This window comes from Lysobacter sp. Hz25 (assembly GCF_046097045.1).
Lineage (GTDB): Bacteria > Pseudomonadota > Gammaproteobacteria > Xanthomonadales > Xanthomonadaceae > Lysobacter > Lysobacter antibioticus_B.
Genome location: NZ_CP175666.1, coordinates 404,691 through 514,864 on the forward strand (window position 1 = coordinate 404,691; position 110,174 = coordinate 514,864).

A 110,174-nucleotide genomic window follows, 5' to 3' on the forward strand; every position below is an offset into this window, starting at 1 on the left:
TTGCGGGAGTCGCTCATGGCGATGGAGCCTCGATCAGCTGAGATGGCGGGTGAGCAGGTCTTCGAGCTTGCGCTGGTCGGCGGCGAACCGGCGGATGCCGTCGGCGAGCTTGTCGGTCGCCATCGCGTCCTCGTTGTGCTGCCAGCGGAACCCGGCCTCGTCGAGCTTCGCGCCCGGCGCGGCGCGCTGGCCGTCGTCGTTGAGCGCGCGCGCGACCGTGTCGTGGCCGGCTTCGAGTTCGCCGAGCAACTCCGGCGAGATCGTCAGGCGGTCGCAACCGGCGAGCGCGAGCACTTGCCCGGTGTTGCGGAAGCTCGCGCCCATGACCACGGTGGCGTAGTCGTGGCGCTTGTAGTACTGCCAGATGCGCGCGACCGACTGCACGCCGGGGTCGTCGGCGGGCGTGGCTGGCTTGGGCGTGCCGTTGGCGAGGTGCCAGTCGAGGATGCGGCCCACGAACGGCGAGATCAGGTACACGCCGGCCTCGGCGCAGGCCACGGCCTGGGCGAACGAGAACAGCAGGGTCAGGTTGCAGTGGATACCTTCGCGTTCGAGCTGCTCGGCGGCGCGGATGCCTTCCCAGGTCGAGGCGATCTTGATCAGCAGGCGCTCGCGGCCGATGCCGGCCTGGTCGTACAACTCGACGATGCGACGGGCCTGGGCCAGGGTCGCTTCGGTGTCGAAGCTCAGGCGCGCATCGACTTCGGTGGAGACGCGGCCCGGGATCAGCTTGAGGATTTCGCCGCCGATCGCGACGGCCAGGCGCAGCCCGGCGTCGCCGACGCGCGCGGCGGTGTCGGCGCCTTGCGCCGCGGCGACCGCGGCCTCGATCAGCGGTGCATAGGCCGGCAAGGCCGAGGCCTTGAGCAGCAAGGAGGGGTTGGTGGTCGCATCGAGCGGACGGAAGCGGGCGATGGCTTCGATGTCGCCGGTGTCGGCGACGACGGCGGAGAGTGCGCGCAGTTGTTCGAGCTGGTTGGTCATGGGGGTGGGGTCATGTCGTGTCGTTAGGGTCCCCGCCATTCTCACTGATCGAGGTTAGCGCGTCATGACCGTGGCGCTCGTTTCGGCGCCGGCACGGCGTCGAGGCACTGACGGCGGGGTTGCGCTAGGCTGGGCCGCGACAGGGCCGGGACCGGCCCGCAGGGGAATCGCATGGCCGCAGAGGAAAAACGCATCGCGCTGCTGATCGACGCCGACAACGCGCCGGCGGCGAAGATCGACGTGATCCTGACCGAGGTGGCGAGCTACGGCATCGCCAACGTGCGCCGCGCCTACGGCGACTGGAAGAGCCCGAACCTCAAGAGCTGGGAAGCGGTGCTGCACGACTACGCGATCCGGCCGATGCAGCAGTTCGCCTACAGCAAGGGCAAGAATGCCTCCGACATGGCGATGGTCATCGATGCGATGGACTTGCTGTATGCGCGCAACCTCGACGGTTTCGCGATCGTCTCCAGCGATGCCGATTTCACCCCGCTGGTGATGCGCCTGCTGACCGAGGGCGCCAAGGTCTACGGCTTCGGCGAGCAGAAGACGCCGGAGCCCTTCGTCAACGCCTGCTCGAAGTTCACCTATGTCGAGGCCCTGGCCCAGCCGGCCAGCGTCGACGGCGTGCCCGACGACAGCGCGGCGACGCCGGTGCGCAGCGCCAAGGACCTGCGCAGCGATACGCGCCTGGTGCAGATGCTGCGGCGCGCGGTCGACGCCGCCGGCGGCGACGACGGCTGGTCGCGGCTGGCCACGATCGGACAGCAGATCGGCAACCAGGCCTCGTTCGATCCGCGCAATTACGGCTACCGCAAACTCAGCGACCTGATCGAGGCGATGGGCCTGTTCGAGATACGGCGCGACAACCTGACGGTGTGGGTACGTGACAAACCCAAGGGCGGCGCGAAGAAAGCCGCCGAGAGCAAATCGCCGGCGAACAAACCGGCGGTCAATCCTGCGCCGGCCAACCAGCCTGCCGCGAACAAAGCGCCTGTGAACAAGCCAGCGGCGAGCAAGCCGAAGGTCAAGCCCAAGACCTGATGCCGGCGCGAGCCGCGACCGCGAATCGTGGGCGGCGACGTTCTTCCATTGACGGCGTCGAACCCCACCCCTGGCCAGGGCCTTGGCTATGACTTCTGCTGCTGTTGCTGTTGCTGTTGCTGTGCGCAGCTTCGCACTAGCGAAGGCAATCGAAGACCCGGAGGGCGGCCCGCATGGATGCGGGCCGTATTTCATCGGGACAGGGATGTCCCGTATGAAAAATCCCTGCGGAAGCATCGCTCGTGCGGGCCTGTGATTCAAAACAAAAGCACTTTTCTTTGGTGACTTTCTTTTGTTGCTTTAGACAAAAGAAAGTTACCCGCCGCTTTAGTGGCGGAAGCTTTTGGCGTTTGATCTTGCTGATCGAGAAGCCACAAGCAACAGCAGAGCTTCCGTCCGCTAACGCGGCCGGGTTACTTTCTTTTGCTAAGCCCAAAAGAAAGGTAACCAAAGAAAAGGGCTCTCCTTGCAAGGGCACAGGCCACGAGTGCGATGCTGTCGCCGGGATTTTCCGATAAGACATCCTTGTCTTATCGGAAAACGGCGCACGTCCTGTGCGCCGCCCTCCGGGTCTCCACTTGACCGGTAAAGCCGCAAAGCAGATCAAAATCACGGCAACGGCAACGGCAACGGCAACGGCAACTCCACAGCCCCTTTTCAAAGGGGGCACAAGCGCGGCTCAGTACAAATCGATCGGATCGACGTCCAGCGACCAGCGCACCTTGCGCGCTTCCGGGCAGGCGTAGATCGCCGGCAGGGCGGCGTCGAGCGCGGCGTGCAGATGGCGCCGCTCCAGCGCGGTCAGGATCAGTTGCGCGCGCTGGTAACCGGCGCGGCGCGGCATCGGCGCCGGCAAGGGGCCGTTGATCTCCAGGGCGGGGCGCTGTCCCGGTGCGGGGCGCCGGCGCGGGTCGGCGAAGGCATCGATCTCGCGCCGTGCCTTGGCCAGGAAGGCATTGGCGACGTCGACCTCCTGCGCTTCGGCGCGCAGCAGGGCCATGTGCGCGAACGGCGGAAAATCGGCGGCTTCGCGTTGCGCGAGCTCGGTCTCGGCGAAGGCGGCATAGCCGCCGGTCAACAGGGTGTGCAGCAGCGGGTGCTCAGGGTGATGGGTCTGCAGCAGCACCTGCCCGAGTTTGTCGGCGCGGCCGGCGCGGCCGGCCACCTGGATCAATAGTTGGGCGAGTTTTTCCGGCGCGCGGAAGTCGGCGCTGAATAAGCCTTCGTCGATGCCGACCACCGCGACCAGGGTCAGGTTCGGCAAGTCGTGGCCCTTGGCGAGCATCTGCGTGCCGACCAGGATGCCGGGCGCGGTGCCGAATTCGGCCAAATGCTGTTCGAGCGCGTCGCGGCGCTGAGTGGTGCCGCGGTCGATGCGGCGCACCGGGTAATCGGGGAAGCGCGCGCTCAAGGACTCTTCGATGCGTTCGGTGCCGGCGCCCTGCGATTGCAGGGCCAGGCCGCCGCAGTCGGGGCAGGCGTTCGGTGCGGGCCGGCGGGTACCGCAGTGGTGGCATTGCAGGCGCCGGCCGCCGCCGTGCACGGTCATCGGCGTGCCCTTGAGCGGGGTGCTGCAACGCGGGCAGTGCGCGGTCCAGCCGCAGTCGTGGCATAGCAGCACCGGCGCATAGCCGCGCCGGTTCTTGAACACCAACACTTGGCCGCCGGCGTGGAGGGCCTGGGCGATGGCGTCGACCAATTCCGGCGACAGGCCGGCCTCGATGGGGCGCTTGCGCACGTCGACCACCCGCACCTGCGGCGCCTGCGCCTGGCCGGCGCGGCGTTGCAGGCGCAGATGGCCGTAGCGCCCGGCCTGGACGTTGCGCAGCGACTCCAGCGACGGGGTGGCGCTGCCGAGCAGGATCGGTATGTTCAAGGCCTTGGCCCGGACCAGGGCGAAGTCGCGGGCGTGGTAACGGATGCCGTCCTGCTGCTTGAAGCTGCCGTCGTGTTCCTCGTCGATCACGATCAGGCCCGGCTGCAGCAGCGGCAGGAACACCGCCGAACGGGTGCCGACCGCGACCCGCGCCTCGCCGCGCGCGAACCCGGCCCAGGTGCGGGCGCGTTCGCCGTCGGACAGGCCCGAGTGCAGGGCGTGGATCGGCACGCCGAGGCGGGCGCGGAAACGCGCCAGGGTCTGCGGGGTCAGGCCGATCTCAGGCACCAGCACCAGGGCCTGCTTGCCGCGCGCCAGACAGTCGGCGATCGCGTGCAGGTAGACCTCGGTCTTGCCGCTGCCGGTGACCCCGTCGAGCAGGAAGGGCACGAAGCCATCGGCGGCCAACACCGTGTCGACGGCGTCCTGCTGTTCCTCGTTGAGCGCCGGCCCCGGGCGCGGTGCCGGTGCGCGTGCGCTGGCCGGGACGGCGATGCGTTCGGCCAGCCCGCGCTTGGCCAAGGCCCGCGCGGCGCTGCGCCAGTCGTCCAGGGCCTCGTCGAGACGGTCTTCGTCCTGTGGGCCGTCCTGCAGCAGGTCGGCGAGGCGGCGCGGGCGGCCGGCGCGCAGGCCTTCGCGGGCGGTGAGGCCGGCCTCGGTCAGGCACCAGGCCCAGGCATGGGTGTCGGGCAGTGGTTCGCCATGGCGCAGCGGCCCGGGCAGGGCGGTCGCCAGGACCTCGCCGAGCGGGGCATGGGTGTAGCGGGCCAGCCAGCGCAGCGAGTCGAACAGCTCGCCGTGCAGCAGCGGGTCGGCATCGATCCGGCCCAGGGCGGTCTTGAGCGCGGCCGGGTCGGTCTCGTATTCGGGCGCGCCGACTTCGGCGACCACCCCGACCAACTCGCGGCGGCCGAACGGCACCCGCACCCGGTGGCCGACCGCGGCGTCGCCGTCGGTCTGGCTCGCAGGCGGCAGATAGTCGAACAGCCGCGGCAACGGCAGCGGCAGGGCGACGCGCCAGACGGTCGACGGCGGTGGAAACAGGGCCTCGGGCATGACACCAGTCTAGCGACCGGGAACGATCGACGGCAGCCGAAGGAGTTGCAGGCCATAGCTCGCTATTACGTGACAATAATCACGTAACTTGCGGTATACCAAGGGAAATCCCCCTTATCCACACGGGCTGTGGATAAATCTGTGCATGGCGGGTCGGCAGCGATGCGCGAGAGCGTTGAAATAAGCCCTCGGGTTAGGTTGGTGAAAAAAGTGCCAACGCGGTTATTTGTATATTTATCAGGGCCTTAGCCGTGAAACATGGCTGTCATGCGGTTCTCGCCGCCGGCAAACCGGGGCTTGATGACGTTTCCATTACTGCTGTGCACAACCACTTTTGATCGCAGGCCGCGTCCTGCTTCGCGCTGGCGCGCGTCGGCGCTTTGTCAAGCGGTTTTGCACGCCGCCAGCCTCGCTATGATGGAGCGTATGGTGAAGTCGTTCCGATGAGTTCCAGACCCCCGTCCCCCAGCTCTTCCGCCCCCCGGCAAAACGCTCCGGCAGCCCTCTCGGCCTTCCTTCGGGGCGTCGAACGGCGCGGCGCCGTGCTGGCCGAATTGCAGGCCGGCGATGCCGCCGCCGGCGACGCCGCGCTGGCTTCGGCGATGGCCGGTTTCCGCCAGGTCGCCGCCGATGCCTCGCTGAGCGACTGGCCGACCCGATTCTGGGCGCTGTTGCTGACCCAGCCCGGCCTGCGCCACCGCACCCCGGTCGCGATCGCGGTCGAGGCCACCGACCGCCTCGCCGATCTCGGCAGCGGCCCGCGTGCCGCGCTGTTGCTGCGCCTGGCCGCCGGGCTCGGCGAGGGCGAGGCCGCCGCGGTGCTCGGGGTCGCTCCGGCGACCTATCGCCTGGCGCTGCAACGCGCCCTGCCGCGCCACGCCGACGGCCGCGCCGACCCGCAGGCCTGGCAGCAACTGCGCGAGCAGGTGCACCGCCGCATCAAGACCTTGCCGGCCGAGCGCCTGGCCCATCTCGGCCAGGTCCGCGAGGCGGCCCTGCAGGGCGTGGCGGTGACCGCCAGCGCCGGCGCCCGTGCCGAGGCCGCGCCGCGCTCGCGTCCGCGCTGGCTGATGCCGCTGTTGTGGAGCCTGCTGGCGCTGTGCGTGTTGGCGTTCGCGGCGACCTTCTGGCCGTTCGGCGGGTTTGCCGGCGGCTGGCTCGGCGGCCCCGACGGGGTGCGGGTGAGTCCCTTGCCGGAGGCCGCCGCCCCGGCCGAGCGCTACAGCCACGAGGCCGGGCTGATCGCCCACCGCGATTTCGTCTTGCTCGCCGACCCCGACGGCCAGGCCGCCGCGGCCGAGGTCGACTTCCACAGCTGGCTCGCCGCGCGCGACGCCGGCACGATCCCGCTGCTGGCGCCGGCGCCGGCCGACGCGCCGGTGGCCGCCGACGCCCCGGCCGGCGCGCCCGCGCCGGGTTCGGAAACCAACGCCCCCGAAAGCGAAGGCCTGGAGAGCAGCGATGCGCCGCAGTGATTCCCCGCGCCGCTGGATATGCGGCCTGGCCCTGGCTGCCGTGGCGGCGCTGACCCCGGCCGTGGCCCTTCCGCCCGATCTCGGCGAGATCCTGCAGCGCCTGCCGCCGTCGGTACAGGCGCGCCTGCAGGAAAACGCCAAGCGCTGGGCCGGCTGGAGCCCGGATCAGCGCCGCGACTTCAACCATCGTGCGGCGCAATGGGATGCCCTGAGCGCGCAGCAACGCGGCGAGCGCCGCGAACGCTATTTGGCCTGGCAGGCCTTGAGCGCCGAGGAACGCGCCCAGGCCCAGGCCGCGGCGGCGCGCTACGCGGCCCTGCCGCCGGACCAGCAGCAGGCCTTGCGCGCGCAGTTCGACGCCATCGACCGCAGCGATCGCCGCGGTTGGTTGCTCGGGCCCGCGCTCGGCGTCGACTACCCGGCCTTGCAGCCCTTGCTGGCGCAGATGCCCGAAGCCCAGCACGGCGCCATGCGCGAAGCCTTGCGCGCGATGACGCCGATGCAGCGCAAGGACCTGGCGGTGCTGGTCCAGCGCACGCCGCCGCACGACCGCCAGCGCCTGCGCAGCGGGCTGCTGGCGACTCCGGCGCCGAACCGCGGCGCCTGGCTCAGCGAAGAATTGCAACGCTGAGCGTTGTGACGGCGGTGGCGGCGGCAAGCCTTGTTACATCCGTCGCCGCCGCGGCCTGCTAGCGTCGGCACGACCCTCCGCCAGGCTTGTGCGCATGATCGTCGAGTACATCCGCTACACCCTCGAACCCGACGCCTGCGCGGCCTTCGAGCGTGATTACGCGCGCGCCGCTCTCGTGCTGGACGCCTCCAGGCATTGCCTGGCCTACGAGCTTTCGCGTTGCGTCGACGAACCGCATCGCTACCTGTTGCGGATCGAGTGGGACAGCGCCGAGGGCCATCTGCAGGGCTTCCGCGGCAGTCCGGAGTTCCGCGAGTTCCTCGCCGCGATCCGCGGCTACATCGGCGCGATCGAGGAGATGCGGCATTACGCGCCGACCGCGGTGGTCGGGGCGAAGACGGCAACGGCTTGAGCGTCGCGCCGTCGTCGCCGCAACATCACGGTAACCGCGCAAGCTGCCCGCAAGTCAGCGCGGCAGCGTCCGCAGCACCCGGCGCGAGGCGTTGAAGCGGCCGCCGAAGCGCGCCATGCCGTCGGCGCGCAGCCGCGGCGCATGTTCGCGCAGGTAGTCCTCGAGCGCCGCCTGGTCGCGCAGGCGGTACTGCACGCACACACCGACGCGGCCGTCCGGCGCCGAGGGTTCCAGGGTTTCGTGCAAGTCGGCGCCGAGAAAGCCCGGCAGGGCGCAGATCTCGGCGATGTGCGCGCGCAGCCACTGTAGATACTCGTCGGCGATGTCGCCGTCGAGGTCGAGCGTGACCTCGTAGACCACCTCGCCGGCGGAATGCGCGCTCACATCCGCACCACGGCGGCCACCGCCAGGATCATCGCGGCGAAGGTCAGCAGGAAGAAATACAACGTACCGATCACGCTGTAGCGCAGCAGGGTCACCAGCCAACCGTTGCCGTACACGCGCTTTTGCATGATCAGCAGATAGATCGGCATCCACGCCCACAGCAGGCCGATGCCCCAGCCGCCGATCCAGACGAAGCCCGGCCAGTGCGGGGTGATCGCGCCGCCGAGCAGCATCAACACGAACATCGCCAGGATCGACAGGCACAGGTAGACGTGGCTGTAGAGCGCGACCGCCAGGTGTTCGAGATAGCCGCGTCCCGAGCCGAGGTAGGCGATCTTCAGCAACAGCGCGAACAGCGGCACCATCAGGAACAGGGCGGTCGGCACCGCGCTGATCAGCGTGTGCACATAGCGCCAGGGCTCCTTGCGCAGGCGCTTGATGTTGGCTTCGCCGCGGCCGACCTGTTTGTTGAGCCAGTCGTTGGCGGCCTTCGGCCACCAGCTCACGATCAGCGGATTGGTCTGCGCGTTCCAGGCCTTGCCGTTGAACGACAGCGGGTCGCCGATGTCTTCGCAATCGGTCTCGCCGTAGCGCTCCGGGTCGGACTTGCGCGCGACCGGCCCTTCGCTGGCCAGCGCATGCAGTTGTTGCAACTGCGCGGCGCGGCAGCCGGCTTCGGCGTTGACCTGGCGGATCTTGTTGGCCTGCTCGATCGCAGCGGTGGATTTCGGCGCCAGCTTGGCCAGTCCGGCCTGCAGCGGCGCGATGCGCTCGTCGCGCACGCGTTCGACCTCGGCCAGGGTCTTGGCCGCTTCGAGGGTGCCGGTCTTGGGCACGAACGCGTCGCGCACGCCGGCCGCTTTCTGCTCGGCGACCTGCTGCGCGTCGAGGCCCTGGTCGATGCGTAGTTTCTCGATGCGCTTGTCGGCCTGGCGGTTGATCGTGTTGATCGAGGTGTCGATGGCGTTGCGCGCCTCGGCCGGCACCGCCTGGCTGGCCGCCTGCAGTTCCTTGACCGTGCGCGCGCGCAGCGCTTCGACCTCGACGATGCTGTCGGCGTTCTTGATCTGCTTCTTGCTGTTGCCCAGGCGCACCGTGGTGTTCTGCATGGTGTGCACGTCGAAGCCCTGGGCGCCTTCGTCGATGTGGATCGCGAACTGGGCGACGAAAAAGGTCAGCACCGAGACGATCACGAACAACCGCAGCGGCGCGACATAGCGCACGCGGTGGCCGCCGATGTAGTTGCGGGCCACCCGGCCGGGAGACAGCAGATCGCGCAAAGTGCGGAAAATGCGCCCGTCCAGGTGCCAGAACGACTCGAACACCTCTTCCAGAGCGTGGCCGGCGTGGCGGATCGGATTGACCACCGATTGGCTGCAGACATGGCAGTAATGCCCCTGCAACAAGGTCTGGCAGTTCTCGCAATGAGTCAGGTCGCCATGGCCGCCGGCGGCCGAAGATGAAGAGTCGGTCATCTGGAATCGATCAGGCTCCCCGGCCTTCACTTTCGAGCGGGTAAGATAGCCGTCCGCCGCGACCCGGCGCCAGCGCCCTAGACCGGATGCGCGGCCGCAGTCGTGCTGTTGGTCCTCTCCCATGTCTGCGTCATCCCCTTCCATCTCCCGCGCCGGTCTGGCCGGGGAGATCCGCACTACCGTCGTCCTGGCCGCGCCGCTCGTCGCCGGCCATGTGTCCACCGGCCTGATCGGCTTCGTCGACAACACCCTCGCCGGCCACCACAGCACCACCACCCTGGCCTCGGTCACCATCGGCACCGCCTTGTGGTGGCTGCCGATGATGGTGCCGATCGGCACCCTGCTGTCGGTGCCGCCCTCGGTATCGCAGCTCGAAGGCGCCGGCCGCCGCGGCGAAATCGGCGGCTTGTTCCGCCAGGCATTGTGGATGGCGGTGCTGCTGAGCGTGTTTTTGTTTGCGTTCCTGACCTTGATCCCGCACGCGCTGGCGGCGATGGGGATCGCGGCGGAGATCATTCCCGGCGCGCGCGACTTCCTGCACGGCATCCGCTGGGGCGTGCCGGCGCTGACCCTGTTCTTCTGCATGCGTTATCTCAGCGAGGGCCTGCACTGGACTCTGCCGACGATGCTGCTCAGCGCCGGCGGCCTGTTGATCCTGCTGCCGCTGGGCTACGTGCTGACCTTCGGCAAGTTCGGTCTGCCGGAAATGGGCGCGGGCGGGCTCGGCATCGCCTCGGCGGCGATGCTGTGGGTGCAGGCGATCGGCTTCTTCCTGGTGCTGCGCAAGGCCAGGCGCTTCGCCGACCTGCGCCTGTTCGAGCGCTTCGACCCGCCGCATTGGCCGACCATCCGCGGCCTGCTCGCGACCGGCCTGCCGATCGGCGTGACGGTGCTGATGGAAGGCAGTCTGTTCATCGTTACCGCCCTGTTGATCGGCCGCCTCGGCGAAGTGCCGGCGTCGGCGCACCAGATCGCGATCAACCTGTCGGCGCTGTGCTTCATGGTGCCGATGGGCCTGGCCGAGGCGACCACGGTGCGGGTCGGTCATTCCCTGGGCCGGCGCGACTACCACGGCGTGCGCAATGCCGCCTTCGCCGGTTATGCGATCGTGGTCGGCACCCAGTTGCTCTCGGGCGTCCTGCTTTTGACCGCCAACGATCTGCTGGTGAGCTTCTACACCGCCGACGCCGCGGTCGCGACTCTGGCCGCCTCGCTGCTGCTGTACGCCGCCGCGTTCCAGTTCCCCGACGGCATCCAGGTGTTGTCGGCCGGCGCGTTGCGCGGGCTCAAGGACACCCGCAGGCCGATGATCCTGGCCGCGCTGGCCTATTGGGGCGTCGGCATGCCGGTCGGCGCCGGCCTCGGCCTGGGCCTGGGTTGGGGCCCGAAGGGCATGTGGATCGGCCTGATCGCCGGCCTGACCGTGGCCTCGGTGCTGCTGTGCACGCGCTTCATGCGCTCCAGCGAGCCCGAGCGCCTGGCCCGGCGCATGGCCGAGGAGTCGCCGCACGAGGTCGATCCGCGCGAGACCGGTTGCACCCGCGAAGCCTGAACGACGGCTGCGCTGAAAGCCTAATACCGCTTGAAAATCTGCGTTACGAATGGCGGATGAAACCCGGCGCCGCGCCGGGTTAGTCTGCACCTGTACACATGGAGCCTGTGCAATGAACGATACCGCCCCGCGTCGCGGCCCCTTGGCCCGTTTCTTCGTCGGCGCCTGGGACACGATGAACTTCACCCGCCGGTTGATCTTCAACCTGGTGTTCTTCGGTTTCCTGTTCTTCTTTCTGCTGGCCGTGGTCTTCGGCGGTCGCGCACAGCCTCTGCTGGATCGCACCACCCTGGTGATCGCGCCGGAAGGCGCGCTGGTCGAGCAATACAGCAGCGACCCGGCCTCGCGCGCGCTCGGCCGCATCTTCGGCGACAAGAACGAGGAAGTGCAGCTGCGCGACCTGTTGCGCGCGCTGGACGCGGCCAAGGACGACAAGCGCATCGAGCGCGTCGTGCTGCGCCTGGACAAGCTGCAGACCTCGGGCATGGCCTCGATGCGCGAGCTGTCCGAAGCGGTCGCGCGCCTGAAGGCGAGCAAGAAGGAAGTCATCGCCTTCTCCGAGAGCATGGACCAGAAGCAGTACCTGATCGCGGCGCAGGCCAACGAGGTCTTCCTCGACCCGATGGGCGGGCTGCTGATCGAAGGCCTCGGCCGCTATCGCCAGTACTACCGCGAAGGCCTGCAGGACAAGCTCGGCGTCGACGTGCATCTGTTCCGCGTCGGCGAGTTCAAGTCGGCCGCCGAACCCTACATCCTCGACGCCGCCTCGGAAGAGTCCAAGACCGCCGACCTGTTCTGGATGAACGACCTGTGGTCGCGCTACCTCGGCGACGTCGCCAAGGCGCGCAAGCTCGATCCGGCCCAGCTCGCCGCCGGCATCGACGAATTGCCGCAGCGCCTGGCCGCGGTCAAGGGCGACCTGGGCAAGTACGCGGTGCAGCAGAAGCTGGTCGACGGCCTGAAGACGCGCGAGGAAGTCGACACCCTGCTGACCAAGCGCGGCGTCGCCGACGAAGACGCCGACGGCGGCTTCCGTCAGATTTCGTTCGAGGCCTATGTCGCCGGCCTCGACCGCGTGGTCAATCCGGCCGATACCCGTCCGCAGGTCGCCATCGTCGTCGCCGAAGGCGAGATCTCCGGCGGCGAGCAGCCGCCGGGCACGATCGGCGGCGTCTCCACCGCGGCCCTGCTGCGCGAGGCGCGCGACGACGATCACGTCAAGGCGTTGGTGCTGCGGGTGGATTCGCCCGGCGGCGAAGTGTTCGCTTCCGAGCAGATCCGCCGCGAGATCGTCGCCCTCAAGGCCGCCGGCAAGCCGGTGGTGGTGTCGATGGGCGACCTGGCCGCTTCCGGCGGTTACTGGATCTCGATGAACGCCGACAAGATCTACGCCGATCCCTCGACCATCACCGGTTCGATCGGCATCTTCGGCATGATCCCGACCGTGCCGCGCGCGCTGGAGAAGATCGGCGTGCACACCGACGGCGTCGGCACCACCCGCCTGGCCGGCGCTTTCGACATCACCCGTCCGCTGTCGCCGGAAGTCGGCGCGGTGATCCAGAACGTCATCGACAAGGGCTATGCCGATTTCACCGGTCGCGTCGCCACGGCGCGCAAGCGCCCGGTCGCCGACATCGATGCGGTCGCGCGCGGCCGCGTCTGGAGCGGCGCACAAGCCAAGGAGCGCGGTCTGGTCGACGCCCTCGGCGGTCTGCCCGAAGCGATCGCCGACGTCGCCGCCCGCGCCAAGCTCGGCAAGGTCGAGGACTACCGCGTGCGTTACGTCGAGAAGATGCCGACCCCGTTCGAGCGTTTCTTCGCCGGCTTCGCCCAGAGCCGCGCCGGTGCTGCGTTGCTCGGCCAGTCCGATTTCGCCCGTGGTCTGCTGAGCGAGGCGATGCCGCAGGCGGCCGCCGACCTGCGCTTCCTGCAAAGCTCGGTCAAGCCGACCAGCGGCGTGCCGATCAAGGCGCTGGCCTACTGCTTCTGCGAGCTCTGAGCCGGGTTCGCCCCGCTCGCCGAGTCAACCAAACGGGCCGCATCGCGGCCCGTTTTTTTTTGCGCCCCGCGCCGGCTCAGCCGCCGGCGGCTTCGATCGCCGCGCGCTGCTGCTGCGCGGCTTCGTCGACCGCGGCCTCGGTCGACTTCGCCCGTTCGATCGGTTGCTGGATCGCATCGCGCAGCTGCGTCGCCTGCGGTTCGACCGGACGCTCCTTGTCCGGCGGTTGCGGCTTGGAGCAGGCCGCCAACGCACACAGCAGCGCGGCGGTCGCCAGGGATGAGGCTATCGGTACGATCCGGTGAGGCGTCATGGTGGCGTCCTGGGTCGGCGAACGCCGTTATGCTACGCCCGTCGCGCAGCTCGCGCGTCGATCCGAGACTTGGCTGGAGGACGGCATGGACCCGAAACGTTGGCGATTGGACGGACAGCTCGCGCTGGTGACCGGCGGCAGCGCCGGGATCGGCCGCGCGATCGCCCGCGAACTGCTCGGTTTCGGCGCCGACGTACTGCTGGCGGCGCGCGATGCCGCGGCGCTGGAATCGGCGCGGGCCGAGCTGCTGGAGGACTTTCCCGAGCGCGAGGTGCAAGGCTTCGTCGCCGACGTCGCCGACGACGAACAGCGCCGCGAGCTGCTCGACTGGGTCGAGGATTTCGGCGAAGGCCTGCACATCCTGGTCAACAACGCCGGCGGCAACCGCAGCAAGCCGACCAACGACTACACCGAGGACGAGTGGCGGCAGATCTTCGAGATCAATCTGTTCTCGGCCTTCGAGCTGTCGCGCTATGCGCACGCCCTGCTGACCCGCCACGCCTCGTCGAGCATCGTCAACATCGGCAGCGTGTCGGGCAACATGCATGTGCGCACCGGCGCGCCCTACGGCATGAGCAAGGCGGCGATGCACCAGATGACCCGCAACCTCGCGGTCGAATGGGCAGAGGACGGTATCCGCGTCAACGCGGTCGCGCCGTGGTACATCCGCACCCGCCGCACCTCCGACAAGCTCGCCGACCCGGATTATCTCGACGAGGTGCTGCTGCGCACGCCGCTGGGCCGGATCGGCGAAGCCGAGGAAGTGGCCGCCGCGGTCGCCTTCCTGTGCCTGCCGGCGGCGGGCTACATCACCGGCGAATGCATCGCGGTGGACGGCGGCTTCCAGCGTTACGGTTTCTGAATCCGGCGGCGCCGGTCGCGCCGAAAGATGCGGCCGGTCGAGCCTGCCCGCGCCCCGTTGCTGGGCGCGGTTTGGCAGTTGCGCACGAGCGGCGGGCGTATACTCCGGCCATGCGCGTTTCGCTGACCATCGTCGCCGCCGACGGGGCCGAACTCCCGGCCGGCAGCCCCGTGCGGGTGCAATTGCGCGACACCACGTTCGAAGACGCGCCGGCGCGCACCCTGCAGGAATGGCAGGCGGTCGTGCCCGAGCACGCCAAGGCCGTGCCGCTGAGCATCGAGATCGACGCCGGCGCCGACGAAGCCACCTTCTGGGTCCACGTCGATCGCGACGGCGACCGCCGCGTCACCGTCGGCGACTACATCACCACCCGCGCCTATCCGCTGCGCACCGCCTCCGCCGAGATGACCCTGGTCGTCAGCCGCATCGACTGAGCCCCGGCCAGCCATTCGGCCACCGCGCGCCCGATCGGCTGCCCGGTGCGTTGTTCGATGAAGAGGAATTCGCCGGCGGTGTTGATCTCGAAGAAGTAGTACTCGCCCTGAGGGGTGAGGCGCAGGTCGATCGCGCCGTACTCCAGGCCCAGCCGTTGCATCAGCGCCAGCAGCCGTTGCCGCAGCGGCAACGGCAGCGCGTGCTCGCGCACCGTCGCCGCGCCGAGGTTGGGACGGAAATCGATCGAACCGGGCACCGGGTCGAGCTTGATCTCGGCCGGGAACAAACGCCCGCCGACCGCGGTGACGCGGATGTCGGCCGCGGCCGGCACGAACTCCTGGAAGATCACCGGCGCCAGCCTGACCGTGTCCAGGTGGGCGAGGTCGTCCTCGCCGAGCAGGCGCGTCTCGCGCCATACCGCATGGGTGCACGAGAAAGTCTTGTGCACGGTCGCGCCGGGCCCCAGCGCGTGCACGAACTCACGCACGCGCTGCGGATCGGAACTGATCAGGGTGCGCGGCACCTTGAAGCCGAGTTCGGCGGCGATGCGCAACTGCGCGGCCTTGCGCGAGGCGGCATCGTCGCGGCCGGGGTCGTTCATCCAGCGCGCGTCGCCGAGCAGACGCCACAGGCCGTTGAGCGCCTCGTTCCATTCGTTGGCGGTGAACAGGTGCGCCTGCGCATCGGTGACCGAAGACAGGTCGGGCGCCTGCGGCCGGCGCCACCACACCGAGCCCACCTCGTCGAGCGCATGGCGTTCGCCGCCGGCGCGCGCATAGTCGATGCGCGGACGCGCGCCGTCGGCGTAATCGATCGAGAGCGTGGCGCGATCCGGAAACTCGGCCAGATCGAACAGCAGTGCCGGTCGTTCCATCGCCTGCAGATGGTCGAGCACGCAACGGGCATGGGCATCGGCTTGGTGCGAAATCAGCAGGATCACGGCACGCTCTCCCGGTCAGCCGTTGCCGCCGCCGGCGCCGGACTGGGCCAGTTGGGCGAGTACCGCGGCGGTTTCGTCGTATTGCGACTGCAGCGCGGCCCGGGCCATGTCGGCGCGGGCGAGTTCCTCGGCGAGCTGCTGCAACTGGGCATCGAGCGCGGCCACGGTGTCGGCATTCTCGTCGCCGACGTCGCCGGCCGAGGTCGCCATCGCGAACGGCAAGGCACCGCGCGCGGCCGGATTGACCAACAGCGGCGGACGTCCCGGCAGGGTCAGGTTCTCGGCGATGGTCGGTCCCGGATCGTAGATGCCTTCCTTGCGCGTGTCGGTGACCTGTTCCTTGATCGTGTCGGTGATGATGTCCTTGCGGATTTCCTTGAGGGTGTCGCTGAGCTTGTCGCGCACCGCTTCCTTGATGCGTTCCTTGAGCGTGTCGGTGGGCGATTCCTTGATCGTGGTCAGCGGGCAGAACGAATTGACCGCGGCGATGTCGCCGGCCGACAGGCTGCTGCGCTGGCCGATCACCGTGCCCGGCGGCACCGCGCCGATCGGCACGATGGTGTCCTTGCCGTTGGACGAGAACGCGTTGCGCGGGTAATGCATGATCGAACCGTAGTCGTAGCTGCCGATGTCGTCGCCGTCGCTGATGTGCTGGTTGAAGTTGTGCTCGTAGCCGGCGGTGATGTTGGCCCACTGGATGCTCACGAACGAATCGCGATCCTCGCGGCTCTGCTCGTGCCACAGGCCGACGACGTGGCCGATCTCGTGGATGGTGTTGCCGAGGCTGCAACTGCTGGCGAGGTTGACGAACTGCTGGCCGCCGCGCCGGCCCACCTGGGCCGAACAGCCGCTGCCGGGACGGAAGGTCACGTAGTCGGCTTCGGTGGTGCGCAGGATGAAGCGGAAGCGCGTCTTGGCTTCCCAATGCGCGATCGCATCGGTGACGCGGGCCGTATTGGGCAACGCCGGGTCGATGGTGTAGGGGATCCTGCAGCCGGGCCAGCGGAACTGCGAGCCGCTGATCGCCACGGCCATCGCCACGCCCGAGGTGGATTCGGAGCGCAGCATGTCCGAGATGCGTTCGACCTCCTCGACCGTGCCGAGCACGATGTCGCCTTCGAACATCGCCATGCCGTCGATTTCGACGTACTGCACGGCCTTCGCGCGGAAGGTCTCGCCGCGGATCAATGCGGTGCGCACGGTGCCGCCGCCGCGGAATTCGCCTTGTTTGGCCGGCTTGGCTTTATCGCCGGCGGTGCCTTTCCTGGTTGCCATCTGCCGTCTCCTGTCGCCGTCGCGGTGACGCGGGCGCGGGCCCGTGCCGGCGAAGGCGCAGGACGCCGCGTGTCCGTCGCCGCGGCGGCGGGCTTCGGGCCGTGGGTGGCGCGCGATGGCGCGCCGATGCCTCGGCGATTGCTGATGTGGACTAGCGGCATGCGTGCGGCGGCCAGGGCCTGGCCGCGGCGGGCGATCGCGTACGGCGTTTGCGCCGAAGGGCTGCGTCGACGCGTGGCTGCGCTCGGCGCGCTCGGCGTGTCGATGGCCGAGCGCGCGAACGAGTTCGCATGTCCGTTCGAGTGGGATGCCGGCCCGTGCTTGGCGTCGTCCACCGTGGTCCAGCGCGTCGTGTCCCTCGACGAGGCGGGGCCGTCCTCGCTGCGGCGGCTCCAGCTATAGGAACGCGCCTGCGGTGCGCGGCCGGACAGATCCGATCGCGTTTATGTGCGCTGTGTCGGCGATCGGGCGATGCGGGTGCAGCTCGGCCGGTGCGGCTCAGCGGCCGCAGGTGCTCTCGGTGACGATGCGCTGGATGCGCGCGACTTCGGCGGCGGAGGCGTCGCGGCTGTCGCTGCGACCGAAACGCAAAGCCGATTCGGCTTCGCGCAGGCGCTGCTTCCAGTTTTCGCACAGCGCTTCGTCGGGCAGGCGCTGGCATTGGTCGTCGACCATCTGGCAGGCCACGCCGGCGCCGGAGGCGGTGGTGCCCAGGCCGGTGGTCTGCAGCGCCGCGCAACGCTGCGGCGGACGGCCGTCGTCGCTGAGGTAGCGGCCGTTGTCGTAGGTGCGGCACTCGAACAGCACCGGCGGCGGCAGGCGGTCGCCGTCGGCGATGGTGGATTTGGGTGCGGCCGGCTTGGCCGCCGGCGGCCGGCTTACCGAAGGCAGTTGCGAGGACACCGGCGGGTGCGGCGGCGGGGCGTTGGCCGGTGCGATCGGCGGCACCGGCGAGGTGATGAACAACGGCGGCGCCGCGCTCGACGGCGCCGAATCGATCACGCGCTTGTCCTGCGTGCTGCCTTTCGGGCACGGCGTGTTGTTCTGCACGGTCAACTGGCCGAGGGCGTCGGTGCAGCGGTAGATCACCACCTTGCCGGGCTGGGCGGAAACGCCGGCGCAGGCCAGCAGCAGGACGGGCAAGCACCACCACACACGCATCAGTAAGCTCCGCAATCGGCGTTCAGGCGCGCATCGATGCCGCGCTGTTCTTGGGTGATTTGGGCGCGCTCGCTCTGCAGCGCGCTGTTGTAGCGGCGGTCGCCTTCGTAGCGGCGGTCGCGCAGACGGCTGCAGACTTCCTGCTGCGGCAGTTGCTGGCATTCGTCGCGCACCAGCTGGCTGCCGTAGTAGACGCCGTAACCGTAATCGTAGCCGCCGGAATAATACCCGCCGGAACGGGCGGTGCCGGTGTAGGCGACGTTGCCGTGGCGGCCGGCGATGGCGATGCGCGCGCTCGGATCGCCCAGGCGCGGGGTCGGCGCACCGATGCGGCCGCCGAGCGAGGTGCGGTTGTTATAGATCGGCACGCCATAGCCCAGATCGACGATCGGCATCATGCGCGGATTGCCGTCGCCGTTGTTGCTGGTGTAGCTGCTGCCGTCCGGGCGGATGCATTCGTACATCGGCTGCGGCGTGTGCACGATCAAGCGCTGAGGCCGGCGTTCGGAGGCGACCGGCGCCGGCGCGGCGACCGCGGTGTCGAGCGGGCGCGGCGGCGGGTCGACGGGCCGCATCATGGTCATCGTCTGCTGACGCTGGCCGCCGGTGCACGGCGTATCGCGCAGGCTGATGTGGCCGCGCTCGTCGGTGCAGCGGTAGATCAATACCTCGGCGGCATGGGCGCTGCCAGCCAGCGCGCCGCCGCACAGCCAGGCGGCGAGCACGCTGGACAAGAGCGCGGCCGGTACGAGGCGGAGGCGGCGGGCACGGGACATGCGCGCATCTTGCGCTTCCGATGCGTTAGGGGAAAGTCGAATCCGCGGCCGGACCGGTGCGCGCTGAGTACCCGATGGCGGGGCGTTCGGTAGCGGAGCGGGACGTGGCCGGGGCACGGGCCGGTGCCAGTTCAGCCGTGCCCGGTCAGCTGCGCATGTTCAGCCCCGCACGACCTCGCCGCTGAGCGCCACCCGGATCGCGGTCGGCGCGGCCAGGCCGCCGGTCTCGCCCTCGCAGAGGCCGTCGCTGAGGGCGAGCAGGGCCGGGTCGAGTTCGCCGCGGCGGAACGCTGGCGGATGGCCGGCGAGGTTGGCGCTGGTCGAGACCAGGGCGTGGCCGAAGGCCTCGCACAGCGCGCGCGCCTGCGGGTGCGCGGTCACCCGCACCGCGACGCTGCGATGGGCGCCGCTGATCCACGACGGCAGCGTTGCGGTCGCCGGCACCGCCCAGGTATGCGGCCCCGGCCAGCTGGCGAGCACGGCCTCGCGGCGCGGCGCCGGCAGGGCGTCCCAGTCGACCCAGGCATCGAGCTGGGCGATCGACGCGGCGATCAGGATCACGCCTTTGTCGACCGGCCGCCGCTTGATCGTCAGCAGGCGAAGCACCGCGGCTTCGTCGCGCGGATCGCAGCCGATCCCCCAGACCGCTTCGGTCGGATACACGACGACGCCGCCACGAGCGAGCGCGGCGGCGGCATCGGCGATGGACAGGGCTGGGGCGGGCATGACGGCTCCGGGCGGTCGCAGCCGCGAGTGTCGCATGCACGTGCGAGGCCGCTCCAGAGAGCGGCCTCGCAGCCGGCCGGGCCGGTCAAGCCACTACAACCGCAAAGCTTCCGTCCGCTCGAGCGGACGGATCAGTGGCCGTGATGGGCGTGTTCGTCGGCGTAGGGCTGGGCCGACTCGGGCAGGCGCACGTCGAAGGCGTAGGAGCGATTGCCGGTCAGCCAGACGTGGTTGCCGGCGCTGCCGGACTTGGCCTGGATCAGCTCGGCGCCGCGCTTCTCGCCGATGCGGGCGAAACGCGAACGCGCGTTGACCTCGTCGCCGACCCGGCGCGGCCAGTCGATCACCGAGGTTTCGCCGGCGCGCAGCACGGTCTCGACCTTCTCGGCGTCGGAGCCGTCGGCGTTGAACACGCGCAAGGTGACCGTGGTGCCGACCGGATAGTCGTTGGCGACGTTGAGGTTGCCGGCATCGCGCCAGGCCGAGTTGCGCTCGGCCAGCGAGTTGCTGAAGTTGACGTCCATGCAGGTGTAGAAGGCTTCGGTCGAGTCCGAGCGCTGCCAGGTGTTGTAGATCACGTGGCGGCCGCTGCGGTTCGGCAGGGTGCAGGTGATGTGGTAGTTGTTGCCGCTCGACAGCGGCACCTTCGCGCTCTTGCAGAACTGCTGCATGCTGCTCCACTGCAGCGCGGTGCTCGGGTTCCAGCCCTGCGGCGTGACATAGAACGTCCATTCCTTGGTCGCGTGCGGCGCGGTCGCATAGAAGGTGAAGGTGTGGCTGGCGCCGGAACGCAGCGTGGTGGCCTGCCAGTCGCTGCGCAGCACGTCGAGGCCGCGGAAGGTCGGGTTGCCGCCGCTGCACAGCTTGCCGTTGGGTACCACCGCCTGGTGGTTGCTGTTGGCGTTGGCCTGGTTGATGCCGTTCCAGTCGTAGAACAGCTGCGGTCCGGCGACCGCCCAGGCGGCGCGGCAGGCCGGGTCGGCCGGGTTCTCTTTATTGCCGAGATAGCACTTGTAGATCCGGCTTTGCGGATTGACGAAGGTGCCGTGCGCCCAGACGGCGGACACGGGCAACAGCGCTGCGCACAAGGCGGCGCCGGATACGAGGAGAGAGGTGCGGGCAATGCGGTTCATGGCGACTCCTGTCGTCGGGATAGGTGAAAGACACCCCCCAACAACTTCGGTCGTCCATCGATCAGCGCGATTTCGATCGCGTCTTGAATGCGCACGATCCTAGACGGCGCTTCGGCGCGAATCTGTGCGTGCGGTCGCCATGCGAGGAGACGCCGGCGCATGGAACGGCGGCGGAAAGCCCGAAAGCGGGCTTTCCGTCACGCCGTGCGGCCGCCTCAGGCGACCGCTTTCTTCACGACTTTCTTGGCCGCCTTCTTGGTCGCGGTTTTCTTGGCGACCTTCTTGACGGCTTTCTTCGCCGCTTTCTTGGCCGGCGCTTTCTTGGTCGCGGCCTTCTTCACGGCTTTCTCGGCCGGCGCCTTGTCGGCGACCGCTTTCTTGGCCGCGGCGGTCTTCTTGGCCGCCTTCTTGGCCGGTTCCTTCTTCGCCGCGCCCTTCTTGCCGAAGCGGCCGCGCATCGGCTTGCCGGTTTCTTCCATCAGCTTGACCACTTCCTCCAGGGTCAGCGAGGCCGGCTCGCGATCCTTCGGGATGCGGCCGTTGAGCTTGCCGTCGCTGATGTAGGGGCCGAAGCGGCCGTTGAGGACCTGGATGTCGCTGCCCTCGAACTCCTTGATGATGCGGTTGCGGGCGATCTCTTCCTTCTCTTCGATCAGGAACACCGCGCGCGCCAGGTCGATCGTGTAGGGGTCGTCTTCCTTCTTCAGCGAGGCGTACACGCTGCCGCGCTTGGCGAAGGGGCCGAAGCGGCCGACGCCGACGCTGACTTCCTCGTCCTTGTCCAGGCCGAGCTTGCGCGGCAGCTTGAACAGTTCGAGCGATTCCTCCAGCGAGATCGTGTGCATGCTCTGGCCGGGACGCAGGGACGCGAAGGTCGGCTTGTCCTCGTCCTCGGCGGTGCCGATCTGGGCGTACGGCCCGTAGCGGCCCAGGCGCACGCTGACCGGTTTGCCGCTCTTGGGGTCGGTGCCGAGTTCGCGCGCGCCGGTGGCTTCGCTGCGGTCGACCGATTCCTTCTTCTCTTCGACCAGTTGCTTGAACGGCCCCCAGAAGCGTTCCATCAACGGCACCCACTCTTCCTCGCCGCGCGACACCGCGTCGAGCTCGTCCTCGAGCTTGGCGGTGAAGTCGTAGTCGACGTAGCGGGTGAAGTGGCCGGACAGGAACTTCGACACCGCGCGGCCCACGTCGGTCGGACGGAAGCGGCGGCTGTCGAGTTCGACGTACTTGCGGAACAGCAGAGTCTGGATGATCGAAGCGTAGGTCGAGGGACGGCCGATGCCGTATTCCTCGAGCGTCTTGACCAGCGAGGCTTCCGAGAAGCGCGGCGGCGGCTCGGTGAAGTGCTGGTCGGCGTGGATGCGGTCGAGCGGAATGCGGTCGCCGGTCTTCATCAACGGCAGCTTGCGGCCTTCGTCCTCGTCCTCGGCGGCCTTGGCGTCCTTGCCTTCCTCGTACACGGCGAGGAAGCCCGGGTCGATCACGGTCGTGCCCGAGGCGCGGAAGCTGTGCTCGGAGCCGGCGGCGAGATCGACGCTGACCGTGTTGAGCGTGGCCGGCACCATCTGCGAGGCGACGGCGCGCTTCCAGATCAGTTCGTACAGGCGGCGGCCGTCGTCGTCGAGGAAGCGCGAGACCTGCGACGGCGTGCGCAGCGCCGAGGTCGGGCGGATCGCTTCGTGCGCTTCCTGCGCGTTCTTGGACTTGGTCTGGTAGGTGTTCGGCTTGTCCGGCAGGGCCTTGGTGCCGAAGTCGCGGGCGATCACGTCGCGGATTTCGGCGACGGCTTCCTGCGACAGGCTGACCGAGTCGGTACGCATGTAGCTGATCAGGCCGACCGTGCCCTCGTCGCCGAGCGCCATGCCCTCGTACAGCTTCTGCGCCACGCGCATGGTGCGCGAGGTGGTGAAGCCGAGCTTGCGCGAGGCTTCCTGCTGCAGGGTCGAGGTGGTGAACGGCGCGGCCGGGCGGCGCTTGCGTTCCTTGCTGGTGACGTCGGTGACGTGCAGGGCGCCGTTGGCGGCCGCGACGATCCGCTTACGCGCGCTTTCGGCGGTTTCGCCATCGGTGATGGTGAACTGCTCGAACTTCTTGCCGTCGAATTTATTGAGCTTGGCGGTGAACGACTGCTGCGGATGCGCGCACTCGGCCTCGATGCTCCAGTACTCGCGGGCGACGAAGGCTTCGATCTCTTCCTCGCGCTCGACGATCATGCGCAGCGCCGGCGATTGCACGCGGCCGGCCGACAGGCCGCGCTGGACCTTGCGCCACAGCACCGGCGAGAGGTTGAAGCCGACCAGGTAGTCGAGCGCGCGACGCGCCTGCTGCGCATCGACCAGGTCGCTGGCGATGGCGCGCGGGTGGCTCATCGCCTCCTTGATCGCGCGCGGAGTGATTTCGGTGAACACCACGCGCTGCAGCGGCTTGCCTTCGAGCAGGCCGCGCTCGCGCAGGATCTCGCCGATGTGCCAGCTGATCGCCTCGCCCTCGCGATCCGGGTCGGTCGCCAGGAACAGGTTGTCGGCGCTCTTGGCGGCCTTGGCGATCGCGTCTACGTGTTTCTCGTTCTTCTCGATGACGGCGTAGTCCATCGCGAAGTGGTTGTCGGGATCGACCGCGCCCTCTTTGGGCACCAGGTCGCGGACATGGCCGTAGGAGGCCAGGACGGTGAAGTCCTTGCCGAGGTACTTGTTGATCGTCTTGGCCTTGGCGGGCGACTCGACGATGAGGAGGTTCTTGGCCATGGGTACTCCGCAGGCCCGGTGCGGGCGCTGCACGGCAGCGGTGCCTCGTGAGGCAGGGGTTAAGAAGGCGACGCCCGCAGCGTTCGGCTGCGGGCGTTCAGGTTTCCTTTTTCTAGTGGAATCATGAGCCGGCCGCAGCTGTCAAGCGCGGCCTGCCGGAAACGCCAATAAATTGGCACTGAAACACTTGAAGAGGGCGTGATGGCGTACAGCCTGTTCAGCTTACAGAGCGTTGCGGCTCAGTTCCCGAACATCGGTAGCAACGCCATCGCGAGCACGACGCCGACATAGAGTAGCCATAGCAGGCCGCCCAGTACGAGCACCACGATCGCGACCGGTCCCAGATCGCGGCGCTGCATCTCCGGACGCCCGGTGTAGGCCCAGCGGTCGACCACCTGGGTCTTGGCCAGGATGTCGTGCAGGCCGCGCTTGCGGTCGGTGAAGGCGATCATCAGGAAGCCGACGCACAGGCTCAGGTAGGACAGCAGGCTCGACGCCCAGCGGCCGAGCGCGCGCATCCGGGTCAGGCGGCGGCCGTCGGCGTCGACGACCTTGATCCCGACCGCGAGCTTGCCGAGCGTGGCCTGCATCGACGAGGACTCGAAGCCGACGTAATAGGCCGCGCTGATCAGGCCGATGCAGGTGTAGACCACGCCCATCAGCACCGCGATGGCGACGCCGGGGTTCTCCAACCAGGTCGCCGAGGACAGCCCCGAGGCCGACGACAGGCCGAACCCGATCAAACCGACGGTCAGGACCATGCTGACCGCGTAGTAGGCGATGCCGACCAGCAGCGAGTCGATCATGTAGGCGGCCAGGCGCTTCCAGAAGCCGACATGGACGACCTCGAAGCCGTGGACGACGGTGGTGTCGTCGGCCACGCCGGCGCGCGGCGCGGCATAGGGCGAATCGGATTCGGCCGCTGCGTCGCTGCCGTCGTAGGCCGCTGCGGCAGGCGCCGCAGGGGCGGTCGCGGCCGCCGCCGGTGCGGCAGTCACGCTGGCCGCGGCGTGGGCCTGGGGATCGGCGACCGGGCTCTCGGCCGCAACCGCCGCTGCGCTGGGTTGGGCTTGCTGCAGGCGCTCGGGCTCGGCCGCGAAGCCGGGATCGGCGACCAGCTCATGGGCGAGTTCGCGCCAGGGACGCCACTGCGCCAAACCGTCGCGCCAGACCAGGGTGTCGGGGCCCAGCTCGCCGTTGCGGTGGCGTGCGGCCATGTCGGCGCCGTCGAGCGGCCCGTGCCGGTTGCGCTCGTTGTCGCTGTAGTACCACTGGCTCATCGCGAATCTTGGTCCTGTCTTGGTGCATCGGTTCTACTGGGTCGGGCGGCGATGCCGGCATCGCCGCCCGGGTGTTTCAGCCGCGGCAGCTCTGCGGCAGCAGGCGGTCTTCGATCTCCGAGCTGCAGGTCCACTCGCCGCTGGAGGGGTCGAGTTCCAGCCAGATCTTCTGGCCGTCGGCCTTGCTGCCGATGCCGCGCAGCTCGATTTCGATGCCGCAGCCTTCGAGTTCGCCGAACTTGACCGAAGCCACGCGCGGGCCGGCGTAAGCGACCGCGGGCTGGAAACCCTTGCTGTCGTTGCCCGGGCATTCCTCGTTGGCGGCCACGTACTCGGCGACCTGGAGCTTGTACTGGCCCGAGCCGTTGATGGCTTCGGTGACCTTGGCCCGCACCGTGTAGTCCTGATACGCCGGCAAGGCGATCGCGGCGAGGATGCCGACCATTGGGATCGCGACCACGGCCAGCACGATCGCGACGATCGCGCAGCCCGACAGGCCGCGCCGCGGCGGCGGCGCCTGGCGCTGGTTGAAGTGCGCGGCGGCGGCGTCGGCCGGGTTGGCCGAGTGTGCCGAGCGCGTGGAGTAGGGCGGCGGACCCGACGCGGTCGGGGTCTGCGGCGGCAACGGCGGCGGCGCTACCGGACGCGGCGCCGACGACAGCAGGTCATCGTCCAGGCCGAGTTCGCCCGACAGGCGCTCGAGCGGCTGCCATTCGCGCAGGCCTTCGCGCCACAGCAAGGTGTCGCGATGGATGCGACCCTCGCGGTAGTGGCCGCGCACGGCGTCGGCGTCGATCGGACCGACACGGCCCTGGGCTGCGTCGTGGTAATACCAATTGGTCATGCTGTCCCCCTGATCTCGCGATCGTCCTTGTGAGTGAGCCGCCGGCGCAGTCGGGCTCCGCAAGGGTGCCGCCGGCCGGACATGGCTATGCCCCCGCGGCCGCCCCAGGCGCGCGGTGGACGCAAGAAACTAGCATGCCGGCCGGCTTATCGGCCTGGCGATCGGCGATAGCGATGGGGAGTCGCGAGCGGCGATGCCGGCTCGCGCCGCAGCAGGGCCGCGGCTTGGGGGCGTCGCCGGTGCGGCGACGCGATGCCGGCGTCAGTGCACCGGCTCGGGTTCGTCGGCGAACATCTGGGTTTCCATCCAGGCGTAGGCCGCCTCGGAGCCGGGCTGGTTGAACAGGACCATCAGCACGACCCATTTCAGGTCGTCCAGGTCGAGCTCGTCCTGGTCCAGCGCCATGGCACGGTCGAGCACGAGCTCGCGCTGGCCGGCGTCGAGGATGCCGTGCTGTTCCAGGAACAGCAGGAAGCCGCGGCATTCGACGTCGAGCTTGTCGAGTTCGGGACCGAAATAGACCCGGGTCGGACCGCCCGTGCGCGGCGGGCTGACGGCCGGCCGCTGCAAGGCCAGCGCATCGAGCCACTCGAAGGCTTTGTTGATCTCGGCGGGGCTGAACCCGGCCTGGCCCAATTCGTCGAACAAAGGGCCGCTGCGGAGCGAATCGCGGTCGCGGACAAGGTCCGCATCGTCGGTGAAGTAATGCTCGAAAAGGTACAGCAGGACGTCCAGGATGCTCTCTTTCATTTCCCTCGGCCTGCGCCGCATGCGGCGCGGTGAGTAGGAGTTGCTGATTGACCGTCGGGCGGCCGACTTGCCTCAGTCGGACCGCTCGGCGATGGCGTGGTTCAGCGGTTGCGGAAGTAACGGCCGTGCTGCGCCGCGACGCGACCCTCAAGCTCCATGACCAGCAGCATGGAGGACAGTTCCGCGGTCGTCAATCCAGTCCGTTCGACGAGCTGATCCATACCGGTTGGGTCGTGGCCCAGGGCGTCCCACAAGGACTGGTAGTCGGGATCTGTGAAATCCGGGCGGCCGTTAACTCCGTGAGCCGGGTCGTCGCCATCGTGATCGCCCTCCATGACGGCCGCGTGGCTGGCAGAGATGGGGATGCCCAGGCGACGGCGCAAGTCGTCGGCCAGCTCGGCCGCGAGCGGGGCCAGGGCGGCGGCGACTTCGCCCGCGCTCTCGACCAGGCCGGCGCCCTCGCGGATCAGGCGATGGCAGCCGCGGGCGAGCGGGTTGTGGATCGAGCCGGGTACGGCGAACACATCGCGCCCGCATTCGCTGGCCAGGCGCGCGGTGATCAGGGCGCCGGAGCGTTCGGCCGCCTCGATCACCAGGGTGCCGAGGCTGAGCCCGGCGAGGATGCGGTTGCGGCTCGGGAAGTGTTCGGGCTTGGCCTGGGTGCCCGGCAGGTGCTCGCTGATCAACGCGCCTTCGGCGGCGATGCGCGCATGCAGGTCGGCGTTGTTGCGCGGGTAGGCGATATCGGGGCCGGTGCCGAGCACGGCCAGGGTGACCCCGCCGGCGTCGAGCGCGGCGCGGTGGGCGGCGGTGTCGACCCCGGCCGCCAGTCCGCTGGCGACCGCAAGCCCCGAGCGCGCCAGAGCGCGGGCGAAGTCGGTGGCGTTGTCGCGCCCGGCCGGGGTCGGCGAGCGGCTGCCGACCACGGCCACGGCTGGATGCCAGAGCAGGGCGGGTTCGCCGGCGACGAACAGCGCCAGCGGCGGATTCGGCGCGCGCCGCAGCAGGCCGGGGTAGTCGGGGTCGTGCCAGCCGACCAGGTGATGGCGCGGGGCGTGCAGCCAGTCGAGCGCCCGGGTCAGGGCGTCCTCGTCCGGGGCGCGCAGGGCGTCGATCTGTTTGGGGGTGAGCCCGGCGGCCTGCCACTGGCCGGTCCCCGCCGCCAGGGCGGCGGCCGGACTGGGGTGGAGCTCGAGCAGTTGCCGTCGGGAGGCGCTGGCGCCGCCGGCGGCGATGAGGGTCAACAGGGCGTGGAGGTCGTCGTCGGACAACTGGGTCTGGGGCGAAGGCATGCACCAGCGTAGCCTGCAAACGACGACGGCGCCCGAAGGCGCCGTCGTGGATCGCTGTAGGAAAAGCCCGCAGGCCTTTCCTCAGTGACTAAACAAACCGGTCAATAGGCCGAGTCGGGATGCTTGAGCTCGTAGCCGACCTTGGTCTGGCGCACGCCGTCCATGATCAGGCCGTAGCTGACCTTGTCGAAGGTGCGGAAGACCATCACGTGACCGGAGAACTCGTCCGGCAGGCGCACGCGCGAGGCCTTGCCGACCAGGGTCGGATCGCGGTCCGGACCGACCTTGACCCGGTCGACGGCGCGGGTGCCGACCCGCCAGGTCGAGAACACCGTGCCGTTGTCGACGCCGTCGCGGGCACCGACCGACAGGGCGATCACGTCGCGCGGGCCGCCGTGCTTGACCAGATCGGCCACGGCCAGGACCTGGGCGCGACCGTAGTCGAACTGGGCCTTCGGCGGGTGCGGGAAGAACTGCAGGTCGTAAGGCTGGGCTTCGACCGGGATCAGACGGTCGCCGACGCGGATCTCGCGGCCGGTGTCGTCGATGACCAGGGTGCTGGCCTCCATCCCGTTCTCGGCGCCGCGGCTGACGGTGCCGGTCGAGACCTGCATCAGCTCATAGCCGAGCAGCTCGCGGCCCTTGTCCGGCACGACCACGTCGGTCCAGATGGCCTCGAAGTCGACCGTGCGGCGACCGCGGAAGTCCAGGTCGGCGGCGCGCATGATGTCGCAGCAGGCCACGCGATCCAGGCGGGTATAGCGCTGGGTCGGGCGGACCACGGCATAACGCGTGCCCGGGGTCTGGTTCGGCAGGTTCTTGATGTAGGCGACCTGGCCCTGGGTGACGCGCAGGCGGTCCTCTTCAAGACCGACCACGTAGGGCATCTGCTCGAACTCGTCGACGACCCGAAGGTTCTTCAGGAACGGCTCGATGTCCGACAGCGGGATGCCGCTGATCGGGGCCTCCTGGCGCGGACCCGGCTTGACCTGGGCCGCGACGCGGTCGAGGTAGGCCAGCGAGATCACGTCGCCCGGATAGATCAGGTGCGGATTCTTGATTTGCGGGTTGGCCTGCCAGATTTCCGGCCACAGCCACGGCCGCTTCAGGAAGCGAGCCGAGATGTCCCACAGGGTGTCGCCCCGTTTCACCACGTAGGTGTCGGGGTGGTCGCCACGCAGTTCCGCCGCAATGGCGTACGTGGCAACAGTCAGCAACGCGGCGGCGAGAACCGCGCGGATCGGTTTAAACATGGCGGCCATCTACCTGATTCCCCTTCCAGGTTTGCCCTCTGCGGGCACCCGGACTATAGCCCAGAAGGTGCGAACGTTAGCAGGCCTTTGCAGCCTATAACGGGGTTACAATGCAACCAAAGCTTGCGTATGTGACCCACGCCCCCATTTTCGACGCCATGGCCCTGCTCCCAATCCTCGAATTCCCCGATCCCCGTCTGCGGACGAAGGCCGTGCCGGTCGAAGCCGCGCACGTGACCTCGCCGCAGTTCCAGAAGCTGCTCGACGACATGTTCGAGACCATGTACGAATGCCCCGGCATCGGCCTGGCCGCGAGCCAGGTCGACGTGCATCAGCGCTTCATGGTCATCGACGTATCGGAAGAAAAAAACCAGCCGCTGGTGTTCGTCAACCCGGAGATCGTCGCCAAGTCCGGCGAGCAGGTCTATCAGGAAGGCTGCCTGTCGGTGCCCGGCATCTTCGCCGACGTGACCCGCGCCAACGAGATCACCGTCAAGGCGATCGGCCGCGACGGCGCAGTGTTCGAACTCAGCACCGACGGTCTGCTCGCGGTCTGCATCCAGCACGAGATGGATCACCTCGACGGCAAGCTGTTCGTCGACTACCTCTCGCCGCTCAAGCGCGAGATGGTGCGCAAGAAGCTCGCCAAGCAGCGCCGCCAGTCGGCCTGAGGCGGCCCTCGCGACGGGAGCGGGGAATCGGCGCGGCGCCGTGCGGCGCGCGCAGGTTTCCGGCTCCCGTTGTTCGTTTCTGTAGGCTTGTGCCTGTAGCGTTGGTCCAGGCGCGATGATGCGCGCCGACTCCCCCACTCGACCTCATCCCCGAACCTATGCGCATCGTATTCGCCGGTACCCCCGACTTCGCCGTACCGAGCCTGCGCGCCGCCGCGCAGCGCAACGAGGTCGTCGCCGTCTACACCCAGCCCGATCGTCCGGCCGGGCGCGGACGCGAGTTGGCGCTGTCGCCGGTCAAGCGCGAAGCCTTGTTGCGCGGCCTGCCGGTGATGCAGCCGGAGAATTTCAAGAGCGCGGCTGCGCGCGAGGCGCTGCGCGAACTGCAGCCCGACCTGATGGTGGTGGTGGCCTACGGCCTGATCCTGCCGCAGTCGGTGCTCGACATTCCGACCTACGGTTGCTGGAACGTGCATGCCTCGTTGTTGCCGCGCTGGCGCGGCGCCGCGCCGATCCAGCGCGCGATCGAGGCCGGCGACCGCGACAGCGGCGTGTGCCTGATGCAGATGGAAAAGGGCCTGGACACCGGCCCGGTGCTGCTGTCGCAATCGCTGTCGATCGGCGAGGCCGAGACCGGCGGGCAGTTGCACGATCGCCTGGCCGCGCTCGGCGCGCAGGTCCTCACCGACGGCATGGGCCTGTTGCGCGCCGGCATGCGCCCGATCGCGCAGCCGCAGCCGCAGCCGCAGGATGGCGTGACCTATGCGCACAAGCTCGACAAGGCCGAGGCGCGCCTGGATTGGGCGCAGCCGGCGCCGGCCTTGGCGAACAAGGTGCGCGCCTTCAATCCCTGGCCGATGGCCGATGCGACGATCGCCGGCGAACGCGTGCGCGTGCACGGCGCGATCGCGCTGCCGTTGGCGCATGGCGCCGAGCCCGGCACGGTCTTGCTGGCCGGGCGCGAGGGCATCGACATAGCCTGCGGCGAAGGCGCCTTGCGCATCCGCGTGCTGCAACGCGACGGCGGCAAGGCGATCACCGCCGCGGATTATTTGAACGGCCGGCGCGACCTCGCCGTCGCCCGCTGAGCATGTCCGACCGGCGCAGCGGTTCCGACGGCCTGCATGGCGGCGGCATGCACAACGCCAGCCTGCACAGCGGCAGCCGGCCGCGCGCGATCGCCGCGCGCGTGCTCGACGCGGTGATGCACCGCGGGCGTTCGCTCAAGGCCGAGCTCGCGACCGCGCTGCCGGGCTTGGCCGACCCGCGCGACCGCGCCCTGGTCGAGGCGATCTGCTTCGCCGTATTGCGCCAGCCGCTGCGCTACGAGGGCGCGCTCGCCGCCTGGATGGCGCGGCCGCTGACCCGTCGCGACGGCGAATTGCGCGCGCTGCTGTACGTCGGCCTGGCTCAGCTCGATCCGTTGCAGCTGCCGGCGCACGCCGCACTCGATTCCACCGTCGAGGCCGCGCGCGGCCTCGGCTATCCGCACCAGGCTGGCATGGTCAACGCGCTGCTGCGCCGCGCCCAGCGCGAAGGCCTGCCGGCGGTCGACCCCAGGCATTCGCATTGGCCGAGTTGGTTGCGCGGGCGCCTGCGCCGCGACTGGCCCGAACACTACGATGCGATCCTGGCCGAAAGCGCGGTGCCGGCGCCGATGTGGTTGCGCGTCAACGCGCGCCGCGGCACCCGCGACGCTTATCGCGAACGGCTCGCCGAGGCCGGCATCGAAGCCGACGTGGTCCAGGACTTGCCCGATGCGCTGCGTCTGCAAGGCTCGGCGGCGATCGCCTCGCTGCCCGGGTTCGCCGACGGCGCGGTGTCGATCCAGGACGCCTCCGCGCAATTGGTCGCCGATGCGATCGCGGCCGCGCCCGGTGCGCGCGTGCTCGATGCTTGCGCCGCGCCCGGCGGCAAGAGCGCGCATCTGCTCGAACGCGACGCAGCCCTGCGCCTGACCGCGCTCGACGTCGATGCGGTGCGCCTGCAGCGGGTGCGCAGCGGCCTGGTCCGTCTGGGCCTGGCCGAGCGTGCCGAACTGCGCGTGGCCGACGCCGCCGACCTGCAGGCCTGGTGGGACGGCACGCCCTTCGATGCGGTGCTGCTGGATGCGCCGTGCTCGGCGACCGGCATCGTCCGCCGCCAGCCCGACGTGGTCCTGCACCGGCGCGAATCCGACATCGCCGCCTTGATGCTGCTGCAGGCGCGCCTGCTCGATGCGCTTTGGCAGACCGTCGCTCCGGGTGGCGTGCTGCTGTATGCGACCTGCTCGATCCTGACCGAAGAGAACGAGCGCCAAGTGCGCGAATTCCTGGCGCGCACCGCCGATGCGCGCGCCGAGGCCTTGCCGGCGCAGTTCGGCCACGACCGCGAAGTCGGCCGCCAGCGGCTGCCGGGCGACGGCGGCGGCGACGGCTTCTTCTACGCCCGTCTGCGCCGCGGCGCTTGAGCCCAAGAGAGAGGGCACAAGAGTGAGGGCAAGGGTGAGCGCAGGCCCAGATTCAAGGGCCGGCCTCTCCACCCGATGCGGGCCGCCGCTTATGATCTGCGCACGTTCAAAGGCCCGCGCATGTTCAAAAGCGCCCGTTCCCACCCCGCCTGGTTGTTCTGGATAGTCGCCTGGCTGGTGCTCGGGGCCGGTCTGGGCCTGCGCGATCCCTGGCCCGCCGACGAACCGCGTTTCGCCCTGGTCGCCATGCAGATGGTCGAGAGCGGCCAGTGGCTGTTCCCGCACCGTGGCGGCGAGTTGTACTCGGACAAGCCGCCGTTCTTCATGTGGATGCAGGCGCTGTCCTATCTGGCCACCGGCCAATGGCGCGTCGCCTTCCTGCTGCCTTCGCTGCTCGCCGCGCTGGGCACCTTGTGGTGCGTGGTCGACCTCGGCCGGCGCCTGTGGACGCCGCGGGTCGGTTATTACGCCGGCTGGGCGCTGCTGCTGACCGTGCACTTCGTTTATCAGTCGAAGAAGGCGCAGATCGATCCGCTGGTGGTGTTCTGGATCACCCTGGCCAATTACGGTCTGTTGCGGCATCTGCTGACCGGCCCGGCTTGGCGCTGGTGGGTGTTGGGTTGGTTCGCCGCCGGCATGGGCACCATCACCAAGGGCGTCGGCGCGCTCGCCCTGTTGATGCTGGCGCCGCTGGCGCTCGCGGCGGTGCTGCGGCCGCTGCGTGCCGCGCTGGCGCCGGGCGGTGCGGCGCATCGCGCCCTGACCTGGGTCGAGATGCCGGTGCGCGCCGGCATCGGCCGAGGCTATTTCTGGCTCGGACCGCTCGCGTTCGCGTTCGCGGTCGCGTTGTGGGTCGCGCCGATGGCGGCGGTGGCCTTGACCCATTCCGATCCCGCCTACCGCGGTTATTTCAACGACTTGCTGCTGCGCCAGACCGCGGTGCGCTACTCCAAATCCTGGGACCATCACCAGCCGCCCTGGTACCACCTCGGAGTGATGCTTTCGATGTGGTTGCCGCTGATGTTCGCCCTGCCCTGGGCGTTGCCGGCGTGGCGCCGGCGCCTGGCCCGGCTCGATCCCCGCTATGTGCTGCCGCTGGCCTGGTGGCTGCTGGTGATCGTGTTCTTCTCGATTCCGCAGGGCAAACGCGACGTCTACATCCTGCCGGCGCTGCCGATGGCCTGCCTGATGTTCGCGCCGCTGTTGCCGGGCATCCTGCGCCGGGCCTGGCCGCGCCGGATCGGCTTCGCCTTCGCCGCGCTGATCGTCCTGGCCTTGTTCGGCGTGGGCTTGTCGATGTGGTTCGGCAACCCGGGCTTCGAGCGCAAGCTGATCGCCGAGCGCGATTTCACCGACGGCGCGCGCGGGCTCGCCGCGGGCGTATTGGCGATCGCTTGCTGGGGCCTGGCGGCTCTGCTGTGGGCCGGGCCGCGCCGGCCGATCCTCGGCATGGCCGCGACCCTGTGCGGGCTGTGGGTGTTGAACGGCGTGCTGGTCGCGCCGGTGCTCAACGATTCCTCGTCGGCGCGCGGGGTGATGAGCAAGGTCGCCGCGCGCATCGGCCCCGAAGCCGAGCTCGGCCTGGTCGCCTGGAAAGAGCAGAATCTGCTGAGGACCCAGTCGCGTACCACCACTTTCGGCTTCAAGATGCGTTGGCCGGAACAACTGAAACAGGGCCTGGCCTGGCAAGCCCAGGCGCCGCGGACGCGCTGGTTGTTGGTGCAGGATCCGGCGCTGCCGGCCTGCGTGGACCGCAACCGCGCCGAAATAGGCGGACGCTCCAATCGCCGCATCTGGTGGCTGGTGCCGTACGCTGCGCGCGAAACCTGTCCCGCCGCACCGCCGCTGCGGCCACATGAAGACGATACGGACTGATCCGTGCCCCAACCGCAAGTACCCGACGTTTCTTTCCGCCCCGAGACCCTCGCCGGCGAACCGCGCCGCCTGGCCCTGGCCCGCCGCACGTTCGAGATCGCCCTGTTCTGCCTGCCGGCGCTGTTGATCTCCACGCCGTGGGGGCTGCTGCCGTTCACCGCGCTGGCGCTGGTCGCGTTCCTGATGGCGCCGGGCCGGATCGCTCACGGTTACCGCGAGATCGGCGGCGCGCTGCGCCCGCTGCTGCTGATGGCGGTCGCGGTGGCGGTGATCGTGGCGGTTTCGACCTTTCTCCACGACGTGCGCTGGCGCGAGGCCGACAACCGCCTGCGCCTGCTGACCCTGCCGTTCTTCGCCCTGATGGCCTACGCCTACCGGCCGTCGCGGCGCTGGCTGTGGGCCGGCGCCCTGGTCGGCCTGGCCGGCGCCTTCGCGGTGGCGGTGTATCAGGTCGTCGGCGGCATGGACCGCGCCGCCGGCTGGACCGCGAACGCCATCGTCTACGCCGAAGCGGTGATCGTCCTGATCGTGCTGGCGGTGTTCTGCCGGCCCTCCGGCGAGTTGCTGTGGACCACCGCGGCCTGCGCGCTCGGCGTGGTGACCGTCGCCCTCAGCGGCAGCCGCGGCACCTGGCCGGGCGTGTTGATCGTGCTGTTGATCGGTTTGCTGGTCAGCGGCGGCCGCGCGCGCCGGGTCTCGTGGGCGGTGCTGGCGACCTTGGCGTTGGGCGCGGTCGCTGCGTTGTGGATCGGCCCGTTGGCCGAGCAGACCCGCATCGAGGAACTGCGCTCGGACGTCCACCGGCTGCGCGAGGGCGACAGCGCCTCCTCGCTCGGCGCGCGCCTGAGTCTGTTGTCCCTGGCCGGGCAGACCTTCGTCGAGCATCCGCTCGACGGCATCGGCGTCGGCAGTTTCGGTCGCGCGGTGAGCGCCTTGCCGGAATGCCGTCCGCCGGCGGCACGGGTCGGTTTCTGCCGGCTCAGCCATGCCCACAGCGACGTGCCCGAGTGGGCCGCGACCATGGGCCTGCCGGGCCTGCTCGCGATCCTGGCGGTGTATCTATTGCCCTTGGTGCTGTTCGCCCTGCGGCTGCGCGCGCTGCCGGCCGGGCGCTCGCGCAGCAGCGCGCTCGGCGGATTGGTGCTGGTGCTGGTCTACATCGCCAGCGGCCTGACCCAGTCGATGTTCGCGCACCAACTGGTCGCGTCGTTCTATGCGGTGGCGGTCGGCCTGCTGTACGGCTTCAGCCTGCGCGAGGCGCGCAGCGACGACAGCGGACCGTAAGCGAGCCGCGCTCAGTCGCGCGGCGTGCCGGTGTCGTCCTGGTGCGGCGGCGTGGTCAGCGCTTGGCCGCGTTCGAGCATCCACAGCATGATGGTCTTCTGGCGCACGTAGTTGGCGCGCACATAGGCGTAGACCAGGCCGTGCCAGCCGTCGAGGAAGCCGGCGCGCAGCACGTAGCCGCGCCAGAAGCGCCAGGCCGGCGCCAACACCAGTTTGCTCAGGCTCGCGCGCTTGCCGCGCGCATGCTCGTGCTCGGCCATCATCCGCGCATAGCGCTCGGTCTTGCTGAGTTGCTGTTCGAGCGAGCGGTAGGGGTAGTGGATCAGGTCGCCGGCGAGCGTCGCCACGGCGCCGTCGACGCTGGCCGCTTCGTGGATCTCGCGCTGGCCGCGCCAGCCGCCGCGGCGGCGGTCGAACAGGCGCAGGACCCGGTCCGGATACGCATTGCCGTGGCGCAGGAACTTGCCGAAATACTCCGACAGGCGCGCGAAGCGGTAGCCGGCGGCGTCGTCGAAACCGCGCGCGCGCGCCGCCTCGATCGAAGCGCGCAGCCGCGCGTCGACGCGCTCGTCGGCGTCCAGGCACAGCACCCAGTCGTGCGCGGCCTGCTCCACCGCGTAATGCTTCTGGCTGCGAAAACCGTCGAAGGCGCGTTGCAGCACGCGCGCGCCGGCGGCCTGTGCGATCGCCGCGGTGGCGTCGGTGGAATAGGAGTCGACCACCACGATTTCGTCGCAGAACGCCAGCGAGGCGATGCAGTCGCCGATGCGGTCGGCTTCGTTGAACGCGATGATGCAGGCCGACAGGCGCGGTCGTTCGGCGACGGGCGAGTGCATATCGATGGCGGCGGTCCGGGCGGCTGGATCGACAGCATAGAGCCAGTAGCGAGTTTGGAGGAGTGAGCAGTGAGTGAATGCGGGAGCCGCGGCGGCTGGGGCTCTCACTCACTGCCCACTCCTCTAAACTCACTTCTCGCCCCGCCCCTCGCCCCGACTCCACCGCCATGTCCGATTACCTGCTGTTCGCGACCGAGCGTTACGCCTTGCCGATCCTGCGGCCGCTGGCCGATGCGCTGCATGCGGCCGGGCACACTGCCCACGCCTGGTTCGCCGACGGCGCAGCGGCGTCGACCCTGCCGGCGCCGGTGCGCATGCTCGCGCCCGGGCGCGAGGGCCTGCGCGCCGCGGTCGCGCTGAGGCCGCGCGCGGTGTTCAGCGCCGCGAACTGGGTGCCGCCGTTCGTCGCCGGCGCCAAGGTGCAGTTGTTCCACGGCTTCAACGTCGAAAAACGCGAAGACGCGCGCGGCCATTTCCGCGTGCGCGGCCTGTTCGACCTGTATTGCACGCAAGGCCCGGCGACGACCGCGCCGTTCCGCGCCCTGGCCGCGCAGGCCGGGCATTTCGCCGTGGTCGAGACCGGCTGGCCCAAGCTCGATCCCTTGTTCGGAGACGACGACGGCGGCGCGGCGAAATGGCGCCGTCTCGCCGGTCGCCGCCAGACCGTGTTGTTCGCCTCGACTTTCACTGAGCGCCTCAGCGCCGCGCCGCATCTGCTGGAAGCGATCGCCGCGCAGATCGCCACGGGCGAGCGTTACTGGCTGCTGACCCTGCATCCCAAGTGCGCGCCGGAACTGTTCGAGCGCTATCGCGCGCTGGCCGGCGCGAACGCGACCTTCGTCGAAACCGAAGACCTGATCTCGGCGCAACGCGCGGCCGACGTGCTGGTCGCCGACACGACCTCGGTCGTGTCGGAGTTCGTCGTCCAGCGCAAACCGGTGGTGACCTTCCGCAACCGCGCGCCGAAGCCGCACATGATCGACTTCGACGATCCGGCGGCGCTGGCCGCGCAGCTCGAGCAGGCGTTCGCGCCGGGCCCGGAATTGCAGGCCGCGATCGACGCCTATGCCGACGCGATCCATCCTTATCGTGACGGGCGCTCCTCGCAGCGCGTGATCGCCGCGACCGAGGACTTGCTCGCCGGCCGTCTCGGCCGTCTGCGGCGCAAGCCGTGGTCGTCGCTGCTGCGCGGCCTGCAGATCCGCCGCGAACTCGGTTATTGGGGGCGCGGCGCCTGAGCGCAGCGCCTCACCAGCGCAGCGGGCGTTGCGAAAGGATCGCCGCGAGCCGGGCGTAAATTTGCCGGGCCTCGTTTTCGGGCAGAAAGCGGATCCGCAGCGGCGGAGCCAGGGCGCCGGCGCCGGCGGTGTCGAGCCACAGGGTGGCGGTGCCGCAGCGGCGGTCGAGCGGCGAGCGGGTGAGCTGCAAGGCTTGCAGTTTGTCGAGCTCGGCGAAGCGCCAGGAACGCCGCCACCAGCCTTCGCGCACCGCGATCAAGACCTCGCCGAACGCATAGCCGATGCGCCGGGTGCGCCGCTGCGCCTTGAACGCCGCCCACGGCAGCCACAGCAGGGCGAGTGCGCTCCAGGCACCGACCTGCCAATACAGCGAGAACACCGCGAGCAAGGCCCACGGCACGTCGGGCAGAAACAGCCGCCACCAGGTCGCATCCGGCAGGGCGCGCCATTCCAGGCGATCCCAGTCGGCGCGCGGCAGCAAGCGTTCGATCAAGGCGTCGCAAGCCTGCGGCGTCGCGATCGGCGCGAGTTCCTTGAGCGAACGGCCGTCTTCGTTGGCTTCGGCACCGACCGTGTCCACGCTCAGGCCGCGGCGCCCGAGCAAGCGGTGCATCAGGCCTTCCTCGAGCGTCCATGCCTGGATGCGCCGGCGCGGCACGGTGGTGCGCCAGCGCCCGAGCAGGCCGCGTTCGGCGGTCAGGCGGCGGCCGTGTTCGCTGAGTTCGAAGCCGTAGTAGCGCAGCAGCGCCAGCACGATCGACAGCAGCTTGAGCAGGCCGGCGATCAGCGCGATCAGGGCCATCGCGATCAGGGCCACGCCGATCGCGTCGAGGTGATAGGCCTGGACATGGCCGGACAGCCAGCGCGTCGCCTGGCTGCCGATGCGTCCGGGAACGCGCGCGTTGAAATCGGGGGTGTACTGCGACAGGCCGGCCAGGGCGGCGCCGATCAGGACCAGGCCGCCGTTGGAGACCAGGCCCAGGCGCAGCACTTCGGCCGGCGGCAGCCGCAGCAGCACGTCGGCGCTGTCCTCGGCCTGGCCTTCGGCGACGGCCGCGCCGCGCCGGCGCACCAGGGCTTCCAGCGCCAACGCGTCGTCGAGCTTGAGCACGCGCATCTGCGCTTCGGGCTCCTTGCTGCCGGCCGATTCCATGCGCACTTCGGCGACGCCGAACAATCGGTGCAGCACGGTCTGGTGCAGGGCCACGTTCTGGATCCGCACGAACGGGATCACCCGCAGGCTGCGGTTGAACAGGCCGCTGCGCACCACCACGGCATTGCTGCCGATGCCGTAGCGGTAGGTGAAATAACGCCACAGCGCCACCAGCACCAGCGCGCCGACGCCGATCAGCGGCCACAGCTCGTTGCGGTCGCCGCGACCGAAGAACACCAGCGCGGCCAGCGGCACGATGAACTGCTTGAGCTGCTGGATCAGCACGAACAGCCACGACATCGGATGCAGGCGGCGGTCGGCCCGCGTGCTTTCGTCGTCCGGCGATACGGTCGAACCCGGCGCGCTCATCAGGCGTCTTCGTCGTGGTCGAGCTGGCGGCCGAGGCGCTCGCGCAGGCGCTCGGCGTCCTGCGCGTCGAGATGGTCGATCGAGACCGCGTTGTGGCGGGTGCCGGCGGTGTGCACGACCAGGGTCGCCAGGCCGCGCAAGCGTTGCAGCGGGCCGTGCTTGAGGTCGAGGTGTTGCACCCGGGTCAGCGGCACCAGGGTTTCGCGTTGCCAGGCGACGCCGCGGCGCACCGCGAAGCCGTGCGCGTCGAGCCGCCACAAGGTGTTGCGGTAGCGGCGCAAGCCGATCCAGGTGCCGATGCCGGCGCCGAGCAGGGCGCCGCTGAGGCCGCTGGCGATGCCGACCCAGGAGCCGACGGTGAGCACGCCGAGGACCACCCCGGCGATCGCGAACACGATCGCCAGCGACAGGCTGACATCGATCGTGCACAACAGCACCGCGCGCGAGGGCAGTTTCTGCCAGCCGTTCGAGCCGGTGTCGGGCGTCGTCGCGGCGGGTGCGGCTGCGGGTGGCGCCGGGCTGGGCTCGCTGGAGGCAGGCTCGGTGGAGGCGGGCTCGGTGGAGGCGGTGGGGTCGGGCGTATCCGTCATCAGGGTTCTTTGGCGTACAGCAGTTCGGTTTCGGTGTAGTCGCGGCCCTGACGATACAGCGCGAGACGGCCCTGCATGCGCGCGCGCGACTTCGGGTCGAGTTCGCCGTCCTTGAGCCGGGCCAGGGCATCGGTCTGGAACGCGATCGCCTGGGCGAAGTCGCCGTTGGCGGCGAGCGCGGCGGCGACGGTATCGAGTTCGGTGGCGCGCAGTTGCTCGCGCCTGGCGATCATGTGCTGGCTCAGGGCCAACGATTGCTTGGCGTCGCGCTGGCCCGCGATCGGGCAGGTGGCCAGGATCCAGACGCGGTCGTTGCGTGCCTGCGCCATGCCGGCGTCTTCGGCCTTGCGCAGCCATTCGATGGCCTGGCTGCAGTCGCTGGCCAGGCCGGCGGCGCCGGCGCGGATGAAATCGGCGTAGCCCATCATCGCCTGCGGGTTGCCGCTTTCGGCGCTGCGGCGCAGATGCGGCAGGGCGCGGCGCAGGGTTTGCGGGCTCAACGACAGGCGGTCGTTGGTCGACAGCAGGATGTTCGCCACCGCCAACGCCGATTCGGCATGGCCGCTGTCGCTGGCGCGTTCGAGCACTGCCAGGGCGGCGTCGCGGTCGGCGGCGATGCGGCGCGATTCCAGCCCGGTGTAGAGCAGGCGTCCGTACAAGTACTGCGCCAGCGCTTCGCCGGCATCGGCCTTGCGCTTGATCGCAGCGATCTGGGTGTCGACGTGGGCCTGGTAATCCGGCCAACGCTCGTTGAGGCGATTGCGTTGCGCGGCGTCGTCGCGCGGCGCCAGTTCCAGCGCGCTTAGGTTCGACGGCGCCTGGCCCTCGCCGAGGAAATCGCCGAGCAGGTGCTGCAACAGCGCGGTCTCGCCGCCCGATTGCGCGGCCACCGCGGTCATGAACTTCGACAGCTCTTCGGTCTGGCGTTCCGGACGGGTCTTCCAGCCCCCGCCTTCGCGCACGAATTCGGGGCCGAACACGTAGCGCTCGCCGGTCGGCGGCTGCACTTCGCCGAGCGCGCTATCGGCATCGATCATGGCGACGTGACTCAGCGACGGAAAGTTGCCGTCGGCGTGGCGCATCACCACATGGCAAAGCTTGTCCTGTACGCAATGGCGATACGTCGCGCGGCCGTCCCATCCGGCCAGCACCGGCGCTTCGTACTTCGCGCGCAGGCCGTAGACGGTCAGGCGGTCGGCGAGGGGCAGGCGGCGGACTTGTTCGGTCGAGGCGTACAGGGCGACGTCGCGCAGGAAGGCGTAATGCTGCGCGGTCGATTCGGCGATCAGCCCGGCGCTCGCGCCGTCGTCCTTGGCGGCGAGCCGGGTGTAGCGGTTCCAGGCCGCATCGACGGCATTGACCTCGGCCTGGTCGTCGCCCTGCGCGGCGGCCGTGGCCGGGCCGCACAGCAGGGCAAGCAGCAATAGCGCATAACGCATGAGGCGTCCTTGTCGAGCCGACGGACCGGCGTCCTATCTCGAACGATAGGGGTTGTCGTCGCCATTGCCGGATGGGCGCAGCGTATAGCGTTTGTAGGTCCACTGGTATTGGGCCGGATCGCGGCGCGCAATACGTTCTACCGCCGCGTTGAGGGCGACGCAGGCGCGTTGCGGATCGGGATCGGCGATGCCGTCCGGCGCGGCTTCGATGCGCAAGGCGAACGCCGGATGATCCGGATGCGTGTCGATGCGTTCGCAGTACGCGAACAACACCGTCGCGCCGGTGCGTTCGGCCAGGCGTCCGAGCAGGGTCATGGTCAGCGCGGGCACGCCGAAGAACGGCGCGAACTCGCCGTCGCCGGCCTTGGGTTGCTGGTCGGGCAGGATGCCGACCACGCCGCCGGCGTTGAGGCGCTTCCACAGCTGGCGCACCGCCGAGCCTTCGGCGCGGACCTGGGTCACACGTTCGGCTTCGGTGTCGGCGCGCACCAGGTTGAGGAACGCCTCGCCGATCGGCGACTCCGGCGGGCGATACAAAATCGCCAGCGGGGTGCGGAAGGCCAGCCACTGGTTCAGCAGCTCCCAGTTGCCGTAATGCGGCGCCGCCACGATCAGGCCGCGCCCGGAAGCGAGCGCGGCGTCGAACAACTCGGTGCCGTGCTGCTCGCGCAGCAGGCCGAGATTCTCGGCATGGGGCCGGGTCCACAGGCGCAGGGTCTCGACCGCCTGGCGCGAAGTGGTGCGCACGATCGCGCGCTGCCACTGCTCGCGCTCGGCCGGCAGCAACTTCGGGTAGGCCAGCTCCAGGTTGACCCGGGCGACCCGGCTCTCGCGGGCGTTGCGGCGCTGCCACAGCGCGGCGATGGCGTCGCCCAGGCGCATCTGCCAGGACCAGGGCAGGCGGCCGAGCGCGCTGGCGAAGACATACAGCAGGCGGGCGACGAATCGGGTCATCGCGCGAGTGTAGCCGCTGGCCTGTGCGCCACCGTGGCGGCCGGACCAGACGATACCTGCCGGATGCGGCGCAGATCGGGTCCGGCACGGCGCCGATGCCGGCACGATGCAGGCTTTACACTCGCGTCCGACTTTCCAGATCGCACGAGCCCGCATGCTGAGTCTGATCCAGCGCGTCACCCAAGCCTCGGTCGTCGTCGACGGCGAAACCGTCGGTGCGATCGGCCCTGGCCTGCTGGCCCTGGTCGGGGTTGAACCCGGCGACGGCGAACCCCAGATCGCCCGCATGGCCGAACGCCTGCTCGGGTACCGGGTCTTCGCCGACGATGCCGGCCGCATGAACCGCGGCCTGGCCGATACCGGCGGCGGGCTGCTGTTGGTCAGTCAGTTCACCCTGGCCGCCGATACCAGCAGCGGCATGCGTCCGGGCTTCAGCACGGCCGCCGCCCCGGGCCTGGCTGAACCGTTATTCAACCGTCTGGTCGAAACCTGCCGGCAACGTCATGCCGGAGGGGTGGAAACCGGCCGCTTCGGCGCCCATATGGTCGTCAACCTGGTCAACGACGGCCCGGTCACCTTTCTCCTCCGGTCCTAAGACCCGGCCTCCCAGGCCGGACCTGATATACTGGAGCGTTCCCTACCCTCAATAGCGCGGTGGCGCAGCCCATGGCCAACGAACGTCAGCCCCCTCCGTCCGATATCAAGCTCCTGATCAGCAAGGGCTTGGAGCAGGGCTATCTGACCTATGCCGAGGTCAACGATCACCTGCCCGACGATCTCGTCGACGCGGAACAGATCGAAGACATCATCGGCATGATCAACGGCATGGGCATCGAGGTGCACGAAGTTGCCCCCGATGCCGAAACGCTGTTGCTCGCCGACGGCAACACCGGTAATCGCGAAGTCGACGACACCGCGGCTGAAGAAGCCGCGGCGGCGTTGACCGCACTCGACGGCGAAGGCGGCCGCACCACCGACCCCGTGCGCATGTACATGCGCGAGATGGGCACGGTCGAGCTGCTTACCCGCGAGGGCGAAATCGCCATCGCCAAGCGCATCGAAGAGGGCCTGAACCAGGTCCAGGCTTCGCTTGCCCTGTTCCCCTCCACGATCCAGCTGATCCTCGAAGACTACGAGCAGCACAAGGCCGGCAAGAAGCGCCTGGCCGAGATCGTGGTCGGCTTCAACGATCACCTCGACGAAGAGCCCGAGCCGCCGGCACCGCCGGTGGTGGTGGCCGACGCCGATGCCGACGCGGACGACGACGAAGAAGTCGAAGCCGCCGGCGACGATGCCGAGACCGAAGAGACCACCTCCGGTCCGGACCCGGTCGAAGTCGCCGCGCGCATGGAGGCCATCGCCGACCTGTACGGCAAGTTCCTCAAGGCCCAGGGCAAGGGCGGCGCCGGCGCCAAGGCGGCGACCAAGCTGCGCGAAGACATCGCCGCCGTGTTCGTCACCCTGAAGCTGCCGCTGGCCCTGACCGACAACCTGATGCGCAACCTGCGCGACGTGGTCGGCTCGATCAAGGACCACGAGCGCAAGATCCTCGACCTGGCCACGCGCATCGCCAAGATGCCGCGCAAGGACTTCATCCGCGCCTGGGAAGGCAACCAGACCAATCTGGAATGGGTCGACGAGCTGCTCAAGCGCAAGCAGAAGTGGTCGTCGGGTCTGCGCGACGTGAAGGACCAGATCATCGTCGAGCAGCAGACCACGATCGAGATCGAGCAGGCCTCGTTCCTGACCCTGGCCGACATCAAGGAAATCAGCCGTGCGATGGCCTATGGCGAAGCCAAGGCGCGCAAGGCCAAGAAGGAGATGGTCGAGGCCAACCTGCGCCTGGTGATCTCCATCGCCAAGAAGTACACCAACCGCGGTCTGCAATTCCTCGATCTGATCCAGGAAGGCAACATCGGTCTGATGAAGGCGGTCGACAAGTTCGAGTTCCGCCGCGGCTTCAAGTTCTCGACCTACGCCACGTGGTGGATCCGTCAGGCCATCACCCGTTCGATCGCCGATCAGGCGCGCACCATCCGTATCCCGGTGCACATGATCGAAACGATCAACAAGCTAAACCGCATCTCGCGTCAGATGCTCCAGCAGTACGGTCGCGAGGCCACGCCGGAAGAGTTGGCGAAAGAGATGGACATGCCCGAGGACAAGATCCGCAAGGTCATGAAGATCGCCAAGGAACCGATCTCGATGGAGACGCCGATCGGCGACGACGAGGATTCGCACCTCGGCGATTTCATCGAAGACACCAACGTCGAGTCCCCGGTCGAAGCCACCACCAACATCAACCTCTCCGAGACGGTCCGCGACGTGCTCGCCGGCCTGACCCCGAGGGAAGCCAAGGTGCTGCGCATGCGTTTCGGCATCGACATGAATACCGATCACACCCTCGAAGAGGTCGGTAAGCAGTTCGACGTCACTCGCGAGCGTATCCGCCAGATCGAGGCCAAGGCGCTGCGCAAGCTGCGTCACCCGAGCCGTTCGGAACAACTGCGCAGCTTCCTCGACATCGATTGATCGGCGTCGCTTCGGTTGCGTAAGGAAACAGGCCCCGCTCGCGGGGCCTGTTTCGTTTGCGCCGGTCCGAGTTCCATCCGGCGCCCGGCGGCGTGCGGCTTAGTCTGCGGATGACGGCATCAGGCTGTAGCTATCGATGCCGCGGGCATTGCGCTGAGGCCTGTGGCGCGGAATTCTCTTATCGCATCGCATCGCATCGCATCGCATCGCATCGCATCGCACAACAAAGCACCGCGCTGTATCGCGCCATGCCATGCCATGCAACGCCATGCCGAGCGAATGAGTCGCGTCGCTATGCTGGTTCCGCAGCCGCGCTCAGCCGTAGAAGAACTGCTCGTGCACGATCTTGCCGTCGCGCACCTTGTACACCGCGACCTCGGCCATCGGCATGCGGCCCATGCTCTTGTAGGTCGCATCGATGCTCATGGCCAGGCTGAACCAGTCGCCGCCGACGGCCGGGTCGCTGCACCAACTGTCGTGGATCTCGATCACATCGGCCATGAAGTCGCGGCCTTTCTGGCGGATCGCCGCCAGGCCTTCGACGTTGCCGAGCGGGCCGCCCTGATTGCCGGGCGCCTCGATGCTGACGGCGTCGTCGGCGTAGAGCTCTTCCTGGATCTGTTCGTGTTTGCCTGCGCGGCACAGCTCGACATAGCGATTGGCGATTTGCTGGGTATCCATGGCGGGCGATCCTTGGGGTGGGGGCTCAGGATAGGGCCGAGCTTGACCGCTAGTGGCGGGGAGCGACGCGATTGAAGGCCCTCTCCCGACGAGCGGGAGATGAATGCGTCGTGCCGGCCGGCGTCGGCCTGTTGCGATTCGCATCGGTCCTACAGAAAACGACGCAACCAAGGGTAGGAGCGGCGCAAGCCGCGACCGCGACGCATCGGTCTCGCGGCGATACCGACCGAAATCCCCTGTAGGAGCGGCGTAAGCCGCGACCGCGACCTCGCAGCTACGGCGTAACCGTCGATTCGCGGCCGCGGCTTGCGCCGCTCCTACCCGGAAGCAGCATGCCTAGGGGTTCGCAGCTGCAACCGCCGTTGCAATAAGAATTTTGTGAATGCTGTGCACCCCTCGCACTAGCGAAGGCTATCGAAGACCCAAAGGGCGGCGCGCAGGGATGCGCACCGTTTTTCATCGGGACAGGGATGTCCCGTATGTAGAGCCCTGCGTCGGCATCGAGCGTGCGGGCTAGTGATTCAAAACAAAAGCAACTTCTTTGGTGACTTTTGCCCGAAGGGAATCCAGACGGACTTTTGTTGCTTTAGACAAAAGAAAGTTACCCCGCCGCTTTAGTGGCGGAAGCCTTTAGCGTTTGATCCTGGCCTTGATCTTGCTTGATGTAAGCGGTGCGAACCCGTCGCAGCGTGGTCGCGACTTACCTCGCTCCTACAGAAGTCTCAACAGTGCAACGCGAGTTGAGGCATGGCGGTCGCGGCTCGCGCCGCTCCTACCCCGAAGCAAAGGCCCCGCAGCAACGCAAACGGGGCGCAATGCGCCCCGTTTCGACCCCACGATAACGCCACGCGGTCAACCCTGGCGCAGCAACCGCATCACTTCGTAGCACGCGCCCATGGTGTGGTAATCGGTCTTGCCGGCCGGGCTCTTCTCGTCGCTGTACTTGCGGTTCTCGCGATCGAGGATGCGGTACCAGGCGCCGTAGCGGTGATCGACCATGTGCTGCCAGGCGTAAGCCCACAGCTTGTCGTACCACTGCCAGTACAGGTCGTCGCCGGTGCGCGCCGCGAGCAGCGCCGCGGTCGCCAGCGATTCGGCCTGCACCCAGAAATACTTGTCGTCGTCGCAGACCGAACCGTCCGGGGCGAAGCCGTAGAACAGGCCGCCGTGCTCGCTGTCCCAGGAACGCGCCACCGCGAGGTCGAACAGATGCCGCGCGGCCGGCAGCAGCCACGCCGGCGCCTCGCCGCTCGGCGACAGATGGCGGTCGAGGATCAGCAGCAGCTTGGCCCACTCGGTCTGGTGGCCGGGCTGGAAACCCCAGGGGCGGAACAGGTGCTTGGGGTCGTCGCGGTGGTAATCCCAGTCGATGTTCCAGTCGCGGTCGTAATGCTCCCACACCAGGCCTTCGGACTTCGCCGCCTGGCGCTGGGTCATGTTCTGCGCCAAGGTCAGTGCGCGGTCGAGGTAACGGCGCTGGCCGCTCGCCTCGTAGGCCGCCAGCATCGCCTCGCACATGTGCATGTTGGCGTTCTGGCCGCGGTAGTCGCTGAAGTTCCAGTCGGCGTCGGCTTCGTCGCGGTACAGGCCGTGCTGCGCCTCCCAGAAGCGCTGCTCCAGCAGCTCCCAGGTTTCGTCCATCCACGCCGCCGCCTCGTCGATGCCGGCCTTGAGTGCGGTCGAATAAGCGAGCAGCATGAAGGCGCCGCCGTAGCAGTGGTTCATCCGGTCTTCGGGCTGGCCGTCGCGGATCGTCCAGGCGTAGCCGCCGGTCTCGGCGTTGCGATGCTTCTCGCGCAGATAACGCAGGCCGTGGCGCGCGAGCTCGCGATAGTCCTCGCGCTCGAACTCGATCGCGGCCATCGCGTAGTTGAAGACGAAGCGGGTGCTGCTGACCAGGTGCCGGTGCGAAGCGTCGTAGACCGAGCCGTCGTCGCGGAAATAATGGAAGAAGCCGCCGTCCGGGTCGCGCGCGACCGGATCGTAGAACGCCATCGTGTCGGCGATGTGCGCGCGCAAGGTCTCGGCCTTGCGGAAATCGGGAAGCGGGTGCAGCGGAAGATTCATGACTGTTCCTGCATCAGGCGTTCGACATCGGCCGCGCTCGGCATCGCCGCGAAGGCGCCGTGTCGGGTGGTGGCGAGGGCGCCGGCGGCCGCGGCATAGCGCAGCGCGCCGATGAAGTCGGCCTCGCGTTCGAGGAAATCGGTGAAGCCGGCGGCGTTCACGCCCAGGGTCGACAAGCGCTGCAGCAGGCCGCCGACGAAGGCGTCGCCGGCGCCGGTGGTGTCGGACGGGGCGACCCGGAAGGTCGGCACTTCGCCCTGGCGCGTGCGCGTGTGCCAGCGGATCGGGGTGGCGCCGTCGGTGATCAGCACGCAGGTGGCGTAGCCGTGCCACAAGCGTTGCAATGCGGCTTCCTCGCCGCCGAGGTGGCGGGCCAGGAATTCGAACTCGCTGCCGCACAGTTTGATCAGGTCGGCTTCGAGCAGCGCCGCCAGCAGGCGCGGCGCCGGGTCGAAGCCAGCTGGCCACAACGACGGCCGCAGGTTCATGTCCATGCTGACCAGGGCGCCGGCCATGCGCGCGCGGCGCATCCCGGCCAGTGTGGTCGCGGCGATCGATTCCTCGGTCAGGCTGTTGGAGCAGACGTGGAACACGCCGGCCTCGGCGAAGCTGTCGCCGCTGAAGTCCGAGTCGCGGAACAGCAGGTCGGCGGCCGGCGGGCGGTAGAAACTGAAGCTGCGTTCGCCGTCGCCGTCGAGCGAGACGAAAGCCAGCGCGGTCTTGGCCTCGGCGGTGCGCAGCAGGTGGCGCGTGTCGACGCCGTAGTCTTGCAATTGCGCGGCGATGAAGTCGCCGAACATGTCTTCGCCCAGCATGCCGACGAAGCGCGCATTGCCGCCCAGGCGGGCCGCGGCGACGGCGACGTTGGCCGGCGCGCCGCCGGCGTATTCGACGAAGTGACGCGGCTCGCCGGCGACCGACGAGGGACGCGCGAGAAAATCGATCAGGGCCTCACCAAAGCAGACGATTGCGCCGTTGCGCGGTTCTGCGGATAGCACAACGGACATCAATGCATCACTCCCGAAGCCTGGGCGGTGACGTGCTGGCCCTGGCCGGCGAGCACGCGCGAACCGCGCCAGCCGTACCAGACGATGAAGGCGTAGCACACCACCGGAATTACGAACGAAGGTTGGATACCGATCCGGTCGGACAACACGCCCTGCAACCACGGAATGACCGCGCCGCCGACGATGCCCATGATCAGCAGGCTCGAAGCCTTGCTGGTCATCGGCCCGAGGCGCTCGATGGCGATGGTGAAGATGGTCGGGAACATGATCGAGTTGAACAGGCCGATCGACAGCACCGCCCACATCGCGACCGAACCCTTCGTGCTCATGGTCAGCGCCAGCAGCGCGATCGCGGCGACCGCGAACAGCGCCAGCAGGCGGCGCGCATCGAAGCGGCGCAGCAAGGCCGCGCCGATGAAGCGGCCGACCATTGCGCCGCCCCAGTAATACGCCAGGTATTCGCTGGCCTGGGCGTGGTCGATGTTGCCGATTTCCGGCGCCGAGATGTAGTTGATCAGGAAGCTGCCGATCGAGACCTCGGCGCCGACGTAGACGAAAATCGCGATCACCCCAAAGAACAGATGCCGCTGGCCCAACACTTCGGCGAAGCTGTGGTGCACCGGGTCGGCGCTCTCGGTGGCTTCGGCCAGCGAGGGGATGCGCATCTGGTACACGAACACCGCGAGCAGGAGCAGGCAGCCGGCGATGATCATGTACGGCATCTGCACCGAGGCCGCTTCGTGCGCGCGGTAGGCCGCCTGCTCGGCGACCGACATCGCCGCCAGCTCGGCGGTGCCGAGCACCGCGGTCGATAGGATCAGCGGGCCGATCACGTACGGGAACAAGGTGGTGCCGAGCGAATTCAGCGCTTGCGCCAGGTTGAGCCGGCTCGGCGCGCCGGCCGGGTCGCCGAGCAGGCTGATGTAGGGGTTCGCCGAGACCTGCAGCAGGGTGATGCCGCTGGCGAGCACGAACAACGCACCCAGGAACAAGGGATACGACGGTATGCGCGCGGCCGGGAAGAACAGCGCCGCGCCGGCCGCGGCCACGATCAACCCGATCACGATGCTGTTCTTGTAGCCGACCTTCGCCACCACCTTGCTCGCCGGCAGCGACATCAGGAAGTAGGCGCCGAAGAAGGTCGACTGGATCAGCATCGACTGCGCGTAGTTCATCTGGAACACGGCTTTCAGATGCGGGATCAGCACATCGTTGAGGCTGGTCAGGCCGCCCCAGGTGAAGAAGATCGTGGTCACCACCGCGAGTGCGGCGGTGTAGGACATGTCGCGACGGGTCATGCGGACTCTCCGGGCGGCGGAACGAGCACCTCGCTGCTGCTGCGTGCCTGCAGCCGGACGGGGGCGACGGTATGGGCGGGCGGCATGTCGGGGTCGCGCAGGCGCTTGAGGATCAGCTCTGCGGCCTGGCGGCCGCGTGCGCGCGGGTCGACCGCGATCGTGGTCAGGGTGGGCGAGGCCACCGAGGCTTCGGGAATGTCGTCGAAGCCGATGACGGCGAAATCGCCGCCCGGACGGCGCCCGCGTGCGACCAGGCCGGCCATCAGGCCCAGCGCGACCGCGTCGTTGTAGCAGACCGCCGCGGTCGGGGCCGGGTCGCGCACGAACAGCGCACCGGTCTGCTGCGCCGCTTCCAGACGCGTCGGCGCGCATTCCACCAGCCACTGCGGCTCGGGATCGACGCCGGCCTCGGCCAAGGCTTCGCGATAGCCCTGGCGGCGTTGCCGGCACGAGCTCGAATCGCGATGGCCGCCGAAAAAGGCGATGCGGCGATGGCCGCGTTCGAGCAGATGGCGGGTCGCCAGGCGCGCGCCGTGGGTGTTGTCGAGGGCGAGGAAATCCCAGTCGGTGGAATCCAGCTCGCGGTTGAACACCAGCACCGGCGTGCGTTCGCCGACCTGGGCGCGCACGCGCGCGCCGTCGCTGCCTTCGGCCGGCGACAGGATGATGCCGGCCGGGTCGTGCTCCATCAGCGAGGTCAGCACCGCCTGCTGGCGTTCGACCGACTCGTTGGTGCTGCCGAGCAGGGTGACGAAACCGGCCGTGGCCAGCCATTCGTCGACGCCGGCGGCGAATTCGGCGAAGAAGGGGTTGGACAGGTCGTTGATGACCAGGGCCACGCCGGTCGACACCTTGCGCCGCAGATTGGCCGCGCCGCGGTGATAGACGTAGCCTTGGCGCTTGAGCTCGGCCTCGACCCGGGCGCGGGTGTCGGCATGGACCAGCGGGCTGCCGCGCAGGACCAGCGAGACCGTCGCACGCGACAGACCGCAGGCACGGGCGATGTCGGCCAGGGTGACCCGGCCGCGAGGAGCGGGCGCGTCGTTCATCGTTGACACCTCACAAGGGGTGGTCGGTCGGCAATCATGGCGTTCGGCGGCTTTTGGATCGTTCTAAATGCCGTCATCCTGCGGCCTCAGGCCCGTCCCTGCATTCTGCATTGCAGCATGAAGGGGCCTGGGTCGCGTGTTAGCTTGCCCGCATTTAGAACGATCTAAAAGTGGCCGCCGGGATTTTTGCCGGTCCGGCCGTGTCCGGGCCCTGTGCCCTATAGACGGAGTGCCCCGGATGACCCGGCCGACCCAGCCTCTCACCTCCCGCCGCGCCTGTCCCGCCCTGCGCTGGCTGGCCGCCGCCGCCCTGGCCGCCTGCGCCCTCGGCGCGAGTGCTGGTCCTGCTGATGAAGCCGGCCGCCGGGCCTACGACTCGGTCGACCCTTTCATCGGCACCGGCGGCGAGGGCCACACCTTTCCCGGCGCGGTGGTGCCGTTCGGCATGATCCAGCTCAGCCCCGACACCGAGATCCAGCCGCGCAAGCAGGCCTACGGCTGGGCCGCCGGCTATCGCTACAGCGACAGCAGCATCGTCGGCTTCTCCCATACCCACTTCTCCGGCACCGGCCATTCCGACCTCGGCGACGTGCTGCTGATGCCGATCGCCGGCGAGGTCAAGCTCGAACGCGGCGATTCCAAGGTCGCCCGCAGCGGCTACCGCTCGCGCTTCCGTCACGACGACGAAGTCGCGCAGCCCGGCTATTACGCGGTCACCCTCGACGACTACAAGATCCGCGCCGAACTCACCGCCACCGAGCGCGTCGGCGTGCATCGCTACCGCTTTCCGAAAGGGCAGCCCGCGCACGTGCTGGTCGACCTGCGCACCAGCCTGTACGACTACCCCGGCAAGATCCTGTGGTCGCGGCTGCGCCTGCGCGCCGACGGCACCGTCACCGGCTACCGCGAAACCCGCGGCTGGGCGCCGGGCCGTCAGCTCTATTTCGCGATGCGTTTCTCGCGCTCCGTCAGCGGCCACGGCTTCCACGACACCGAAGCCGATGTCGCCTACAAAGGCTTCCCGCCCCCGGGCGAAAAAGACCCGACGAAACGCGCTCAGATCGAAGGCCGCCAAGTGGTCGGCAGCCTCGATTTCGCCGACGCCGAAGGTAAAGACCTGATTGTCAAAGTATCGATCTCGCCGGTCAGCGAAGACAGTGCGATCGCCAATCTGGACGCCGAAGTGCCCGGCTGGGATTTCGACGGCGTGCGCGCGCAGGCGCGTGCGAGCTGGACCGAAGCGCTGTCGGCGATCGAGGCCGACGCGCCCGAGCCGATGCGCAAGAGCTTCTACACCGCGCTGTATCACACGCTGATGGGGCCGAGTCTGTTCATGGACAGCGATGGCCGTTATCGCGGCCCCGACAACGCCGTGCACCAGGCCAAGGGCTTCCGGTACCACTCGACGTTCTCGCTGTGGGACACCTACCGCGCGCTGCATCCGCTGCTGACCCTGGTGCAGCCCGAGCGGCGCAATAACGACTTCGTCAATTCGCTGCTCGCCTCGCGCCGCCACAGCCCCTACGGCATCCTGCCGATCTGGTCCTTCCACGGCCAGGAAACCTGGTGCATGGTCGGCTACCACGCCGTGCCGGTGATCGCCGACGCCTACATGAAAGGCATCCGCGGCTACGACACCAGCGAGGCCCTCGACGCGATGGTCGCCAGCGCCAGCTACGGCCCCTACGACGGCATCGCCCAATACATGGAGCTCGGCTACGTGCCGATCGACGAAGAAGGCGAGGCCGCTTCGAAGACGCTCGAATACGCCTTCGATGACTGGACCATCGCGCGCATGGCCGGCGACATGGGCCGCCAGGACATCGCAGCCAAGTTCGAGAAACGCGCCGGCAACTGGAAACACGCGTTCGACCCGAACAGCGGCTTCATGCGCGCGCGCAAGCGCGACGGCAGCTTCCGCGAACCCTTCGACCCCACCGCCAGCGGCTACGGCACCGACTACACCGAAGGCAACGCCTGGCAGTATTCCTGGTACGTGCCGCAGGACGTCGCCGGCCTGATCGACGCCCACGGCGGCGACGCCAAGCTCGTCGCCAAACTCGACCAGGTCTTCGACGCCAAGGTCGACCCGAAGGTGTTCGAGCACATGGAAGACATCACCGGCCTGATCGGCTGGTACGCCCACGGCAACGAACCCAGCCACCACGTCGCCTACCTCTACGGCTACGCCGGCCAACCCTGGCGCACCCAGGAGCGCCTCAAGCAGATCATGGCCAGCCAATACGCCCCGCGCCCCGACGGCCTGGCCGGCAACGACGACCTCGGCCAGATGTCGGCCTGGTACGTCTTCACCGCGCTGGGCTTCTACCCGGTGGCCCCGGCCAGCAACGAATACGCCATCGGCCGCCCCTTCCTGCCCAAGGCCACCCTCAACCTGCCCAACGGCAAACGCTTCACCGTCGTTGCCGACGGCCTGGACGACGCCCACACCTACATCGGCGCCGCCACCCTCAACGGCCAGCCGCTGGACCGCAGCTTCCTGCGCCACGAAGAGATCATGGCCGGCGGGGAGCTGCGGTTTACGATGCAGGGGGCGCCGAATAAGGCTTGGGCCAGCGATCCGAAGCAGCGGCCGTATTCGATGAGTGTGAGGCGCTGAGGGGGGGCGGTTGTCGCCTAGGCCTGTCTCTGCCTGGATGAGCGGCCTTTGGTGAGGCGCTTCGACTGGTGAGGCGCCTCGATTGCGCCTTGATACGGTCCATCGATTGGCAGGAATCGACGAGACAGGCCACACCGCTGCTGCGCGCCGTCTCTGCGTCGAGGGGCATGGGCTCCCCGTGCGACGGCGCTGGCACATAGCCGCGCCGCTTACGCCCGCCCCGCCCAACCATTAGAATCCCTGCTCGCGCGGGCCTATAGCTCAACGGTTAGAGCAGAGGACTCATAATCCTTTGGTTCCAGGTTCGAATCCTGGTGGGCCCACCACTCCTTTCGGAAGGGCGTTTATCTCCCCCTCCGCACGTTGAGAAAACCCCCTTATTTTCGAGGGTTTCCGCGAAGGCCGTGGTTTCAGAGAACCGGCGAAAAACGCCGTTTGGCGAAATTTTCGCCAGTCAGTCCTCTCTCTTCTCCCTACCTGTGGTCTCGGAACCAAAGGGCTGAATTTTGGCCTCTTACAAATCAACGGGTTAGCCGTGGACTTTTCTGCGAGTTTTTCGGCGATCAACAGGTCAGCCAGAACACTCAACTTGAAACCACAGCGCACGAAGACCGGCTTTTTTGACCTTTTGACCCAAGACGACATCAAACCGCTTGATCCGACTAATGCGATACCGAAATCACGCCCGTGCAGCGGATGCGTTGACCGGACGCCGACAAGTTCTGGGTTCACTTCAGTGGCGCACGAGAAGCGTTACCGGTACTGGCAAAGGCCTTTAGAGAAGCGAGTGCACAGCGGAGAAAACGTGTCCCAATGTAGATGCTCAGGCGTCGGGCCAACGATTCTCCAGCATCTTCGGCAGCACGTCGGTGAGCAGGCCATTGGACGGCGTGGCCGCTTGCAATTGGGAGAGCTTGCCATCGAGCGCGAGGTGGGCGAAGCCGTGCACCATAGACCACGCCGCCAGTAATTCAGCGCGCGCCTGCGTATCCAGCGATTGTTGCGAGGGCAGGGAATGCATCGCCCGGATGGTCTGCTCGAGCTGCATCAGGGTTTTGTCGCCCGCTGCCTGCAAGGCGGCGTCATCGTGACTCAATAGGTCGTGGCGGAACATCAGATGGAATCGACCGGGATAGGTCAACGCGAAACGGACGTAACCGACGCCCTGCATCCGCATCCGTTGTGTCGGCGTGCCGGCGGATGGATCGACGTCCAGGTGTTTGGCCAATTCCTCGAAGCCGAGGATGGCCACCTCCGAGAGCAGGCCGGCGGCGCTGCCGAAATGGTGGGCGGGCGCGGCCGGCGACACGCCCGCGCGCCTGGCCGCTTCGCGCAAGCTGAAACCCTCCAGACCGTGCTCGGCAAGGATTTGGTCGGCGGCCTGGATCAGGGCCATTTTCAAGTCGCCATGGTGGTAGCGCTCGACGGGGGCTTTCCGGCTGTTTCGCTTGGCTTGCGTCATCTTGACAGTGTTTAAATTAGGCGCTAGGCTTCAAATTAACACTGTCAAGATAAAGAGGCAACATGAACGCGATATCGAAGCGCAGCAATACGCCGACGACTGGGCCAGGCGGGCATGGGTGGACCGAGCGCGATATTCCCGACCAGAGCGGACGCACCGTCTTGGTGACCGGCGCCAACAGTGGACTGGGTTACCTGACCAGCCTGCAGTTGGCCAAGCACGGTGCGCACGTGATCATGACCGCGCGCGACTTGGAGAAAGGACGCCGCGCCCATGGCAAAGTCATGGCCTCGCGCCCCAAGGGCAGCGCCGAACTGCGCCAGCTCGATCTGGCGGACCTCGACGAGGTGAAGGCTTTTGCCGATCAATTGCTTCGCGAGAACGGGCGTCTAGATCTTCTCGTTAACAACGCCGGCATTATGATGCCGCCGCGCTCCTTGACTCGTCAGGGCCACGAACTGCAGTTCGGCGTCAATCACCTAGCGCACTTCGTTCTCACCTGCCAGCTGTTCCCGTTGCTGCTCAAGGGCCGCGACAGCCGCGTCGTTACCCTCAGTTCCGATCTGCACAAGCGCGGCAAGATCCATTTCGATGATCTCACGGGCAGCCGCAAGTACGGCCGCGTCGCCTATTACGCTCAATCCAAATTCGCCGGCACTCTATTCGCGCTGGAGCTGGACCGCAGGCTCAGAGCCGCCGGATCGTCGGTGAAAAGCGTGCTGGCGCATCCCGGTTACGCCTCGACCAATCTGCAGATGAACGGGCCGAGCGGCGTGCTGAAACTATTCATGCGCATCGGGAATCGTTTTTTTGCGCAACCCGCCGAGATGGGTGTGCTGCCGCAACTCTATGCCGCAACGGCGCCGGACGTCCGTAGTGGAGAGTTCTTCGGGCCCGATAGTCCGAACGAAAAGAAGGGCTATCCGACTCGGGTAAAGCCGGTGGCAGCATCGCGCGATGAAGCGCTGGCCGAACGCTTGTGGCGGGTCTCGGAAGAGCTCACCGGCGTGCGTCTGGATCTGCATCGCGTCGAAGGTGGCGTATGAGCGCGGCCGATACCCTCTCTTTTTTCCGTGCATGGTTGTCCAACCCATTGCAGATCGCGGCGATCGCCCCATCGAGCACGGCATTGGCCCGCCTGATGACCAGCGAAATTTCGGCCGGCAGCGGGCCGGTGCTCGAACTGGGTCCGGGCACCGGCGCTTTTACCCGTGCACTGTTGGTGCGCGGCGTGCCCGAGCGCGATCTCATCCTGATCGAACACAGCGCTGATTTCGCCAGCCTGCTGCAGCGCCGGTTTCCAGCCGCACGCGTACGGCATATGGATGCGGCGCGGCTGGCGACGCTGCAACTGTTTGAAACCGGCGGCATCGGCGGCGTAGTCAGCGGACTGCCGCTGCTTTCTATGAGTCCCAGGAAGGTGATGGCTATCCTATGCGGCGCCTTCGGCGGCCTGCACCCGGACGGCGCCTTCTACCAGTTCACCTACGGACCGAACTGTCCCGTCTCGCAACGCATTCTCGACAGACTCGGTCTCAAGGCCAAACGCATTGGCGGCACGCTGGTCAACATGCCGCCTGCATCCGTCTATCGCATCACCAAGCGCCCCTCCCCAAGACCGCTCGCAATATCCCGGCCAGTGTAGTTGAGTGCGTTGGGGCAGATGGCGTCACCATCTGGCTTGCAGACATCTTTTCATCAGAGCTTGAATGGGTTTCGTCCGGCGCAGGCGAACTCTAAGTATTCATTCAAGAGCCGAAGCCGCTTCGCGGCTCTGCAAATCACGCCGCACAATCGTCCTTAATCAGATGTGCGCCCGATGACTGGTCGAACTCGGTGTTAGATGGACGATGGTGGTCTACAACAGTCCCAGTTGTGTAGCCTTCAATGTCGCCGCCGCCCGTGTCGAGCACTCCAGCTTGCGGAAGACGCTTTCCACATGTGTCCGCACCGTGCTCGGGCTGATGGACAGCTTCTGAGCTGCCACCTTGTTGCTCGCACCGAGACTGATGATGCGCAGCACGTCTCGCTCGCGCTCGCTCAACAGGCCGGTCATCGGCATCACCGGCAGCTTTGCTCTTGCAGGTCGATTCTTGCTCAAGAGGGCACGAACGACGTCGACGTCGAAGCGCCCTGCAGTAGCTTCCGCCATCAGCTGCGACTCCGCGTCAGCTTGTGTGAACGCCTCGCGCCAGGGGCGTTCGCCACGGAGGGCGGCCAGCGCACCGGCCGCAGCGAGGATGCGCCCTTCGATCGGGCTGCCCCCCGCCTTGATCTCGCGAAAGTAGCCTGAGCCGTCCGTCCGTTCAAAGGCATACGACGCGATGTCAGCTTCCCGCGCGAGCGAGCCGATCTGCCGCCCTGCGCGCCCGGTCCAATATGGAACGAGCCTTACGCGCTCCCATGCCGACATCGACAGTTTGCCCGGGGTGTCCCAGATCATGTTGGGTACCGAGGCCCGGCCCATGCCGTGGATGAGGGCTGCACGGTAGACCCTGCGTTGGCTGATTGCATCGAGCCCGAGGTGGTCCGCGGCATTGCGCGTTAGCTCCGCCACCCGCCGCGAATGCCCCGTCATCCACGGCAGCTTCAAATCGATGACGTCGGCCAGGATCTCCAATGAAGTCGTTTGGCCCGCGCAGGTTTCATCAAGCGAACACGCGCCGGCCAACATCGGGTCTTCGTCGAGGGCCGTCAGCCATTGCTGAGCGTGTGCCACCGCCACGCTCGCGAGCTCTGGTGGATACAGAGAGCCCGCACGCTCGCTGATCAGGCGACACGCCTGCTTTTCGCCATAGAGGCGATTGAAGATTTCGAGGTCACCGGCCAGCGAGGCCGTATAAACAGCCAGTGGAACCTGCTCGCCATGCAGGCCATCCGGGGCGCCCGTACCGTCGTAGCTTTCAAACAGATGGCGTAACGCCAACTGCGTCGCATCGTCCAGCCCCAACTGGGCTGCAATATCCCCCGAAACCTCGCAATGGATCTGCGACAAGGTCCGGAACGCCGATACCTTGTTTTTGGTGCCTGAGCGAAAGCTGCTGCCGGAGGACTGGATGGCCAACAAGGCCTTGCGCCCGCCAACGTCATCGCCGAATAGATGGGCGAACTCCGGCGCGTTCGCGGTGCAGCCCGACCAGCGCAAAAGCGCGACCGTTGTGGCACAGGCGCATGCCGCCTGATCCGCACCGGCCTCCCGGGCCAACTGCCCCGCTATCCAGGCGGCATGCGGCGAGTGGTCGATGGGCTGGCCCATCGCCAGGTCGCCCACAAAGGCCAGGGACCGGATCACATCCAAGAGGGCAACGGAGGGGTTGTCCACAGAAATCGCTACCTGCGTATAGGGACGAGAAGTCTAGCGCTGCCCCTCCCACCCCAGCCTCGGTCATTCAACCGATGGTGCGCGGGGGATGCGCGGCGCAATCTGCGCTCCAAGGTTGGCCCACAAACAAACCGCCAACCGGTGAATGACCGACTCACTTCACTACCTACCAAGGAGAATCCCATGAAACTGAAGACTCTCGCGTTCGCCGCTGCCGCTGCGCTGTCCCTGACCTTCACGGCCTATGCGACCAAACCCGGCCAGGCCCCCAAAGGCCTCAAGAACGTCGTCCTCGTCCACGGCGGCTTCGTCGACGGCTCGGGCTGGCAGAAGGTCTACAACGTCCTCAAGAAGGACGGCTACAACGTGAGCATCGTCCAGAATCCGACCACTTCGCTTGCAGGCGATGTCGCCTTCACCAAGCGCGTCATCGCTCAACAGGACGGCCCCGTGGTGCTGGTGGGCCATTCGTACGGCGGTGTGGTGATCTCCGAAGCCGGCACCGATCCCAAGGTCGAGCGCCTGGTCTACATCGCCGCCTTTGCCCCGGACGCAGGCGAATCGGTGCAGTCGCTGATCGCCAATCCGCCCCCGGGCGCGTCGGCTCCTCCGATCCTGCCGCCGCAAGACGGTTTCCTGTTGCTCGATCGCTCCAAGTTCGCCGCCTCGTTCGCCGGCGACCTGCCGGCCGAAGAAGCCGAGTTCATCGCGGCGTCGCAGGTGCCGTGGGGTGTCGAGGCCGCCGCCGGAAAGGTCACGGTCCCGGCTTGGAAGTCGAAGCCCAGCTGGTACTTGGTCGCCACCGACGACCGCATGATTCCGCCGCCTGCCCAGCAGAGCATGGCTAAGCGTTCGGGTGCGACCGTGGTCGAGGCGCCGGGCAGCCATGCGATCTATGTATCGCAGCCGGAAGTGGTCGCCAAGATCATCGCGCAGGCAGCGCTGGGAAAGAAGTAACTCCTGGGGCGGCCAAGTCTGCCGACCCTAAGGCGCCCCGCATAGGCGGGGCGTCCTTCATGCGAGGTAAGGTTATACCTTTAGTAGCAGGTCGCAAATACAAGCCGAAGCCGCTTCGCGGTTCGGTAAATATGTGAAGGTGCGGGAATACAATAACGTACAAACAACGCGAATCGGAGCGGATCCGTTATGCACAGGTGTCTAATTGCTTTGATCGTTCTGCTGGCGTCAACCGGTGCGCTCGCGTCAAACAGGAACGATGTCAGCTTCGCCGAAGCCCTCATACGGCACGAGCTCTCTTCGACGACCACCTATATGGGTGCAAATCGTCGGCAGCCGTATTTTGTTACGGTAGAAAGTCGCGATATTTCGCCGTCCCTGGTTCGCAGGCTCTCGAACATAGATTTGCAGTTCTTACCTGGGGGAGCATGGATTTTGGGCAAAGGCATGAGGATGTCCATTGGCACACCCGTCCTTCGACATGATGGGGACTACGACGTAACGCATTTTTACTACTGCGGGCCGCGATGCGCTGCAGATGTAGTGTCGATTATGCGGCGCCATGGTGCCAACTGGTCAGTCGTATCCTCGTCCTTGAAAACTATCTCAATGCTTGGGCTGCCCGGTCAGTCGCTCAAGCCGAAGCCGCTTCGCGGCTCGGCATCAATCAGGCGGTAATTGCGCGTGTTCGAACGTGTCATAGGATTCTTCGGGGCGACAATCGGAGCGATCTGGCTACGATTTGTGTACACGAGCGTAGTCGGCGCTTCCTTTGTCATGCCCGAAACCCGTCGTACTCCGGGTTACTCGGTAAATGAAGGCACTGACCCCTTTGTTTTCTGGGTCGCCGTCGCCACTCAATCAGTGTTGGGTATCGTTTTTCTCGTAGCTGGTCTCATTCTATTGGTTCGCGGCCACAGGAAGCGCACCTGATGATTCATTCAAGCCGAAGCCGCTTCGCGGCTCGGCCCAGCAGTTATCTGCGTTTGACGCATCATCAGGTGTACGGATTAGGCCAAAGCTCAGGCTGGATGTTCGTTCTTGTGGCCGTAGTATCCCGAGTCCTCGCGCTTCTCCGTTCGCCAGTACTCGATCTCTTCATCCATCGCGGCGGCGTCGTGGACTTCGATGTCGTAGGTGTCCATGTCGACCCAGTCATCGAACGTCCGTTCCTGCATGATTCGCGTGACCTCATCGATGTGCAGCGAACGGTCGATGATGCTCCTGTAGCCGAGGCCGAACCAATCGCCCATGTCGGTTTGATCCGGTAAGTTCTCGACGATCCACTCCCCGGTATAGCGCTCCGGTGAGTACTCCAGGTGGTCGACCTCGTCCTGCAACGTCCAATGGCCCTCGGCTATCCGGCGATCCCGGTGGGACTCGTAGTCGCGGAAGAATTCTTCGTGACTAATGTCCGCGTTAGCGTCGCCCTTCCAGTCGTACCAGCACACGTCGATGCCGGTCTGGTCCCAGCGCGTGAACGCAGCCACCAGTGCCGCCTTCGTCGGCGCAAACACCCATTCGTACTCATTGAGAAAGCGCTGACCGGAAGTGCAGCCGATGCCTTTCGCCGCAAACGGCCGCACGTCGCGTTGCGTCGCCCAGAACTGCTCAAGCGCCGTCAGTGTGGGGAGTCGAACGAAGACTGCATTCCCAGCGAGGGGCAGATTCTCAGGCAGCGGAATTTGAACGGGTAGTAACGATTTCTTCGGCGTGCGCACTCGTGGTCCCCTGGTTAATGTCGGTCGATAGTACCGATATTGCCGCGAGGGCTGAACCACCCTTCGCTATCTTAGATTTATGTAGGAAAACGGCTTTGATCCCGCGGCGCGTGTCGGCTCGCTGGGCTTCCGATACCGAGCTGACGGCTCACTCCTCAGCGGAGTTGGCCCAACTGAGACCGCCGATTCTCGGGCCAAGTTCCAAGCGCCACGACGAATGCCGAGAACGGTGGTGATCTGCCCACGTCCCGCCGAACGGACCCTCGACATGGAGGAGCTTCCGGCGCACCAGGCGCCCTGGCTCGCCCCACTCATCGGGCTCGCGTTCTTCCTCGATCACCGCGACGGACGTCTCCGGATCGTACTGCGGAGGGTCGCTCCGGGTACGCAGCCAGCAGGGATAGCGGGACACACAAATCGACATGAGGCGATGTTCAATGGTTGGACGGGCGACGGGCTTGCTGCGTCCGTATGGTACGAGACCGGTTCGACGTCGGCTGCACGCGATGAGGCGCGTGCGCCATCAAGTCGCGGTGACGGGGCGCAACGGCCCGTAGCCGGCTAGTTCGGCGCGTACCGCGCCCCCCTGGCTGGTAAGCCAGCGTGCGACCCACCCCAAGGCGGCGGCGTCGGTGCGGAAGGGGCGGCTGACGTGATCCTTGAGCCCAAGGTGGCGGCGAATGGTCGCGACCGCCGCCAGTTCTCCGCGCGTGGGGGCGACCGTCGCGAGCCACGCGTCGGGGTCGTCATCCGGTACCACGACGAGGTGGGACGGGAAGATCGAGCCGGAAAAAGGCGCCTCCCAGTGAAAACCGGGAGGCAGATCTTGTAAAGGCCGGAGAGCGTCCATGGGCGGACATTAGTTAGGCGTTGTCTCGCGGGCCGAGACGCTCCGGCCGGAGGCGGCTATCACTCGGGTACGGCCTTCTTTGCCCTATTCTTGGCGGCCTTCTTCTTCGCCGCCGCCGGCTTCTGCGCTTTGGGCCCGTGCTGTTCCACTACCGCCAGAACCTGCCGTTTGGACATGCCACGCAGTACCGCGATCTTCTCGATGACCTCCGGGCGGGGACGGTTGCTGCCTCGCTCCCAGCTATAGACCGACTGGTGGCTCGCACCGAGCAAGGGGGCGAAGGCTTCTCGCGAAAGACCGAACCTCTCACGCAATTTGCGCAAGCCACTGGCCGAGAAGCGTGCCCGCGTGGTCGGCGCGGTGGGGTCGGCGTCCACGTTCGCGCTCTTGCGCGGCCCTTTGGAAAGCACCTTGATACCCCGTTGGAGCTGGTCGATATCGGCCTTGAGCGAAGTGATGGTCTTGCGCTGGGCGAGAACCTGTTTGCGAAGAGGTTCCATCTGTTGCCGGAACTCCTTTCTCGTCAATCGGACGATTTCGTCTTTCAGCACAGAAGCAATATTCGGCATGGGGCGTCCTCTATCTCTCGGGGTGGATGGAGCGGGTTCAGTGCGTCGGAACAAAGTCAACGCGCTTGCAGGCCGACACGCTGGAGTTGGTCCCGCCAGAGCAACGGGGGGCTCACTACCAGCCGTGTCAACCGTATATCGGGGAGCGTATCGTCCAGGATCGCTTCGACGATCTGCGGAGCCAGCAGGGTCATGTTGATCATGCGGGCGACATAGCTGTGGTCGGTGTTTTCTCTGGCCGCGATCTCCTTCATGGACGCCACCTCGCCGGTGTCTAGCATGTCGCGCCAACGAAAGCCGCGCGCCAAGGCCTGCTGCATGGCGGTCAGATCCGGCGCGACGCCGGCATGTCCGACGCTAGCTGCCAGCATCGTCCTGCGTCCCGATCGCCGCCTCAGACGAATCGGAATCGTCACGGTGGCCGCGCCGTCGTTGGTATAGAAGGTGCTGGCCTCCCCGTTGGGATGGATGACGTCGTCGGTCATGCGGCGTGCCTTTGCAGATCATCCGCCAGTAGCTGGATGCCCAACGGGTGGAACCGGATTTCCAGGCGTTCGGGCGCGACAATGATCTTCTCGATCAGTTGCCGGGCGATGAGTTGCTGCTCGGCCGGGAACAGCGAGTCCCATATCCGGTCCATCTGCCGCATCGCCACGGTGATCTGTGCTTCGTCCAATGCCGTGTCCTGGAACCGCGCCGCCGACAAGGTAGCCTGAATCATCTCAGGAGACTGAATAATCCGCCGGAACTGCTTCACCACGATCGACTCCAGCTCATTGGCAGGCAGGCGCGGCAAGGGCGATCGCGCGAGCTTGCCCCGGTCCATCAGCTCCTTACTCAGGTAATAACGATAGAGCTGTCCGTTGCGCTTGGTCGTATGCCACGGAGTCAGGGCTGCGCCCTCCGAATCGAACAGCAGACCTTTCAGGAGAAAGGCCACGTTGGCCCGCGAGTGGTTGGTGCGCGCATGGGCATTCACCGCGAGTATCTCGCGCGTTCGCTCCCATAGCGCAGCATCGATGATGGGTGGGTGGGTATTCTCGAACGCTGTGTCCTTGTGCTTCAAGTGGCCGAGGTAGGTTCGATTGTGGAGGATCTTGTGTATCGAGCCTTTGTCCAGCACCTTCCCCGGTGCGTGCCGCCCGGCAGCGCTGGTCCACGACTTGTTGCGGTACTCGGCGTGCAGTGCAAGCTCGGCGACCTTCTGTATCGAGCGCTCCTGTGCAAAGCGCAGAAACACCCATCGAACCAGGTCGGCTTCTGGCTCGTTGATCGCGAGTCGCCGTTCCTTGACGTCGTACCCGAGTGGTGGAACACCATGCATCCACAACCCCTTCTTCTTGCTGGCTAAAAATTTGTCGCGGATGCGTTCGGCGGTCAGCTCCCGCTCGAACTGGGCGAAGGTCAGCATGATGTTGAGCACCATGCGGCCCATGGCATCGGTGGTGTTGAAGTGCTGTGTTACCGCGACAAAGGTAACGTTGTGTTCTTCGAGGATCTTGAACAGCTCAGCGAAGTCGAACAGCGACCGGGTTAGGCGGTCGATCTTGTACGTGACGACGATGTCGATCCTGCCGGCGCGAATATCGTCCAGCAGGCGCTTGAGGGCGGGGCGCTCCAAGTTGCCACCGGAGTATCCTCCGTCGTCATAGTAGTCGCCGACCGGAATCCAGCCCTCCGAACGCCGGCTGGCGATGTAGGCTTCGCCGGAGTCGCGTTGGGCATCGATGGAGGTGTAGGCCTGTCCGAGCCCTTCCTCCGTGGAGACGCGGGTGTATACGGCACACCGCTGCCGCTTGGGCGGGAGGGTGTTCATGCCGCGAGCAGCACCAGCCGTGCCGGCGTCGTTTTGCACTCGATCACCAAGGTATCGTGCTGATAGAAGAATCGCAGCAACTGCCGCATATCGGCATCGGTCGTCGCCAGTCGTCCCCAGTCGCATACCGCGATGACGTCGATCTTTCGCGCTGCCACATCGAGCAGCAGTCGCTGGAAGTCCGGCCGGATCTGCGTGTTCGCGCAGTAGCCGTTGTCGATGTAGGTGCTGAGCAAGGGCGGCATGTCGGCGCAGCGTCGCAGGGTATCGGTGATCACGGTCTTCTGGTAGCCAATGAAATCGGTGTCGGCCCACAGCGTCTGGCAGTACATCGCGACGCGCAGCGGCTCACGCGGATCGGTCGGCGGGATGATGAACGGGTCCATTAGGGTTTGTCCTTGGTAGAGGGATTGCGAAGTCCGAAGAAGGCCGGGCCGGACCAGCGGGTGCCGGTGATCTCGCGGGCGATGACAGACAGGCTCCCGTACTGCCTTCCGCAGTACTCAAAGCAGCGTTCGTCCAGTACGCGAACGGAGTGCAAAGCGCCGTGGTAATTCCGCGTGAGCACTGTGCCCATGCGCAGCGCTCCATTTTTCTTGGGTTGGATGGCGCCGGTTTCGAGTAGATGCCGAATCCGTCGTTCGTTGGATCGAAGCAGGTCTGAGTGGCTCTCTTGGGCTGCCAGCTCTTGCAGTCGATGGGTTAGCCGGCGCTCGACGTACTTGCGATTGTTGATGCCGGGTTCGCGCCCAAACAGCTCTTTCCACATCGCTTTGAGTTCGCTCCAGCCCAGACTCTGCAGCGCGGCGATCCTAGGACTGACCTTGCTGGGTGGTGCGGTGGATCGTTTCACGTCTCTCTCCGTTGGGGTTTGAAGGTGCGGACATACACCCTCGGTTCGGAGACGTTTGCAAGTCCACGGGTTTCTCCAGCCGATGCATCGATATCGGCGCGCAATCGAACGACCGCGAGCGCCAACAAGTTCGCTACTGCATCGAGTCGAGCGTGGGCTTCAGCCTGCTTAGGGTCTTCATTCATGGTCATCAGGGGATGGGGCATTGGACGTGCTCGGCGGACCGGCACGCGAGGGCGGCAAGGCTTCCTTCCTAATCCAGACATCGCCCTTCGCCGTATCGATGAAGCGACGAAGTTCCGAGGGAAGGGCCTGCCACAGCGAGGTGTATTGACCGCCGTAGCGTGCTTGGCGCAGGAGCGGTTTCCATTTGACAGATTGATGCCCCGCTTCGTGCGCCGCCGCGAGCAGACCGACGACCTCCTTCTGACTGCGCCGGAGCACGATGGCTTCATCGCCAATCGCCAGCCGGCCGCTCGCGGGGTCGTGATCGAACCAGACCGGGTAGGGCGCGGTAATGGCATCCCCCAGGCGCCGGAAATCCAGCCAGAGCCCTTCGGTTTCCATGCGCACGACTTCGTCGAGGGCCAGGATCGTGCGATGGGTGTCGGCGAGTTGGGTATTGATCAGCGGCGAGGAGGTCAGCACGATTTGCCGGCCAACCGAGTCGAGCTGCAGGCACGAGAGGATCGGCGCAAAGTCGATGTACCAGCCGGCGCGCAGCAGATAGACCGGCACATCGCCCGCGGCGGTGTTGAGACTCGCCAGGCGCCACAGTCGGTTCTCGATCAGCATGTCCGGCACGGCCTTCGGTCCCGCGAGCCGGCGCGTCAGCAACGCCGGCAACCAGTCGAGCTGGACCTGCGTCGACATGTACTCGGACGTCATCTCAACGTCGGCCGCACACACCACGCATTTCACGTCGCGCTCTTGATACGAGTGCAACTGGAGGGCGAACTGATGGCCGCACCGTGCGCAATGGATTCGCCGGGTGCGCCGGGTCTTCGCCAACGCTCCCAGCGTGGCGAAATCGCTCATGGCGTCGCCGTCGTAGGGCAACAGGGCATCTGCCGGTTCGGATTCGAACCAGTTCAAGTATCGGTACAGCACGATGTGTCCTTCGAAATCGTAGGCAATAGCTGCCCGTCAGGCCCAAGCGGGCTAGGTACAGGTGCAGCCGATGAAGCGACTCAGCGGATCAGGGAATCAGCGAATCGTTAGATCCGGAATCAGATCGGGTATCTGTCCGCCGCCATGGGCGGCAAGGTCGAGTTTGCTCCGTAGTACAGGAGCAACGAGAGAGCGAGAGGGTCGAGCTGAGTCCGTGAACGTCGCCGCCGTGGCAGTTTGAAACAATCCGTTGTGCATAAGTTTGGCCTTTGGAGGAGCCACTTTTAGTTGGTTCTGTCTTGCTGAATAGCAGCCTATCCTGTCGCCGAAGCTGTGCGCAATATCACTTGCGCATCCGTTGACACGTGATCCGCGTTCCGGTCGATTGTGTTCATGCTTCGTTTGGATTGAGGGCGGTCACGAGCGAATTCAGTGAGCAATCGGCGTCGGTTCCTCACTCGAATGCGCAAACCTCTATCAGTCGGTGATCGAGATTTGGTCAGTGAGGAATCGACCCTCGATTCCTCATGCATTCCTCACTGATTCCTAGCTCGTTCCCCCCTTACATTCCTCACTGCGCTTGACCGACGCTTCTTGCACGGCAGAACACGCCGCATACAAGGAGCAGAACATGAGCAGTGGTTTCTACTCGCCCGAGGAGTTGTCGGCGCATTGGCGCGTGCCGGCGAAGACCTTGGAGCGCTGGCGCACCGAAGGCATCGGGCCGCGCTTTTGCAAGATCGCCGGTCACGTGCGCTATCGGCACGACGACGTTGAGCAGTTCGAGACCGCCTCGATGCGGTCGTCCACGACGACTCCGGCGCAGGTGTCTGCATGACGCTGCTGGAACAATGCATCGGGCGCCCCGCGTCGGAGCTGGCCGAGTTCGCGCCCGAGCAGTTGCTCGACCTGAAGCAGCAGGTGGTCGACGCGCTCGCGACCGCGAAGGCGAACGCCGACTGGATCGATCGCGCGCTCGAGTTGCGCTATAGCCGCATCGCGGCTCAGGCACGCCTGGCCGCCGGCAAGGACGCCGGCACGGTGAGCTTTGCCGATGGCGACGTCCGTGTCAGCGTCGAGCTGCCCAAGAAGATCGAGTGGGATCAGACCCGGCTCGCGCAGATCGTCCAGCGCATCCGCGCCGCGGGCGAAGACCCCGGCGAGTTCGTCGAGATCAGCTACCGCATCAGCGAGAGCAAATACAGCGGCTGGCCGGTGTCGATGCGCGCGAACTTCGACGCGGCACGCACGCTCAAGACCGGCAAGCCTACGTTCCGCCTCTCTACGACGGACGGTGAACTGTGACCACGTTTGCAATTTTGAGTGGGGGTTGCCGTTGATGGTCCTGCCTATCGTGACCGCCGAGCAGCGCTTGGCCGAAGTCCGTGGCGTCAAGGGTGTGCTGATCGGACGCTGGGGTCTGGGCAAGACCTTTCAGTTATGGAGCCTCGACCCGGCGACGACCTTGTTCGTGGACATCGAGGCCGGCGACCTGGCGGTGAAGGATTGGCCGGGCGACAGCTTGCGCCCGCGCACCTGGGAGGACTGCCGCGACTTGGCCGTTTTTCTGGGCGGCCCGAACCCGGCCTTGCGCGATGGCCAGCCGTTCAGCCCCTGGCACTACGAGCAGGCGTGTGCGCGCTACGGCGATCCCGCCGTGCTTGATCGCTACCGCACGCTCTTCATCGACTCGATCACCGTCGCCGGCAGGCTGTGCCTGCAGTGGTGCAAGGGGCAACCGCAGGCGTTCTCGGAAAAGACCGGCAAGCCGGACACGCGCGGTGCCTACGGACTGATGGGCCAGGAGATGGTCGGCTGGCTGACCCACATCCAGCACACCCGAGGAAAGCACATATGGTTCGTCGGCATCCTCGATGAGCGCATCGACGACTTCAATAAGAAGGTCTACGAGCTGCAGATCGACGGCTCCAAGACCGGACTGGAGTTGCCCGGCATCGTGGACGAGGTGATCACGCTCGCGCAGATCACGTCCGGTGACGGCCCGCCGTACCGCGCCTTCGTCTGCCACACCGCCAATCCGTGGGGGTTCCCCGCCAAGGACCGGTCCGGCCGCCTCGATCAGATTGAGCCCCCGAACCTGGGCCAACTCATGCGCAAGCTCGGCGCGCCCGAAGCGGCGGCGCCCAACGACACCCCTCTTCACTGATTCGCAGGAACCCCATGACGGCTTGGAACAATTTCAACGACGCGGAAAGCCCGTCGTTCGCACTCATCCCCAAAGGCACGCTGGTCAAAGTCCGCATGACCATCAAGCCCGGCGGCTACAACGATGTTAACCAAGGCTGGCTGCATGGCTGGGCCACGCGTGGTGACAGCGGCGCGGTCTATCTCAACGGCGAGTTCGTCGTGCTCGAAGGCAAGTACGCGCGGCGAAAGCTATGGTCGTTGATCGGGCTGCACAGCGACAAGGGTCCGACCTGGGGCCAGATGGGCCGCAGCTTCATCAAGGGCGCGCTGAACTCGGCGTTCGGCCTGCACCCCGACGACGTGAGCGCCGCCGCGCAAGCCGGTCGCTGCATCGAAGGCTTCGCCGATCTCGATGGCCTGGTCTTCGCCGGCAAGGTCGACTGGGAGCGAGACCAGCATAACGAAGACAAGGCGGTCATCAAGATCCCGATCATGCCGGACCACCCCGGCTACAAGGAGGTCATGGGCACGGTGCCCGTGCCGGGCAGCGGTCAGGCCGGGTCGTCGGCGTCCGTGCCGGCGCACGTCGCACACGCGGCTCAAGCCGCGGCGCCGCCGGTAACCGGTCGCCCCGCATGGGCGCAGTGAGGCGTGACGGGCCATGAAGCGTACCCGGCTGCAAGATCGATACCCCAACCGCGAAGGCATCTATACGGATCTGCGGAAACTCGGACGTAGCGAACTGGAAGTGCAGATCCAATACCTGCTGCGATCGGCTCAGCAACTTCACGAGCACGCGAAGGCGTTGATGGACTACCGCGACCAAATGGTTGAGCAGTCCAGACAGGGTCGATGACGTGCTGTTGGGCGTGCGGAAAACCTGCACGCGGCTTCGGCCACCTGGACCTGCGCCGGCGGATCGGTGATCCGCGGCGCGCGCCCTACCGATGGGCGTTCTGTTCGACAACCTGCCAGAACGCCTTCCACCAACTCTACGACACCCGACGCCGGAGCGATCCGGCGTCGATAGAGGAGCTTTTGCCTGTGACTCACCCACTTACCCATGACGCTCAACGCGCCTGCTTGCAAGCCATGGCCTCCGTTGCCGATCGCATCGGCTTCGACGTGCCGCTGGGGCACTACAACCAAACGCAGGCCACGGAGGTCATCGAGGCCATCACGCAGGCCTACGAGGCAACAGTCCGAGCCCAGTCGAACCCTGGCGCCTACAAGGTCAAGCCGCCGCTCGACGGCTTCGAGAACGACACGATTCCTTTTTGACCATCGACCGATGCTCGATTTCAACACCCACGATCTGTCCGAACTTGTCGGCACGCTGATCGACACGGCCTTGGAGCGCGAAGCGGCGTTGCTGCCGCCGCGCGCGTACCTGGGCGCGTCCAGCCTGGGCGAAGACTGCGCGCGCCGACTGCAGTTCCAGTTCTTTGACGCCCCCAAGGACATCGGCCGCCATGTTCCCGGTCGGGTACTCCGCGTATTTGCACGCGGGCATCGCGTCGAGGACTGGATGGCCGACTGGCTGCGCCAGGCCGGCTTCGACCTGCGCACCCGCAACGAGCGAGGAGAGCAGTTCGGCTTCTCGACCGCGCATGGTCGCGTTCGTGGTCACGTGGATGGTGTGATCGTCGCCGGCCCGGATACCTTCCGCTATCCGATGCTTTGGGAAACCAAGGCGGTCGGCGCGAAGACGTATCGTGAGTTGCAGAAGAAGAAACTCGCCGCCAGCCGCCCGGTTTACGCCACGCAGGTCGCGCTATATCAGGCCTACCTCGGCTTGCACGAACACCCCGCGCTGTTCACCGCGATCTGCGCCGACGACATGGAAATCTACGCCGAACGCGTGCCGTTCGACCGCGGCCTGGCGCAACGCGCGTCCGACCGTGCGGTCCAGATCCTGCGCGCCTGCGATGCCGCCGATCTGCTGCCCCGTATCTCCACCACCCCGACCCACCAGACCTGTCGGAACTGCCCCTGGCAGGACCGCTGCTGGGCGCTACCCAGCTGACGCCGCGGCTAATGCAAACCGCCCCGTCGAACCCCGGATCAACCATTCCTTCCCACCAAGAGCACTTCTGACATGACTCTTCCCACTACTTCTCGTAGCCGCACACAAGAAATCGACGCCGCAGTGCTCGTGCGAAACCAAGATCCTGCTGTCTACCAAACTTTGACCGTACAGATCGCACCAGAAACCGCTCAGTTGTGGCTGGAGCGGAACGACACTAATCGTCCAATGCGGAAGAGCGCCGTCGCGCAATACGCTAGCGAGTTGCGCTGTGGTCTCTGGAAGCGCAGCGGACAAACCATCAAGTTCAGCCGGACGGGCAGGCTGCTCGATGGCCAGCACCGGTTGGCTGCGATCGTGTCCTCGGGCGTGACCGCCGATTGGGATGTCACCTTCGGCATCGCCGACAGCGCGTTCGATGTTATTGACACCGGTCGAGTCCGAACCGGCACCGACGTACTGGTCATTGAAGGCGTCTCTCCGAGGGAAGCTCGCATCGCCGCCAGTGCGCTGCCGATGATCCTGAATCACGAAATGGGACGCGCTCCGCACAGCACTCACCGGTATACCAATCAGCTGATGCTCAACTATTGGCTTGATCAGCCGCAACTGGCGAAGAGCACGCGATTCGTCGCGACCTTGCCGCGCCAGTTGGTTCCCATTACGTACGCAAAGGCGCTGTTCTTGCATTGGGTGCTGTGGCGGAAGGACCCGGCAGTGGCAACTCAATTTCTTACGCAGTTGTTTACCGGCGAGTCGTTGTCGCGGACCAGCCCAGTCTTTCAATTGCGGTTGAAGTTTCTGGACGATCGCATGGAAGGCAGGGCCTTCGACGCGGGCACTCAACTGCATGCCTGCATCAAGGCGTGGAATGCGCTGCGGTCGGGGAAGAGCCTGAAGAGTCACCGCAGCTTGTTCCCGCAGCCGAACGAACCGTTCCCGGAGATTCTGTAATGGTTCTGGAGTGTCATCCGCTGTGCTTGACCCTGCCGGACATGGCCGCTGAAACATTCGACGTTCTGTTGGACGACATTCGGATCAACGGCCAGCAGCGGCCCATCGTGCTGTACGACGGCATGATCTTGGACGGCCGACATCGCTACCGTGCCTGCGTGGCCTGTGGCATCGAACCTCGCGTGGTCGACTACGACGGCACCGACCCGGTGGCGTTCGTGTTCAGCGAGAACGTGGCGCGTCGGCATTTGACCGAAACGCAACGAGCGCTGGTGGCGGCCAACTTGGCCAAGCTGCAAAAGGGTCAGACGATGAGATCGGCCAATTGGCCGATCTCCCCCTTGTCGCAGCCGCAAGCCGCTGAATTGCTTGGGGTTTCCGAGCGTAGCGTGCGTAGAGCCGTTGAAGTGCGAAACAAGGGGGTGCCGGAGCTGGTGGCCAGCGTGGAGCACGGCGATATCAGCTTGAACGAGGCCACCAAGATCGCCGGCTTGCCGCCCAAGGCGCAGCGGCAAGTCGTGCAGATGCCGAGCCAGCGTGAGCGGAAGGTCGCCATTACACAGGCCGCGGCCAAGAAGGCCGGAAAGTCGGCAGCTTCTGCACAGGATCCCCCTTCTCCGACCTCGGCTGAGGCCGGCTCCGATTTCGTGCGCCACACGCTCGGAAGAGTCGAGCATCTGCTCAACCACATGCTCGCGACGGACGAGGAAGTCGATGAGTTTGTAGCTCGGTTTCTAGACGGTTTCGATTGGAGCAACGCGCGTCTGCGGCAACGCCTGGACCGATGCCGTTTGGCAGTGGACGCATTGAATCGCCTCTGGGCCGCGGTGGATGCGCGCCGGGAGGTGGCGGCATGATGGATTTCAACGATGCGCCTCAGATGGGCGCGAGTCACCTATCCGAACGACCGGAGCGCGACGAGATTCGGGCGCTTCTTCTGCAGCGCTTGGACGGCGTCCTGAAATCGCTATATCCCGAAGGCCGCGTGCGCCGCGGTCGATTCACGATCGGCGATGTCCACGGCGCAGCAGGCGACAGCCTGGAAATCGCCCTGAGTGGCGATAAGTCCGGTCTGTGGAACGACCATGCCACCGGCGAGGGCGGCGACATCTTCGACCTGATCGCAGCGCAGGCGGGTCTGGATGCGCGTCAGGACTTTGCTGCGGTGCTTGATCGCGCGTCCGATCTGGCCGGTCACGTGCCGGCGCAGGTTGAAGGATCGGGCACCAAGCGGCGCAAGTCGGAGCCGGCGCTGGACGATCTCGGCCCGCACACGGCGCGCTGGGACTACCTGAGCGCGGACGGCGAGTTGATCGCATGCGTCTACCGCTACGATCCGCCCGAGGGCAAGCAGTATCGTCCCTGGGACGCGAAGCGGCGCAAGCACCAGGCGCCGACGCCCCGCCCGCTCTACAACCAACCGGGCATGGCGGCGTCGAACGAGGTCGTCCTGGTCGAAGGTGAGAAATCGGCCGATGCGGTGATCGAGCGAGGCGTCTGCGCCACGACCTCGATGAACGGCGCGAACGCACCGATCGACAAGACCGACTGGGCACCGCTGTGCGGTAAGCACGTGCTGATCTGGCCGGACAAAGACAAGCCTGGCTGGGAGTACGCGATGCAGGCGGCGCAGGCCGCGTTCAAGGCCGGCGCCGACTCGTGCGCGCTGTTGCACCTTCCCGACGACAAGCCGCAGGGCTGGGACGCCGCCGATGCCGCTGGGGACGGCTTCGACATCGACGGCTTTCTGCGCGCGGGCGAGCGCACTTTCCTGTCGCCCGGCAACGATGACGCGCCGCCGTCCATCGACTTCGACGGTCTGGACTGGAGCAGCGACGACGGCCTTGGCCTCGCGTTTACCCGCCGCTATGCCGACGACTGGCGCTACTGCGCGGCCTGGGGCCAGTGGCTGAGCTGGACGGGTACGCGCTGGAATCCGGATCGGACCCTGGTCCTACAGCACCTGGTGCGCGGTATTTGTCGTGCGGCGCAAGCGTTTGCCGACAAACCCACGCAGCGCTCCAAGCTGGCGTCGGCTTCTACCGTGGGCGGCGTTGAGCGCCTGGCCCGCAGCGATCCGCGTCACGCCTCTTGGGCCGAGGATTGGGATCGCGATCCGTGGGCGCTGAACACGCCACAAGGCATCGTGGACCTGCGTGACGGGGAACTGCGTCGCCATGCGCGTGGCGAGCACATGACCAAGCTGACCACGGCCAGCCCGCAAGGGAACTGTTCGACGTGGCGGCGCTTCCTGGGCGATGTGACCGGCGGCGATGGCGAACTGGCGGCGTACCTGCAGCGCGTCATCGGTTACTGCCTGACCGGCATTACCCGCGAGCACGCGCTGTTCTTCCTGTACGGCACGGGCGCCAACGGCAAATCCGTGTTCGTGAATGCCCTGGCCACGATCCTGGGCGATTACGCCACCAACGCACCGATGGATACGTTCATGGAGAGCCGCGGCGATCGCCATCCCACCGATCTGGCGGGGCTGCGCGGCGCACGCTTCGTGGCCGCCAGCGAGACCGAGCAGGGGCGGCGCTGGAATGAGGCCAAGCTCAAGGCGATCACCGGCGGCGACAAGATCAGCGCGCGTTTCATGCGGCAGGACTTCTTCGAGTACATCCCGCAGTTCAAGTTGGTCATCGCTGGCAACCACAAGCCGGCCATCCGCAACGTGGACGAAGCGATGAAGCGACGCCTGCACATGATCCCGTTCACCGTGACCATTCCGCCGGAGCGGCGCGACGGCCGCCTGACTGAGAAGCTGCTGGCCGAGCGCGACGGGATCATGGGCTGGGCCGTGCAGGGCTGCCTCGATTGGCAGCGAATGGGGCTGCAGCCGCCGCAGTGCGTGATCGATGCGACCGAGGAATATTTCGAGGAAGAAGATCGCGTCGGTGAGTTCGTCACCGAGGACTTCTACGTGCATCGCGACGCGCGTGTCTCGATTGAGGACGCGTTCCATCGCTGGCGCGAACGTGGCGAGCAACGGGGTGAGTACATCGGCACGTCGCGTTGGCTCGTGCAGCAACTGCTGGCCCGCGGCTTCACCCGTATGCGCCTGTCCGGAGGCACGAAGGGTCTGTCCGGACTGTCGCTCAAGCCGCGGCCCAGCGCCGCCCGTCTTCCCTACGCCGATAACTGAGCCAGTGACCGAACGAGGCTGAAGAATCGTAAGTTCCTATATGTGTGCGCGCGCACGCACGCGTATAGACATACGTTTCGACAGTCTCGTTTGGTCACTGCGATCATCACGACGAGATAAAACAATGACTTACGTAGCAAGGCCGCGGGGCGCTGAAGCCCGCATCGCGGAATCGAGTTCTCGCTGCCTCGATCCGCACTCCCTGTCCGGTGACGGGGCGATCCGCGACACCGCGGCGTCCGGCCGCCAGGCCAACGACGACAACGCGCCGACGATCCTGGCGCTGGATCTGGGAACGACCCTGGGCTGGGCACTGCGCCTCTCCGGCGAGGCCCTGAGCGGCACCGAGCACTTCAAGGTCGGCCGCTTCGAGGGCGGCGGCATGCGCTACCTGCGCTTCGTGCGTTGGCTCGATGACCTGTGTCGCTTTGCTGGTCCGCCCTCGGCGCTCTACTTCGAGGAAGTGCGCCGGCACCGCGGCGTCGATGCCGCGCATGTCTACGGCGGCTTCCTGGCCCAGCTCACTGCCTGGTGCGAGCGTCATGCCGTTCCGTACCAGGGCGTCCCAGTCGGCACGATCAAGAAGTTCGCCACCGGCAAGGGCAATGCCGACAAGGCGGCGATGATCGAGGCGGCGAAGCGTTGGGGCCACCGGCCCGAGGACGACAACGAAGCCGACGCCCTCGCTTTGCTGCATTGGGTGATCGCCCAGGAGACGAAGGCATGATCGCGCCCGAGTTTCGATACCGCTCGCCGCTGGGGCGCTTCGTGCCGCAGACGCTGGATCTGGACCGGCTCAAGCGCGAGGGCTGGCGCGAGCAAGGCCTGCTGGTCGTGTCCGCCGAGGATGCGCGTCTGGACTGGGTGGAGCGGCAACTGCTGAGCCAGATTGCCGAGCGTCTCTACGGCAAGCGGGAGAAGGCACATGGCTGAGTGGACCGTGCAGAAGGTCGCCGATCGATTCCAGGAGGCGGCGATCACCGCACGCCGACTTCCGCCAGTGCGTGTGCAGGGCTACGCCTCGTACTGGCCGGATATTCAACGGCAATCGTGGGAGGGCTACGCCGACGAGCGTATCGTCCTGCGCTTTGCTGCATCGCCGGCCGCTATCGACCGCTTCGGCGAGACTGTGCGCTGGCTGCGATGGCTGGACGAAGAGCAGCGTCGCTTGATCTGGCTGCGTGCTCAACAGGTGCCATGGCGCGAGATTTGCACGCGGACCGGCCTGATTCGTAAGACCGCTTGGCGCCACTGGCAGCACGCATTGGTGCTGGTCGTAGCGCACCTCAATGGACCGCTGCCGCGCTTTGCTCAGCCGTCACCGGTGCTATCGGAAGCGAAATCGATATAACTTTGTGCCGTTGGGGGCGAGTGGGGGTGATTGGGGGCTAATGCGAAAACCGGGGGTGTCCCAAAATCCCCGGTTTTACCCTAGCCTAGTCGGCATGCTGATCGTGTCGCGTCGAACGGAACTACGACGTTCAGTGGCATCAACTCAAAAGATCTGCGCTTTGATCACGGCACTGGCTATACCGACCATGAAGATGACCATCGACCAACCAGCTATTGAAGTAGCTCTAGTCGATTGCTTGATTCTCGATTGTGTATATCTGAGCAAGTGAGCCACCGCGCCGGTGAGCGTAGCCTAAGAGCACCATAGGCCTAATCGCCTAGCAGCCTGTGATTGCTCTGTGTACCGTTCAGCTCTACGCCTTAGCGACGTTCAGATCAGTCATCTGGTTTGTCCGCGGGCCATAGATTCGAGTAGCGCGGTCCTCAGCAAATTAGCTGAGTTGGCATGTTGATCGCGGTGGGTCACGAGAGCCAGTCGCTCACCTCTGCATGGATCAAGGTCATCCCGTAGTCCTTCAGCGTCCACTCTAGTTCCTCCGGCCATTCCCCCTTTTCGGTTTCAAAGCTGAGGGTCGCCTCAATCGAGGTCTCTTCTAGGATCCTGCAGTTCCATACGTCGGGGACACGATTCATCGCGGCTAGAGCCAAATTTCCGGCCGTGACCAGAGCGGATGCCACCCCCGAGGTCCTGGTAACGATGATCAGATGTCTCCTCATGAATCTACTGCATCAAGGTGGAAAGTCGAGTCGCTGGGCATAGCTCAACATCAAGCCGAAACCCTCGATCTGGGTCTGCATATTCCTAGGCGCATCAGCTTCATCAGTTTCAAGAGTAAAGCTGGCTTCCGATTTGCTCTCCCGCTCGGTTCTCACATTCCGGATACCGGGCAAACGCGCAAGTGCGGTGAGGGCTAGTTCGACGATGGGAACGGACACCACACTGTTCGTTCGCCTGGAAACGACAACGAGATACCTGCTCATAGATCGATGCCTGCAGTGTGGGAATCGATTGTCCGGTCAAGGAAATTGAATGAAACTGCGTGATGCTCGTGGTGGTAGCAATAAGGCGGCAGGGGAACAATGCAGACCCAAGCCGGTTTAGCCCTTGCCCAGTCGGCATGCTACTCGCGGTGCTTCACGACAGTCAGTCGCACAACTCGGCGTAGACCAAAGTAACACCGTCGTCCTTGAACGTCGCATCCAGTCCGAGCGGCCACTCCGGCTTCTCAGTTTCAAAGCTGAGAGTTGCCTCGCTCGGAGTTTCCTGCAGGATCTTGCAGTTCCAGATGCCGTGGAACCGGTCAATGACGCCTCGGGCTGACTCACCGAGGTTGCGGCGCCAGTCCTCTTGGCCAAGCATCCTTCTGACGATGACGAGATGCAGTCTCATGAGTCGCGCTCCCCAAAGCGTCGAACCATTCTCCTCCCGAACGGCCTCTACGCGACTACCGCTGATCGGCCGCCTGGGAGCACCCGTTTGGGCGACTAGATGTCCGCGCTCAGAACCTCCGGGACGAAACCACCCAGCTTCTGCGAGCGGATTCGACAATGGACATCAACCCAGGACCGCATCAGACCGAAGTCGGAAAGGTAGGCGTCACTGAGGTCTGGCTCGCCCGACCGGCGCCAGGTAAAGGAAACGCAAAGCGAAGTTGACGTTTCCCAGCTGATCTCAGGCTTTGCCGACCCAGGCATTTCGTTGATTGCTTGGATCGCTAGCTCGCGCAGCGGGGTAGCAAGGAAACGATTTTCCGCAGATCTACGAAAAGCGACGATCCAGTTAGAGGTCACAAGGCGATCAGCTGAGATGCGATGAACACCGGCGCCGTGCAGGTATCGATCCAGCCGGCTAGTGGAACTATCAAACCTATCGGCAATCGGGATGTAACGGGCCGACCGCGTCGACTCCAGGGAGGAGGCATTGGGTGCTGCGATCGAGACCTGCATCGTCGTTCCTTGAGGAAACCGACTACCTAGGAATCACCATAGGCTCAATCGTTCAGCCGCTTGTGACCGCAGTGTGTACCGTTCAGCTCTGCCGAGCCGCGCTATTCATATGTTTCCAGCGCGGCCTTACCCGGCAGCACGGCCCTAAGCTGCTGAGCCCCGTCGCCATACTGCTCTTCGTGTCAGCGGTCGCGAATAAGTCCGTATCCGTTGAGACGGTCTTCTGGAAGGACTGCGCTGCCCTCCCCGTACCAAGCGAACGTCAGCTCAATTTCGGTGGCAGTGCTCCGGTTAATACGGACGTCAGCGATGCCCTCGATCGATTGGAGGTAGGCCAACGCCATGTCGTCCAGCGGAAGCGTGTCGAGCAACGAGCCGGGGCTGCGCTTAAGGATTATCGAATCTCTCGTCATGGAATGCTCCGGCCGAGTGCCTTGTCTGCGGTCATTCCCCGCAGGGATACCCTCTCTAGTGGCACCGATTTTACTACTCCCACGCGGCTTCGTTAGTAGGGAAAATCACTCACTTGTCTCGCCCCGCGTGGACTGGGCAAGTGAGCTAATTTAAGGCTGCGGCCCACTCGACCGCTGTGCCTGGACTACCGTTTTTGTCACATGTCAATCTGGACAGGATGCTGATCGCGGTGCGTGGGGGCCAGTGCATTTCGTTAGTGCGGTCTAGCCGGTAGAGGTGAGGCCGTGCTGATTGAGATGACCCTCGATCATGTCGTAACACGGCTCCTTCCAGGAAAATTCGATTCTCATCGCGTCGTCGCTCTCTAGGAGCGGCAAGGCGGATATCACGCCTGGCAAGGTACGTACCGCGGTCAATACATCTTCCCGGAATGAACCTCTATTGCTGTGGCGGAACGAAACTCTGCGCACGATCAGCTTCGGCATTACTTTTCCTGTGCAGCACAAATCAACGCGCGCAGCCTAACAAAAGATTCTGACAACGAAGTTGTCGAGATCACACGAAAAACGTGTCACTTCGCGTGGAAATCATCGCGCGTGATGAGACACGAAGCAAGGTTGAAGTTCTCGCGCGGACGTCGTGGCGGCAGAGGTCCGACGTGCGGCGCGATATCACCGCCACCGACCTTGCCCAGGCCTAGACGGCCGCGGTGCGTTAGACGACCCAGTCGCCTCGCTCAGCGTGGATCAGCCTCACTCCTCGGTCTCTGAGCATCGCAACTAGTCCTTCGGGCCACTCTTCGTTCTCTGTCTCGAAATAGAGTGTGGCCTCGACGAGCGTTTCGTGCAGCAATCTGCAGTTCTTTATCCCCGGCGTGCTCACGATGAGCGAGCGAGTCAACAGACCGATGTCTGCGAGCTTTGACGGTCGATCCGCTCTTGTGACAATGATCAGATGCATGGCCATGATCGCTACTCCCCCCACCCCTAAGCCATGCTCGTCCTGCCGACGCACGAATCAACGACCGTTGGTCGGGAGCCGTTGCGACGACGCGCGACGGGAGCGGGTCTAAGGCGCAGGCCTTCGGCGGGCTAGTCACTTGCGGGCTCGTGCCGCGTGGCCCACCTCGGCCCGCACGTCGCGCCCTTCGGCCGAAAATCGCGGGTCCTTCCTCTAGCATAGATCGAGCGGGGGGCCAAGCCGCAAAACCCCGCTAGCGTCAATCTTTTCATTCGGGTTTGCAGTCCCTGCAACCCGGTTCGCATCCGGACATCCCTTGAGCCTTCAGATCGAACAGCGCCCGATCGAGGCGCTCATTCCGTTTGCGCGGAACGCAAGAACGCACTCCGACGCGCAGGTCGCGCAGATCGCCGCCAGCATCGTGGAGTTCGGCTGGACCAATCCGATCCTGGTCGATGGCACCAACGGCATCATCGCCGGCCACGGTCGACTGCTGGCGGCACGCCAACTGGGACTCGCGCAGGTGCCGGTGATCGAACTGGCGCACCTGAGCCCGGCTCAGAAGCGTGCATACGTCATCGCCGACAACCGTCTGGCCGAGAACGCAGGTTGGGATGAAGAACTGCTGAGGCTGGAGCTGGCCGAGCTTCGCGACGCGGAGTTCGATCTGGACCTGTTGGGCTTCACCGACGACGAACTGGACGAGCTGCTGATCGATGACCAGGCCGGACTGACGGACGATGACGAGGTGCCAGAGCCGGCCGAGCATCCGGCTTCCCGGCGCGGCGACGTCTGGATCTGCGGCAGCCACAAGGTGCTGTGCGGTGATGCCACCAGCACCGACGACTATGCCGCTTTGCTCGGCGACGAACTAGTGGACATGACGTTCACCGATCCGCCCTACAACGTCGACTACGCAAACAACCCGAAGGACAAGCTCCGCGGAAAGCATCGTCCAATCCTCAACGACAACCTCGGTTCCGACTTCGGCGCCTTCCTGCAGGCCGCCTGCCAGCAGATCCTGACGGCGACCAAGGGCGCGGTCTACATGGCCATGTCGTCGTCAGAATTGGACCGCCTGCAAGATGCCTTCCGCGCAGCGGGCGGTCGCTGGTCCACCTTCATCATCTGGGCCAAGAACAAATTCACGATGGGGCATGCCGACTACCAGCGGCAATACGAGCCCATCCTCTACGGCTGGCGCGACGGCAATGACCGGTTCTGGTGCGGCGCGCGCGACCAGGGCGACGTCTGGTTCATCGACCGCACCAGCAAGAACGACCTGCATCCGACCATGAAGCCGGTGGCGCTGGTTGAACGGGCGATCCGCAACAGCAGCAAGACCCGCGATCTGATCCTCGATCCGTTCGGTGGGTCGGGGACGACGATGATCGCCTGCGAGAAGACCGGCCGTCGCGCGCGCCTGATCGAACTGGACCCGAAGTACGCGGACGTGATCGTCCGGCGCTGGCAAGACCACACGGGCCAGGCAGCCATCAGGCAATCGGATGGCGTCGCGTTCGAGGACGCGGCCCGCGATGCTGAGGCCGGAGCGAAGGCCGAGCTCGCGTGAGCCGGCCGGCGTACTACAACGAAGTGGACCCCTACCTTTGCGCGTGGCTACGAAATCTGATCGCAGCCGACCTGATTCCCCCCGGCGACGTTGATGACCGAGACATCCGATCTGTTTGCGCAGACGACCTGCGCGGCTACGGCCAGTGCCATTTCTTCGCTGGCATTGGCGGGTTCGCCTACGCCTGTCGGCTCGCGGGCTGGCCGGACGACGAGTCGATCTGGACCGGCGGCTTCCCCTGCCAGCCGTTCAGCGTTGCAGGCCGCCAGCGCGCGCAGACGGACGACCGCCACCTCTGGCCGGAACTGCGCCGCCTTATTGCATCGGCGCGACCCGCTCTATTCCTGGGCGAAAACGTTGCTGGCCTCATCCCGCTGGGACTCGATGGAGTTCTTGCTGATCTGGAAGCCGAAGGCTACGCCAGCCGGGCGATTGTTGTTCCAGCTTGCGCCGTCAACGCCCCGCATCGACGCGAGCGCGTTTGGATCGTCGGTCGCCGTTTGGCCGACTGCAGTCGCGAACGACGACAACAAGTCGCCCGAGGCGCATCTGGCGATGAAGTCGCGGATGCCGGGCGGGCCGCGGCGGACCGTTACGAGTTTGCAAGTGGCGGCCAAGTTGGTTTGGCCGACCGCGACGGCGAACGATCCGGAGAAGCGCGGCGACTTTGCGGCCGAGCGACGCAATGGCCTGCCGGGAGTGGTGAAGGCGGTCTGGAGCACGCCGCGCGCGAGCGACGGCGAGAAGGGCGGGCCGAATCAGCAGTTCGGCAGTGGGTCGACCCGACCGCTGACGGCGCAGGCGGTCTGGGCGACGCCGACAACGCGGGATCACAAAGACGCATCGAGCATTGGCAGCGCACCGGAGAATGGGATGCTTGGCAGACAAGTCAAACCCTCGCCGGTCGCCGGGTACCTGAATCCGGAATTCGTCTTCTGGCTGATGGGATATCCGCAAGAATTCCTAAGCTGCGCGCCGCCGGCAATGCGATCGTCCCGCAGGTCGCTGCCGAAATCCTCCGCGCCCTGCGGGGCTGACGCTGCGCTCGGATACGAAGTTGACGCGGGGGCTCCGTCTTAGTCAGCGGCCAGCCCGATGTAGCGGGCGTACTTGTAGCCGTCCGTGCGCACGTAGAGCGTCGCGCGGCCGGGCGACCGAATCTCCATAGCGTCGGTGTAGATGCCGCAGAAGTCGGCTAACCAGTCGCGGTCGCGAAGCGGTTGCTTGGTAAATGCGTCGTACTCGTCGGCAGTCAGCTCCTTCACCTCGACGATGCGAGCGAATTCGGCCGGCACGTTGGTATCGCGCAGTTCCCGTCGAACCCAGGACAGGCTCTCGGCCTTGCGTGCGAATCGGACCTTCTGGATGCGGGGCTTGATGTGCGTGGTGATCATGGCGGTCTTCCGCAGTGGGCGTGCCGACATGAACGCTTCCTTCCCAGTGGAAGCCAAGCGGTATATCGCGGTATCGCGCGTCTATCTGAAGTCGTTAAGGCGTCGGATGGGAATGACGATTCACAGAACAAGGTGATGCCCGACTAGGCCGTCGACCGGAAGACCGCCGTGCTGAGCACGACGGGATTGGCATCAGGCGACTTCGTACAGACCCGTGGTTCCGTTGTATCGCACCTGGACGTTGCCGCGAATCGGCGTGTGGCGCCCGATCCACATATTCAAGCGGTACACGTCGCGGTAGCTCACAGCGTGCCGAGCCTGCTCGTCGGTCAGTCCGATGTCCGCGAGATACCGTGCCATCTCGGCGTCGGTGGAACATTCGTCGTTCGACAAGGCGTCCTCGACCGTAGCGAGAATTCGGTTGGGCAGGCTAGCGAGGATGGGGTCGGGGCGTTTCGTATCGTTGGGGTGCATCGGCTGATCTCTAAGCGCGGGGGGACATGAACGCTTCCTCCCGCTGGGAAGCCAAGCGGATTCCGATCCGACGCAGGCAGGTCCGCGATAGCGTTAAGCCCTCGGACAAGAACGCAGGCGCCCCTCCATGGAAAGCGGCCGGGCTTATCGCCCGGCCGAGTTTGGTACATCATTCCTCCTCGTCGGACTTGATCTCGGGCGTCGCCGCTTCCTCGGCCTGGATTCGGTACACGCGGTCTGCCTTGCCCTCCTTGTCGCTGATCAGTTCATAGCCCTTCTTCTTCAACGTGCCGGCAAAGAACCCACGCACCGAGTGCTGCTGCCAGTCGGTAGCTTCCATCACCTCCTTGATGGTCACGCCTTGCGGACGCATGAGCAGGGCGACGACTTGGTCGATGCGGGTTTCCTTGCGCTTGGACGGCGCTTCGGCGGCGACCGGACCAGCGTCCGCCGAGTCGCGAGCGCTGACCGCCTGATCGCCGGTGTCCGTGCCACCGTTGTCCGAGTCGCCTGCGTCGACCATGTCATCGTTGGCATCCTCGCTGGCATCGGCATCGGCATCGGCATCGGCATCGGCGGCATTGTCGATATTGGCCATGTCGCTGCCGGTGTCTTCGTTAATGTCGACCTCAACCGTGTCGGCGACTTCCGGCGGCTGGTGGCCGACTGCCTCGTAGCCGGCGGCGGTGAGCGCGTAGCCGGAGCCGTCAGCGGCAATCAGATCCTCGCGCAGCAGGCCGCGCACCACCGCCGTGCGCGCACCGCCGCCGAGGTTCTTCGGATAGTTCTCGATGCGGCCAGCGGTTTGCGTGGCGAGCAGGATCAGGGCGCGCTGGCTGTCGGTAAGCTTGGTCATTGCAGATTCCTTGGTAGGTAAAGGGTGTATTCGGGTAAGCGCGCCCCACAGCAGCGGGGCGCGCGGGTGTTCAGCTGATCAGGACTTCGCCGATGACGCTGCGCACATCGATGTCGCGGCTGGCGATGGCCTGGATCACGTCGTCGGGAAGCTTCTGCAGGAAGAAAGTGGCGCGGCGCTCGATTTCGCGTTGCGCGATATCGCTCCAGTCTTGGAGCGCCGTGAGTTGCGCCAGCGCCGAGCGGTTTCCTGTCTTCAGGCCGGCGAGATAGTCCTTCAGGATTTGCGTTTCGTCTTGCATGTCTGGCCTCCGTAGCCGTCGTTGGTGTGGGGACATGAACGCTTCCTTTCACAACGAAGCCAAGCGAATACAGCGGGAAAGAACGAGCGTTCTCCATCGCATACAGCTGTCAGACACCTTTGAAACGCGGGAACAGAAGAGCGCCCCGCAGGGCGCTCGGTGAGCTTCTGTAGATCATTCGCCGCTGATAGCTGTCTTCGCGTGCTGGAGCCCCCGACGAGCGAGCCGCAGGCCGATGCGGTACTCGGCATCGCGCGGACTAGTTTGCAGGTGCTCATCTATGCCGCTGAGCATTTCCTCCAGATTGGGCTCTGGCGTCGACGCGCTCGCGTTGAGAAGGTTGAGAATCTCCGGCACATCGCGGGCGACATCTGCCAGGTACACCGCGTGGCCGCCGGTTTCGGCGAGCATCTCGACGATCGCGACGCTGTTCGCCACCAGCTCGGCGGCGGCCTCAAGCTCAGCGGCGAGCAGCGCGGCGTCGCCTCCGGCGTTCAGGGCTTCCAGCGATGTGCGGCACTCTTTCAAGGCGACGAGGGCGTTGCGAAATCGGAAGGTGTTGTTCGTGTTCATGCTGGTCTCCGCGGGTGTCGTTGGTGTGGGGACATGAACGCTTCCTTCCGCGCCGAAGCCAAGCGAATAGAGCGACTAAGAACGAGCGTTCTCCAACGCGTACAGCTGTCAGACAACTTCATCGAACGCGCAGAAAAGAAGCGCCCCGAAGGGCGCTTTGCTAGCGACGTGGATCAGAGGATTCGGCGCTGCAAGATGGCCGTCGGGATCAGCTCCGTGCGTGCGCGGTCCGCTTCCCAGCGATTCCCAAGCAGGGCTTTCTCGGGGATGGGCGCGGTGAAGATGGTTCTGGCGCCGGGGGTGCTCGGAAATTCGCTCGTCCCGCCCTCACCGAGCCATGTGTTGCCCACCATCGTGTGCTGCTCAGTCGGCAGCTCATCGTCAGGGGTGCCGCTGCCGTTGGCGGCGCGCGCGCAGGCGGCGTAGCCGGCCAAGTAGGCGGCGGTCAGCGCTGCCTTAATTCCCCAAACTCCGACGCTGGGGAAATCCAGCGAATCGCTACCTTGTTCTTCCAAGGTGTCCACATCGAGGTGCTGCTGCGCGATGGTGGTAAAAAGTTCGATGTTCATGTCGGCCTCCGTGGCCTTGCGTTGGTGTGGGGACATGAACGCTTCCTTCTCCGACGAAGCCAAGCGGATTCCGCGATAAAGAACGATCATTCTCGGACGTAGACAGGCGTCGGACAGCTACAGCGGGCAGAAACAAAAAACGCCCCCGTTTGGGGGCGCATCAGTCGCGCTTCGTGCGATTAGGTCTCAGGCGATTCGACGTTGCCGGATGGCGGTCGGAATGAGCACGTCGCAGGCCTTTCGCTCGGTCCAGTGGTACGCCAGCAGCTCGACCTCCGGGATTGGTAAGGTGACCACGGTCTCCGCCCGCTGGTCGAGCGACCAGTCGGTGGCTTCGCCTTCGCCGAGCCAGATGCCGCACAGCATGGTGTGTCGCTCGGTGGTCAGCGCATCGGCGCTGCTGCCGTTGGCCGCGCGTACCGCCGCCGCGTAACCTGCGAAGTAGGCGGCGGTCAGTGCGGCATCGATACCCCAAGCCGGAACGCTATGGAAGTCCAGGCTATCGTTGCCGCGAGTCGCTAGCGTCGCTACATCCAAATGCTGTTGCGCGATGGTGGTGAGCGTCTTCTTGTGCATGACAGCCTCCGTGGCCGTGCGTGTTGGGTGCACGCATGAACCATTCGGTTCGGCCGGAAGCCAAGTGAACCCGTCGTCATATCCAGGTTTTCACCGTCGCCAGACAACCGCTGTACAGCTAAGGCCGGATGGTTGTCTGGAAGCTAAACAGAACGGAAGAGCGTTCGTTCTTCTCGCGATAACAGCTTGGCTTCCAAACAGAAGGAAGCGTTCATGTCGTTGCCGCAACAACGCGGCCTACCAGGAACAACGTGATGAATATCGAGCTCGCTGACTCCTACCTGTTTCGCAACGCCAGCGAGTTGCAGGAGGAGTGCGTACGCCGGCTGGAGGAGTTGGCCCTGCAGATGGCTCCGGCGCTGGAGCCGGCGGAACTAGAGGCCGCTAAGGCGCTGGCTGCCGGTGCGTGGCGGATCATGGAGGTGTTGTTCGATGCTCAGGGTATGGAGTTGTCGCTGAAGTTCAATACAGGCAGCCTGATCGACAGTATCAACGGCCTCACGTACAGCTAGTCGAGAGCGGAGAGTGCAGACCCCAGCGCCTGCCAGGCGCTGGGGTGTACCCTCTTCTGGCGATATGGAAGCGAAGAGAACGAGCCATCTTGTCGGTTCCCCCGCCGACCCGCGAACTGGGACGGAGGGCGCTTTGCTTCTCCTCGAAAGGAAGCGTTCATGCCGTTGCCGCGCTTGGCGGTGAACGGCAGGGCAAGGAAATGGAAGACTTAGAGCGAGCGGTCTTTACGCTGGGCACGTTGCCCGACCGCATACGATGGTTGGTCGAACAAGCGCCGACGGATCTGGAGCCGGTGTGGCCGTACGGTGGTTGCGGAGTTGAGGCATGCGCTGCACTCGCCGACTTCCTTAAACCCTGGACGCGCCTAGATCGAGCGCGGCGCACGGAACCCGTCGAGCTTTGCTCGCGCGTGGCCGCCGCCGACGATGAACTTCGTAATTGGGAGCGACGGGTGCGAAGCGGGTTCAACCCAATCAAACGTCGACCCAAACGACGCAACGCGGCCGTCGCCAGTGCCCTCTCGGGCGTGGCCCACCAGATCGATGACTACTTCCAGTGCCGACCGGCGCTGACGCCGCGCCAGTGGGTCGAACATGCGCTCGCGGTGGTTGAGCGGTTGCAGGTATGGCGGCCCCGCGACGCTGAGTACCAACACGGAATCAGCCTCGCGCTCAGCGGGCTGGAGCAAGCGCTAGGCCAGTTGCAAGAGTAGACGCAGATGGGCTTATGCGAAGCTGTCGGAGACCTGTCTGAAGTCGGAAAGGCGCCGACATACTATTGGCTTCTGCTGAAAAGGAAGCGTTTATGTGGACGCCGCAACGACGCGGCGAAACGGAAGAGAACGACGATGGCGAATATGTCCAATTGCCGATTCCAAAACACCGCATCGGGTCTGGCGGACTGCGTAGAGGTCTTGGAAGATATGGCCGATGGCGATCCACCCCCGCTGAGTGAAGAGGAATTGGAGGCGGCACACCGCTTGGTCACCAGTTGCCTGGGCATCGTGCGGCTGTTGGCCGAACGCGGATCGTTGGAATTTGAGCCCGACATGGATCTCGCTTTAGTGCTCGATGATTTGAACTTCTCAGCGACCTGATTCGGCGAGAGAGCAGACCCCAGCGCCGACTCGGCGCTGGGGTATTCCCTCTTCCAATCGTATCCGTCCACACGCTGTACGGCATCGGCAATACGTTCAAAGCACCTTGATGTTCCGGCGGGATGAAGCGTTCATGTCGTCGCCGCACTCCGCGGTGAATCCATGGAACATAGAATGAGCGACCCCTGGACACCCGACCGTTCAACGCTCGCGCATGTCAGATTAAAAGTCATGCACAGATGCATCGAGCAACTTTTGCTATCCAACGTCCGGATATTTGAAGGGCCTAGCCGCGCGCCCTTGGTTGCGTGCTATGCGCTCGGCAGCACGCTCTCTGCCCACTGCACTTCTCTTCGGGCCAGTCGGCTCGACCCGGAAGCGCTGATCTGGTTACTAGAAGCTTGTATAGACGAACTGGAGCCCCTGGAGAAACCCATCGGTCAGGGTAATGGTGGGTTCGAGAAGCGCCTCGTCCCTGCCAAGTTGTGCGACGACGAAGTAACCCTGCGATGCTTGCATAGCGCGATTGGCCGCTACCTGGACGATCTGGAGCCTGAGTCTGCGCTGCTGCCGCTGCAGCAACTCGATCAGCTACTACGGCAGACCGAGTTGCTGACGATTTGGGACATGCCGAATACGGAATACGAAAAGGGCTTGCGAGCGAGTATTCGGGGACTGAAGCGTGCGCTGCGGGCGGCGTTCGGTTCACCGCCTCATTGGGGGTAGGTCGACCATCCATCCCAGCTGGTAATGGCGGGCTAGACCGACCCTCTTCCGAAACGTTGGCCTGCCGCTACCTGTCCGTTCGCTGTCTCGATCCTGATATCCACAAGAAATCCCTTGGCTTTGTCCCGAAGGGAAGCGTTCATCACGACGCCGCACCGTCGCGGCTCGATAAGGACAAAGCCATGAACAAGAACGCGGCCTTCGCCGAAGCACCGTTGCGCAGCCTGAGCGATTGTTTGGAACGGATACTGCTGTCCAGCACGTGGCATGAGGAAGCCGAGAATCGCCTGACGCTCTTCGCCTGCTACGGCCTCGCCAGCGTCCTCGCCGAACGCACCATCACGTTCCGGACCAACCGCCTCGGCGGCGATGTCCTTGAGCGGTTGGTGGAAGATTGTCGGCGGGAGTTGGCCCCGCTGGAGTGGGTTAGCGATGAGGCGAAGGGCAGGTTGGCGAAGCGCCTTGTGCCCAGCGAAATCAGCGAGGACGAGATGACCCTGCGCTGGTTGCTCTCGACCATCGAGCGGTACTTAGAAGGACGGGAGCCGGAGTATATGGCGCTGCCGGTGCATCAACTTCGGCGCGCGGTACGCGAGGTCCGATTGATGCAGGTCTGGGATGTCATCGATGCCGAGTACCAGCCAAAGCTAAGGTTGGCCCTGCGTCACTTGGAAAGGGCGATCGCGAGTGCGGAATGCGCCCCGCGAAACTAAGTTTGCGAGAACGCCCGGAAACTACTTGGCTTCTGCTCGGAATGAAGCGTTCATGTCGTCGCCGCAACAACGCGGAGACGCCCAGAGAACAACATGCCGAACAAACCTTCCTGCCGCTTCCGCAACACCCTCAGCGATCTGAACGAGTGCTACTACTGGCTGGATACAATGATCTATGCGCTGAAGCCCGTCGCCTTGTCGCGCGAAGAACTTGCAGCCGCGAAGGAGATGGTGATCACCTGCCTGGACATCGTGAACACCGTCTGCATAGCGGCTGACGTGCTTATCGAGGACGAGCCTGATCTCGCGGCGCTGATTGACAAGTTCATGCACGAGGCTGCCGCCCGCTGATCTGGAGGATGCAAACCCCAGCGCCCATTGGGTGCTGGGGTTTACCCACTTCAGTTCTTTCATCCATCCATCGCGCCGAGGCCGGCGGTCGCGGAGGCTCTACCGAGTCGAATCCTTCTACCGTGGGAATTTCCATCCGGGCCTACGGCCGCCACCGTGGCGTGTCGGATACCGCTGTGCGCAAGGCCATTGCGACCGGACGCATCAGCGCCGAGGCAGATGGCACGATTAATCCGGCTCGCGCCGACGCCGAATGGGCGGCCAGCACCCGCGCGCCGGACCCGCCCTTGGCAGTGCCCGTGCGGGCGCGCGCGGCAAACGGCGCGGCCGTTGACGACCTGGCCGGCGTAGCGCCGATCAGTACCAAAGGTGGCAGCAACACCTACGCGCAGGCTCGCACCGCCAATGAGGTGCTCAAGGCGCAGCACCATAAGCTGCGCATCGCCCAGCTCAAGGGTGAGTTGATCGATCGCTCGCAGGCGATGGCGCAGGTGTTCGCGCTGGCGCGGGCTGAGCGCGACGCCTGGCTGAATTGGCCGGCGCGGATCAGCTCGATGCTGGCCGCCGAGCTTGGACTTGACCCACACACCATGCATGTCGCGCTGGAGCGCGAAGTGCGGCAGCACCTGACCGAACTCGCGGAGTTCAACGCCCGACTGGACTAATTCTTGTACGACGGCTTCGACCACGTTGAGAAGGCGTGGCGCGATGGCCTGACGCCAGATCCGTTTCTGGACGTGTCCGATTGGGCGGACCGCGACCGGGTGCTGTCGAGCACCTCGTCGTCGGAGCCGGGCCGCTGGCGCACCGCGCGCACGCCGTACCTGCGCGACATCATGAACGACCTGTCGCCGGCCTCGGCGACGGAACGCGTCGTCTTTATGAAGGGCGCGCAGGCCGGCGGCACCGAGTGCGGCAACAACTGGATCGGCTACGTCATCGCCTGCGCACCGGGTCCGATGATGGCCGTGGCGCCCACGGTCGAGATGGCCAAGCGCAATTCGAAACAGCGCATCGATCCGCTGATCGAAGAATCGCCGTCGTTGCGCGAGCGCATCGCCCCTTCGCGCGCGCGCGACGCCGGCAACACCATCCTTGCCAAGGAGTTTCGCGGGGGTGTCCTGGTCCTGACCGGCGCTAACAGCGCGGTCGGCCTGCGCTCCATGCCGGTCCGCTACCTGTTTCTGGACGAAGTGGACGGCTATCCGCGTGACGTGGAGGGGGAAGGCGACGCGGTCGCGCTGGCCGAGGCCCGCACCCGCACCTTCACCCGCCGCAAGATCCTGCTGGTGTCGACGCCGACGATTGCCGGCGCCAGCACGATCGAGCGCGAGTACCTCGCATCCGACCAGCGCCGGTACTTCGTGCCGTGCCCGCATTGCCGCCACGAACAGTGGCTCCGGTTCGAGCAGCTGCGCTGGACCTGGGGCGACCCGCGTTCGGCTCGCTACATCTGCGAGTCCTGCGAGCAGCCGATCGGCGAACACCACAAGACCGCGATGCTGGCGGGTGGCGAATGGCGGGCGACCGCGCCGCAGAACAAAGGCAAGACGGCGGGCTACCACCTGTCGTCGTTGTACTCCCCAGTGGGCTGGCGCAGCTGGGCTGACATCGCCGCCGCGTGGGAGTCGGCGCAGGGATCGGCCACGGCGCTGAAGGCATTCAAGAACACCGAGCTCGGCGAGACCTGGGAAGAGGAAGGCGAGGCCCCGGACTGGGAGCGCCTGCTGGAACGACGCGAGGACTACCGGATCGGCACCGTGCCCGCCGGTGGCTTGATGCTGACCGGCGGCGCCGACATTCAGAAGGACCGGATCGAGGTGTCGGTCTGGGCTTTTGGCCGGGGTCGCGAGACCTGGCTGGTCGAGCACCGGGTGCTGATGGGCGACACCGCCCGCGCTGCGGTCTGGAATGAGTTGGGCGCGATCCTGTCGGAGCACTGGACCCACGCCAGCGGCGCACTGTTGCCGCTGACTCGGCTGGGCTTGGACACCGGCTTCGCGACGCAGGAGGCCTATGTGTTCGCGCGCGCGGCGGGCGATCCGCGACTGCTGCCGATGAAGGGCGTCGGCAGCGGCGCGGCGCTGATTGGTACGCCGACCGCGGTCGACGTCAGCATTCCGGGCAAGCGCATCCGCCGTGGCTTGAAGTTGTTCGCGGTGGCCGGTGGCATCGCCAAACTCGAGTTCTACAACGCCCTTCGGCTGTCGATCGAGATTGGTCCGGACGGGCAGCCGGCGTTTCCGGCCGGCTATGTCCACCTGCCGAAGATCGACGGCGAGTTCCTGCAGCAGCTGACGGCCGAACACCTGATTACCCGACGCGATCGCCATGGCTACCCGCAACGTGTCTGGGAGAAGCGGCGCGACCGCAACGAAGCCCTGGACTGCTATGTGATGGCGCGCGCCGCCGCGATGCAGGCCGGTGTCGATCGCTTCGAGGAGCGCCATTGGCGCGAGATGGAGCGAACGCTCGGCATCGAAATCGGCCCGTCGCCCTTGCCACCAGCCACACCGTCTTATCCCACTCCACAGGCCGCCCCATCGGGCGGCCTTTCTATTTCTGCACCCGCGCGCCGTGGGCGCCGGGTAATTCCGAGCCGTTTCATGCGATGACCGACCAGCCTTACACCCACGAACAGTTGCAGGCGCTGCGCAAGGCGCTCGCGCGCGGCGAACGCCGCGTCAGCTTCGGCGACCGCCTCGTCGAGTACCGCAGCGTCGATGAGCTGCTGGCCGCGATCCGCGAGATCGAAGCTGCGCTCGCCGGCACGGAAGGGCAGCCGCGACGCGTACGCCGTTTGCGCGTGACCACGATCAAAGGATTCTGATGAGTTGGTGGTCCCGCCTCCGAACCTCGATGTTCGGAGGCTCGCCCGTGCACGAAGCATCGGGCTACGGCCGCCGCTCGACCGCCTGGCAACCCAGCAACCCGGGTGCCGTCGCCGCGTTGCTGGCGACCGGCGACGCCCTGCGGGTGCGCTCGCGCGACCTGGTCCGCCGCAACGCCTGGGCCAATGCCGCGGTCGAGGCGTTCGTGGCGAACGCGGTCGGCACCGGCATCAAGCCGCAATCGTTGCTCGCCGATCAACCGCAGCGTGAAGCGTTGCAAGCATTGTGGCGGGATTGGTGCGACGAGGCCGATGCGGCCGGACTGACTGATCTGTACGGCCTGCAGGCCTTGGCCTGCCGCGCGCTGCTGGAAGGCGGCGAATGCCTGGTCCGTTTGCGTCCGCGTCGGCCCGAGGACGGCCTGGTCGTTCCGCTCCAATTGCAGTTGCTCGAACCCGAGCACTTGCCGATGACGCTCAACCGGGAGGAAGCCAACGGCAACCTGACCCGGGCCGGCATCGAGTTCGACCGGCTCGGTCGACGTGTGGCGTACCACCTGTATTTGTCCCATCCGCAGGACGGGGCGATGGCGCCGATGTCGCGGCATGGCGGGATGGAGACGTTCCGGGTGCCGGCATCGGAAATCCTGCACATATTCCGGCCGCTGCGGCCAGGTCAGATCCGTGGCGAGCCGTGGCTGGCGCGTGCGCTGGTCAAGCTCAATGAGCTGGATCAGTACGACGACGCCGAGTTGGTCCGCAAGAAGACCGCGGCGATGTTTGCCGGCTTCATCACCCGCGACGGTCCGGAAGACCCCTTGCCCGGCGACGGCCCGCCCGACGAGTCCGGCAACGCGCCGCTCGGTCTGGAGCCGGGCACGTTGCAGATCCTTGAGGCCGGCGAGAACGTCACCTTCTCGCAACCGGCGGATGTGGGGTCGAGCTACGACCCGTTCCTGCGCGCCCAGTTCCGGGCCGTTGCCGCGGCCATTGGCATTACCTACGAGCAGCTGACGGGCGATCTGTCGGGGGTGAACTACTCCTCCATTCGCGCGGGCCTGCTGGAGTTTCGGCGCCGCTGCGAGATGTTCCAGCACGCGGTCCTGGTCTATCAGCTGTGCCGACCGATCTGGAACGCCTTCGTCGGTGCAGCCGTGCTGTCGGGCGCGATCGAGCTACCGGGCTACCGGCGGCGTAAGCGCCAGTACCGCGCCTGCAAATGGGTGCCCCAGGGCTGGAGCTGGGTCGATCCGGAGAAGGAGTTCAACGCGATGATCCTGGCGATCCGAGCCGGGCTGCTGTCGCGTTCCGAAGCCATTGCCAGCTCCGGCTACGACGCCGAGAGCATCGATCGGGAAATCGCCGCGGACGCTCAGCGCGCCGACGCCCTCGGCTTGGTCCTCGACAGCGACCCTCGCGCCGTTGCCCGCAACGGCGTCAAGCACGCCCCACCGCCGGCCGACGCGCCGGTTCTTCAATCCAACGGTACCCAATGACCGGACTACCCCATCTGGCGGCGCGTGTGTTCAACACGCCGCTGCTGATCCAGCGCGCCAAGCTGGACGTGATCCTCAGTGTGCTCGAACCGAAGTTCGAGTTGCAGACGCTTCCGCCTCCCCAGATGGCACCACCCGCCCCGACTGCGCCGCGTTTAGCGGACGAACGTGGCATCGCCGTGTTGCCGATCCACGGCACGCTGGTGCAGCGCACCGGCGGCCTGGACGCGCTGTCGGGCCTGACCAGCTATCAATCGATTGCGCGCCGGCTCGACGCCGCGCTGGCCGACGACTCGGTGCGCGGCATCGTGCTCGACGTCGACAGTCCCGGCGGCGAAGCCGCAGGGGTGTTCGACCTGGCCGACCACATCCGCGCAGCGCGAACGCGCAAGCCGATCTGGGCGGTGGCGAACGAAGCGGCGTTCTCGGCGGCCTATGCCCTAGCGAGCGCGGCAGATCGTGTGTTTGTCACGCGCACCGCCGGGGTTGGCTCCATCGGCGTGATCGCATTGCACGTGGACCAGTCTCGCCGCGACGCCAACGCGGGCCTGAGCTACACGCCGATTCAAGCCGGCGCGCGCAAGAACGACGGGAGCCCTTACCAGCCGCTCACCCCGCAGGCGCGCGCTTCGATTCAAACCGAAGTCGACCGCCTGTACGAACTGTTTGTCCTAACCGTAGCCGAGCAGCGTGGCGTATCGGCCGACGTCGTTCGCCACACCGAAGCCGCGCTCTATTTCGGCCAAGACGCCATCGATGCCGGCCTCGCGGATCGCATCGGCACGCTCAACGATGCCATGCAGCAACTACACACCGAACTGGACGCCACCGCGCGTCCTCTTTTCTTGGAGAACCCCATCATGTCCACCCCCGATTCGACGGCGCCCGCCGTTGAACCCGATGTCGTGCGCGCGCAAGCCCGCAGCGACGCCCTTGCGATCGCCGAGCTGTGCGAACTGGCCGGCCAGCCGAAGATGACCGCGACGCTGCTCGCCGAAGGCATCACCCCGGCCGTCGCCCGTCAGCGCCTACTCGCGGCCAAGGCCGATTCCGCCGAAATCACCAGCCACCTGTCGCCGACCATGCCGCTCCCGTCCATGGCGATGTCGCTCGACGACAACCCGCTGATCCATGCCGTCAAGGCGCGCGCTGCGCTTGCGCGCAAGGAGCGCTGAGATGCGACTGACCACCTACCCGCCGGTCCACGAGGGTCAGAACCTGGGTGATTTGCTCAAGTTCGAGGCCGACAACCTGTACTCGCGCGACGCCGTCACCGTCGCCGCCGATCAAGTGCTGAAGCTCGGCCACGTCGTCGGTCGTATTTCGGCGACCGGCGAGATTGCCGCGCTCGATCCGGCGGCCGCCGACGGCCGGGAGGTCGCGGCCGGTGTCGCCATCGTGCCGATCACGACCACGACCGAACCGAGTCCGGACGGTTTGATCGTCGCCCGGCACGCAACGGTGGCCGACCACGCCCTGGTCTGGCCGATCCGAGCCACCCCTGAACAACGCGCCGCCGCCACTGCGCAGCTGCGCGGCATCGGCGTCCTTGTGCGCCGCGGAGTCTGATCCATGTCGATGAATAACCCGTTCCACAACCCCGCGTTCTCGATGAGCGCGCTCACCACCGCGATCAACATCCTGCCCAATCAGTACGGCCGATTGGACGAACTGAACCTGTTCCCGGTCAAGCCCGTGCGCACGCGCCAGGTCACGGTTGAGGAGCGAAACGGCGTGCTGTCGCTGCTGCCCACGCAGCCGGTGGGGTCGCCGGGTACGGTCGGCAAGCGTGGCAAGCGCGCCCTCCGCGCCTTCAACGTTCCGCATATTCCGCATGACGATGTCGTCTTGCCGGAAGAGGTCATCGGCGTCCGCGCCTTTGGCTCCGAGAGCGAGCTGCAAACGGTCGCGGGTGTGATGGCCGACCATCTCCAAACCATGCGCAACAAGCACTCGATCACGCTGGAACACCTGCGCATCGGCGCGCTCAAGGGTGTGATCCTCGATGCCGATGGCAGCGAGTTGGCCAACCTGTTCGATATCTTCGATATCGCCCCTAAAACGTTCGATTTTCAGCTGAGCAAGCCCGACACCGATGTAAAGAAGAAGTGTCTTGATCTCAAGCGTTATATGAGCAAGGCCTTGCTTGGCGAGCGCATGGTGGGCATCCACGTCATGGTGTCTCCCGAGTTCTTCGACGCCTTTACCGGCCATCCTGCGGTCAAGGACGCGTATCGTCTTTGGCAGGACGGTCTTATTCTGCGCGAGGACATGCGGTCGGACTTTCGGTTCGCCGGCATCCGTTTCGAGGAATACACCGGCGAGGCCGGCAACGCAGACGGTACGACCCGCCGCTTCATCGAGGAAGGGGAGGCGCACGCGTTCCCGCTCGGCACGCTTGACACCTTCGCGACCTACGTTGCGCCGGCCGACTTCAACGAGAGCGTGAATACGCTCGGCCAGTTGCTCTACAGCAAGCAGGCACCGCGCAAGTTCGACCGTGGCACGGACTTGCACACGCAGTCCAATCCGCTGCCGATGTGCCACCGACCGGCGCTCCTGCCCAAGCTGAAGGCGTGAGGCAACGTGCACGCGTTCTCTACGATGGATGACGTAGTCTTCGGCACGCTCGGCGTCGTCGCGCGTGTCCAGCGACCCCCCCACCTCGCGGCACCCGTGACGGTGGTGGTGCGTGACGGCGTCGAGCGCTTCGGGGAGTTTCACCAGGTCGTCGGCCGTGCCCGGCATGTGCTGGCCCGGAACAGGGACTGGGTGTTCCGCCGTGGCGATGAGGTCGCGCTGCCCGACCGGTCCCAAACGGTCGAAGCGTTAGTGCGCGACGACGGCCTGATCAACGAGGCCGTCTTGCATGGCTAATCTCGCCCCCAGTTGGACGTTGTTGCACCGCGTCGCTGATCGCTTGGGCGAAATCCGGATCGCTCGGGATTACCGTACCGACATCGGCACGGCGGTCGCTTTGGAACCGGCCCAGCATCCCGACGACGACGTGACCGGGCTGACGTTGGCCGCTTTGGGCATTCAGCGCGACGCCAACAAACCCCATGGGCGGCATCGCGTGCTGCAAGCCCTGGCCGAAGCGACGGTTCCGGTCTCCCTGGCCGACGCCCACGCGCGATCGCACGCCATCGCGGCCGATATCGAGGACGCGCTGGACGATTGGATTCCGCTGCCGCAGGCCCTGCCGGTGCAGGTCGAGGACATCGTGTTTCTCGACCGACCCGAAGGGCTACCGGTGGTCGCTGTCCAAGTTGCGCTGACGATCCGCTACCGCTGCTGATGGACCTTTTCCTCGACGCCAATCCGGTCCTGGACGCAGTTAAACGTATTAGCCAGATCCCGGCTAAGGCTGCGTTGGCGCAGCGCCGCGCTCTCGGCACGCTGCGTCGGCGTTGGCCGGTCATCGCCCGTCGCGATATCCAGACCGAGTACGCCTTGCCGGCCCAGCGCATCCGGGCCGGCGTCAGCGTGCGCACCACGCGCGAGGGCGTCGAACTGGTCGGGGTAGCGCGCGGTGTCGGTCTGCGCAACTTCGCTTCCAAGCGCAGCGCGGACGACCGTGGCCTGGACTACACCGCGGTCCGCGGCCGGCGCAGCTTCAAGCGCTCCGGTTTCCATCGCCGCCACGGCGGCGCCGACATCGCTTTCGAGCGCACGCCGGTCGCGGGCGCCAAGCGCGTACCGCGCACTCCGATCCGCCGCCTGTACGGCCCGTCGTTGGCGCAGATGCTGCGCAAAGGCGATCGGCCCGAGCGCATTGCCCAAGCCGGCCTGGACGTCATCACCGATGAGATCGACCGGCTGCTGCCTTCGCTGCGCCGCTGATCTCCAGCTGCCCTCGGCAGCCACAGCCCTACACCTTATATTTAGGAGCAACGCGACCCATGGCCGCGCAGGACCTGTTTTCGTTTCAGGGCAAGGTCTTCCTTGCCCAGCGCCAGTCCAATGGCAAGCCCGGCCCCCTGCGGTGGGTCGGCAACGCGCCCCAGCTGCAACTGCAGCTGGAGGTGCAGAACTCCGACAAGACCGAGTCGTTCAGCGGCAATCGGATGCTGTACGGCCGACTGGTCCAGAGTAAGACCGCCAACGTCAACCTGACACTGGACGAGGCGACCCCGGAGAACATCGCCGAGGGTCTGTACTCGGTGCCGGCGACGCTGCCGGCCGGTGTGGTCAACAACGAACTGCTGCCGCCGGGCTTGACGGCCGGCGACCTGATCGCACTGGACCGCGGCTGGGTCAGCGACGTTGCGATGACCGACAGCGCCACCCCGCCGGTCACGATCCCGCCCGCGAATTGGTGGACGGAGTCGGCGTCGGCGGGTTTGATCGGCGTGCGCAAGGTGGACGGGCTGACCCAGCCGTTCAAGGCCACCTACAAGCACGGCGAGACCGTGAACATCGCCCTGTTCAACACGCCGCCGCCCGAGCGGATGCTGTTCTTGGACGGCATCAACACGGTCAACGGCCGCCGGGCCAAAGTCACGCTCTATCGGGTGGCGTTCAACCCGATTGAGCAGCTCGACCTGATCTCCGAGGAATGGGGCAGCCTGCAGCTATCGGGCGCGGCCTTGTTCGATGAAACCCGCGCGCTGGACCCGACCCTGGGCGGCTTCGGTCGCATCGAAATGGTGCGAGCGTAATGGCGCGCAAAGTCCAACGCCCTACGCCCGCCGCCGACGACCTGGTGGTGCTGCAGCCTCATCGCGTTCTACCGCTGGGCGATCGCAGCGTGACCGTTCGCGAGCTGGGCTTCTTCGAGAGTCTGCAACTGCACGGTGCCATCGCAGCCTTGGTCGGCGATTTGGTCGAGCAGACCGACGACGGCAACATCGACTTAGCCCGCTTGCATCGGGTCTGCGCACAGCACCCCGAGGCAACGATTGCCCTGCTGGCCCAAACCAGCGACCAACCGGCCGAATGGGTGCGCTCGCTCCCCGGCGTCCAAGGCGACCTGCTGTTGCTGACGTTCTGGGCGGTCAACGCCGATTTTTTTCTGCAGCGCGTGATCGCGGCGCTGGAACTGCGACGCGCGGCGCCGGAAGCGACTGGCCCAGTGTCCTCGCCACCCTGATCGATCACGGTCACGACTGGTCGTGGATCGAGCGCGCCACCGCGCGCCAACTCGCCTTGTTCTACCGCGTCGCGATCCAGCGCGAGCGCGCGCTGCGCGCTGAGCGCATCGAGGACGTCAATGCCGGCTTCGCGGGCGGGCGCGACGTCACCGCTTTTATCCACTCTCTTCGGAAAACCTGATGAAACTGATCGATAACTGGCGCCAAGCCTGGCGCTTTGTAAGTGTGCAGGCGATGACCGTGGCCATCGCCTTGCAAGGCGTGTGGCTGAACCTGCCTGACGACCTTCGCGTCCATGTCCCCGACCGGATTGCGGCCAGCGTGACCGCCGGCCTGTTGATCCTGGGTCTGATCGGCCGCCTGTTCCAGCAGCGAGGGGCCGATGGCACGACTCTCCGCTGAGCAGGCCGGGGGCCAGAACGTTATCGCCTTCCTCGACATGATCGCGCACGCCGAAGGCGTGGAGCGATTCAGCGAGCACGGCGGTTACGACGTGATGGTCGGCGGCAAAACGTTCACCAGCTACACCGAGCATCCGCGCAGGCTGGTCTGGCTGCCTAAATACCGCATCAATTCCACCGCTGCGGGCCGCTATCAGTTCCTGTGGAAGACCTGGAACAGTCTGCGCAATCGTCTACGGCTGCCCGATTTCGGCCCTGCATCGCAAGATCGCGCCGCCATCGAACTGCTGCGCGAGACCGGCGCACTGGCCGACGTCAAGAAGGGCTGGATCAGCAGCGCGGTGCGCAAGTCGCGCAAGACCTGGGCCTCGTTGCCCGACGCCGGCTACGGCCAGCGCGAAGTGCCGCTGGAACGCTTGCTCGCCGTGTACCAGAAGGCGGGAGGCCAGATCGCATGATCGCACTGAAAGTTTGGGCGACCACGGTGCTGACCGCGCTCGCCGCAGTGCTGGCTGCCTTCGGCTTGGGCCGCTGGAAAGGCCGGCAGCATGAGCGGGCCGACACCGCCGGGCGCGTTGCTGAGAGCGAGCAGCGGGTACGCGTCGCCGAACGCGAGCGCGCCGATTCCGAAACCCGTACCGAGGTAGACACCGATGTCCTGCATCTTCCGACCGGCGTCTTGGCGCCAGTGGCGATCGCTGTGCCTGATTCCGCTGCTGACCGCTTGTACGACGAATGGTCCCGTGACGGAAGCGACCACGGGTTGCGCCTGGACGCGACCGATCCTGGTCTCTCGACAGGATCAGCTAACGGATCTGACAGCACGACAAATCTTGGCCCATAACGAAACCGGTCGCCGACTGTGCGGCTGGGGACCGAAACCACCGGCGGCGGTAGAGCAGCACTGATTCATGGCGAACCGCGACACCACGATCACGCTGCTGATCCGGGCCAACGCCGCACAACTCAATCAAGCACTGGAACAAGCGGGCGTGCGCGCCCGGGTATTCGGTAACGAAACCGAGGGTGCCGGCCGGCGGGCAAGCAAAGGGTTTGATCAAACCCGCACCAGCGTGGCTGCGATTGGCCGACAGTTGGACCAAACCAAGACGCAGTTGCTGGCCTTTGTGGGTTTGCAGAGCGCGGGCGATGCCGTGGGCGGCTTGGTGCGCGCGGCGGACGGCTACGCCAATCTTTCGGCGAAGATCAAGCTTGCCACGACCTCGCAAGCTGCGTTCAATCTGGCCGAGGACGCGGTCTTCGCGATCTCGCAGCGCACCTCGACGGCGCTGGACTCCACGGCCACGCTGTTCGGTCGCCTCAGCAGTGCGCTCAAGGACCAAGGCGGATCGCAGCGCGAAGTCCTCAGTCTCACTGAGACGATCAACAAGGCGCTCGCGGTCTCTGGCGCCACCGCGGCGGAAACGTCGTCGGTCATTCTTCAGCTGAGCCAGGCGTTTGCGGCCGGTCGGCTCAGCGGCGACGAGTTCAACTCGATTAACGACGCCGGCCCGCGCTTGATGAAGGCGCTGGCCGCCAGCATGGGGGTCACGGTCGGTGAACTGAAAGCACTGGCGGAAGCCGGCAAGCTGACCAGCGAGCAGCTGCGCATCGCGTTCTCCGGTGAGCAGGCGAAGAAGATCGCCGCCGAGTTCTCGCAACTGCCGCTGACCATCGAGCGCAGCCTGGTCCAACTGGACAACGCGTTCACGCGCTTCATCGGCCAACAGGACCGCGCCAGCGGTGTGTCGGCGGTCGTGGCCGGCTCGATCCAGGGCTTGTCGCAGAACTTCGATGGCTTGGCGACCGTGCTCGGTGTGGTCGCCGTGGCCGCACTGGGCCGATTGATCGCGACGCTGGCGACGGCGGGCGCCGCGAAAGTCAGCGCCATCCGCAAAACGCAGCAACTGGCACAGGAGGAACTGGCGCTGGCGCGAGCGGCTGAGGTGGCGGCGCAGGCGGAACTGGCGCGCGCCCGCGCATTGACCCTGGCCGGTGCCGGCGCTGCGCGTGTGGCCAGCGCCGAGGCCGGGTTGGCCGCCGCGCAGGCGCGGACCGCCGCCGCCACGCACGCAGCCACCACAGCGGTTGGCGCGAAAGCGATCGCCATCCGTGGCTTGTCGTCGGTACTGACCCTCATGGGTGGGCCGCTGGGGCTGGCCATTACCGGCGTGACCCTGTTGGCGAGCGCCTTTGCCACCGCCAGCGCGAACGCCCAGGCGGCCAAGGTCGAGTTTGAAAGCACGATCAAAGCCGCGCAGCGGTTTCGCGACCAGCAAGACCTCGACACCGGGGTGGACCTGGGTAAGCGCCTGATCGATCAGCGGCAGCAGCTGCAAAAGGAACTTGAAAACCTCCAAGCGCTAAAACAGCCCTTGGGCCCCTTCTATGGCGGCATCCATGACGCTCCCGGCCAAAGCGGCACGCGGTGGCTATTCGGGGAGGATGTCGACGCCGAGATCAAGCGGGTCCAGACGCAGCTCGCGACGACCAAGACCGCACTCGATCAGGTCAAGGGCTCGGTGGCCGATCTGCGTAGCGCCCAAGCGAGCGGCGGCCGAACGCGACTGCAGACGACCAAGGAGGCCGCGGACTTCACGAAAGCGCTGACCGATCAGAACGAGAAGCTTAAGGTCGAGCGGATCGAGCGTGAGAAGGGCTTGCGTGCGGCGCTGGAGTATCAGGCCGTAAAAGCTGCGGGAGTCAAAGACACCACGCAACTGAACGAGGCGATGCGCAAGGCGATCGACCTGCAAGTGCGCGAACGCGAAGCGGCGAAAGCTTCAACCGATGCCGGTCGTGCGCAGACCAAGGCCGTTCGCGACGCCGAACGCCAGAGCAAGGCAGACGCGCGCAAGCTGGCGGCTGATCAGAAGAAGAAAGAACAGACCGACGCGAAAGCAAAGAAGGACGATGACTCTCTGGATCGCACGGTCCAAGAGGTGGACATCGCGCTGATGCGCAACCGCGGCGACGGCGCGGCGGCACGGCGGAGGGAACTGGATCTTGAGTACAAGCAGGCGCTGGCCGACCTGCAGGCCAAGGGCAATACCGCCGACGCCGTGAAGGTCCGATTGCGGATCGACACGGAGGTCGCCAAGGTCGAACTGGACGACTTGCAGGCGCAGATCGATCGCGTCTTTGGCGAGCAGTCCCGACAAGAGCAATCGATCCAGACGCGGCAACAAGCCGGGCTGCTGACCGAGATCGGGGCGCGCCGCGAACTGATCAACCTGCACGCGCGCACCGCCGCAGAAGTCGAGCAGTTGCTTCCGACGATGGAGGCGTTGGCCGCTAAGACCGGCGCGCCGGAATCGATCGAACGGGTCAAGGATCTGACCGCTCAGGTCGCTGCGTTGAAGGTCCAATCGAACGAACTGGTCGTAACACTGACCAATGGCTTTGAAAGCGGCCTCAGCAATGCGCTGGAGGGATTGGCGACCGGCACGCTGACTCTGCGGCAAGCGCTCACCGGTCTCGTGCAGGACATGGCCCGATCGCTGGCACAACTGGTCTCCCAGCAACTGGCGGCGCTGGCTACGGCCAAGCTGATGTCGGTGGTGGGGAAGATCGCGGGTGGGGGCAAGACCCCCGACGTGGCCCAACCTGACCCCGTCCAGGCCGCAGCCGCTGGTGTCGCTTACGCCACGCCGATTACCGGCGCCTCGGTGGCGCTGGGCGTAGCCGGTGGTGTGGTTTTGAAGGCCGCCGCCGCGATGCAGACGGCCGCCGCGACCCTATTGGCCGCTAACGCCGCCGAGAGCGCGAGCGGGTTCTTCGCTTCGGGCGGCTTTACCGGCATCGGTCCTAAGTACGCCCCAGCCGGCGTCGTGCATCGTGGCGAGTTCGTCCATCGCCGCGAAGTCGTGCGCCAGCCGGGTGCGCGCTCGTTCTTGGAACGGTTCAATCGTCTGGGCATGACCGCGCTCGACGGGTTACGCGGGTACGCCACCGGCGGGTTTGTCAGTCCCGCGCCCGGTGCGCAGGCGCCAGCACGGGGCCCAATGACTGAGCGACCTGGGCGCTCGACGGACAGCGAACGCCGGGGATCGCAGATCACTAACGTGCTGTACCTGGACCCGCGCGAGATCGTCAACGTGATGAGCACACAGGCAGGACGGCAGGTGATCTTGTCTACGATCCGGGCCAATGCGCCCACCGTTCGACAAGACCTGTCTTAGCTGTACGAGATGGCAGCTGCTCCATGCCGAGACGTTCGCCGTCGTCTAAGACTCATGCCTATTCTGAGGTTGGGTGTGATCGATCACGATCCTTTAATGCCGCGATCAAGATAGTGCTGTTACCTCACTGAAATACCCGAGGAGTCAGACATGTCAGATCGTGCGACCAAACATAATCTCAACGATCTCATCGAGATTGCCCGCGATGGTAAGGAGTTCTACTCCGAAGCCGCAGGAACGGTGAAGAATGCCGAACTGTCCGCATTATTTCTCCGCATTGCTTCAGGGAAGTCCGACATCGTCAATGCGCTCAGCGCGCAAGTTGCAGCGAGTGGCGGTAGGCCAGCCGAACACGGAACCTTCGTGGGATCGATGCAGCAGCTCTATGGAAAAATTCGCGCCGCTTTTGGCGATACCGAGTATGGCTACGTAGCCGAGCTTGAGGAGTCGGAAGATCGTCTTCTCAAGGCATTTAACGATGCAATAGGCGACGCCGAACTGCCACCTGGCGCGCGCTCCGCCGTCGAGCGGCTTTTACCGGCAGTGCGGGACACCCACCGCGAGATGAGCCAATTGAAAAAGTCGATGAAGCGTTCGACGTGAAGAGTTTCCGTCGTCCGCTCAGCTGACACTTGTCGGAACAGTGCTTGCTGGGGCCTGAAGAGGCTACTTTAGAGGTCGAACATTTCAAGCATCTGCGAGTCCAGCGCGTCCGGCCTACAACCGGGCGCGCTTTCGTTTGTCCCGTCGCGAGCTGCCTGCACACGGCTGCGGCTATTCAGGAAACAATTTCTGGTCCCGACAGCACTCGGTAGCCGACCGTTCGTCAGGGGGCACATCCCGACCGGGTATCCGTCACGTTTTGGACGTACCCTTGCACCGTGGACGGCGGCCCTCCCCGGCCGGTTGCTAACCCGTTCACAGGGGCGGCTTGCGCACCGAGTCCGTGCAAGCCGTCTCTCTTCATCGGCACCACCATTTCCTGAGCCGCCGTATGGCGGCTTTTTTATTACAACGCGGCGACCCGGTTGCAGCGCTTTAGCCGACGGCTAATGTGCCTTATGGCTCACATTTTCCTTTCTTCGGGCGATTGATAGCCTGAGCGGAAGGTCTGCGCCTCCCCAGGAGGTTCAACCCCACGCGACCGGAGCACACGCCGGTCGCGTTTTCATTTGTACGCCCATGACGCTACGAACCGGCATCGCCGCTAGCTACTACGATTTCCTCAATCAACTTGAAGCTGCACTGTGTAGCGAGGGGCATGCTTGGGGTTTGCTCTACACCGGGGCGGGCAACGGAACGCTGACCGGCCTGGACGGCACGACCGGTGGTTACCGTGGCGACCCGGCGACGATTGCTGAAGCCTTCACGATTACGGCGCTCGATGCGAATCGGTTTCAAGTGATCGGATCTGTAGCAGGCGATTTAGGCTTAGCGACGGCAGGCCTGCCGTTTGAGAGCGAGCGGCTTAGGTTCCAGATCAATGCAGGCTCGCTCTCATTCGTTGCGGGCGATCGATTCACCCTGAACACTTCGCCGCCCTGGACGCTGATACGCCGAATTGGCGTGCGGAACCCCACACTACGCACGGGCAACTTCAGCAACCTGGGCAATCTGTTCGACGGTACGGTCGATACCTTCGGCGCCTGTCCGGTCGCCAATCTTCCGGCGACGGCTGGTATCGAAATGATCGGCCCGACGGCCGTACGTGCGATCACCTTGGGCGTAGCCGACGCGATCAATCGCGGTGTATCGGCCTTTGAGCTGCAAAGCTCGGTCGACGGTTCGACCTGGACGAAAGTGCAAGGGTGGACCGGCGTGCGCTGGGCCTCGACCCGGGCGCGTCAGACCTTCGTCGTGACGGGCAATCCGACTGCGGCTCGATACTGGCGCGTTCTTTTCACCGCCGCGAGCGGTGGTACGGTTCTGGATTGCAGCGAACTGTCGTTCCAGACCGATCTCAATGCCGACTTCGAGCTCGAGGAGCGGGCGCAATGGATTGTCCGCGCCCCCGGTCTGGACGGCCGTAAGGCGATCTTCATCGGTGCCGAACTCTACGAAGACCCTGCGCGCGCGGCGTACAACCTCAACTGGTACGGATTCCGCTTCCACAACCCACTGCTGGGCGTGCGCTCGCAGGTCAACAACAGCGGACTGCGGAACCTGCCGCTGCGCAACGGCCCGTTCGGTTACTGGCTGGCGATCAACGGCCAGCGGGTGGTCATTGTCGCGAAGATCGGTACGGTCTATGTATCCGCGTATCTTGGATTCGGACTGCCCTACGAGCCGCCGTCGGATCACGAGTTCCCGATGCTCGTCGGCGCCTGCGGCAGCAACGAAGGTGGAACGCCGGATGCGACGGACCCAAACTTCCGCGCCTTCTTCGACCCGGGCCGCTACGGCCTGGTGGCGTACTACCCCGACAACGTCTGGCGACCTCACGCCAATCGCTACCAAAGTAGCAACGACAACGGCGACAACGAAACGCAAGGGAAGGTCTATCCCAGCGCGATGTCAACGGACGGGGCGCGGGCTTGGCTGCGAGAGAACCTCGACGGGTCTACGCCGCTGCTGCCTTTGATCCTGCAACACCTCAACGTTCGCCATCACTGGGGCGAGTTCGACGGCTGCGCCTGGACCACGGGATTCAACACGCCGTCGGAGTCCCGCATCAACCGCGATAGCGCGATCTGGCTCGTGTTCCAGAACACCTTTCGTACTTCCCCCGACAACTATTTCGCACTGCGGATGGACTGATGGCATACCTCACCAGTTCCGCCAACGACCCAAACGAGTTGCTCGATAAGTTGCGGCTGTTCGCTTCGATCGCTGGGTGGACTATCGATGGATTTCGCGATCGCACGGTGGCATCCGGCAAGGCCCTGAGCCTACACTCCGGCAGCTTGCATGCGACCTTGATGTCGCAAACCACCGGCGGCGACAGCAACAATCCGTCGCCCTTCTTCCTCGGCTTTGGGCACACTGGTTACGCCGCCAATGCCAATCCCGATGTTCAGAACGAAGCCAGCCTGCCGGTCTGGACGAATTACGTGCAAGGCCCCTACAGCGCGGTGTACTTCTTCGGTGGCAGCGGCGCCTCTCCGTACCTGCATGTCGTTATGGAAACGCAGGCCGGCACGTTCAAACACTTCGGTACCGGCCGCCTGATCACGCAGGGCGTCGTGAACACCGGTCAGTATGTCTACGGCAGTCAGTGGTACTACCACAACACCTACATCGACAGTCCAAACGCCGGTCAGCACAGCGTCGCGTTTGATGACACCTTCGCCAACTACGTCTCGCCCAGTACGCGCGTGCGGGCCGACTACGACGGCATCGCCCCGCGCTGGCATGCGATTCCTACCGACAACAACGATTCGCGACGACTCGTTTGTGGTTGGCGGTCCGCAGCCTCGCCCCTGGGCCTACCGCAACGGACCGGGCACAGCACGCTGACTGGGCGCGCGCCGGGCTATCCGTTGTGGTGTGCGGTCCCGCGTGGCGCGGGGCTGTTCTCCGGCATCGGCCATCCCCCGGATCTGCGCTTTATCCGACTCGACAGCTACGCACCCGGCGAGGAGGTCTCGCTGGGCACAGATCGCTGGAAGGTCTTCCCTGTGCATCGCAAGCAAGGGCCGGTCGGCTCACCCACCAGCGGTCTATACGGCTACGCCTACCGCATCAACGAGTAAGCCCTCATGTTCTGGCACGGCCTGTGGCCCCTGACATTCAGTGGCCGGCCGGACTATGCCGTCCCGCCGAAGGCCTGGGACGGCTCGCCGTCCATGGCCCTCGCCAGCGCTTCGGATCACGGTGGTGTGGCCTATGGCGTACCGCCCGTCGTTGCCGATCGGCGACCGGGTGCGTGGCAGTCGCTATTCGGCGACGATTTCTACGACCGCATCCACGTCGTCCCGCAAACGCTCAACCTGGGCAACGTCAGCAGCGTCCAGCAGCGGGTCATCCGCGTCTGGAATGCATTCCGCGCCCGTGCCCTCACGCTAGCCGACGCGTCGCTGACGGGAGGCGAGGGCATCGTGCTGACGGCACCCGGCGTGTCGCCGCTGTCGTTCCCGCCGTTATGGGAGCAGGGGTGGCAAATCGCGGTAGGCACCGACGGGCCACCCGTCATCGCAGCCACCTTGACGTACCAGTTCGCCGGATTCGACCCGATTCCGGTTGTGATTATTGGGCAGCGCATCGTCGCCTGGGCGTTCACTCCCGATTGGTCGCGCGGCGTGCTGGAACGGCTGGCCTGGAAGACCGACATCCTGCCCAGCCCGACGCAGGTCGAGCAGCGACGAGGCCTGCGCTCTGTCCCGCGTCGCTCATTCGAGGCCACGATGATCGTGGACGGTCGCGAACGGGTACTGCTGGATCTGGCTGTGTTCGGATGGGGCGGACGCACCTGGGCGCTGCCGGTTTGGCCGGATGGGCAGTGGCTGGCCGACGAGCATGCCCTGGGTATCCGGGTGATCGCTTGCGACCCAGTGCATCGCGACTTCCGCGTCGGCGGCCTGGTGCAGCTGCGCGGCAAGACCGCTTTCGAGGTTGAGGTGGCCGAAGTCGAGGCCATCGGCGCCGCCTCAATCACGCTGCGGCATCCGACGACGAGGGCATGGCCGCGCGGCACTCGGCTGTATCCGGTCCGAACCGCGAGGCTGGCTGAGCCACCGAAGGTCACACGCCTCAGCGACCAGGCCGCTTCCATCAGCGCACGGTTCGACGTAGTCGAAGCCTGCGAATGGCCTGCGATCGTCGATGCGCCGATGTACCGCGGGCACCCGGTCATGGTCGACCGGCCGGACGAGTCCGAAACCCTGTCGGCCGGATGGCAGCGTGCGCTGTTGACCTTGGACAATGAGTTCGGACGACCTTTCGTCCTGGACCCAGCGGACTGGGCTGCGGTGGTGCAGAGCCATCGTTGGCGCGTGCACGGGCGTGTCGAACGCGCGAGCGTCCGGTCCTGGCTGTACACCCTGCGTGGCCGCCAATGCGCGCTCTGGCGGCCGACCCACGCCGACGACCTGACATTGGTCGCTAACGTTGCTGGCACCGCCACCGCGCTGGACGTGGCGAACGTGGGGCTCGCGCGTTTTGCTGGCCTGCGACCCGGCCGGCGAGACCTGCGGATCGAATTGCGCGGTGGCGAAGCGTTCCATCGCCGGATCACCGCGGCAGTCGCCCTAGACGACGAGATCGAGCGACTAACGATCGACGCCGCGCTCGGCGTGGACGTGCGCCCGCACGATATCAGACGCATTAGCTTCTTGGTGCTGAGCCGCGGTGACAGTGACGAAGCCGAAATCGAACACCACACCGACAGCGACGGCGCCGCCGACGCATCCATCGTCCTGCGCGCTGTGCGCGATCCCGATATCGACACGTCCCCACCGGTATGAGCTTCGACCAACTGGAACGATCGACCGCTGCGGGCAACCCGCGGCGGTTGTACGAGTTCGTGCGCGGCGCGCAGCGATGGCGCTACACCGGCGGCGACCGCGGCTTCGTGCTCGACACGCAGGTCTACATCGCGACCGCAATTCATGACGACGGCATCCGCCAATCAGGGCATACGGCCTCCGACATGCTGACGCTAACCGCACCCGGTGATTTCGAGGTGGCGCGTTTGTATCGGGGCTTGCCGCCATCGAGCGAGGTGGCGGTCGTGGTCCGCGACGTGCATGAAGGCGACGGCGATCCGCGCGTGGTCTGGATGGGGCGGATTGCAGGCGTCAACCGGCCGTCGCTCGAAAGCACGGAGGTGCGCTGCCAATCGCTCGATGCTGCGTTGGGACAACCGGGATTACGACTGGCCTGGACGCGTGGCTGTCCGTACACGCTGTACGACCGCAACTGCAGGGTCAATCCGGACGCATTCCGCGTGCGGGCGTCGCTGACGACGCTGGCCGGCAACGTGGTCACGGCCGGCGTCTTCGGCCAGTACCCGAACGGTTGGTTCGCGGGCGGTTTTCTGGCGTGGGATCTGGGCGAGGCCGGATTGGAGCGTCGTGGTATCCGATCGCACATCGGCGAGCGGCTTGTGCTCCTGGGGGCCGGCGACGGCTTGCGCATCGGCCAGGCCGTGATCGCTTTTCCCGGCTGTGGTCGGTCGATGGCGATCTGCCACACCAAGTTCAACAACGCGCCGAATTACGGCGGCGCCCCCGGTTTGCCCGGCAAATCCCCGTTCGACGGCACCCCCATCTTCTGATCTTCGGACACCTGCATGAACATTTGGGTCCAGCTTGCGATCTGGGTCATCAGCTACTTCGTTTCGGCAGCCGCACGGCCGAAGGCGCCGCAGGCCAAACCCGCCGCGTTCGGCGATTTCCAGTTCCCGCAAAGCACCGAGGGCACCCCGCAGGCGGTGGTGTTCGGCGATGTCTGGACGCCGGACTGGATGGTATTAGGCGTCGGCCAGTACCGCACCCAGCCGATCAAGCAGAAGGGCGGCAAGAAGTGATCGTGACTCTGGATCACCTTCGCCGCGCGCCGGGCTTCGGAGTGCGGACAGGATTCTGCGCGCAAGGCGGACGCGAATGGTTCGCCTACTACGGGCTGGATTGGAGCGCGTTCGTCCGCGATGGCATCGAGGCCGAGGTCATCGAAGCGACCGGCGACGCGCTGGGCTTGCACCTGGTCGCGTTCGCACGCGCGGAGGCTGCGGATGGGTAGCAGTAAAAAGCAAACCGTAGGCCATCGCTATCTGTTCGGCTTGCACATGGGCTTGTCGCGCGGACCGCTGGACGAGCTAGTCGAAATCCAAGTGGGCGATCGCGAAGCCTGGAAAGGATCGATTACCAAGACCGGCCGCATTTTCATCAACAAGCCCGACCTGTTCGGCGGCGACAAGGGCGAAGGCGGGATCAAGGGCTGGCTGGATGTCCTGATGGGCGAAGCCGCGCAGGCTGTGCTGCCGGCGCTGGGGGCGTTGCATGGTGTGCCGACGCCGGCTTTCCGCAACGTCACCACCCAATACTTCGACGGCCAGATCGCGGCCAACAATCCGTACCCGAAGCCATGGAAGATGCGCGTTCGCCGCGCCTTGATGGGTTGGGACGGCGCGCCCTGGTATCCGGAGAAGGCGGTCATCTGGCTCGCCAGCAACGCCATCCGTGCCATGAACCCGGCGCACATCCTGGTCGAGTGCCTGACGAACCGGGACTGGGGGCGCGGTTTGGACCGCGGTGTGTTGGACGAAGCCAGCTATCGGCGTGCGGCCGACACGCTGCATGCCGAAGGCTTCGGGCTGTGCCTGCGCTGGAACCGGCAATCGTCCATCGCCGACTTCATGCAGGTCGTCATCGACCACATCGGCGCGGCGCAGTACACCGACCGATCGACCGGCCGACTGACGCTTAAGCTGTTGCGTGACGATTACCTCGTCGAAGACCTGCCGGTGTTCGACTACGAGTCGGGCCTGCTGGCGATCGAGGAGGACGAAGGCGCGGCGCAGGACGGCGCGATCAATCAACTGATCGTGACGTGGTACGACCCGATCAAGGACGAGGAGCGCCAGATCCGGGTCGAAGACCTGGCCGGCATCCAAGCCACGGGTGGGGTCGCGTCCAGCAACACCGAATACAAAGGTCTGCCCACGGCGGAACTGGCCGGGCGCGTGGGCATGCGCGATCTGACCATCGCGTGCTCGGGCCTCAAGCGGCTGAAGCTGCGATTCGACCGCCGCGGCGGCGTGCTGGCGCCGGGCGGTGTGTTTCGCATTCGCGATCCGTTTCGCGGCCTGGACAACCTGGTCCTGCGCGTCGGCACGTTCGATGACGGCAAGCTGGTCGAAGGCGCGATCACCGTCGCGGCCGTGCAGGACGTGTTCGGGCTGCCGGCGACGGCTTACCTGGAACCGCAGCCGCCGGTCTGGCTGCCGCCGGATCGTGTCCCGCAGCCGTCGCCCAACCGGCGCTTGATCGAAGCAAGCTACCGGGATTTGGCGACAACGCTGAGTGCTCCGGCGTTAGCCGCCGTACCCGCCGATGCCGGCGTGGTCCTGGCGGCGGCCGAACAGGCCACCGGCTTGGCACTGAACTATGTGTTGACCACACGGGT

Annotated in this window: 119 protein-coding genes and 1 tRNA gene (2 of these 120 cut by a window edge); 68 read left to right on the plus strand and 52 right to left on the minus strand. The window is 66.0% G+C overall.

Features of this window, described 5'->3' with window-relative positions:
* Both ACKN61_RS01625 and tal read right to left on the minus strand, forming a co-directional pair.
* Window positions 1-17, minus strand: partial view of an NAD(P)/FAD-dependent oxidoreductase gene (locus ACKN61_RS01625; RefSeq protein ID WP_408952003.1) — the 5' end (the start) only. It extends 1,270 nt beyond the left edge of the window; the window shows 17 of its 1,287 coding nt (coding positions 1-17); it begins with the start codon at window positions 15-17; the stop codon falls past the left edge of the window.
* A gap of 16 nt (window positions 18-33) precedes the next feature.
* Entirely contained in the window at window positions 34-984 is a 951-nt protein-coding gene (gene tal, locus ACKN61_RS01630) for a transaldolase (protein WP_408952004.1), read from the minus strand.
* A gap of 171 nt (window positions 985-1,155) precedes the next feature.
* Here tal and ACKN61_RS01635 point away from each other — a divergent pair, with 171 nt between their 5' ends.
* The gene (locus tag ACKN61_RS01635; protein WP_408952005.1) at window positions 1,156-2,028 is read left to right on the plus strand and encodes an NYN domain-containing protein; all 873 of its coding nucleotides are present in this window, start codon (window positions 1,156-1,158) and stop codon (window positions 2,026-2,028) included.
* Window positions 2,029-2,707: 679 nt separating this feature from the next.
* Here the strand turns inward: ACKN61_RS01635 and ACKN61_RS01640 are convergent.
* The gene (locus ACKN61_RS01640) at window positions 2,708-4,960 is read right to left on the minus strand and encodes a primosomal protein N' (protein ID WP_408952006.1); all 2,253 of its coding nucleotides are present in this window, start codon (window positions 4,958-4,960) and stop codon (window positions 2,708-2,710) included.
* A 542-nt stretch (window positions 4,961-5,502) separates the two neighbouring features.
* Here ACKN61_RS01640 and ACKN61_RS01645 point away from each other — a divergent pair.
* From ACKN61_RS01645 to ACKN61_RS01655, 3 genes are all read left to right on the plus strand, one after another.
* Window positions 5,503-6,435, plus strand: a complete 933-nt coding sequence (locus ACKN61_RS01645; protein ID WP_408952007.1) for a hypothetical protein — start codon at window positions 5,503-5,505, stop codon at window positions 6,433-6,435.
* Entirely contained in the window at window positions 6,422-7,066 is a 645-nt protein-coding gene (locus ACKN61_RS01650; protein ID WP_408952008.1) for a DUF3106 domain-containing protein, read from the plus strand. The genes ACKN61_RS01645 and ACKN61_RS01650 overlap by 14 nt, the downstream gene beginning before the upstream one ends.
* 94 nt (window positions 7,067-7,160) lie before the next feature.
* Complete coding sequence (locus tag ACKN61_RS01655) at window positions 7,161-7,478, plus strand: antibiotic biosynthesis monooxygenase family protein (protein ID WP_408952009.1); 318 nt, start codon at window positions 7,161-7,163, stop codon at window positions 7,476-7,478.
* Window positions 7,479-7,532: 54 nt separating this feature from the next.
* Here ACKN61_RS01655 and ACKN61_RS01660 read toward each other — a convergent pair whose 3' ends face one another.
* Both ACKN61_RS01660 and ACKN61_RS01665 read right to left on the minus strand, forming a co-directional pair.
* A complete protein-coding gene (locus tag ACKN61_RS01660) occupies window positions 7,533-7,862 on the minus strand; it encodes a DUF4286 family protein (RefSeq protein ID WP_408952010.1) in 330 nt (109 codons plus the stop codon).
* Window positions 7,859-9,337, minus strand: coding sequence for a DUF3667 domain-containing protein (locus ACKN61_RS01665; RefSeq protein WP_408952011.1), 1,479 nt, complete (start codon window positions 9,335-9,337; stop codon window positions 7,859-7,861). The genes ACKN61_RS01660 and ACKN61_RS01665 overlap by 4 nt, the downstream gene beginning before the upstream one ends.
* Before the next feature lie 121 nt (window positions 9,338-9,458).
* Between ACKN61_RS01665 and ACKN61_RS01670 the strand changes: the two genes are divergently transcribed.
* The gene (locus ACKN61_RS01670) at window positions 9,459-10,889 is read left to right on the plus strand and encodes an MATE family efflux transporter (RefSeq protein ID WP_408952012.1); all 1,431 of its coding nucleotides are present in this window, start codon (window positions 9,459-9,461) and stop codon (window positions 10,887-10,889) included.
* 112 nt (window positions 10,890-11,001) lie between these two features.
* A complete protein-coding gene (sppA, locus tag ACKN61_RS01675; protein WP_408952013.1) occupies window positions 11,002-12,888 on the plus strand; it encodes a signal peptide peptidase SppA in 1,887 nt (628 codons plus the stop codon).
* 76 nt (window positions 12,889-12,964) lie between these two features.
* Here sppA and ACKN61_RS01680 read toward each other — a convergent pair whose 3' ends face one another.
* Window positions 12,965-13,201 (minus strand): hypothetical protein, encoded by a 237-nt coding sequence (locus ACKN61_RS01680; protein WP_223621310.1) that lies wholly within the window; start codon window positions 13,199-13,201, stop codon window positions 12,965-12,967.
* A gap of 85 nt (window positions 13,202-13,286) precedes the next feature.
* On the opposite strand from ACKN61_RS01680, the gene ACKN61_RS01685 reads away from it, so the two are divergent.
* Together ACKN61_RS01685 and ACKN61_RS01690 are read left to right on the plus strand one after the other, a co-directional pair.
* A complete protein-coding gene (locus ACKN61_RS01685; protein WP_408952014.1) occupies window positions 13,287-14,063 on the plus strand; it encodes an SDR family oxidoreductase in 777 nt (258 codons plus the stop codon).
* A 110-nt stretch (window positions 14,064-14,173) separates the two neighbouring features.
* A complete protein-coding gene (locus ACKN61_RS01690; protein ID WP_408952015.1) occupies window positions 14,174-14,497 on the plus strand; it encodes a YbaY family lipoprotein in 324 nt (107 codons plus the stop codon).
* Here ACKN61_RS01690 and ACKN61_RS01695 read toward each other — a convergent pair.
* Window positions 14,440-15,438, minus strand: coding sequence for an MvdC/MvdD family ATP grasp protein (locus ACKN61_RS01695; RefSeq protein ID WP_408952016.1), 999 nt, complete (start codon window positions 15,436-15,438; stop codon window positions 14,440-14,442). The genes ACKN61_RS01690 and ACKN61_RS01695 overlap by 58 nt on opposite strands.
* A 15-nt stretch (window positions 15,439-15,453) precedes the next feature.
* Complete coding sequence (legP, locus tag ACKN61_RS01700; protein ID WP_408952017.1) at window positions 15,454-16,713, minus strand: Dot/Icm T4SS effector Zinc-dependent metalloprotease LegP; 1,260 nt, start codon at window positions 16,711-16,713, stop codon at window positions 15,454-15,456.
* 69 nt (window positions 16,714-16,782) lie between these two features.
* Between legP and ACKN61_RS01705 the strand changes: the two genes are divergently transcribed.
* On the plus strand, window positions 16,783-17,115 hold the full coding sequence (locus ACKN61_RS01705; RefSeq protein WP_408952018.1) for a hypothetical protein: 333 nt from the start codon (window positions 16,783-16,785) through the stop codon (window positions 17,113-17,115).
* Between the two features lie 96 nt (window positions 17,116-17,211).
* On the opposite strand, the gene ACKN61_RS01710 is transcribed toward ACKN61_RS01705, so the two are convergent.
* The 10 genes from ACKN61_RS01710 to ACKN61_RS01755 all read right to left on the minus strand — a co-directional run bounded on the left by ACKN61_RS01710 (window position 17,212) and on the right by ACKN61_RS01755 (window position 28,672).
* Window positions 17,212-17,874, minus strand: coding sequence for a DUF4124 domain-containing protein (locus ACKN61_RS01710; protein WP_082638792.1), 663 nt, complete (start codon window positions 17,872-17,874; stop codon window positions 17,212-17,214).
* Window positions 17,874-18,650, minus strand: a complete 777-nt coding sequence (locus ACKN61_RS01715; protein WP_408952019.1) for a DUF4124 domain-containing protein — start codon at window positions 18,648-18,650, stop codon at window positions 17,874-17,876. Before ACKN61_RS01715 ends, ACKN61_RS01710 begins: the two co-directional genes overlap by 1 nt.
* Window positions 18,651-18,809: 159 nt before the next feature.
* Window positions 18,810-19,376, minus strand: a complete 567-nt coding sequence (locus tag ACKN61_RS01720; RefSeq protein ID WP_408952020.1) for a Sua5/YciO/YrdC/YwlC family protein — start codon at window positions 19,374-19,376, stop codon at window positions 18,810-18,812.
* 131 nt (window positions 19,377-19,507) lie between these two features.
* Window positions 19,508-20,509 carry a lytic polysaccharide monooxygenase gene (locus ACKN61_RS01725; RefSeq protein ID WP_408952021.1) on the minus strand — a complete coding sequence of 334 codons (1,002 nt, stop codon included), beginning with the start codon at window positions 20,507-20,509 and terminating at the stop codon, window positions 19,508-19,510.
* Window positions 20,510-20,724: 215 nt separating this feature from the next.
* On the minus strand, window positions 20,725-23,253 hold the full coding sequence (locus tag ACKN61_RS01730) for a DNA topoisomerase I (protein ID WP_408952022.1): 2,529 nt from the start codon (window positions 23,251-23,253) through the stop codon (window positions 20,725-20,727).
* Window positions 23,254-23,492: 239 nt separating this feature from the next.
* Window positions 23,493-24,533: an RDD family protein gene (locus ACKN61_RS01735; protein WP_408952023.1), complete on the minus strand. Its 1,041-nt coding sequence runs from the start codon at window positions 24,531-24,533 to the stop codon at window positions 23,493-23,495.
* A gap of 76 nt (window positions 24,534-24,609) precedes the next feature.
* Window positions 24,610-25,377, minus strand: coding sequence for a pilin (locus tag ACKN61_RS01740; RefSeq protein WP_031372131.1), 768 nt, complete (start codon window positions 25,375-25,377; stop codon window positions 24,610-24,612).
* A 261-nt stretch (window positions 25,378-25,638) separates the two neighbouring features.
* Entirely contained in the window at window positions 25,639-26,127 is a 489-nt protein-coding gene (locus ACKN61_RS01745) for a DUF494 family protein (RefSeq protein ID WP_031372132.1), read from the minus strand.
* A gap of 101 nt (window positions 26,128-26,228) precedes the next feature.
* Window positions 26,229-27,419, minus strand: a complete 1,191-nt coding sequence (gene dprA / locus ACKN61_RS01750; protein WP_408952024.1) for a DNA-processing protein DprA — start codon at window positions 27,417-27,419, stop codon at window positions 26,229-26,231.
* Between the two features lie 101 nt (window positions 27,420-27,520).
* On the minus strand, window positions 27,521-28,672 hold the full coding sequence (locus ACKN61_RS01755) for a LysM peptidoglycan-binding domain-containing protein (RefSeq protein WP_031372134.1): 1,152 nt from the start codon (window positions 28,670-28,672) through the stop codon (window positions 27,521-27,523).
* A 158-nt stretch (window positions 28,673-28,830) separates the two neighbouring features.
* Between ACKN61_RS01755 and def the strand changes: the two genes are divergently transcribed.
* The 5 genes from def to ACKN61_RS01780 all read left to right on the plus strand — a co-directional run bounded on the left by def (window position 28,831) and on the right by ACKN61_RS01780 (window position 34,951).
* Window positions 28,831-29,343: a peptide deformylase gene (gene def / locus ACKN61_RS01760; RefSeq protein ID WP_223621304.1), complete on the plus strand. Its 513-nt coding sequence runs from the start codon at window positions 28,831-28,833 to the stop codon at window positions 29,341-29,343.
* Window positions 29,344-29,501: 158 nt separating this feature from the next.
* On the plus strand, window positions 29,502-30,431 hold the full coding sequence (gene fmt / locus ACKN61_RS01765; RefSeq protein ID WP_408952025.1) for a methionyl-tRNA formyltransferase: 930 nt from the start codon (window positions 29,502-29,504) through the stop codon (window positions 30,429-30,431).
* Between the two features lie 47 nt (window positions 30,432-30,478).
* The gene (rsmB, locus tag ACKN61_RS01770; protein ID WP_408953744.1) at window positions 30,479-31,792 is read left to right on the plus strand and encodes a 16S rRNA (cytosine(967)-C(5))-methyltransferase RsmB; all 1,314 of its coding nucleotides are present in this window, start codon (window positions 30,479-30,481) and stop codon (window positions 31,790-31,792) included.
* Window positions 31,793-31,912: 120 nt separating this feature from the next.
* A complete protein-coding gene (locus ACKN61_RS01775; RefSeq protein ID WP_408952026.1) occupies window positions 31,913-33,667 on the plus strand; it encodes an ArnT family glycosyltransferase in 1,755 nt (584 codons plus the stop codon).
* 3 nt (window positions 33,668-33,670) lie between these two features.
* Window positions 33,671-34,951 (plus strand): O-antigen ligase family protein, encoded by a 1,281-nt coding sequence (locus ACKN61_RS01780; RefSeq protein WP_408952027.1) that lies wholly within the window; start codon window positions 33,671-33,673, stop codon window positions 34,949-34,951.
* An 11-nt stretch (window positions 34,952-34,962) separates the two neighbouring features.
* On the opposite strand, the gene ACKN61_RS01785 is transcribed toward ACKN61_RS01780, so the two are convergent.
* Window positions 34,963-35,787: a glycosyltransferase family 2 protein gene (locus tag ACKN61_RS01785; RefSeq protein ID WP_408952028.1), complete on the minus strand. Its 825-nt coding sequence runs from the start codon at window positions 35,785-35,787 to the stop codon at window positions 34,963-34,965.
* A gap of 167 nt (window positions 35,788-35,954) precedes the next feature.
* Between ACKN61_RS01785 and ACKN61_RS01790 the strand changes: the two genes are divergently transcribed.
* Window positions 35,955-37,025 (plus strand): CDP-glycerol glycerophosphotransferase family protein, encoded by a 1,071-nt coding sequence (locus tag ACKN61_RS01790; protein ID WP_408952029.1) that lies wholly within the window; start codon window positions 35,955-35,957, stop codon window positions 37,023-37,025.
* 10 nt (window positions 37,026-37,035) lie between these two features.
* On the opposite strand, the gene ACKN61_RS01795 is transcribed toward ACKN61_RS01790, so the two are convergent.
* The 4 genes from ACKN61_RS01795 to ACKN61_RS01810 are packed head-to-tail and all read right to left on the minus strand — an operon-like array spanning window position 37,036 to window position 41,530.
* Window positions 37,036-38,547, minus strand: coding sequence for a PH domain-containing protein (locus ACKN61_RS01795; protein ID WP_408952030.1), 1,512 nt, complete (start codon window positions 38,545-38,547; stop codon window positions 37,036-37,038).
* Window positions 38,547-39,137, minus strand: coding sequence for a PH domain-containing protein (locus tag ACKN61_RS01800; protein ID WP_408952031.1), 591 nt, complete (start codon window positions 39,135-39,137; stop codon window positions 38,547-38,549). Before ACKN61_RS01800 ends, ACKN61_RS01795 begins: the two co-directional genes overlap by 1 nt.
* Window positions 39,137-40,576, minus strand: coding sequence for a tetratricopeptide repeat protein (locus ACKN61_RS01805; protein ID WP_408952032.1), 1,440 nt, complete (start codon window positions 40,574-40,576; stop codon window positions 39,137-39,139). Before ACKN61_RS01805 ends, ACKN61_RS01800 begins: the two co-directional genes overlap by 1 nt.
* Before the next feature lie 33 nt (window positions 40,577-40,609).
* Window positions 40,610-41,530 (minus strand): lauroyl acyltransferase, encoded by a 921-nt coding sequence (locus ACKN61_RS01810; protein ID WP_408952033.1) that lies wholly within the window; start codon window positions 41,528-41,530, stop codon window positions 40,610-40,612.
* A 154-nt stretch (window positions 41,531-41,684) separates the two neighbouring features.
* Between ACKN61_RS01810 and dtd the strand changes: the two genes are divergently transcribed.
* Entirely contained in the window at window positions 41,685-42,125 is a 441-nt protein-coding gene (dtd, locus tag ACKN61_RS01815; protein ID WP_408952034.1) for a D-aminoacyl-tRNA deacylase, read from the plus strand.
* 71 nt (window positions 42,126-42,196) lie between these two features.
* Complete coding sequence (rpoD, locus tag ACKN61_RS01820) at window positions 42,197-44,062, plus strand: RNA polymerase sigma factor RpoD (protein ID WP_031372147.1); 1,866 nt, start codon at window positions 42,197-42,199, stop codon at window positions 44,060-44,062.
* A gap of 315 nt (window positions 44,063-44,377) precedes the next feature.
* On the opposite strand, the gene ACKN61_RS01825 is transcribed toward rpoD, so the two are convergent.
* The 5 genes from ACKN61_RS01825 to ACKN61_RS01845 all read right to left on the minus strand — a co-directional run bounded on the left by ACKN61_RS01825 (window position 44,378) and on the right by ACKN61_RS01845 (window position 50,164).
* Window positions 44,378-44,743 (minus strand): SnoaL-like domain-containing protein, encoded by a 366-nt coding sequence (locus ACKN61_RS01825; RefSeq protein ID WP_408952035.1) that lies wholly within the window; start codon window positions 44,741-44,743, stop codon window positions 44,378-44,380.
* Window positions 44,744-45,595: 852 nt separating this feature from the next.
* Window positions 45,596-46,810, minus strand: coding sequence for an AGE family epimerase/isomerase (locus tag ACKN61_RS01830; protein WP_408952036.1), 1,215 nt, complete (start codon window positions 46,808-46,810; stop codon window positions 45,596-45,598).
* Complete coding sequence (locus ACKN61_RS01835; protein ID WP_408952037.1) at window positions 46,807-47,817, minus strand: carbohydrate kinase family protein; 1,011 nt, start codon at window positions 47,815-47,817, stop codon at window positions 46,807-46,809. The genes ACKN61_RS01830 and ACKN61_RS01835 overlap by 4 nt, the downstream gene beginning before the upstream one ends.
* Complete coding sequence (gene fucP, locus ACKN61_RS01840) at window positions 47,817-49,115, minus strand: L-fucose:H+ symporter permease (RefSeq protein WP_408952038.1); 1,299 nt, start codon at window positions 49,113-49,115, stop codon at window positions 47,817-47,819. The genes ACKN61_RS01835 and fucP overlap by 1 nt, the downstream gene beginning before the upstream one ends.
* Window positions 49,112-50,164: a LacI family DNA-binding transcriptional regulator gene (locus ACKN61_RS01845; RefSeq protein WP_031372152.1), complete on the minus strand. Its 1,053-nt coding sequence runs from the start codon at window positions 50,162-50,164 to the stop codon at window positions 49,112-49,114. Before ACKN61_RS01845 ends, fucP begins: the two co-directional genes overlap by 4 nt.
* Before the next feature lie 238 nt (window positions 50,165-50,402).
* On the opposite strand from ACKN61_RS01845, the gene ACKN61_RS01850 reads away from it, so the two are divergent.
* Window positions 50,403-52,784 carry a GH92 family glycosyl hydrolase gene (locus tag ACKN61_RS01850; protein WP_408952039.1) on the plus strand — a complete coding sequence of 794 codons (2,382 nt, stop codon included), beginning with the start codon at window positions 50,403-50,405 and terminating at the stop codon, window positions 52,782-52,784.
* Between the two features lie 250 nt (window positions 52,785-53,034).
* Window positions 53,035-53,110, plus strand: a tRNA-Ile gene (locus ACKN61_RS01855).
* 497 nt (window positions 53,111-53,607) lie between these two features.
* Here the strand turns inward: ACKN61_RS01855 and ACKN61_RS01860 are convergent.
* The gene (locus ACKN61_RS01860; RefSeq protein ID WP_408952040.1) at window positions 53,608-54,246 is read right to left on the minus strand and encodes a TetR/AcrR family transcriptional regulator; all 639 of its coding nucleotides are present in this window, start codon (window positions 54,244-54,246) and stop codon (window positions 53,608-53,610) included.
* Window positions 54,247-54,308: 62 nt separating this feature from the next.
* Here ACKN61_RS01860 and ACKN61_RS01865 point away from each other — a divergent pair, with 62 nt between their 5' ends.
* A complete protein-coding gene (locus tag ACKN61_RS01865) occupies window positions 54,309-55,292 on the plus strand; it encodes an oxidoreductase (RefSeq protein WP_408952041.1) in 984 nt (327 codons plus the stop codon).
* Window positions 55,289-55,891: a class I SAM-dependent methyltransferase gene (locus ACKN61_RS01870; protein WP_408952042.1), complete on the plus strand. Its 603-nt coding sequence runs from the start codon at window positions 55,289-55,291 to the stop codon at window positions 55,889-55,891. The genes ACKN61_RS01865 and ACKN61_RS01870 overlap by 4 nt, the downstream gene beginning before the upstream one ends.
* Before the next feature lie 213 nt (window positions 55,892-56,104).
* Here ACKN61_RS01870 and ACKN61_RS01875 read toward each other — a convergent pair whose 3' ends face one another.
* Window positions 56,105-57,568 (minus strand): HD domain-containing phosphohydrolase, encoded by a 1,464-nt coding sequence (locus ACKN61_RS01875; RefSeq protein ID WP_408952043.1) that lies wholly within the window; start codon window positions 57,566-57,568, stop codon window positions 56,105-56,107.
* 183 nt (window positions 57,569-57,751) lie between these two features.
* Between ACKN61_RS01875 and ACKN61_RS01880 the strand changes: the two genes are divergently transcribed.
* Window positions 57,752-58,525, plus strand: coding sequence for an alpha/beta hydrolase (locus ACKN61_RS01880; RefSeq protein ID WP_408952044.1), 774 nt, complete (start codon window positions 57,752-57,754; stop codon window positions 58,523-58,525).
* A gap of 1,022 nt (window positions 58,526-59,547) precedes the next feature.
* On the opposite strand, the gene ACKN61_RS01885 is transcribed toward ACKN61_RS01880, so the two are convergent.
* The 8 genes from ACKN61_RS01885 to ACKN61_RS01920 all read right to left on the minus strand — a co-directional run bounded on the left by ACKN61_RS01885 (window position 59,548) and on the right by ACKN61_RS01920 (window position 65,444).
* Window positions 59,548-60,246, minus strand: coding sequence for a hypothetical protein (locus tag ACKN61_RS01885; RefSeq protein ID WP_408952045.1), 699 nt, complete (start codon window positions 60,244-60,246; stop codon window positions 59,548-59,550).
* 523 nt (window positions 60,247-60,769) lie between these two features.
* Window positions 60,770-61,096, minus strand: a complete 327-nt coding sequence (locus tag ACKN61_RS01890; RefSeq protein WP_408952046.1) for a hypothetical protein — start codon at window positions 61,094-61,096, stop codon at window positions 60,770-60,772.
* Window positions 61,097-61,155: 59 nt separating this feature from the next.
* The gene (locus ACKN61_RS01895) at window positions 61,156-61,665 is read right to left on the minus strand and encodes a helix-turn-helix domain-containing protein (protein WP_408952047.1); all 510 of its coding nucleotides are present in this window, start codon (window positions 61,663-61,665) and stop codon (window positions 61,156-61,158) included.
* A 56-nt stretch (window positions 61,666-61,721) separates the two neighbouring features.
* Complete coding sequence (locus ACKN61_RS01900) at window positions 61,722-62,150, minus strand: LacI family transcriptional regulator (protein ID WP_408952048.1); 429 nt, start codon at window positions 62,148-62,150, stop codon at window positions 61,722-61,724.
* Window positions 62,147-63,481, minus strand: a complete 1,335-nt coding sequence (locus ACKN61_RS01905) for a recombinase family protein (RefSeq protein WP_408952049.1) — start codon at window positions 63,479-63,481, stop codon at window positions 62,147-62,149. The genes ACKN61_RS01900 and ACKN61_RS01905 overlap by 4 nt, the downstream gene beginning before the upstream one ends.
* Window positions 63,478-63,867, minus strand: a complete 390-nt coding sequence (locus tag ACKN61_RS01910) for a recombinase family protein (protein ID WP_408952050.1) — start codon at window positions 63,865-63,867, stop codon at window positions 63,478-63,480. The genes ACKN61_RS01905 and ACKN61_RS01910 overlap by 4 nt, the downstream gene beginning before the upstream one ends.
* Complete coding sequence (locus ACKN61_RS01915) at window positions 63,867-64,334, minus strand: DUF2924 domain-containing protein (protein WP_408952051.1); 468 nt, start codon at window positions 64,332-64,334, stop codon at window positions 63,867-63,869. The genes ACKN61_RS01910 and ACKN61_RS01915 overlap by 1 nt, the downstream gene beginning before the upstream one ends.
* A gap of 177 nt (window positions 64,335-64,511) precedes the next feature.
* A complete protein-coding gene (locus ACKN61_RS01920; protein WP_408952052.1) occupies window positions 64,512-65,444 on the minus strand; it encodes a hypothetical protein in 933 nt (310 codons plus the stop codon).
* 631 nt (window positions 65,445-66,075) lie between these two features.
* On the opposite strand from ACKN61_RS01920, the gene ACKN61_RS01925 reads away from it, so the two are divergent.
* The 13 genes from ACKN61_RS01925 (at window position 66,076) to ACKN61_RS01985 (ending at window position 75,071) form a co-directional block, all read left to right on the plus strand.
* Window positions 66,076-66,282, plus strand: coding sequence for a helix-turn-helix domain-containing protein (locus ACKN61_RS01925; RefSeq protein WP_057916339.1), 207 nt, complete (start codon window positions 66,076-66,078; stop codon window positions 66,280-66,282).
* The gene (locus tag ACKN61_RS01930) at window positions 66,279-66,749 is read left to right on the plus strand and encodes a hypothetical protein (RefSeq protein ID WP_057916340.1); all 471 of its coding nucleotides are present in this window, start codon (window positions 66,279-66,281) and stop codon (window positions 66,747-66,749) included. The genes ACKN61_RS01925 and ACKN61_RS01930 overlap by 4 nt, the downstream gene beginning before the upstream one ends.
* A gap of 49 nt (window positions 66,750-66,798) precedes the next feature.
* Window positions 66,799-67,611 (plus strand): ATP-binding protein, encoded by an 813-nt coding sequence (locus tag ACKN61_RS01935; protein ID WP_408952053.1) that lies wholly within the window; start codon window positions 66,799-66,801, stop codon window positions 67,609-67,611.
* Window positions 67,612-67,625: 14 nt separating this feature from the next.
* The gene (locus ACKN61_RS01940; protein WP_408952054.1) at window positions 67,626-68,240 is read left to right on the plus strand and encodes a hypothetical protein; all 615 of its coding nucleotides are present in this window, start codon (window positions 67,626-67,628) and stop codon (window positions 68,238-68,240) included.
* A gap of 13 nt (window positions 68,241-68,253) precedes the next feature.
* On the plus strand, window positions 68,254-68,448 hold the full coding sequence (locus ACKN61_RS01945; protein ID WP_408952055.1) for a hypothetical protein: 195 nt from the start codon (window positions 68,254-68,256) through the stop codon (window positions 68,446-68,448).
* A 236-nt stretch (window positions 68,449-68,684) separates the two neighbouring features.
* Window positions 68,685-68,873, plus strand: coding sequence for a DUF6511 domain-containing protein (locus tag ACKN61_RS01950; RefSeq protein ID WP_408952056.1), 189 nt, complete (start codon window positions 68,685-68,687; stop codon window positions 68,871-68,873).
* Between the two features lie 10 nt (window positions 68,874-68,883).
* A complete protein-coding gene (locus ACKN61_RS01955) occupies window positions 68,884-69,618 on the plus strand; it encodes a PD-(D/E)XK nuclease family protein (protein WP_408952057.1) in 735 nt (244 codons plus the stop codon).
* 72 nt (window positions 69,619-69,690) lie between these two features.
* Window positions 69,691-70,572, plus strand: a complete 882-nt coding sequence (locus tag ACKN61_RS01960; RefSeq protein WP_408952058.1) for a hypothetical protein — start codon at window positions 69,691-69,693, stop codon at window positions 70,570-70,572.
* Window positions 70,572-71,429: a ParB/RepB/Spo0J family partition protein gene (locus ACKN61_RS01965; RefSeq protein ID WP_408952059.1), complete on the plus strand. Its 858-nt coding sequence runs from the start codon at window positions 70,572-70,574 to the stop codon at window positions 71,427-71,429. The genes ACKN61_RS01960 and ACKN61_RS01965 overlap by 1 nt, the downstream gene beginning before the upstream one ends.
* Window positions 71,426-73,720 (plus strand): phage/plasmid primase, P4 family, encoded by a 2,295-nt coding sequence (locus ACKN61_RS01970; RefSeq protein ID WP_408952060.1) that lies wholly within the window; start codon window positions 71,426-71,428, stop codon window positions 73,718-73,720. The genes ACKN61_RS01965 and ACKN61_RS01970 overlap by 4 nt, the downstream gene beginning before the upstream one ends.
* 124 nt (window positions 73,721-73,844) lie before the next feature.
* Window positions 73,845-74,447 (plus strand): crossover junction endodeoxyribonuclease RuvC, encoded by a 603-nt coding sequence (locus tag ACKN61_RS01975; RefSeq protein ID WP_408952061.1) that lies wholly within the window; start codon window positions 73,845-73,847, stop codon window positions 74,445-74,447.
* A complete protein-coding gene (locus tag ACKN61_RS01980) occupies window positions 74,444-74,653 on the plus strand; it encodes a hypothetical protein (protein WP_408952062.1) in 210 nt (69 codons plus the stop codon). Before ACKN61_RS01975 ends, ACKN61_RS01980 begins: the two co-directional genes overlap by 4 nt.
* Window positions 74,646-75,071, plus strand: a complete 426-nt coding sequence (locus ACKN61_RS01985) for a DUF6362 family protein (RefSeq protein ID WP_408952063.1) — start codon at window positions 74,646-74,648, stop codon at window positions 75,069-75,071. Before ACKN61_RS01980 ends, ACKN61_RS01985 begins: the two co-directional genes overlap by 8 nt.
* 464 nt (window positions 75,072-75,535) lie before the next feature.
* Here the strand turns inward: ACKN61_RS01985 and ACKN61_RS01990 are convergent, their stop codons facing one another.
* The 7 genes from ACKN61_RS01990 to ACKN61_RS02020 all read right to left on the minus strand — a co-directional run bounded on the left by ACKN61_RS01990 (window position 75,536) and on the right by ACKN61_RS02020 (window position 78,400).
* Window positions 75,536-75,751 carry a hypothetical protein gene (locus ACKN61_RS01990; protein WP_408952064.1) on the minus strand — a complete coding sequence of 72 codons (216 nt, stop codon included), beginning with the start codon at window positions 75,749-75,751 and terminating at the stop codon, window positions 75,536-75,538.
* 51 nt (window positions 75,752-75,802) lie between these two features.
* Window positions 75,803-76,009: a hypothetical protein gene (locus ACKN61_RS01995; RefSeq protein WP_408952065.1), complete on the minus strand. Its 207-nt coding sequence runs from the start codon at window positions 76,007-76,009 to the stop codon at window positions 75,803-75,805.
* A gap of 208 nt (window positions 76,010-76,217) precedes the next feature.
* On the minus strand, window positions 76,218-76,463 hold the full coding sequence (locus ACKN61_RS02000; RefSeq protein WP_408952066.1) for a hypothetical protein: 246 nt from the start codon (window positions 76,461-76,463) through the stop codon (window positions 76,218-76,220).
* A gap of 95 nt (window positions 76,464-76,558) precedes the next feature.
* The gene (locus ACKN61_RS02005; RefSeq protein WP_408952067.1) at window positions 76,559-77,020 is read right to left on the minus strand and encodes a hypothetical protein; all 462 of its coding nucleotides are present in this window, start codon (window positions 77,018-77,020) and stop codon (window positions 76,559-76,561) included.
* Window positions 77,021-77,202: 182 nt separating this feature from the next.
* Complete coding sequence (locus ACKN61_RS02010) at window positions 77,203-77,433, minus strand: hypothetical protein (RefSeq protein WP_408952068.1); 231 nt, start codon at window positions 77,431-77,433, stop codon at window positions 77,203-77,205.
* A gap of 264 nt (window positions 77,434-77,697) precedes the next feature.
* Entirely contained in the window at window positions 77,698-77,919 is a 222-nt protein-coding gene (locus tag ACKN61_RS02015; protein ID WP_408952069.1) for a hypothetical protein, read from the minus strand.
* A gap of 229 nt (window positions 77,920-78,148) precedes the next feature.
* Complete coding sequence (locus ACKN61_RS02020) at window positions 78,149-78,400, minus strand: hypothetical protein (protein WP_408952070.1); 252 nt, start codon at window positions 78,398-78,400, stop codon at window positions 78,149-78,151.
* Window positions 78,401-78,710: 310 nt separating this feature from the next.
* Here ACKN61_RS02020 and ACKN61_RS02025 point away from each other — a divergent pair, with 310 nt between their 5' ends.
* Together ACKN61_RS02025 and ACKN61_RS02030 are read left to right on the plus strand one after the other, a co-directional pair.
* On the plus strand, window positions 78,711-79,967 hold the full coding sequence (locus ACKN61_RS02025; protein ID WP_408952071.1) for a site-specific DNA-methyltransferase: 1,257 nt from the start codon (window positions 78,711-78,713) through the stop codon (window positions 79,965-79,967).
* Entirely contained in the window at window positions 79,964-81,004 is a 1,041-nt protein-coding gene (locus ACKN61_RS02030) for a DNA cytosine methyltransferase (protein WP_408952072.1), read from the plus strand. The genes ACKN61_RS02025 and ACKN61_RS02030 overlap by 4 nt, the downstream gene beginning before the upstream one ends.
* A 39-nt stretch (window positions 81,005-81,043) precedes the next feature.
* On the opposite strand, the gene ACKN61_RS02035 is transcribed toward ACKN61_RS02030, so the two are convergent.
* From ACKN61_RS02035 to ACKN61_RS02065, 7 genes are all read right to left on the minus strand, one after another.
* Window positions 81,044-81,361 carry a hypothetical protein gene (locus tag ACKN61_RS02035; RefSeq protein ID WP_408952073.1) on the minus strand — a complete coding sequence of 106 codons (318 nt, stop codon included), beginning with the start codon at window positions 81,359-81,361 and terminating at the stop codon, window positions 81,044-81,046.
* A gap of 192 nt (window positions 81,362-81,553) precedes the next feature.
* Window positions 81,554-81,835 carry a hypothetical protein gene (locus ACKN61_RS02040; protein WP_408952074.1) on the minus strand — a complete coding sequence of 94 codons (282 nt, stop codon included), beginning with the start codon at window positions 81,833-81,835 and terminating at the stop codon, window positions 81,554-81,556.
* 169 nt (window positions 81,836-82,004) lie between these two features.
* Window positions 82,005-82,691 carry a DUF3489 domain-containing protein gene (locus tag ACKN61_RS02045; RefSeq protein ID WP_408952075.1) on the minus strand — a complete coding sequence of 229 codons (687 nt, stop codon included), beginning with the start codon at window positions 82,689-82,691 and terminating at the stop codon, window positions 82,005-82,007.
* A gap of 70 nt (window positions 82,692-82,761) precedes the next feature.
* Entirely contained in the window at window positions 82,762-82,992 is a 231-nt protein-coding gene (locus ACKN61_RS02050; protein WP_408952076.1) for a hypothetical protein, read from the minus strand.
* A 174-nt stretch (window positions 82,993-83,166) separates the two neighbouring features.
* The gene (locus ACKN61_RS02055) at window positions 83,167-83,565 is read right to left on the minus strand and encodes a hypothetical protein (RefSeq protein ID WP_408952077.1); all 399 of its coding nucleotides are present in this window, start codon (window positions 83,563-83,565) and stop codon (window positions 83,167-83,169) included.
* 173 nt (window positions 83,566-83,738) lie between these two features.
* Window positions 83,739-84,134: a DUF6900 domain-containing protein gene (locus tag ACKN61_RS02060; RefSeq protein ID WP_408951474.1), complete on the minus strand. Its 396-nt coding sequence runs from the start codon at window positions 84,132-84,134 to the stop codon at window positions 83,739-83,741.
* 186 nt (window positions 84,135-84,320) lie between these two features.
* On the minus strand, window positions 84,321-84,710 hold the full coding sequence (locus ACKN61_RS02065; RefSeq protein ID WP_408952078.1) for a DUF6900 domain-containing protein: 390 nt from the start codon (window positions 84,708-84,710) through the stop codon (window positions 84,321-84,323).
* 254 nt (window positions 84,711-84,964) lie between these two features.
* Here ACKN61_RS02065 and ACKN61_RS02070 point away from each other — a divergent pair, with 254 nt between their 5' ends.
* From ACKN61_RS02070 to ACKN61_RS02220, 31 genes are all read left to right on the plus strand, one after another.
* The gene (locus ACKN61_RS02070) at window positions 84,965-85,222 is read left to right on the plus strand and encodes a hypothetical protein (protein WP_408952079.1); all 258 of its coding nucleotides are present in this window, start codon (window positions 84,965-84,967) and stop codon (window positions 85,220-85,222) included.
* Window positions 85,223-85,311: 89 nt separating this feature from the next.
* Window positions 85,312-85,935 (plus strand): hypothetical protein, encoded by a 624-nt coding sequence (locus ACKN61_RS02075; RefSeq protein ID WP_408952080.1) that lies wholly within the window; start codon window positions 85,312-85,314, stop codon window positions 85,933-85,935.
* A 135-nt stretch (window positions 85,936-86,070) separates the two neighbouring features.
* Window positions 86,071-86,319 carry a hypothetical protein gene (locus ACKN61_RS02080; RefSeq protein ID WP_408952081.1) on the plus strand — a complete coding sequence of 83 codons (249 nt, stop codon included), beginning with the start codon at window positions 86,071-86,073 and terminating at the stop codon, window positions 86,317-86,319.
* A gap of 174 nt (window positions 86,320-86,493) precedes the next feature.
* Window positions 86,494-87,045: a hypothetical protein gene (locus tag ACKN61_RS02085; RefSeq protein ID WP_408952082.1), complete on the plus strand. Its 552-nt coding sequence runs from the start codon at window positions 86,494-86,496 to the stop codon at window positions 87,043-87,045.
* A 182-nt stretch (window positions 87,046-87,227) separates the two neighbouring features.
* The gene (locus tag ACKN61_RS02090) at window positions 87,228-87,758 is read left to right on the plus strand and encodes a hypothetical protein (protein WP_408951569.1); all 531 of its coding nucleotides are present in this window, start codon (window positions 87,228-87,230) and stop codon (window positions 87,756-87,758) included.
* Between the two features lie 93 nt (window positions 87,759-87,851).
* On the plus strand, window positions 87,852-88,109 hold the full coding sequence (locus tag ACKN61_RS02095; RefSeq protein WP_408951568.1) for a hypothetical protein: 258 nt from the start codon (window positions 87,852-87,854) through the stop codon (window positions 88,107-88,109).
* Window positions 88,110-88,231: 122 nt separating this feature from the next.
* Window positions 88,232-88,774: an elements of external origin gene (locus tag ACKN61_RS02100; protein ID WP_408951567.1), complete on the plus strand. Its 543-nt coding sequence runs from the start codon at window positions 88,232-88,234 to the stop codon at window positions 88,772-88,774.
* Window positions 88,775-88,777: 3 nt separating this feature from the next.
* Window positions 88,778-90,724 (plus strand): phage terminase large subunit family protein, encoded by a 1,947-nt coding sequence (locus tag ACKN61_RS02105; protein WP_408952083.1) that lies wholly within the window; start codon window positions 88,778-88,780, stop codon window positions 90,722-90,724.
* Entirely contained in the window at window positions 90,721-90,939 is a 219-nt protein-coding gene (locus tag ACKN61_RS02110) for a phage head-tail joining protein (protein ID WP_408952084.1), read from the plus strand. The genes ACKN61_RS02105 and ACKN61_RS02110 overlap by 4 nt, the downstream gene beginning before the upstream one ends.
* A 119-nt stretch (window positions 90,940-91,058) precedes the next feature.
* On the plus strand, window positions 91,059-92,435 hold the full coding sequence (locus tag ACKN61_RS02115; protein WP_408952085.1) for a phage portal protein: 1,377 nt from the start codon (window positions 91,059-91,061) through the stop codon (window positions 92,433-92,435).
* Entirely contained in the window at window positions 92,432-93,610 is a 1,179-nt protein-coding gene (locus ACKN61_RS02120; RefSeq protein WP_408952086.1) for a S49 family peptidase, read from the plus strand. The genes ACKN61_RS02115 and ACKN61_RS02120 overlap by 4 nt, the downstream gene beginning before the upstream one ends.
* Window position 93,611: 1 nt before the next feature.
* Window positions 93,612-94,004 carry a head decoration protein gene (locus ACKN61_RS02125; protein WP_408952087.1) on the plus strand — a complete coding sequence of 131 codons (393 nt, stop codon included), beginning with the start codon at window positions 93,612-93,614 and terminating at the stop codon, window positions 94,002-94,004.
* Between the two features lie 3 nt (window positions 94,005-94,007).
* Window positions 94,008-95,015: a major capsid protein gene (locus ACKN61_RS02130; protein ID WP_408952088.1), complete on the plus strand. Its 1,008-nt coding sequence runs from the start codon at window positions 94,008-94,010 to the stop codon at window positions 95,013-95,015.
* 24 nt (window positions 95,016-95,039) lie between these two features.
* Window positions 95,040-95,312, plus strand: coding sequence for a hypothetical protein (locus tag ACKN61_RS02135; RefSeq protein ID WP_408952089.1), 273 nt, complete (start codon window positions 95,040-95,042; stop codon window positions 95,310-95,312).
* Window positions 95,305-95,733 carry a hypothetical protein gene (locus ACKN61_RS02140; RefSeq protein ID WP_408952090.1) on the plus strand — a complete coding sequence of 143 codons (429 nt, stop codon included), beginning with the start codon at window positions 95,305-95,307 and terminating at the stop codon, window positions 95,731-95,733. The genes ACKN61_RS02135 and ACKN61_RS02140 overlap by 8 nt, the downstream gene beginning before the upstream one ends.
* Window positions 95,733-96,278, plus strand: coding sequence for a hypothetical protein (locus ACKN61_RS02145; RefSeq protein WP_408952091.1), 546 nt, complete (start codon window positions 95,733-95,735; stop codon window positions 96,276-96,278). The genes ACKN61_RS02140 and ACKN61_RS02145 overlap by 1 nt, the downstream gene beginning before the upstream one ends.
* A gap of 59 nt (window positions 96,279-96,337) precedes the next feature.
* Window positions 96,338-97,096 carry a hypothetical protein gene (locus ACKN61_RS02150; RefSeq protein WP_408951491.1) on the plus strand — a complete coding sequence of 253 codons (759 nt, stop codon included), beginning with the start codon at window positions 96,338-96,340 and terminating at the stop codon, window positions 97,094-97,096.
* Window positions 97,096-97,527: a DUF6631 family protein gene (locus ACKN61_RS02155; RefSeq protein WP_408952092.1), complete on the plus strand. Its 432-nt coding sequence runs from the start codon at window positions 97,096-97,098 to the stop codon at window positions 97,525-97,527. Before ACKN61_RS02150 ends, ACKN61_RS02155 begins: the two co-directional genes overlap by 1 nt.
* A gap of 56 nt (window positions 97,528-97,583) precedes the next feature.
* A complete protein-coding gene (locus ACKN61_RS02160) occupies window positions 97,584-97,709 on the plus strand; it encodes a hypothetical protein (protein ID WP_408951493.1) in 126 nt (41 codons plus the stop codon).
* Window positions 97,709-97,930 (plus strand): hypothetical protein, encoded by a 222-nt coding sequence (locus ACKN61_RS02165; protein ID WP_408951494.1) that lies wholly within the window; start codon window positions 97,709-97,711, stop codon window positions 97,928-97,930. Before ACKN61_RS02160 ends, ACKN61_RS02165 begins: the two co-directional genes overlap by 1 nt.
* Complete coding sequence (locus tag ACKN61_RS02170) at window positions 97,911-98,387, plus strand: glycoside hydrolase family 104 protein (protein WP_408951495.1); 477 nt, start codon at window positions 97,911-97,913, stop codon at window positions 98,385-98,387. The genes ACKN61_RS02165 and ACKN61_RS02170 overlap by 20 nt, the downstream gene beginning before the upstream one ends.
* Window positions 98,384-98,773, plus strand: coding sequence for a hypothetical protein (locus tag ACKN61_RS02175; RefSeq protein WP_408951496.1), 390 nt, complete (start codon window positions 98,384-98,386; stop codon window positions 98,771-98,773). The genes ACKN61_RS02170 and ACKN61_RS02175 overlap by 4 nt, the downstream gene beginning before the upstream one ends.
* Before the next feature lie 67 nt (window positions 98,774-98,840).
* Window positions 98,841-102,110 carry a tape measure protein gene (locus ACKN61_RS02180; RefSeq protein WP_408952093.1) on the plus strand — a complete coding sequence of 1,090 codons (3,270 nt, stop codon included), beginning with the start codon at window positions 98,841-98,843 and terminating at the stop codon, window positions 102,108-102,110.
* Window positions 102,111-102,260: 150 nt separating this feature from the next.
* A complete protein-coding gene (locus ACKN61_RS02185; RefSeq protein WP_408952094.1) occupies window positions 102,261-102,713 on the plus strand; it encodes a PA2169 family four-helix-bundle protein in 453 nt (150 codons plus the stop codon).
* A 579-nt stretch (window positions 102,714-103,292) separates the two neighbouring features.
* Window positions 103,293-104,867, plus strand: a complete 1,575-nt coding sequence (locus ACKN61_RS02190; RefSeq protein ID WP_408952095.1) for a discoidin domain-containing protein — start codon at window positions 103,293-103,295, stop codon at window positions 104,865-104,867.
* The gene (locus tag ACKN61_RS02195) at window positions 104,867-105,802 is read left to right on the plus strand and encodes a hypothetical protein (RefSeq protein WP_408952096.1); all 936 of its coding nucleotides are present in this window, start codon (window positions 104,867-104,869) and stop codon (window positions 105,800-105,802) included. The genes ACKN61_RS02190 and ACKN61_RS02195 overlap by 1 nt, the downstream gene beginning before the upstream one ends.
* Before the next feature lie 6 nt (window positions 105,803-105,808).
* The gene (locus ACKN61_RS02200; protein WP_408952097.1) at window positions 105,809-107,512 is read left to right on the plus strand and encodes a hypothetical protein; all 1,704 of its coding nucleotides are present in this window, start codon (window positions 105,809-105,811) and stop codon (window positions 107,510-107,512) included.
* Complete coding sequence (locus ACKN61_RS02205; RefSeq protein WP_408952098.1) at window positions 107,509-108,324, plus strand: phage BR0599 family protein; 816 nt, start codon at window positions 107,509-107,511, stop codon at window positions 108,322-108,324. The genes ACKN61_RS02200 and ACKN61_RS02205 overlap by 4 nt, the downstream gene beginning before the upstream one ends.
* A gap of 15 nt (window positions 108,325-108,339) precedes the next feature.
* Window positions 108,340-108,576 (plus strand): hypothetical protein, encoded by a 237-nt coding sequence (locus ACKN61_RS02210; RefSeq protein ID WP_408952099.1) that lies wholly within the window; start codon window positions 108,340-108,342, stop codon window positions 108,574-108,576.
* Between the two features lie 2 nt (window positions 108,577-108,578).
* The gene (locus ACKN61_RS02215; protein WP_408952100.1) at window positions 108,579-108,788 is read left to right on the plus strand and encodes a hypothetical protein; all 210 of its coding nucleotides are present in this window, start codon (window positions 108,579-108,581) and stop codon (window positions 108,786-108,788) included.
* Window positions 108,781-110,174, plus strand: partial view of a phage tail protein gene (locus ACKN61_RS02220; protein WP_408952101.1) — the 5' portion only. Its footprint extends 820 nt past the window's final position; 1,394 of the gene's 2,214 nt are visible here — the first part of the coding sequence; it begins with the start codon at window positions 108,781-108,783; the stop codon falls past the right edge of the window. Before ACKN61_RS02215 ends, ACKN61_RS02220 begins: the two co-directional genes overlap by 8 nt.

Coding starts and splice junctions, on each gene's coding strand:
- tal (WP_408952004.1), bottom strand. CDS start 984: ATGACCAACCAGCTCGAACAACTGCGCGCACTCTCCGCCGTCGTCGCC.
- ACKN61_RS01635 (WP_408952005.1), top strand. CDS start 1,156: ATGGCCGCAGAGGAAAAACGCATCGCGCTGCTGATCGACGCCGACAAC.
- ACKN61_RS01640 (WP_408952006.1), bottom strand. CDS start 4,960: ATGCCCGAGGCCCTGTTTCCACCGCCGTCGACCGTCTGGCGCGTCGCC.
- ACKN61_RS01650 (WP_408952008.1), top strand. CDS start 6,422: ATGCGCCGCAGTGATTCCCCGCGCCGCTGGATATGCGGCCTGGCCCTG.
- ACKN61_RS01655 (WP_408952009.1), top strand. CDS start 7,161: ATGATCGTCGAGTACATCCGCTACACCCTCGAACCCGACGCCTGCGCG.
- ACKN61_RS01665 (WP_408952011.1), bottom strand. CDS start 9,337: ATGACCGACTCTTCATCTTCGGCCGCCGGCGGCCATGGCGACCTGACT.
- ACKN61_RS01670 (WP_408952012.1), top strand. CDS start 9,459: ATGTCTGCGTCATCCCCTTCCATCTCCCGCGCCGGTCTGGCCGGGGAG.
- sppA (WP_408952013.1), top strand. CDS start 11,002: ATGAACGATACCGCCCCGCGTCGCGGCCCCTTGGCCCGTTTCTTCGTC.
- ACKN61_RS01680 (WP_223621310.1), bottom strand. CDS start 13,201: ATGACGCCTCACCGGATCGTACCGATAGCCTCATCCCTGGCGACCGCC.
- ACKN61_RS01685 (WP_408952014.1), top strand. CDS start 13,287: ATGGACCCGAAACGTTGGCGATTGGACGGACAGCTCGCGCTGGTGACC.
- ACKN61_RS01690 (WP_408952015.1), top strand. CDS start 14,174: ATGCGCGTTTCGCTGACCATCGTCGCCGCCGACGGGGCCGAACTCCCG.
- legP (WP_408952017.1), bottom strand. CDS start 16,713: ATGGCAACCAGGAAAGGCACCGCCGGCGATAAAGCCAAGCCGGCCAAA.
- ACKN61_RS01710 (WP_082638792.1), bottom strand. CDS start 17,874: ATGCGTGTGTGGTGGTGCTTGCCCGTCCTGCTGCTGGCCTGCGCCGGC.
- ACKN61_RS01715 (WP_408952019.1), bottom strand. CDS start 18,650: ATGTCCCGTGCCCGCCGCCTCCGCCTCGTACCGGCCGCGCTCTTGTCC.
- ACKN61_RS01720 (WP_408952020.1), bottom strand. CDS start 19,376: ATGCCCGCCCCAGCCCTGTCCATCGCCGATGCCGCCGCCGCGCTCGCT.
- ACKN61_RS01725 (WP_408952021.1), bottom strand. CDS start 20,509: ATGAACCGCATTGCCCGCACCTCTCTCCTCGTATCCGGCGCCGCCTTG.
- ACKN61_RS01730 (WP_408952022.1), bottom strand. CDS start 23,253: ATGGCCAAGAACCTCCTCATCGTCGAGTCGCCCGCCAAGGCCAAGACG.
- ACKN61_RS01735 (WP_408952023.1), bottom strand. CDS start 24,533: ATGAGCCAGTGGTACTACAGCGACAACGAGCGCAACCGGCACGGGCCG.
- ACKN61_RS01740 (WP_031372131.1), bottom strand. CDS start 25,377: ATGACCAATTGGTATTACCACGACGCAGCCCAGGGCCGTGTCGGTCCG.
- ACKN61_RS01745 (WP_031372132.1), bottom strand. CDS start 26,127: ATGAAAGAGAGCATCCTGGACGTCCTGCTGTACCTTTTCGAGCATTAC.
- dprA (WP_408952024.1), bottom strand. CDS start 27,419: ATGCCTTCGCCCCAGACCCAGTTGTCCGACGACGACCTCCACGCCCTG.
- ACKN61_RS01755 (WP_031372134.1), bottom strand. CDS start 28,672: ATGTTTAAACCGATCCGCGCGGTTCTCGCCGCCGCGTTGCTGACTGTT.
- def (WP_223621304.1), top strand. CDS start 28,831: ATGGCCCTGCTCCCAATCCTCGAATTCCCCGATCCCCGTCTGCGGACG.
- fmt (WP_408952025.1), top strand. CDS start 29,502: ATGCGCATCGTATTCGCCGGTACCCCCGACTTCGCCGTACCGAGCCTG.
- rsmB (WP_408953744.1), top strand. CDS start 30,479: ATGCACAACGCCAGCCTGCACAGCGGCAGCCGGCCGCGCGCGATCGCC.
- ACKN61_RS01775 (WP_408952026.1), top strand. CDS start 31,913: ATGTTCAAAAGCGCCCGTTCCCACCCCGCCTGGTTGTTCTGGATAGTC.
- ACKN61_RS01785 (WP_408952028.1), bottom strand. CDS start 35,787: ATGCACTCGCCCGTCGCCGAACGACCGCGCCTGTCGGCCTGCATCATC.
- ACKN61_RS01790 (WP_408952029.1), top strand. CDS start 35,955: ATGTCCGATTACCTGCTGTTCGCGACCGAGCGTTACGCCTTGCCGATC.
- ACKN61_RS01795 (WP_408952030.1), bottom strand. CDS start 38,547: ATGAGCGCGCCGGGTTCGACCGTATCGCCGGACGACGAAAGCACGCGG.
- ACKN61_RS01800 (WP_408952031.1), bottom strand. CDS start 39,137: ATGACGGATACGCCCGACCCCACCGCCTCCACCGAGCCCGCCTCCACC.
- ACKN61_RS01805 (WP_408952032.1), bottom strand. CDS start 40,576: ATGCGTTATGCGCTATTGCTGCTTGCCCTGCTGTGCGGCCCGGCCACG.
- ACKN61_RS01810 (WP_408952033.1), bottom strand. CDS start 41,530: ATGACCCGATTCGTCGCCCGCCTGCTGTATGTCTTCGCCAGCGCGCTC.
- dtd (WP_408952034.1), top strand. CDS start 41,685: ATGCTGAGTCTGATCCAGCGCGTCACCCAAGCCTCGGTCGTCGTCGAC.
- rpoD (WP_031372147.1), top strand. CDS start 42,197: ATGGCCAACGAACGTCAGCCCCCTCCGTCCGATATCAAGCTCCTGATC.
- ACKN61_RS01825 (WP_408952035.1), bottom strand. CDS start 44,743: ATGGATACCCAGCAAATCGCCAATCGCTATGTCGAGCTGTGCCGCGCA.
- ACKN61_RS01830 (WP_408952036.1), bottom strand. CDS start 46,810: ATGAATCTTCCGCTGCACCCGCTTCCCGATTTCCGCAAGGCCGAGACC.
- ACKN61_RS01835 (WP_408952037.1), bottom strand. CDS start 47,817: ATGTCCGTTGTGCTATCCGCAGAACCGCGCAACGGCGCAATCGTCTGC.
- fucP (WP_408952038.1), bottom strand. CDS start 49,115: ATGACCCGTCGCGACATGTCCTACACCGCCGCACTCGCGGTGGTGACC.
- ACKN61_RS01845 (WP_031372152.1), bottom strand. CDS start 50,164: ATGAACGACGCGCCCGCTCCTCGCGGCCGGGTCACCCTGGCCGACATC.
- ACKN61_RS01850 (WP_408952039.1), top strand. CDS start 50,403: ATGACCCGGCCGACCCAGCCTCTCACCTCCCGCCGCGCCTGTCCCGCC.
- ACKN61_RS01860 (WP_408952040.1), bottom strand. CDS start 54,246: ATGACGCAAGCCAAGCGAAACAGCCGGAAAGCCCCCGTCGAGCGCTAC.
- ACKN61_RS01865 (WP_408952041.1), top strand. CDS start 54,309: ATGAACGCGATATCGAAGCGCAGCAATACGCCGACGACTGGGCCAGGC.
- ACKN61_RS01870 (WP_408952042.1), top strand. CDS start 55,289: ATGAGCGCGGCCGATACCCTCTCTTTTTTCCGTGCATGGTTGTCCAAC.
- ACKN61_RS01880 (WP_408952044.1), top strand. CDS start 57,752: ATGAAACTGAAGACTCTCGCGTTCGCCGCTGCCGCTGCGCTGTCCCTG.
- ACKN61_RS01890 (WP_408952046.1), bottom strand. CDS start 61,096: ATGGACGCTCTCCGGCCTTTACAAGATCTGCCTCCCGGTTTTCACTGG.
- ACKN61_RS01895 (WP_408952047.1), bottom strand. CDS start 61,665: ATGCCGAATATTGCTTCTGTGCTGAAAGACGAAATCGTCCGATTGACG.
- ACKN61_RS01900 (WP_408952048.1), bottom strand. CDS start 62,150: ATGACCGACGACGTCATCCATCCCAACGGGGAGGCCAGCACCTTCTAT.
- ACKN61_RS01905 (WP_408952049.1), bottom strand. CDS start 63,481: ATGAACACCCTCCCGCCCAAGCGGCAGCGGTGTGCCGTATACACCCGC.
- ACKN61_RS01910 (WP_408952050.1), bottom strand. CDS start 63,867: ATGGACCCGTTCATCATCCCGCCGACCGATCCGCGTGAGCCGCTGCGC.
- ACKN61_RS01925 (WP_057916339.1), top strand. CDS start 66,076: ATGAGCAGTGGTTTCTACTCGCCCGAGGAGTTGTCGGCGCATTGGCGC.
- ACKN61_RS01930 (WP_057916340.1), top strand. CDS start 66,279: ATGACGCTGCTGGAACAATGCATCGGGCGCCCCGCGTCGGAGCTGGCC.
- ACKN61_RS01940 (WP_408952054.1), top strand. CDS start 67,626: ATGACGGCTTGGAACAATTTCAACGACGCGGAAAGCCCGTCGTTCGCA.
- ACKN61_RS01945 (WP_408952055.1), top strand. CDS start 68,254: ATGAAGCGTACCCGGCTGCAAGATCGATACCCCAACCGCGAAGGCATC.
- ACKN61_RS01950 (WP_408952056.1), top strand. CDS start 68,685: ATGGCCTCCGTTGCCGATCGCATCGGCTTCGACGTGCCGCTGGGGCAC.
- ACKN61_RS01955 (WP_408952057.1), top strand. CDS start 68,884: ATGCTCGATTTCAACACCCACGATCTGTCCGAACTTGTCGGCACGCTG.
- ACKN61_RS01960 (WP_408952058.1), top strand. CDS start 69,691: ATGACTCTTCCCACTACTTCTCGTAGCCGCACACAAGAAATCGACGCC.
- ACKN61_RS01965 (WP_408952059.1), top strand. CDS start 70,572: ATGGTTCTGGAGTGTCATCCGCTGTGCTTGACCCTGCCGGACATGGCC.
- ACKN61_RS01970 (WP_408952060.1), top strand. CDS start 71,426: ATGATGGATTTCAACGATGCGCCTCAGATGGGCGCGAGTCACCTATCC.
- ACKN61_RS01975 (WP_408952061.1), top strand. CDS start 73,845: ATGACTTACGTAGCAAGGCCGCGGGGCGCTGAAGCCCGCATCGCGGAA.
- ACKN61_RS01980 (WP_408952062.1), top strand. CDS start 74,444: ATGATCGCGCCCGAGTTTCGATACCGCTCGCCGCTGGGGCGCTTCGTG.
- ACKN61_RS01985 (WP_408952063.1), top strand. CDS start 74,646: ATGGCTGAGTGGACCGTGCAGAAGGTCGCCGATCGATTCCAGGAGGCG.
- ACKN61_RS02000 (WP_408952066.1), bottom strand. CDS start 76,463: ATGAGACTGCATCTCGTCATCGTCAGAAGGATGCTTGGCCAAGAGGAC.
- ACKN61_RS02005 (WP_408952067.1), bottom strand. CDS start 77,020: ATGCAGGTCTCGATCGCAGCACCCAATGCCTCCTCCCTGGAGTCGACG.
- ACKN61_RS02010 (WP_408952068.1), bottom strand. CDS start 77,433: ATGACGAGAGATTCGATAATCCTTAAGCGCAGCCCCGGCTCGTTGCTC.
- ACKN61_RS02015 (WP_408952069.1), bottom strand. CDS start 77,919: ATGCCGAAGCTGATCGTGCGCAGAGTTTCGTTCCGCCACAGCAATAGA.
- ACKN61_RS02020 (WP_408952070.1), bottom strand. CDS start 78,400: ATGGCCATGCATCTGATCATTGTCACAAGAGCGGATCGACCGTCAAAG.
- ACKN61_RS02035 (WP_408952073.1), bottom strand. CDS start 81,361: ATGATCACCACGCACATCAAGCCCCGCATCCAGAAGGTCCGATTCGCA.
- ACKN61_RS02040 (WP_408952074.1), bottom strand. CDS start 81,835: ATGCACCCCAACGATACGAAACGCCCCGACCCCATCCTCGCTAGCCTG.
- ACKN61_RS02045 (WP_408952075.1), bottom strand. CDS start 82,691: ATGACCAAGCTTACCGACAGCCAGCGCGCCCTGATCCTGCTCGCCACG.
- ACKN61_RS02050 (WP_408952076.1), bottom strand. CDS start 82,992: ATGCAAGACGAAACGCAAATCCTGAAGGACTATCTCGCCGGCCTGAAG.
- ACKN61_RS02055 (WP_408952077.1), bottom strand. CDS start 83,565: ATGAACACGAACAACACCTTCCGATTTCGCAACGCCCTCGTCGCCTTG.
- ACKN61_RS02060 (WP_408951474.1), bottom strand. CDS start 84,134: ATGAACATCGAACTTTTTACCACCATCGCGCAGCAGCACCTCGATGTG.
- ACKN61_RS02065 (WP_408952078.1), bottom strand. CDS start 84,710: ATGCACAAGAAGACGCTCACCACCATCGCGCAACAGCATTTGGATGTA.
- ACKN61_RS02070 (WP_408952079.1), top strand. CDS start 84,965: ATGAATATCGAGCTCGCTGACTCCTACCTGTTTCGCAACGCCAGCGAG.
- ACKN61_RS02080 (WP_408952081.1), top strand. CDS start 86,071: ATGGCGAATATGTCCAATTGCCGATTCCAAAACACCGCATCGGGTCTG.
- ACKN61_RS02085 (WP_408952082.1), top strand. CDS start 86,494: ATGAGCGACCCCTGGACACCCGACCGTTCAACGCTCGCGCATGTCAGA.
- ACKN61_RS02090 (WP_408951569.1), top strand. CDS start 87,228: ATGAACAAGAACGCGGCCTTCGCCGAAGCACCGTTGCGCAGCCTGAGC.
- ACKN61_RS02095 (WP_408951568.1), top strand. CDS start 87,852: ATGCCGAACAAACCTTCCTGCCGCTTCCGCAACACCCTCAGCGATCTG.
- ACKN61_RS02110 (WP_408952084.1), top strand. CDS start 90,721: ATGACCGACCAGCCTTACACCCACGAACAGTTGCAGGCGCTGCGCAAG.
- ACKN61_RS02120 (WP_408952086.1), top strand. CDS start 92,432: ATGACCGGACTACCCCATCTGGCGGCGCGTGTGTTCAACACGCCGCTG.
- ACKN61_RS02125 (WP_408952087.1), top strand. CDS start 93,612: ATGCGACTGACCACCTACCCGCCGGTCCACGAGGGTCAGAACCTGGGT.
- ACKN61_RS02130 (WP_408952088.1), top strand. CDS start 94,008: ATGTCGATGAATAACCCGTTCCACAACCCCGCGTTCTCGATGAGCGCG.
- ACKN61_RS02135 (WP_408952089.1), top strand. CDS start 95,040: ATGGATGACGTAGTCTTCGGCACGCTCGGCGTCGTCGCGCGTGTCCAG.
- ACKN61_RS02140 (WP_408952090.1), top strand. CDS start 95,305: ATGGCTAATCTCGCCCCCAGTTGGACGTTGTTGCACCGCGTCGCTGAT.
- ACKN61_RS02145 (WP_408952091.1), top strand. CDS start 95,733: ATGGACCTTTTCCTCGACGCCAATCCGGTCCTGGACGCAGTTAAACGT.
- ACKN61_RS02150 (WP_408951491.1), top strand. CDS start 96,338: ATGGCCGCGCAGGACCTGTTTTCGTTTCAGGGCAAGGTCTTCCTTGCC.
- ACKN61_RS02155 (WP_408952092.1), top strand. CDS start 97,096: ATGGCGCGCAAAGTCCAACGCCCTACGCCCGCCGCCGACGACCTGGTG.
- ACKN61_RS02165 (WP_408951494.1), top strand. CDS start 97,709: ATGAAACTGATCGATAACTGGCGCCAAGCCTGGCGCTTTGTAAGTGTG.
- ACKN61_RS02170 (WP_408951495.1), top strand. CDS start 97,911: ATGGCACGACTCTCCGCTGAGCAGGCCGGGGGCCAGAACGTTATCGCC.
- ACKN61_RS02175 (WP_408951496.1), top strand. CDS start 98,384: ATGATCGCACTGAAAGTTTGGGCGACCACGGTGCTGACCGCGCTCGCC.
- ACKN61_RS02180 (WP_408952093.1), top strand. CDS start 98,841: ATGGCGAACCGCGACACCACGATCACGCTGCTGATCCGGGCCAACGCC.
- ACKN61_RS02185 (WP_408952094.1), top strand. CDS start 102,261: ATGTCAGATCGTGCGACCAAACATAATCTCAACGATCTCATCGAGATT.
- ACKN61_RS02190 (WP_408952095.1), top strand. CDS start 103,293: ATGACGCTACGAACCGGCATCGCCGCTAGCTACTACGATTTCCTCAAT.
- ACKN61_RS02195 (WP_408952096.1), top strand. CDS start 104,867: ATGGCATACCTCACCAGTTCCGCCAACGACCCAAACGAGTTGCTCGAT.
- ACKN61_RS02200 (WP_408952097.1), top strand. CDS start 105,809: ATGTTCTGGCACGGCCTGTGGCCCCTGACATTCAGTGGCCGGCCGGAC.
- ACKN61_RS02205 (WP_408952098.1), top strand. CDS start 107,509: ATGAGCTTCGACCAACTGGAACGATCGACCGCTGCGGGCAACCCGCGG.
- ACKN61_RS02210 (WP_408952099.1), top strand. CDS start 108,340: ATGAACATTTGGGTCCAGCTTGCGATCTGGGTCATCAGCTACTTCGTT.